Genomic DNA, 112685 nt, shown 5'->3' on the forward strand with positions numbered 1-112685 from the left:
TCTCTCCATTCTTGACGGCGATGGCGGCGAGCAGGCCGCGCCGGCCGTCGAGGAAGCGCCCGAGCCCGCAAACGATGCCGCGGCCGCTGTCGCCGCCGCCGAAACCGCGAGCAATGTCACGCAGCTCGCGGCCGCCGCCGCCCGTGTCGAAAAGAAGGAAGCGGCCGCTGCCGCCGCTCTGGCCGCCAGTGCCGCCGCGCAGAACAATGCCGCGGCCGCAGGCGTCGGCCAGACCATTCGCGTCGATCTCGATCGCGTCGACCGGCTGATCAACCTCGTCGGCGAGCTGGTGATCAACCAGGCGATGCTGTCGCAGAGCGTCGTCGAGAACGACAACAACGGCGCATCTTCGATCAATATGGGCCTTGAGGAGCTGCAGCAGCTCACCCGCGAGATCCAGGACAGCGTCATGGCGATCCGCGCGCAGCCGGTGAAGCCGGTGTTCCAGCGCATGTCGCGTATCGTCCGCGAAATCGCCGACATGACCGGCAAGTCGATCCGCCTGATCACCGAGGGCGAGAATACCGAAGTCGACAAGACGGTCATCGATAAGCTGGCCGAGCCGCTGACGCACATGATCCGCAATGCCGTCGACCATGGCGTCGAGACGCCGGAAAAACGTGCCGCCGCCGGCAAGAACCCGGAAGGCACCGTCCGTCTCACCGCCAAGCATCGGTCCGGCCGCATTCTGATCGAGCTCGCCGACGATGGCGCCGGTATCAACCGCGAGAAGGTTCGCCAGAAGGCGATCGACAACGATCTCATCGCCGCCGACGCCAATCTTTCCGATGAGGAAATCGACAACCTGATCTTCCTGCCGGGCTTCTCGACCGCCGACAAGATCTCCGACATTTCCGGCCGCGGCGTCGGCATGGACGTGGTCAAGCGCTCGATCCAGGCGCTCGGCGGCCGCATCAACATCAGCTCCAAGCCGGGCCATGGCTCGGTCTTCACCATGAGCCTGCCGCTGACGCTCGCCGTCCTCGACGGCATGGTGGTCACGGTCGCCGGCCAGACGCTGGTCGTGCCGCTGACGGCCATCGTCGAGACGCTGCAGCCCGAGGCTTCGGCCATCCATTCCTTCGGCGCCAACCATAGGCTCATCTCGATCCGCAACAGCTTCTGCCCGCTGGTCGATGTCGGCCGCATCCTGAATTTCCGCCCGACGCAGGCCAATCCGGTCGATGGCGTCGCCCTGCTGGTGGAATCGGAAGGCGGCGGCCAGCGCGCGCTGATGGTCGATGCCATTCAGGGCCAGCGCCAGGTCGTCATCAAGAGCCTCGAGGCGAATTATACCCACGTCCCAGGCATTGCGGCGGCGACTATCCTCGGCGATGGCCGCGTCGCGCTCATCCTGGATGTCGATGCTGTCGTCGGTGCCTCGCGCGGGCAATCGCTGAAGGCCGAAATATCCTACGCAGCGGCAGGGTGAGCCGATGTCCTACGCGATCAAGAACATGACCCAGGGTGCCCGCGAGCTGATCGCCTTCCGGATCGGCGACCAGGAATTCTGCGTCGATGTCATGTCCGTTCGGGAAATCCGAGGCTGGACGCCGGCGACGCCCATGCCGCATGCGCCGCCGCATATTCTCGGCGTCATCAATCTGCGCGGCGCCGTCCTGCCGATCGTCGACCTCTCCGGCCGGCTCGGCATGAAGCAGGCCGTGCCGACCGCGCGGCATGTGATCATTGTCGCCCAGGTCAAGCGCAAGGTCGTCGGCCTGCTGGTCGATGCCGTGTCCGACATATTGACGGTGACGGACGAGATTATTCAGCCGACGCCGGAAATCTCTTCCGATCATGAGCGGCAGTTCGCGCGCGGTATCCTGGCGATCGACAGCCGCATGATCTGCCTCATCGAACTCGAAACCCTGTTTCCCGAGCACGAAAGTCTGGCTGCATGAGCGTAATGGGAGCAACGGATTTCAGGGCATCTCCCGACGAGGTTCTGGCCAGCGGCGAATATCCGCTGACCCGGCGCGATCTCTCGGAAATCGCCGCGATGATCTATTCGGATGCCGGGATTTCGCTGAACGAAACCAAGGCTTCGCTAGTCTATTCGCGCCTGTCGAAACATATTCGCGCGTTGGGCCTGCCCGGCTTTCGCGACTACTGTCAGCTGGTCTCCTCGCCGGCGGGGGCAGCTGCCCGGCGTGAGATGCTGTCGCATCTGACGACCAATTTCACCCGCTTCTTCCGCGAGAACCATCATTTCGACCATCTGCGCGACGAGGTGCTGCCGGGACTGCTGGCGCGCGCCAAGGCGGGCGGCCGCGTGCGGATCTGGTCGGCCGCCTGTTCCGACGGACAGGAACCCTATTCGATCGCGCTCACGGTCCTGTCGCTGATGCCGAATGTCGCGGAGCTGGATTTCAAGATCCTGGCGACGGATATCGATCCGAAGATTCTCGGCCTTGCCCGCGCGGGCGCCTATGACGAGCCGGCGCTCGAAACCGTATCACCGGCCATGCGCAAGCAATGGTTCCGCGAGGTCGATATCCAGGGACGGCGCAAGTTCCAGATCGACGATCGCGTCAAGCGGCTGATCACCTTCAACGAGCTGAACCTCCTGGCGCAATGGCCGTTCAAGGGCAGCTTCGACGTTATCTTCTGCCGCAACGTCGTGATCTATTTCGACGAGCCGACGCAGACGAAGATCTGGTCGCGCTTCGCGGGCCAGCTGCAGGACGGCGGCCATCTCTATATCGGTCATTCCGAGCGGGTCTCCGGCGACGCCAAGCACCTCTTCGACAATATCGGCATCACCACCTATCGCTATCTCGGCAGGAACGCGGGGAGAAAACCATGAGTGCTCCCGCCCGTGTCCTCGTCGTGGATGACTCGCCGACCATGCGCGGCCTGATCACCGCCGTCCTGCGCTCCGATCCCGAAGTTGACGTCATCGGCCAGGCCGGCGACGCGATGGAAGCGCGCGCCGCCATCAAGGCGCTCAATCCCGACGTCGTGACGCTCGATATCGAGATGCCGAACATGAATGGTCTCGACTTCCTCGAAAAGATCATGACGCTGCGGCCCATGCCGGTCATCATGGTCTCCACCATGACGCATCGCGGTGCCGAGGCCACGCTGACCGCGCTTGAAATCGGCGCCTTCGACTGCGTCGGCAAGCCAGTCCCCGGCGAACCTCGCCCCTTCGGCGATCTGGCCGAAAAGGTGAAGGCGGCGGCCCGGTCCCAGCGGCAATATGTAAAGCCCGCCGCCACTCAGGCCCCACCGCCGACGGTTGCGGATTTCCGCGTCGGCCGGAAGATCGTCGCCATCGGCTCGTCCACCGGCGGCGTCGAGGCGCTGATCACGGTGCTGCAGAAGTTCCCGGCCAATTGCCCGCCGACGGTGATCACCCAGCATATGCCGCCCAGCTTCACCCGCAGCTTCGCCGAAAGGCTCAACCGCCTCTGCGCTCCGGTGGTGCAGGAAGCGAGCGATGGCGCGCGGCTGGAGATCGGCAAGATCTATCTGGCGCCAGGCGGCGAAAGGCATCTCCAGGTCGCCAACGCCTCGGCGCCGCATTGCCGCCTGGTCGAGCGCGCGCCGGTCAACGGTCATCGTCCCTCGGTGGATGTGCTGTTCGATTCGGTTGCCGAACTTGCCGGCCGCAATGCCGTCGGCGTGATCCTCACCGGCATGGGCCGCGATGGCGCCGCCGGCCTTCTCAAGATGCGCCATGCTGGCGCGCGAACCATCGGCCAGAATGAAAAGACCTGCGTGGTCTATGGGATGCCGAGGGTCGCGTTCGAACTCGGCGCCGTCGAACAGCAGTTTCCGCTGAACGCCATTGGCGAGGAAATATTGAAAGCAACAGCCGCCCGAAAGGAAGGGAGCGAATAATGTCTCTAGCGGAGAAAATCAAAGTTCTGATCGTCGACGATCAGGTCACCAGCCGTCTTCTGCTCAGCGATGCGCTGACGCAATTGGGCTTCAAGCAGATCACGGCCGCCGGTGACGGTGAGCAGGGCATGAAGATCATGCAGCAGCAGCCGCATCATCTGGTGATCTCGGATTTCAACATGCCGAAGATGGACGGCCTCGGCCTGCTTCAGGCGGTCCGTACCAATCCGGCAACGAAGAAAGCGGCCTTCATCATCCTGACGGCCCAGGGCGACCGCGCCCTGGTGCAGAAGGCGGCCCAGCTTGGCGCCAACAATGTTCTGGCCAAGCCCTTCACCATCGAAAAAATGAAGGCGGCGATCGAGGCCGTGTTCGGAGCGTTGAAATGACCGTCGAGGCTGCCGCCCGTCGCGTGCACATCATTCAAGGCGAGTACAAGGTCATCAGCGACCCCGATGTGGTGCTGGCGACCATTCTCGGCTCGTGCGTGGCGGCATGCCTGCGCGATCCGATCGCCGGCGTCGGTGGTATGAACCATTTTCTGCTGCCGGGCATGGCGACCTCGCCGACGAGCGGCGGTGACGCGACGCGCTACGGCGTGCACCTGATGGAACTGCTGATCAACGGCCTTCTGAAGCAGGGCGCGCGTCGCGACCGGCTGGAGGCCAAGATCTTCGGCGGCGCGAAGACCATCGCCACCTTCTCCAATGTCGGCGAGCAGAACGCGGCTTTTGCCATGGAGTTCCTGCGGGACGAAGGCATTCCGGTGGTCGGCTCCAGCACCGGCGGCGAGCATGGCCGCAAGGTGGAATATTGGCCGGTCTCGGGCCGCGCGCGGCAATATCCGCTGACCGGCGCCGAAACGCAGAAGACCGTGGCCCTGGAACAACGCCCTGTCGCGGCTCCGAAGCCAGTCGACAATGCGATTGAATTTTTCTGATCAGCGAGGACTATCCGATGACCATCACCCCGCGCACCGATACGTCGACCATGCAGGAGGCACTGCCCGCCATACTGATGCGCATCGTCGCGGAGCTGCACGATATCGCTTATCTGATCGAGCGCATCGAGCCGCAGCTGCTTGATCTCAGCGAAGTCAATGTTCTGGAATCGCCCGATGCGATGAAGGTACTGCAGGGTATCGATCTTGCCGTGCAGAAGACGCGCGGCATCGCCGAATTCATCGATACGATCAGCAGCGAGATGCCCGACGGCTGGATGGTCGACGTCGCCACCGCGCTGAGCCTGGTCAAGCTCACCGAGATGCAGAAGGCGCTGAGCGGCGGCCTGCGTCACGGGCATTCCCAGCCTCTCGCGAAGGCGGCCGGCGATTTCGATTTCTTCTGACGGCGGCCCTCGACACCCTATATTGTTTTTCCTCCATTATTCTGGATAGCTTTCTTCGAATTCCCGCGCCTTTGCGGCTGGACGAAACGTTCGCACAAGTTTCGATTTCTATCTTCGCTGCAAGGCACAAAGCCATCAGGGCTTTGACGAATCGTGCGAGAACAGAATGAATCTGTTAAATCAATTAGTTCCTTTGTTCAGGAATCTGCAGAATCTGGGAAGAACACGGCTGCTGGCGCTGGCCGGCGTGGGCGTCGTATCCATGGCGCTGATCCTGTTTGCGGCCCTTTACGTCAACAAGCCCGCCCAGGAAACGCTTTATATCGGTCTCAACGCGACCGATCTGAACCAGATCAGCATTGCGCTCGCCGAAGCCAAGATCAATTTCCAGGTGGGGTCCGACGGCACGAGCCTGACCGTACCGGCCGGCATGACCGGCAGGGCCCGCGCGCTTCTCGCCGAGCGGGGCCTGCCCAACAGCACCAATGCCGGCTACGAACTCTTCGACAATGTCGGCTCGCTCGGCCTCACCTCCTTCATGCAGGAAGTGACCCGCGTCCGCGCCCTCGAGGGTGAAATCGGCCGCACCATCACCTCGATCGCCGGCATCAGCGCGGCGCGCGTGCATATCGTCATGCAGGATGTCGGCAATTTCCGGAAGGCGGATCAGAAGCCCACGGCTTCGGTGATGATCCGCGCCAATGCCGAGGCTGCCCGCAAGTCGGCGCAGGCCATCCGCCATCTCGTCGCCTCCGCCGTGCCCGGCCTGGAAGTGGACGATGTCACGATCCTCGATTCCAGCGGCCAGCTGCTCGCCTCCGGCGACGATCAGAGCAACGGCGCGCTGAACCGCAATCTCGGCATCGTGCAGAACGTCCAGAGCGAGGTCGAATCGAATATCGACAAGGCGCTGGCGCCCTTTCTCGGCCTCGACAATTTCCGTTCCAGCGTGACCGCGCAGCTCAACACCGACAGCCAGCAGGTGCAGGAAACCACCTACGATCCGGATTCCAAGGTCGAGCGCTCGGTACGCACCACCAAGGAAGCGCAGAAGTCGCAGCAGCGCCAGTCCGATACGGCCGCGACCGTCGAGCAGAACGTGCCGCAGGCGGCCCCGCAGGCCGGCGGCAACGGGCCGACCTCGAACGACCAGTCCGACAAGCGCGAAGAGCAGACCAACTACGAAATCAACAGCAAGACGATCGCAACGGTCCGCAACAGCTACAGGATCGAGAAGCTCTCGGTCGCCGTCGTGGTCAACAAGGGCCGTGTCGCCCAGATGGTCGGCGAGCCGGCAGATCCGGCCAAGGTCGATGCCTACATCGCCGAAATGCAGAAGATCGTCGCGACAGCCGCCGGCATCGATCCCAACCGCGGCGACGTGGTGACCGTCAACGCGATGAACTTCCTGGATACGCAGTTGCTTGACGACGGCGCCTCGGGCTTCAGCATCACCGACATGCTGAGCCGCAACCTCGCCGGCATCGTCAACTCGCTCGCCTTCGTCGCGGTCGCCTTCCTGATCGTCTGGATGGGCTTCCGCCCGCTGATCCGCTCGCTCGGCGGCGGCGCTAGCGCCGCGGCTCTGCCGGAAGCGGGCGGGCTGGAACTGCCGGACTTTGCGCCCGGCGCGGTCGGCGGACCGGGGGCGGCGCTGATGGATGGCTTCGGCTCGGACTTCGGCTTCGACAGCACCGACGACCTCTTGTCGATGGGCGAGGACGGCGGCACCTTCAACCGCCGCGTCAAGGAAGGGCCGGAACGTCGCCTCTCGCGCATGGTGGAGATCAGCGAAGAGCGCGCCGCCAAGATCCTCAGAAAATGGGCCGTCGGCACAGCGGCATAGGAACAGGACCGGGAGAAATCCCGGTCTTTCTGCGTGAGCGGCATTGCGAAAGCGGCGCGTCAGAAGTGTTGGCAACCCGTGGAACGGCCGCAAATGTCATTGCTGGGTAGAAAGAATCGACTTACAGTCAGGCCGTCTATTCGCAATAATAGTCAGGCGTCGCGAGTGTGATTCTAGATCCGCGTTCGGTCAATTCAGGGATGTGAAGGGGCCAGGGCGCGGGAAATCAGTTTATGGTTCGTTGATTGCGTTTTTGGCGGGTCGCGCCAATGCGATTGCCGAAATCAGATTCATGTTGGCGCCTTTGCACATCGCGCGGTTATCTGAATGTGCATCTCGCGCGATAATGATTTGAGTTGGCGCAGACGCTTTTCCGAAAGTCGGTCCCGGTTTTCGAAGCTATGCGCTGGGTCCAGGCCAAGCGATGCTCTCGTTGACGTTCGGTCGTCTGACAGTCGCAGGAAATACAGATAATGGACATGCAGCTATCGCAGGCAAGCAAGGGCGACAGGGATGCGCGATCGATCGCCGCCGCCAATGCGATGTCGCGCGATCAGCTCATTCAGCAGTTGAGCGCCATCGCCGGTCCTGCCTATCTGCAATCCGGCATGCGCCTGCTGACCGGCTATGCCGGCGCCTCTCACTATCTTCTGGCGCGCTGCGACCTGATCCAGGAAAGCGGGCTCGATTTCGTCGTCTCCTCCGACTGGCCCTTCGACCTCGTGCGGCGCCTGGCCTCGGAGCTGACGAGCGGCTATGGCCGCACCGGCGAACTGGAAAAATGCATGTCGCTGTTTCAGCCGAATGTTGCCTTCCTGCCCGATGACGTCGAATTGCCGGAAGGCGCTGGCCGCCAATATTGCGCGCTGACCTTCAATGTCGGCCGTACGCGCTTTTCGCTGATGCTGCTGGCCGGCGACAGCCTGTCGATGTCGCCGGAGCGGCTGCGTGACGTCGGGCTGCTGGCCGGCTATTTCGCCAGCTTCACCCGCAGCGTCGAAGGCAAGCTGGAGCGGGATTTCGATCTGACCGAGCGCGAGCTGGAATGTCTGTTCTGGATCGCCGAGGGCAAGACCAGCGACGAGATCGCCATGATCCTCGGCATCTCGCGCAATACCATCAACAACTACATCACCAGCGTCATGCGCAAGACCGCGACGAAGACGCGATCGGAAGCGATCGCCTTTGCCGTCAGGAACAACCTCGTTTGAAGGCGGACCGAATGCGATACCAGCCGGACAGGGCGACGGAGACACCGGGCGAAACGAGACTTGTCCGCTCGCAGCGGATTTCCGGCCGCTCCGATCTCTTCCCGAAGCTGGTGTCGATGCAGAAGCTGATCGACGCGCAGAATTTCGCCGTTTATCGCGTCAGCGGCTCCGGCCTGCCGAGCAAGCAGCGCCTGGTCTGCGAGCTGGAAAACTGGGGCTCGGCCAATCCCGTCATGAACAAGGCCTTCGTGGACGCCTATGGTGAGGCGATGATCGAGCATATCGAGAAATCGCTGCTGCCGCTGATGTGGAATGGCCGCGACAGCGACAGCACGGCCGAGACGCCGGATTTTGCCGCCTTCACCCAGCGCCTGAAACCGCATCTCCTGCCCTTTGCCGGCGTCGCCTTCCCGGTGCGGCTCGGCTCCGTCGGCAATGGCTATGTCGTTTTCGCCGCGAAGTTCATGGATCTCGCCAGTGACATGATCGTCGAGCTGCATGGCCGCAGCTGCCAGATCATGCTGGAGCTTCTGTCGCTCGACGAGCGCCGCTCGCCGGCGGCGGAAGCCTTGAGCGAACGGGAGATCGCCTGCCTCCAGCTCGCCGGCGACGGCCGGATCAGCGAAGAGATTGCCGAGAAGCTCGGCCTGTCGGTGCATACCGTCAATGCCTATCTCGGCTCGGCCACGATCAAGCTCGACAGCGTCAACCGCATCCAGGCGATCGCGAAGGCGATCCGCTTCGGCTATATCAGCTGACGGCGGCACCCTCGAGCAATTCCGGGAACAATGCGGAGCGGTTTTCCGTCCGGAATTGTGCGAGAACAATGAGATAGGGCAGTTCCGTGCTTTCGAGAAGCCATGAACTGCCCCAAGCGGATCTTCATCGTGAGAACCGGGGTTCTCACCCCTTTCAAGCCGCTTCCGTCGCGCTGCTGGCGATCGCATAGCGCGCATCCTGCAGGCTGCGGGCGAGCAGGGCGGTATTTTCGTCCGGATCGGCCGAAGGCTTCTCGAAGGCGATATGATGGATCTCGATGCCGGCATGATGTTCGGCCAGCGCGAGCTTGGCATAGACGGTGACGCCGCGCGGCTTGATCTCAAGGTCGAGCGTGACCTCCGCCGGCCCGCCCCAATCGAGCTTGTAGTCGCCCCCAAGCCCGAAATTGACCGTGCCGGGATGAAAATAGAGCTCGGCCGCCGACGCCACGAGGTCGGCAAGATTGCCATAGCGTTCGAATCGCAGCAGCGAAATCAGGTCGGCCGCATCGAGGAGCCTCAGCTCGCTGGCGACCGGGCTGATCGCTTCGGCGAGAATGCGTTCACGTTGGGCAGAGTAGGGGCATTTTTTCATTTGATTATCGTACCCGTTTTCTATTCGACTGCGCGGCGTAGATCCGATGGATAAGCTCTGCGACGGCCTTGTAAAACACTGACGGGATGACACTATCCACCGAGACTTGCGCAAACATGGAGCGTGCAAGCGGCGGATCTTCGAAAACGGGAATTCCGTTCGCCTCCGCAATCTCCCTGATCTTCAGCGCGATCAGGTCCTGGCCCTTGGCAACGACGACGGGTGCGTCGTTTTCCTCGCGGACATAGCGCAGCGCCACGGCAAAATGGGTCGGATTGGCGATGATGAGCGTGGCGCGCGGCACCTGCTTGATCATGCGCCGACGGGCACGATCGCGGGCGATGGAGCGCTGGCGCGACTTGACGATCGGGTCGCCCTGCGCCTGCTTGTATTCGTCCTTGACCTCCTGCTTGGTCATCTTCAGCTGATCGAACCAGTGATACCGGCTCCACAGCACGTCGGCGATGCCGACGATGGCGGTCGCCAGCAGCACGATGATCAGGATTTTCTGAACGATGGTCGACAGCCGGACGAAGATGGTCTGCGGATCGGACACCAGCGAATCGATCGCATGGAAGAACTGGCCGCGCAGCACGAAGAACATGATGATGCCGACGATGACGATCTTGGCGAGCGATTTGCCGAATTCCACCAGACCCGTCATGCTGAAGAGACGGTTCCAGCCCGAAACCGGCGAGATGCGCGAAAATTGCGGCCGGATGCGTTCGAGCACCGGTGTCGGCAGGTTCTGGAACATCGAGGAACCGATGCCGAAGGCGAAGAAGAGGACAATGGCCGGCAGGAGCAGGTTGCCGACCTCCCAGCCGATGCGGGTAAACAGCGAAATGGCGTCCGGCCCGGTTTCGAGCTTCCATTGATCGGGCTTCTCGAAGAGATCGCGCAGCGTCTCGGCCATGCGCCCGATGCGTTCCGGCAGGAAGAAGGTGACGTAGATGACCGTCGCGAGCATGGAGGCGAAGAGGGTCGCCTCCCTGGAGTGGGGCACATTGCCCTTCTCCATCGTATCGCGGAGTTTTTTCTCCGTCGGTTTCTCTGTTTTACTGTCCTTGTCTTCGTCAGCCAAAGCAGCCGCCCTTCACGAAACGGAAAGAGGCCGCGCATCGCGCGGCCCTGTTTTTGGGCATTCTAGGACGATTCAGGTGAGTCGCGCCGCCACTATGCGGCTTTCTCCACAGGTGTCGTGTCCTTCGCCTTCAGTTCGATCTGGCCGGAATTGGCGAGCCGGATGGCTTCCTGGGCGATGGCGCGCCGGGCGATGGCGATTTCGCGGGCATTGAGGCCGTTGCTCGGCACCTGCAGGTCGGATTCGATCATGCGGCGCTGGCGCGGGCTGATCGACGAAAGCACGATCTCGCGCATTTCGTTCGTCGAACCGCGTAGCGCCATGGTGATGATGTCCGAGGCGATGTCGTTGAGCAGCAGGACGCGGCTTTGCTGCGGCATGAAGGTGAGATCGTCGAAGAGGAAGATCTTCGGGCGCACCTTATCGACGGATTCCTTGCTGATGGTTTCCAGCGAGGTGAGCAATGTGTCGACCTGCGGCTTGTCCAGTTCGTTCATCAGGTCGGCGACCTTGGTCGAGCCGGCGGCGTTGCGCTCGGCGTCGATTTCCGACATCAGCCCCAGCACGCGGTTCTCGATGATCTGCGCCGCCTTCGGGCTGACATCCTTGAGATTGACCGTGCGGTTCATGATGTCGGCGCGCTGCTCTTCCGGGAGCTGCAGCAGGATCTTGGCGCCGAAGGAGGACGGCATCATCGACAGCACATAGGCGATGGTCTGCGGATGTTCGCGCAGGAAGAACCTGGCGACGAAGCTCGGGTCCGCTTCGCCGAGACGATCCCAGATCGAGGCTTCGTAGGCCTGGAAGGCCGTGCGTCGGCCGAGCAGGCTGTCGACCTCGTCGGGTGTCAGGCCTTCCTCGAGGATGCTCTCGATCGCCTTGGCGTTGTCCATCAGGCCGGCGCCTTCGGTGAAGAGATCCTCGAATTCGGCGACGAGCTGCGCCAGTTCGTCCGGCGGGATCAGCCGCAGCGATTGCGCCGAGGCGATGATGAGCTGCAATTCATGCTGGGTGAAATATTTGAGCAGACGTCCCGCCACCTGCTTTCCCATGGCAAGCAGAACGGCAGCGGCTTTTTCAGCCTGTGACAACGGTTTCTCGGCAAGGCTGCCGCTGAAATCGTCAAAGTCCATCATGGTCTTCATCTCCGTCCCGAACAGGGAGTGGGCTTATTCTGAAAAGAAGTCAGTCTTTCCGAAGTCTGCTTCCGGAGCAGAAAGGTGCTCCGGAAAAATTCATGCGTCATCAAATAGATCGTGCGAAACGGCTTATTTCGATCGGGTATTGGACAGTTCGATAAGCTTGATGCCGAAGCGGGTGTCGTCACCGTCCAGCACGGTGATCTCGCCGCGGCCGATCCGCCGGCCATTGACGGTGATTTCCACCGGCTCGCCGATCTTCTTGTCGAGGGCGATGATGGCGCCTTCCGTGAGGTTCATCAGGCCGGAGACCTGCATGCGGCTGCTGCCGAGCACGATCTGGACATCGATCGGGATATCCATGATCAGGTCCATGTTGGCGGCCATCGCGCTGCCCGGAGCGGCGGTCTCGGCGAAGGTGTCGCCGCCGAAATCACCGGCACCGAAGGCGGTGTCCGCATCGCCGTCGCCGAAATCGCCGCCGAACGCGGGAAGGCCGGCGCCGGTTTCCGCCCCGAAGGCATCGACATCGAAATCCGGTGCGCCGCCGTCGGTATCTTTCTTCAGCACGCCGCGCAGGCCATCAATGGCCTCGTCCAGTGCGGCGTCGCTGTTTGTCAGCTCCAGCGAATCCTCGCTGCTTTTCTGTGTGGTCTTCGTAGCCATGACATCACTATTCCAGTTGAAACTTGCCTCAAGCTGCCGTGGGTGCGAGCCGCACCCGCCAGCCGGTCAATTCATCAGGTGCCGAAGAAGCTCGTCGTCGGAGTTCACGGTATCCTTGACGCGTACGGTGTAGTTTTCTCCGGATCGGCCGAACTCGCAGACATAGAGTTCCTTGCTGTTGGCGCTGACCTCGACGCGAACGTCGCCCGTATCCATGAAGGGAATGACGTCGCCGACGGCGAGCCTGGAGATGGTGTCCAGCGTCAGCGTCTGCAGCCGGATGCGAGCCTCCAGCGTCACATGCGAGCGGCGTACCTGCTCGCTGAGCTGTTCGGTCCAGGCCTGCGATCCGGCCGACGGGTTCTTCGCCCGCGGCGCGCTGACCACGGTGCGCAGCAATTCCCGCTGCGGCGCGATGACGATGATCTCCGAGACGGTCTTGCCGAGCGAGATCGTCATCAGGATGGCGGCGGCGAAATCGTCAGCCTGGCCGGCGACCGGCATCGGCCGGTCCTCGACGTTGTAGGGCGGATCGAGATAGGGCTCGAAGCCGCCAGGCGCGTTGACGGCCGAGCGCAGCACATTGGCGATCTTGTCGAAGACCATCACGGAGAGATCGAGCTCGATCATCGAAAGCTGCCGGGGAGCCGGAGTCTCGATGGTTTCGGGCCTTGCGCCGAGCATATGCTCCATCAGGCTCATGACGAAGCCGGCGCCGCAGCCGAGCACGAATTTAGGCGCCCAGTTGCGCAGCGAGCCGTTCACCAGGGCGTAATTGCCGCCGAGGCCGGCGATGAGATCGTTCATGAGCCCCGATCGGCAGCCGGTATAGCCGACGGACACCTCGATCCCGGTTTCGCTCTTGATGATGTCGGGGAGGAACTCGGCATAGACCTGTCCGAAGGCGGTGCCGAGCTTGGTAAGGGTCGCGTGATCGCCGAGACCGCCGGTCAGTTTGGCGAAGAGGACGGGGTCCATTGCCTGTTTCGGATGCGTGGATTGCTGGCTCATGATCGTTAGGCCGCCTTGCTCTCACCGCCGGGGTTCATCATTTCCTGCTCGACCGCGTCGATGGACGGCCGCTCGTAGGAGGAGATGGTCTTGCGGCCGTATTCCAGCGCCACCTGCGGCACCGAGCCGTTCATGTAGGCGAGCAGCGTCTGCTTCACGATCACGTAGAGGCGGTGCTGTTTGTTGCGCACGATCTTGATCTGCGAGACCAGCGGCGCGCAGACCGAATAGGACAGGATGATGCCGAGGAAGGTGCCGACCAGCGCCGAGCCGATGAGGTGCCCCAGCACTTCGGGCGATTCGTTGATGTGGCTCATCGCCTTGATGACGCCGAGCACGGCGGCGACGATACCGATGGCCGGGAAGGAATCGCCCATGATCGTGATCGCGTGATAGGGCTTCATCTTGTCGTGCTGGATGGTGTTGAGTTCCTCGTCCATCAGCGCCTCGATCTCGTGCGAGCGGGCGTTGCCGATGATGATGAGGCGGACATAGTCGCAGATGAAGGCCGTCAGGTCCCGGTTCTTCAGCACCGTCGGGGCGGCCTGGAAGATCACCGATTCGTCCGGATTGTCGATATGGGCCTCGATCTCGTTGCGCGACTTGGTGCGCAGGTCCCGCATCAGCGAATAGAGCACGCCGAGCGTGTCGAGATAATCGCGCTCCTTGGGGATCGAATGCCGGAAGGCTTCGAGCAAGGCCTTGCCGGAATCCTTCACGACCTTCATCGGATTGGCCATGATGAAGCCGCCGATGCCGGCGCCCGCGATGATGACAAATTCGAAGGGCTGGAACAGCGCGTTCACATCCCCGCCCATCGCCATGAAGCTGCCAATGATGCAGCCGCAGGTCACTACAAATCCGATAATAATATTCATCGCCAGTCCACACCTGAACGTTGCTTCCTCCCATCAACTAGGGGAGCTGCCTTGCGTGAGGCTGTTCGGCATGCGCTTTCGCAGGCGTTTCGACGTGTCAGCTTCGCACAAGCCAATGCCGGCACAGTAACGGGTAAGGGCATCCATGCCCCGCTAACGAAATGTAGGAGCGCCGGCGGCGTTTCCTTTCCCGTTATTCTCCAATGTCCGGAGGGCGTTGAAAATGCAGTCTGGTATCTATGTGGCGCTGTCGTCCCAGATGGCGCTTGAGCGGCGCTTGACGACGATCGCCGACAATATGGCCAATGTGAACACCACGGGCTTCCGCGGCACCGAGGTCAAGTTCAATCAGGTGCTCAGCAATACCGAAAACAAGCTCAACGCCAAGGTGGCCTTCGTCTCGCAGGGCAACGACTATCTTTCCACGGATAATGGCGAGCTGCAGAACACCGGTAACCTCTTCGACTTCGCCGTCAAGGGTGATGCCTGGTTCGGCCTCAACACGCCGGCCGGCCTGGTGCTGACGCGCGACGGTCGCTTCACCATGACCGACAGCGGCGCGCTGGTCTCGGCCCGCGGCTATCCGGTGCTCGATCCCGGCGGCGCGCCGATCCAGCTCGATCCGTCCGGCGGTGCACCCACCGTCTCCTCGAACGGCACGATTGCCCAGAACGGCAAGCAGGTCGGCCAGATCGGCCTCTACAGCTCCGACGTCACCAAGGGCTTCCTGCGCTATGACAACAGCGGCGTCCTGCCGACCGACACGCCGCAGCCGGTCGTCGACCGCTCGAGCATCGGGATCGCCCAGGGCTATCTCGAAAACTCCAATGTCAACGGCATGCGGGCAATGACCGAGCTCATCGAGGTCAGCCGCGCCTTCGACAATATCTCGACGCTCACCAACAGCAGCGAAGGCACGCTTTCGGACGCGATCAAGACCCTTGGCGGCAGCCAGTAAGAGGGGCGCATCATGTTCGATGACCGAATGCCGGCGGGGGCGATCTCCCCGAAGCTTTCGCATATGGCCGCCTTGGCGAGCCAATATGCGATGGCGGAAAACGCAGTCGCCCATGGCGGCCATGTGCGCACCATCGCGGCCGGGCATTATACCGTCGCGGGCATCTCCAGACATGTACGGCTGGGCGAATTCGTCGCCCATCGTTCGCCGACCGGCATCCATCTCGGCGAGGTCGTGCGCGTCGAGCCGGAGCTGACCTATGTCTGTCCGATCGAGCCGGGCGAGCCGATCGGCATCCACGATACCGTCATCCGCAAGGGCGCCTTCCGCATTTCGCCGGCCGATGGCTGGTGCGGCCGCACGATCAATTCGCTGGGAGAGCCGATCGACGGCCTCGGGCCGCTGACGGCAGGCCCGCAGCCGCGCTCGATCTCCAACACCGCGCCGCCTTCCATGACGCGTAAACGCGTCGAGACCGGCTTCAGGACCGGCGTGCGCGCCATCGATATCTTCTCGCCGCTCTGCCTCGGCCAGCGTCTCGGCATCTTCGCCGGCTCCGGTGTCGGCAAATCGACGCTGTTGTCCATGCTGGCCCGTGCCGACGCCTTCGACAAGGTGGTGATCGCGCTGGTCGGCGAGCGCGGCCGCGAAGTCCGCGAATTCATCGAGGATACGCTCGGTCCGCATATGAGCAAGTCGGTCGCCGTCGTCGCCACCAGCGACGAGAGCCCGATGCTGCGCAAGATGGCGCCGCTGTCGGCCATCACCATCGCCGAGCATTTCCGCGACCAGGGCGACAACGTGCTGCTCATCGTCGACAGCGTCACCCGTTTCGCCCATGCCATCCGCGAGGTCGCGACGGCATCCGGCGAACCGCCGATCGCGCGCGGCTATCCCGCCTCGGTCTTCACCGAGCTGCCGCGTCTTCTCGAGCGCGCCGGGCCGGGACCGGAGGGCACGGGTACGATCACCGCGATCATCTCCATCCTCGTCGACGGCGACAATCACAACGATCCGATCGCCGATTCCACCCGCGGCATCCTCGACGGCCACATCGTCCTGCAGCGCAGCCTGGCGGAGGAGGGGCGCTACCCGCCGATCGATCCTCTGGCCTCGGTGTCGCGCCTGGCGCGCAAGGCCTGGACCTCGGATCAGGAGAAACTGGTGTCGCGCCTGAAGGCGCTCGTGCACCGCTACGAGGAAACCCGCGATCTGAGATTGATCGGCGGCTATCGCCAGGGCAGCGACGCGGATCTCGATATCGCCGTCCGCCAGGTGCCGATCATCTACGAGATCCTGAAGCAGACACCCGGCGAGCGGCCATCGGCAGACGCCTTCACCGATCTCGCGACCGCTCTGAAGAACGGTTCGGTCGCAGTCACTCCAGCAAAGAGAGGCTGACGTGAGAGAATCCGACGCAGACGAACCGGTCGCTCCGCCGATGCAGGCGAAAAGGCGGACCATGACCGACAAGGTGCTGACCTGCACCGGCCTGCTGCTTGCGGGCGTCTCGGCCTTCTTCCCCTGGTATGTGTTCCTGAACCCGGACAAGTTCGGCATTCAGGTCGCCGAAGGCGACCGCACGCGGGACCTGCCGCATTGGAAAGGGCGCGAGATCGTCAATGTTTCCCCACTCGCCATGGCCAACAAGAATCCAAACGGACAGAAGGAGTTCCTTCCCGATCCGATGACGACGGCGACGGTCAGCAGCGTCGGGCGGGAGGATGACAAGGGACCGCCGGCGGAGGATCAGCCTTTCCCCGGCAAGTCGCCCTTCCATCTTTTGCATGTCGCCAACGGCCGGGCGCTGATCGAGGACGACACCGGCATGTATGTCGTGCGCGTCGGTTCGGTCCTGCCCGACAACAGCCGCCTGGCGACCATCGAGCAGCGGGACGGACGATGGGTGATCGTCACCTCCACGGGCGATGTCTACAGCCATGAATGAGACGGTGAAATCGCCTGGAAAACAGGCGCGACCAAGACTTTCGCAAGAACGCGCCGACCGCAAGTCCCACGCAAGATTATCCCTCTAGGGTCATTGTTGTAAGAACGGAGAGAAGCCCATGCAACCCATTCAGCTCTTTGACCTGGCCTCGCGGCAAGCCGAGTGGCTCCAGGTGCGTCAGGAGGTTGTTGCCGGCAACATCGCCAATGCCAATACGCCGAAGTTCCGTGCCAAGGATGTGACGCCATTCCAGGCCGTTCTCGACAACGAGAATGTCGGCATGGCGAGAACCAATCCGGCGCATCTCTCCGGCAGCGAATTCAGCGAGAGCGGCGACATCAACGTCGAGGAAGCGTCGCTCAACCAGGAAATCGGCGTCCAGGAGTCGGGTAACACCGTGGGCCTGGAAGACGAGCTCGCCAAGTCGGGTGAAATCAAGCGGCAGTACAGCTTGAACACCGCCCTGGTCAGCTCCTTTCATCGCATGATGTTGATGACCGTAAAACAATAGATGAAGTGAAGGTGCCATGGACTCCCTATCTGCCGCATTGAAGATTGCGGGCTCGGGCCTGGAGGCTCAGTCGACCCGCCTGCGCGTCGTTTCCGAAAACATCGCCAACGCCCGTTCGACCGGCGACACGCCCGGCGCCGATCCGTATCGCCGCAAGACGGTGACCTTTGGCGCCGAGCTCGACCGGGCCAGCGGCGTGACGACGGTCGGCGTCAAGAAGATGGGCGAGGACACCGGCAAGTTCGTCGAAGAATACGACCCGGACAATCCGGCGGCGGACCAGAAGGGCTACGTCAAGATGCCGAACGTCAACGTCCTGGTCGAAATGGCCGACATGCGCGAGGCCAATCGCTCCTACGAAGCCAATCTGCAGACCGTACGCCAGACCCGCGACCTCATCTCCTCCACCATCGATCTCTTGAAGAACGCACAATGATTGACGCCATCAAGAATGTCTCCTCCCTCTCGGTCACGCGCGGTCTCGGCGGTATCGCCACGGACCTGACCTCCACCGTATCCGGCGCGCTCGCTTCGACGCCGGAGGCGGCGGTCGGCACCGCCGCCGCGGGCAGCTTCGCCTCCGTCATGTCCGACGTGGCGAAAAACACCGTCAACACCCTGAAGGAAGCCGAAAACGCCTCCTTTGCCGGCATCAAGGGCACGATGAGCACCCGCGAGGTGGTCGACAAGGTCATGCAGGCGGATCAGACGCTGCAGACGGCGATCGCCCTGCGCGACAAGGTCGTCTCCGCCTTTCTCGATGTGACGAAAATGCAGATCTAGGGCGGATCGCCCGCTCCAATTTTTGATTTGGCGCGATTCTGTTTCAAGCCGCCTCGCGGCTTCGGGATTTGCGCTCCAGCTCGAAGGATGAAGACATGAGAGCGCTCGCTATTGCCGCGACGGGCATGGACGCCCAGCAGACCAATCTCGAAGTGATCGCGAACAACATCGCGAACATCAACACCACGGGCTACAAGCGCTCCCGCGCCGAGTTCTCGGATCTTCTCTACCAGACCGAGCGCGCCAAGGGCATCGCCAACCGGCCGAACCAGGCGGTGGTGCCGGAAGGCGCCAATATCGGCCTCGGCGTGCAGACGACGGCCGTGCGCAACATCCAGATCCAGGGCGAACTCTCGCAGACGTCGAACGATCTCGACGTCGCGCTGGTCGGCCGCGGCTGGTTCCAGATCCAGATGCCCGACGGCACGACGGCCTATACCCGCGCCGGCTCCTTCAACAAGAGCGATACCGGCCAGATCGTCACGCCTGACGGCAATGTGCTGCAGCCCGGCATCACCATCCCGAACAATGCCAGCAACGTCACCATCAGCCAGTCCGGCGAGGTCGCGGCGACGATCGGCACGGCGACGACGCCGACCGTTCTCGGCCAGCTGCAGATCGCCAACTTCGTCAACGAAGCGGGCCTGCAGCCGATGGGCAGCAATCTCTTCACCCAGACGCCGGCTTCTGGCGATCCGGTCGTCTCCGATCCCAACGAGAACGGCTTCGCCTATCTGAAGCAGGGCTATCTCGAATCGTCGAACGTCGATCCGGTCAAGGAAATCACCGATCTGATCACCGCGCAGCGCGCCTACGAGATGAACTCCAAGGTCATCACGACGGCCGACGACATGGCGCAGATCGTCAGCAAGAACCTGAAGTAACAAAGGGACGGGCCGAACATGAGGTTTCGCCGGATGAAAAGCTTAGCAATGGCCTGGTTCGCCGCGGCGAGCCTCTCCGTCATGTTCGTGTCGGTTGCTCCCGCCGGCGCGACGAGCACGGACGAAGGCAGCCTGGGGACAGCCGTCGTCCCGACCGAGACGATCTATCCCGGCGATGTCATCAGCAGCGGCCAGCTCGAGGAGGTCGAGGTCACCAATCCCAACCTCAGCGGCGATTACGCCAAGCGGCTCCGGGACGTCACCGGCCTCGTGTCGAAGCGCACGCTTCTGCCCGGCCGGACCATCTCGATCTCCGCCCTTCGCCAGCCCTATGCGGTGACGCGTGGCCAGAACGCACGCCTGGTGATGAGCATGGGCAGCATGACGATCACCGCGGCCGGAACACCGCTGGACGACGGTGCGGTCGGCGATAGCGTGCGGGCTCGCAATCTCGATTCAGGCATCATCGTCAGCGGCACGGTGCTTGAGAACGGTACGATCCGCGTGGTTTCGAAATGAAAAGGCTTCGCCACTTCCTCGCGGTTCTGCTGGCCTTGCCCGGCCTGGTCGTCGGCGACCCGGCCTGGGCGATCCAGTCACGCATCAAGGACATCGCCTCTCTGCAGGCCGGCCGCGACAACCAGCTCATCGGCTATGGCCTGATCGTCGGTTTGCAGGGAACGGGCGACAGCCTGCGCGCCTCGCCGTTTACCGAGCAGTCCATGCGCGCGATGCTGCAGAATCTCGGCATCTCCACCCAGGGCGGCCAGTCCGCCGCCAAGAACACCGCCGCCGTGATGGTGACGACCAATCTGCCGCCCTTCGCAAGCCCCGGCAGCCGCCTGGACGTCACGGTGAGCTCGCTCGGCGACGCGACCTCGCTTCGCGGCGGTACGCTGATCATGACCTCGCTCAGCGGCGCCGACGGCCAGATCTATGCCGTGGCCCAGGGCTCGGTCATCGTCTCCGGCTTCCAGGCGCAGGGGGCGGCCGCCAGCGTCACCGAGGGCACCACGACCGCCGGCCGCGTGCCGGGCGGTGCCATTATCGAGCGCGAGCTGCCGTCGCGGTTCAAGGATTCGGTCAATCTGGTCCTGCAATTGCGCAATCCGGACTTCTCCACCTCGGTCCGCATCACCGATAGCGTCAATGCCTGGGCGACCTCGCGTTTCGGCGCACCGATCGCCGAGGCCAAGGATTCGCAGGAGGTCACGATCAGCAAGCCGAAGATGGCCGACCTGACGCGGCTGATGGCGGATATCGAAAATCTCGCCGTCCAGACGGATACGCCGGCCAAGGTGGTCATCAACGAACGCACCGGCACCATCGTCATCGGGGCCGACGTCCGCGTCTCGCCGGTCGCGGTCAGCTATGGCACGCTGACGGTTCAGGTGAGCGAAAATCCGCAGATCATCCAGCCGGAACCCTTCTCGAACGGCGAGACGGCGGTTCAGGACCAGACGGATATCACCGCGACCAAGAGCGGCGGCCGCGTCGCCGTGCTCGAAGGGCCTGACCTGAAGACGCTGGTCTCCGGTCTGAACAATATCGGCGTCAAGCCGGACGGCATCATCGCCATCCTGCAGGGCATCAAATCGGCCGGCGCCCTGCAAGCGGAGCTCGTGCTGCAATGAGATCGATCGCCATCGCCCGCAAATTGCTGATCGCCGGCCGCGCCGCGGCGGCTCCCGTCGTGGCCGCGCTGCTGCTGTCGGTCTGTGCCGTAGAGGCGCAGGAGGCCGCAAAGCAGCCTGCCGATCCGGCGTCGAGCCAGGACGAGATCCGGCGGTTCTGCACCAACATCGCCGATCCGGCCCGCGATCAGCGTTATCTCCTGCAGAAACAGGAACTGGAGAAACTGCGCGCCGACGTCGATGAGCGCATCGCCACCATGGACAAGCGCAAGGCGGAATACGAGGACTGGCTGAAGCGCCGGGACGATTTCCTCAAGACCGCCGACCTCGGCCTGGTCGATATCTACAAGAACATGAAACCGGATGCGGCCGCGGCAAGCCTCAACGATGTCAAGGTCACGGTGGCCGCGGCGATCATCATGAAGCTTTCCGCACGCCAGTCGAGCCTCATCCTCGCGGAAATGGATGCACAGAAGGCGGCGGTGATCACCAACATCATCGCCAGCGCGTCCGATCCGAATACATCGAAGTCGAAGGACCCCTCATGAACATGCGTCTAACGGCCACATGCGCGATCGTCGTTTCTCTCGTCGGCTGCCAGTCGCCGCAGGCTCTCAAGGAAATCGGCAGGGCGCCCGCCATGAGCCCGATCGGCAGCGGTTTGCAATATGCGCAGACGCCGCAGATGTCGCAATATCCGAAGCGCCCGCATCAGGTCGCGCAAGGCTATTCGCTCTGGAACGATTCGCAGGCAGCGCTCTTCAAGGACGCGCGCGCCCTCAATGTCGGCGACATCCTGACCGTCACGATCCAGATCAACGACAAGGCGGACTGGGATAACGAGACCAATCGCAGCCGCACGAACAAGAGCGACATGAATTGGGATATCTCGGCCAAGATCTTCGGCTGGAAACCCGCCACCAACGCCGATGCGACCTCGGGCTCCGATACCAGCACCGACGGCAAGGGCAAGATGAAGCGTTCCGAGCAGCTCAACCTGCTGGTGGCCGCCGTCGTGACCGGCATTCTCGAGAACGGCAACCTGATGATCAGCGGCTCCCAGGAAGTCCGTGTGAACCAGGAAATCCGCATCCTCAACGTCGCCGGCATCGTGCGGCCGCAGGACGTCACCTCGGAGAATACCATTTCCTACGACAAGATCGCCGAGGCGCGCATCTCCTATGGCGGCCGCGGCCGTCTGACGGAAGTCCAGCAGCCGCCGATGGGGCAGCAGGCGGTCGATCTGCTGTCGCCGCTCTGACGGTCGGCAGCAGGCACTATTTGTAAACGGGCGGATGAGAGACATGGCAGCAACCGCAGACGCATCGGAAAAGGGCAAGGGATCGCCGCTGGTCATGACCATTGCCGGACTGCTGGTCCTGACGGTTCTCGGCGGCGGCGGCGGCTGGTTTCTCGGAACCGTGGTCGCGCCGAGGATCAAGGCGGCCACGGCCGCCGTACAGGCGTCGGCCAAGACCGGCGAGGGTGAAAAGCAGGCGCCGGCGGCCGTCGAGCCTAATATGGTCCCGTTGGAACCGATCATCGCCAATCTCGGCTATCCCTCGCAGAACTGGATTCGTCTGGAAATCGCGCTGGTATTCAAGGGCCAGCCGGATGCGCAGCTCGCCGGCGCCATCCACCAGGATATCCTTGCCTATATCCGCACCGTCTCGCTGCAGCAGATCGAAGGCCCGCGCGGCCTGCAATATCTTCGGGATGACATTCAGGAACGTGTTGACCTGCGCTCGGAAGGGCGCGTATCGAAAGTCATGTTCAGGACTTTCGTGATCGAATGATTCGATTATTACTTGTTTTATCTACATTAGTATTTGCTATATTGTCGCCCGAGCTGGCGATGGCGCAGCAATTGCCGCAACAGATCCCGACGGATCTCCTGAACGTCCCAGTGAACGGGTCGGTCGCGGCTTGGATCATCCGCACCTTCGGGCTGCTGACGATCCTGTCGATCGCGCCCGGCATCCTCATCATGGTGACGAGCTTTCCGCGCTTCATCATCGCCTTTTCGATCCTGCGCTCGGGCATGGGTCTTGCGACCACGCCGTCGAACATGATCCTGCTCAGTCTGGCGCTGTTCATGACCTTCTACGTCATGTCGCCGACCTTCGATCAGGCATGGAAGGAGGGCGCGCAGCCGCTTTTGGCCAACCAGATCTCGGAAGCGGATGCGGTTGTGCGGATCGCCGAGCCCTTCCGCACCTTCATGGCCAACAATACGCGTGACAAGGACATCAAGCTCTTCGTCGATCTCGCGCAGGAGCGCGGACAGACGGTGGTGATCGACAACAAGATCGACTATCGCGTCCTGATCCCGGCCTTCATGATTTCGGAAATCCGCCGCGGTTTCGAAATCGGCTTCCTGGTGGTGCTGCCGTTCCTGGTGATCGACCTGATCGTCTCGACCATCGTCATGGCGATGGGCATGATGATGCTGCCGCCGACATCGATCTCGCTGCCCTTCAAGATCCTGTTCTTCGTGCTGATCGACGGCTGGAACCTGCTGGTCGGCAGCCTCGTGCGCTCTTTCCATTAATCTGCGGACGCAACACCTGCATCGCCAGCCTTGCGTCCATGGCTGACACGGCGGCCTGTAGTGACATCGGCAGATGCGGTGGGCTGGATCTATGCGGGATTGCCACATTCATTGCCGTCGGCTTGCTTCTTGAAGCTGCGATCTGGCCCCAATGGGCTTTACCACGATCGATGAACGATCTGGTCCAGATGGTCGGCAATTTTCTAGTAAGGCAGGCCTTGGAATAGTGACCGGGACGCCAAGGCTGTCCGCCTTGCCGTCCCCGTCGATCTCGCTTTCCTATTCGGCGGCGATCGCCGCTGCATTCGCGCTCTCGTCATGGAACGGCTCGGTGCGCCGAGGCAGGGCCGCCACGTCCATGTGATCCGGCTGCAGGCCTTGCCGGGCGCGGGCGGCCATCATGTCATAGGCGGTTTCCAGATGGCTGGTGAAGCGTTCGGCGTCGAAGAGCGGCATGACGTAACGGTTCGCCACCAGGGTCTCCTTGAACTTGGCGACACGCTCGGGCTGTCCGGCAAGCTCGACGGCCATGTCTTCATAGGCCTGGACATCCGCGGCCACCAGCTCCGGGACGCCGATGGCGTTGAGCAGGCTTTCGCTGACGCGTGAGGCGAAGTTGGTGCCTTTCATCGTCAGGACCGGCAGGCCGCCCCAGAGCTGCTCCGAGGTGGTGGTATGACCGTTCACCGGGAAGGTGTCGAGGCCGAGATCGGCAAGCTGCTGGCGGTCGATATGATCCTCGTAGCGGATACGGGTGGTGAAGACGACGCGCTTGCGGTTGACGCCGCGCGCCTCGAGCCGCGCCCACAGATTGGCTTCGGCGCGTGGGCCGTTGCAGAGCAGCCAAAGGACGCTGTTCTTGCTGCGCTTGAGGATATTGCACCAGACGTCGACCATCTGCGAGGTGATCTTGCGGTTGCCGTTGAACGAGGCGAAGACGAAGGCATCCTCTGGCAACCCGTGCTGGGCGCGTGTTGTCGGCCGTGGCTTCGGGCGATAGATCGGGTCGTTCGGCTGATAGCATTCCGGCAGGCGGCAGAATTTCTCGTGGAAATGCGGCTTGGAATGATCCGGCAGCACGTAGGCGTCGCCGATGATGTAGTCGAGGTCGATATTGACGGCGGTGCCGGGAAAGCCGAGCCATGCTACCTGGATGGGGGCGGCCATGTGATTGAGGATGCGCGCTCGGCTATCCTTGGTATGGCCCTTGAGGTCGACGAGAATATCGATGCCCTGGGCGCGGATGGCCTCGGCGGCGGCCTGATCGGAGAGGCCGCGGATATCGATCATCCGTCCCCAGCGCGAATAGTCGAACTCCTGCTCGCGCTGCGAGGCGAGCGGCGAATGGTCGAAGAGGGTGATCTCGAACCGGCTCCGGTCGTGCAGCTCCAGAATCCGTTGCATGAGCTTCATCGTCGCATGGCCCGGCCAGAAGTCTGCCGAGAGATAGCCGATGCGGATCTTGTCGGACCAGGCATGTGGCGCCCGGCGGCGTGCCTCAGCATGTCCTGCCGGCAGCGGCACGGTATCGTGGAATGCAAGCTTGTTGATGGCTTCGTCGCCGCACCAATGCAGGTGGAAGAATGGGTTATCGGGCGTGACATGGTCGAAATTTCCAGCCGCTATGGCTGCCTTGACCGGCGCCATGTGCTTGTCGACCGTTGCGAGGTCGGACACTTCGCGGGCGAAGATCAGGTAGAGCGTGCGGAAGACGATGTTGTCGGGATGGTTCTTGAACAGTGTCGCGACGATATGCCGGTTGCTCTCGTCGTAGAGGTCGTCGGTCAGCAGTTTTGCGGCCATCAGCCGGTGCCGAAGCTCCGGTCCGTCGACCAGCACGGTCTTGAAGCCGGTGAGCAGTTCCTTCTGCTGACGGCCGAGGAAGATGCGGACCAGCGCATAGGCCAGTTCCGGGTCCTTGAAAGCCAGCGGCAGGATCAGGCTGCCGATCGACAAGGCCTGGTCTTCATTGCCGCATTCGGCATGGAGCAGCAGGGCTTCGCGCAGATAGTCCTCGCGATGGGGCTTCTGCCGGCCGGCCAGTTCATAGGCCTTGGCGGCATCCGATCTGAAGCCGAGCTTGAGCAGCGTTTTTGCCAGCAGTGCGTAGGTCTTGGGCGACGTATCGGTATTGAGCAGCTGGTTCAGCGTTTCGAGCGCGCGCGTATATTGTCCCTTCTGGTAGAGATTGGACGCTGTCACAAAGGTGTTTTTCATGGTCACGAGCGAGAACTCCGAGCGAAACGTTGAACAGGCGCCGGCCGAAAGCCGAGGTCCGTCATCCTGGATTCGCGGGATCATCGCGCACGTAGCTTGCCTGAAACCGAAGCGGCGGATGATTGCGCCCTTTACGCATTGTTAGCCACGTTGGTGACAGCCGTCTTCGCGGGCGGTCCGTTTAAGGAATTCGCAAGCAATGCATGCGAGCTTACCCTCCACATGACGGGTTTGGTCCGCTAGGAAATGGGGCCGAGGAGCATGAAGCCGCTCCGTCATCGCCGGTATTCGAAGTCCGGTATGTCCTCCTTTTTGTATTCAGTTTTCGGGGACACACTCATGACCAGCATCAACACCAACAATTCCGCAATGGCCGCCCTCCAGACGCTGCGCAGCATCAGCAGCAACCTGCAGGACACGCAGAACGCCGTTTCGTCCGGCCTGCGCATCTCCAAGGCTTCCGACAACGCCGCCTATTGGTCGATCTCCACCTCGATGAAGTCCGACGACAGCGCCCTCGGCGCCGTCTCCGACGCTCTCGGCCTCGGTGCCGCCAAGGTTGACACGGCTTCCACCGCCGTCACCAGCGCCATCGACGTCGTCGGCCAGATCAAGGACAAGCTCGTCACCGCCATGGAAGGCTCGGTCGACAAGGACGCTGTCCAGGAAGAAATCGGCCAGCTCCAGGCACAGCTCTCGAGCGTTGCCCAGTCGGCTTCGTTCAACGGCGAAAACTGGGTCATGGCTGCGAGCGGCGACTCCGCTTCGGTCGTTTCCTCGTTCATCCGCGGCAGCAACGGCACGGTTTCGGTCAGCACGACCTCCTACGCCTTCGATACCGGCGCAACCGGCAACGTTCTGTTCGGCTCGAACTCCGGCACGATCGACACCACGTCGGGCATTCTCGGCACTGTCACCGGCTCCTACTCGGTCTTCAGCCTGGATATCTCCAGCATGACCTCGGGCCAGATCTCTAGCGCCCTCGATATGGTCCAGACCGCTCTGAACGCGCTGACCAGCATGGGTTCGAAGCTCGGCTCGATCTCCAGCCGTATCGACCTGCAGACCAGCTTCGCTTCCTCGCTCTCCGACTCGATCCAGTCGGGCGTTGGCAAGCTGGTCGATGCCGACATGGAAGAAGAGTCCAGCAAGCTGTCTGCTCTGCAGACGCAGCAGCAGCTGGCTATCCAGTCGCTGTCGATCGCCAACTCCTCGAGCCAGTCGATCCTGTCGCTCTTCCGCTAAGAGCAGAAGCTGGCGTCTGACGCCAGACGAAAATCCTGAAGAAGAAGTTAACCGCGCCTTCCTAAGGCGCGGTTTTTTTTATATTTTTTGCCGTGCCTCGGTTCAGATTTTCTTAACCATATTGCTGTTTTCTATGCTCATTGAAACGGCGAGTTAACCTTAACCAACTGGGTTAACAGGCATGATGCTGAGTGCCGTTACCGGTTTTTAGGTCCGGAATGTCCCTTATCCAACAACTGCCAAAGGGGCAAATATCATGACGAGCATCCTTACCAACAATGCAGCAATGGCCGCTCTGCAGACGCTGCGTGGCATCAGCAGCAACCTGCAGGACACGCAGAACGCCGTTTCGTCCGGCCTGCGCATCTCCAAGGCTTCCGACAACGCCGCCTATTGGTCGATCGCCACCTCGATGAAGTCTGACGATAGCGCCATCAGCGCCGTCTCCGACGCCCTCGGCCTCGGTGCCGCCAAGGTTGACACGGCAACCACCGCCGTCACCAGCGCGCTCGACATCGTCAGCCAGATCAAGTCCAAGCTTGTCACCGCGATGGAAGATTCCGTCGACAAGTCGTCCGTCCAGGAAGAAATCGGTCAGCTCCAGGCACAGCTCTCGAGCGTTGCCCAGTCGGCTTCGTTCAACGGCGAAAACTGGGTTGTGGCCGCCAGCGGCGACTCCGCTGCCGTCGTTTCCTCGTTCATCCGCGGCACCAACGGCACGGTTTCGGTCAGCACGACCTCCTACGCCTTCGACTCCGGCGCAACCGGCAACGTTCTGTTCGGCTCGAACTCCGGCACGATCGACACCACGTCGGGCATTCTCGGCACCGTCACCGGCTCCTACTCGGTCTTCAGCCTGGACATCACCGGCATGACCTCGGGCCAGGTTTCCACTGCCCTCGACATGGTCCAGACCGCTCTGAACGCCATGACCAGCATGGGTTCGCGCCTCGGCTCGATCTCCACCCGTATCGACCTGCAGACGACCTTCGCTTCCTCGCTCTCCGACTCGATCGAATCGGGCGTTGGCAAGCTGGTCGATGCCGACATGGAAGAAGAGTCCAGCAAGCTGTCTGCTCTGCAGACGCAGCAGCAGCTCGCCGTCCAGTCGCTGTCGATCGCCAACTCCTCGAGCCAGTCGATCCTGTCGCTCTTCCGTTAAGAGCAACGGCCGGCGCTTCGCGCCGACGGCACTATCCGAACTGCGAATTCACCGCGCCTTGTCCAAAGGCGCGGTTTGCCTTTTCAAGGCGTGCCGTTCACGCCGTTGCCTTCTTGCGCAGCGCGGCGACGAAGGCGTCGAACAGCTTGCGCATCGCCACCTGCTTGTAGGGATAGACCGTGGCGCTATCCATGTTGTGAACCACCATGGCCACATCGAGTTCGAAGACCAGCAGGCGCTCGTCGGGCAATTCGGCGCAGTCTATGCCGAAATAGTCGAGCCCGATGCGGCGGTGGAGCGCCTCGAAGCTCTCTTTGTGGCGGATTGCGAAATCCGTGTCGAAATCCTCCATCCACGTCTGTTCGACCGCCCGCTTTGCCGCGCTCTCCGCCATGCCGGCGCTGAGATAGTGCACCATCCAGTGCTCCGAGAGCGCCATGTGGCTGGCAAAGGCCTTGCCATGGATGAACACCACGCGCTGCTTGTTGTACAAGCCGTCGGCACCGCGAAAATCGATGAAGGGCGCGACGTAGAGCTCGGGTGCCGGCTGCGTCTCGAGCCACGCCGAGAGCGCCGGGAGGTCGGCGAGGCGTTCCATCCCGTGGCCGGCATGCGTGCTGATCGGCCTGACGACGAGTGGAAATGTAAGTCCAGGCGCACAGTCATGCAGCTGTTTCTCACCCGCGCCGACGGCAACGAGATCCGCGCGAGGCACGCGATGGGTGCGCGGCGACAGGATCGAAGGCTCGCCGGCCAGCATGTCGCTCACGCCGTCGCGCGTCAGTTGCCGGATGAGCTCCGGATCGTTGTTCATGATCGGGCCGCGGAAATCGGCCAACAATGACCGCATTCGGGCAAGCACCGGGGCATTCTCGGTGGACTCGCCGATCGCCATGAAGGCGACATCATGCTCCGGCAGGTCCGCAAGCGCGGTCGTCCCGGCATCGACGTGGCAGAGCCAGAGGCGGCAATCGCTGCCGACCAGCAGGAAATCCAGCGGCGTATTGGCCATGAAATCGCCCGGCGTCACGAAGGCCAGCAATCGCGGTCCCTGGCCATTCCCATGCACCACGCAGAAGTCGCGTTTCAGCGCCACGGCATCGCGCAGCATCTGGCGGGCATCGTCGGCGCGGCCGACCGTCTGCAGGATCGTCGCCATGTCGAAAAGGGCCGCCGCATCGCCGGCATTTTCGCCGACGCGCTGGGCCAGCTCGTTCCAGAGCGGCGTCACGTCGGTGCCGGCATAGATGAGCGAGACGATCTTCTGCATGCCGAGGATGCGGCTGGCTTTGTCGATGTCTGCGAGGGTATGGTCGGCGGCAAGGCCGCGTGTCATCAGCATGGGTGCAAATCCTGTCGGGAACCAAGTTTCAAGACGCCCTGGATCAGCGCGTCAATGTCGGCTTGCCTTGTGCGGTGGTTGACGATCGCCGCGCGAATGGCCGGCTGTCCGTTGACGAATGTCAGCGACGGGGCGACTCGCCCTTCGGCATGGAGATGTTCGATAATCCGCGCGTTGATCGCCGCTGGCGCGTTGCCTTTGGGGCCGGCATAGGCAAAGCAGACGATGTTGAGCGCAACCGGCGCAAGCAGCCTGAGCGCGGGTTCCGCATCCACCCGGCGCGCCAGCTCGCGCGCCAGGGCGCAATTGGCGGCCATCGATTCGCCAAGCGCCTTGACGCCGTAAGTCTTCAGGGTGAACCAGGTTTTCAGCGCGCGAAAGCCGCGCGACAGGTCGGGGCCGTGGTCGCAGGGCCACCAGTCTCCGCCCGCAAGCCCCGAGGCGGCGCGGCTGAGATAGGCCGCATCCGAGGCGAAGGTCTGGCGCTGCCACGCGCTGTCGCGAACGAGAAGGAAACCCGCATCATAGGGAACCTGGCCCCATTTGTGGAAATCGAAGGCCAGCGAATCGCAGCTTTCGATGCCCGTGAACAGGTGGGCGAGGTCATCGCTGAGAATGCCCAGGGCTCCCAAGGCGCCGTCGACGTGAAAATGCAGGTCATGGGCGTCGGCGATGCCGCGCAGCGCGATGAGATCGTCGACCGCGCCGGTATTGACCGTTCCCGCCGTTCCGACGATCAGGAAGGGCAAATAGCCTTCTTGCCTGTCGCGGAGGATCGCGGCTTGAAGCGCTCCAATGTCGATCTGTCCGGCAGCATTGGCGGGGATGCGCCTCAGCTGGTCGCTGCCGATGCCCGACATTTCGAAGGCGCGGGGCACGCAGCCATGCACCTCGCTCGAGGCATAGGCCACGAGCCGAGGCTCCGCGGGCAGTCCTTCGGCGCGTATGGCGGCGCCGAGCTTGCGCGTCCTTGCGATCAGCAGCGCGACGAAATTGGCTTGCGAGGCGCCCGTCAGGAACAGGCCGCCGGCGGTGTCCGGAAAGGAGAAGATCTGCCGCACCCATCGGATGATCTGTCGCTCGACCTCGATCGGCATGTGGTCGCGGCCGCCGAGATTGGCGTTGAGGCCTGCCGCCAGCATGTCGGCCAGCATGCCGGCAACCGTTCCGCCGCCTTGCACCCAGCCCATGAATCCCGAATGGATATTGCCGCTGCCATAGGGCAGGACGTGGTCGCGGAACAGGGCGTGCACATCGGCGATTTCGGTGGGTTCGACGGGCAGGGGCACATCGAAAAGCGCGCGCGCTGAAGCTGGCGCGGCTTGCCAGACCGGCTTTTCGGAGAGCGTCTGCAAATGGTCGAGCATGTCGTCGAGCATCCGGTGGCCCTGTTGGCGCAGGGCCTGCCAATCGGCGGGGTCGAGGCTCGTCCGTTGCCGGGAGACATCCCCCGACAATCCGCCGCCTTGCAAATTCAACATGTCGACTCCGCGCCTGCCTGACTATTCCGGCGATCTTATGCCGCGTAAGATGCGCGAGGCTGACCTGGCCGGCCCGCCGGTTTAAGGTCGGGCACACAGGCTTATGGAAAATGCTTCGTTAACTTTTTTGCCCGGTCGTTAACCTTTTATTAAGGCTGATGTTGTCATTTGCGGCTAACGCAACGGTTGGTTAACTTCCCCTAAGGGCCGGTTAACAGGCATGAAGCTGATTGCCGTTCCCGGCCGCAGACCGGAATGTCCCTTCCCATAAAGCCATAAGGGGCACCTTTCGATGACCAGCATCCTGACCAATGACGCGGCAATGTCCGCTCTCCAGACCCTGCGCGGGATCAGCACGAACCTGGAGGATACGCAAAACCGGGTTTCCTCCGGCTATCGTGTCGCCAAGGCCTCGGACAACGCCGCCTATTGGTCGATCGCGACGACGATGCGTTCCGACAACAGCGCGCTCTCGGCCGTTTCCGATGCGCTGGGCCTCGGCGCCGCCAAGGTCGATACCGCCTATACGGCCATGGACAACTCGATCACCGTCGTCCAGCAGATCAAGGACAAGCTGGTCGCGGCAACGGAAAACAGCGTCGACAAGGCGGATGTTCAGGAGGAAATCTCGCAGCTCCAGCAGCAGCTCGAGAGCATTGCGCAATCCGCATCCTTCTCCGGCCAGAACTGGATGATCGCCGCCGACGGTGCCTCCGCCTCGGTCGTCTCCTCCTTCGTGCGCAACAATGACGGCTCGGTTGCGGTCAACAGCACGAGTTACGCCTTCGATACGGGATCGCAGGGCAATGTCATGTTCGGCGCCGATGCCAGCGGTGTGATCGATACCACCTCCGGCATTCTCGGCACGACCCAGGACATCAACGGCACGGCCTATTCCGTCTTCAGCCTCGACATCAGCAGCATGACGAGCGGCGATATCGGTCTGGCGATGAACCTGGTGCAGTCGGCGCTGAACGCCATGACCAGCACCGCCTCGCAGCTCGGCTCGCTGTCGACCCGCATCGACCTGCAGACGAGCTTCGTTTCCACCCTCCGCGACACCATCGATTCCGGTGTCGGCAAGCTGGTCGATGCCGACATGGAAGAGGAATCGAGCAAGCTCTCGGCGCTGCAGACGCAGCAGCAATTGGCCATCCAGTCGCTGCAGATCGCCAATAGCAGCGCTGAGAACGTTCTGTCGCTCTTCCGCTGAGCCTTGACTGAAGCTTGCGCGATGATCCGGCGGCGGCATTTCTTTCTTGCCGCCGCATATAAGCTTTTGTTAACCCTGCTGGGTAACTGATTTGCAGTATCTGCGCAGGGCCTGGTGTTTCACCGATTTCAGGGCTCCGCTCTAGCGACGAGCCATGTCGGGATCGTTCCCGCAGGCGGGCATGACGCCGATCGTTGCTGCCGGCTCGGCCCGGTTTGCCAGTCCCAATGGAATTACGGATTATCAGATGAGCAATGTGACGACGAACCGCGCCACCTCGGCGGCGCTGACTGTGTTGCGTGGAGTCAACAAGGATCTTGGCGTCGTACAGCAGCAGGTTACATCCGGTCTCCGCGTCGAAACCGCGAGCGACGATCCGACCTATTGGTCCATGGCGACGACCATGCGGTCGGACCAGAGCAGCCTTTCCACCATCACCGATGCGCTTGGTCTCGGCGGCTCGAAAGTCGATACGGCCTCCACCGCCATGGACACGGTCGTCAACATCGTAACCCAGATCCAGGCGAAGCTGGTGTCGGCCAAGGAACCGGGCACCGACAAGGATGCGGTCAACGCCGATATCCAGCAGCTCAAGGACCAGCTGACGTCGGTGACCCAATCGGCATCCTTCTCGGGCGAGAACTGGCTCTATAACACCAACAGCCAGGCCGATACCCAGAAATCGATCATCAGCAATTTCACGCGCGGCTCCGGTGGCCAGGTCAATCTGGTTTCGATCGACTACGACAGCTCGCAGACCCTGATGATCGATACGCAGGACCCGAGCCGCGGTCTTCTGACGAAGAACATCGACGCCAGCACGCTCGGCACGTCGGACGGAAGCTCGACCGCCCGCAACTATTATCTCCTTGCCGCCGATGGCGGCACCCCGCCAGCCGACGGCACCGAGATCTCCATTTCCTCCAGCACGACCGACGCCGAGCTGACCGACATGATCAATGTCACCAATTCGCTTCTGACTTCGGTCACCTCGGCGAATTCGACCCTGGGTCTGCTGAAGTCGCGCATCGACGACCAGTCGGACTATGTCTCCAAGCTTGGCGACGGCATCAAGGATAGTGTCGGCAGCCTCGTCGATACCAATATGGAAGAGGCCGCCGTCCGGCAGAGCGCCTTGCAGACGGCGCAGCAGATGGGCATTCAGTCGCTGTCGATCGCCAACACCATGGCGAACAAGGTGCTGATCCTGCTTCAGGCAAAATGATTCTCGCGTCGGCGCGGCGGAAACGGCCGCGCCCGCCCGCCTTCATCCTCGCACAAGTTTGGCCCCCTACGGTCCATCGCAATGGCATGGTCGCGCGATTTCCGAGTGTTATTCGGGGGCGTGCGGCCGCACGACGGAAACCGGAAGTGTGATGATCGACGTTTTGAGCACGGGAATTCTGCAGGCCCTCCGAGGCATCGACGCGCGGCCCTTTGCCGGCAATGGCGAGGGGGTATTCGCATGAGCCCGATGCTGTCCCGGTATCTCAAGGATTTCGGCGCCGAATTGCCTCCGCCGTCCGGCCTGCCGGACGTGGCCTTTGAGGAGGCGACGTCCTTCCTCGACGCTCCAGAGGAGCCGCCGGTCGACATCGAGGCCGAGCGCCGCGATGCCTATGCGCAGGGACATGAGGCGGCGACACAGGAACTGACCGGCCGGCACCGCGCCGAACTGGAGGCGCTGGCCGAGGCGCACCGGCGCGAGATCGAGGCATTGCGTTCGCAATATGAGGAGCAGGCGGCGGAAAAGATCGCCGCCGGGATGACCGAGATCGCCACGATGCTTGGACAGGCGGTCAGTGCCGAGACCGCCGATCTGCTTGCGCCGATCATGACGGAGGCATTGAGCGCCGGGGCCGTCGCCGATCTCGCCGAGCTGGTGGCATCGGCGGTTCTGGAAGGCGATGTCGGTCCGGTCACGGTCAGCGGCCCGCGCCATCTGTTCGATATCCTCGAGTCGCGTCTTCGCGACAGCGATGCCTTGCTGCGTCATGTCGAGGCCGACGATGTCGACCTCACGGTGACGATCGGCGAAAGCGTCCTCGTCACCCGCATGTCCGCCTGGGCCGCTAGTCTGAGAGAGATACTGAAATGATTGAGGGCGATCAAAGCCAGGGCAAGCACGAGATCATCGTCGTCAAGCGGCATGGCGGCGGCGATCATGAGGGCGGTCACGGCGGTGCCTGGAAGATCGCCTATGCCGACTTCATGACGGCGATGATGGCCTTCTTCCTGGTGATGTGGCTGGTGAATGCCGCCAACGAAGAGACCAAGGCTTCGGTCGCCTCCTATTTCAACCCGATCAAGCTCGCGGATGAAAAGCCGACGGAAAAGGGTCTGAAAAAGCCTGTCGATCAGGCCGATGGGAAAAAGAACGAGGCGAAATCGCAGAACGAGGAAACCAATCCGAACAACGGCAAGTCCGCCAAGACGGGCGAGGATATGACCTCGACCTCTGGGGACCAGACCGCCTATTCGGAGGCGGATTTCTTCGAGAATCCCTATTCGGTCCTCGCCGAGATCGCCCAGCAGGTGGGGCAGCAGGCCAATGTCAGCGCCAAGGGCGAGGGCGGTGCCGCGCAATCCGGCCCCGCCACCGGTGCCGATGGTGGCCAGGCCTATCGCGATCCCTTCGATCCGGATTTCTGGACCAAGCAGGTTGAGGTTTCCAGCGCCTCGAAAAAGGCGAACGAGGAACAATCCGCCAAATCCGATCAAAAGCCGAAGGGCGAGGTGATCGCCCTTTCCAAGGCGACCGCCGCCGATAGCGGCGAGCCGGCCGATCAGCCGCAGGCTCCCGAGGATCAGCCGACGCAGAGCGAGAAGCCGCAAGGCAAGCGCGGCGCGAGCGAGAACGCCGCCGCCGAGGGCAAGGACAATGCCCCGACGAAAGAGCAGCAGCAGGACGCCAAGGAATTGCAGCGGGCGATCCAGGCGCAGCTCAGCGGCGTTGCCGGCCAATTGGCCGAGGGCGTGCAGGTTGCTTCCTCCGAGGGCGGTCTTCTCGTGACCATTTCCGATCAGAGCAATGATCCGATGTTCAATATCGGCTCGGCCGTCCCGCGCCAGGAAATGGTGCTGGCGATGGCGAAACTCGGCAAGATCCTCTCCGACCGCAAGGGGTCGATCCTGATCCGAGGCCATACCGACGGACGTCCCTATATGGTCGATGGCCGCAACGACAATTGGCGCCTGTCGCTCGATCGCGCCCAGAGCGCCTATTACATGCTCGTCAGCGGCGGGCTGGACGAGAAGCGGATCGAGCAGGTCTCCGGCTTCGCCGACCGCCGCCTGAAGCTGCCGAACGATCCGTTCAACGATGCCAATCGCCGCATCGAGATCCTGATCGAGGGCGCTCCCAACCAGACCGGCGGAGCCAAGCCGGTTCAGAATCCGGGTCAGAATCCGGTCAAGCCGAACCAGGGCAAACAGGGATAGTCATGACGCGCCTCCCGCATCGTCATCGCCTCGCGCTCGTCTTCACCCTCGGCATGCTGATGCCCGGCGGGCTTCGCGCCGAGGGCCAGGACAACTTGCCGCCCTACAAGATGCTGCGCTCGCTGGAATTCATCCAGGATTCCGTCGCGACCGGCGACAGCTCGGCCGGCGAGATGCAGCGCTTCATGCTGGCGACCGTCGACGAACGCCTGCGTTCGGCCGACAAGTCCGTTTTCGACGATAGCCGCAACGTCGATGCCGCGCTGATCTATGCGATGAGCGGCGGTAATCCGGAGACGCTGGAATATCTGATGTCGCGGGACGTCAACGGCAATTTCGACAATCGCGTTGCCGACGTTCTCAGAAAATATCTGAACGGCAAGGGCCTGCTGGTGGTCAACACGCTGGCCAGCATCGCGGAGGAATATCGCGACAAGAAGATCGGCCCCTATCTCTCGCTGGTCGCCGGCAACACCATGACCGCCAAGAACCCCAAGGCGGCATTGAAGCTTTATGACTGGGCGCGCCTGACCGCACCGGGCACCATCGTCGAGGAATCGGCGCTGCGCCGCTCCGTGGCCCTGTGTGCCGAAGCAGGTATGGTGCCGGAGGGGCTTTCCTATGCGCAGCGCTACACGAGGCGTTTCCTGCATTCGCCCTATGCCAGCCAGTTCGCGGATTTCTTCGTCCAGCTCGTGGTCGATCACGACGGCGACGTCAAGCAGCAGGATATCGTCGATATCCTCTCCTTCATGGACCCGCCGCGGCAGCGGGAAATCTACATGCGCATGGCGCGCCGTGCCGCCATTGCCGGCAAGGTGGATCTGGCGGCGCTGGCATCCGGCCGCGCCCAGGCGATCTCCGACGACGGCAGCGACGCATTCGGCGCATTGGCCGGTTTCTACGGCGGGGTCGCGAGCGTATCGAGCCCGGATCTTGGCGCGGCGATCCGCAGCATAGACCGCATGCCGGTTGGCGAGCTGAATGAACGCGACCGCGCGCTCAGGGATGCCGCCCGGGCGGTGGCCGCCGAAATCACGCGCGCTCCCGATCCGGCAAGCCTGAAGCAAGCCTCTCCATCTAGTCTGCCTAATCAAGAGACTACTGAACACGATGCTGCTGTGACGAACCAGTCGGGGTCCCCATCCCCGGCCACGGCGGGTGTTGAGGAGAGGGCCGCAGCGAATGCGGCCTCTACCCCGGAGGAAGGTAGGCAGGAGGCCGATCCTTCGTTCAACGCATTCGTCACGACGAGCCGCTCGAAGCTTGACGCCATCGACGGCCTGTTGAAGCAGGAAAGTAAGTAATCATGGCTGACATTGCTATTTCCAGCGCCCCTTCAGGGGCCGACCTTGCTGCCGTCGGCAAAAGCGGGCGTGCGACGAAGCAGGATGGCGGCGACGGCAAAGGCTTTCTCGATGCGCTGACCAGCTCGCTCGGCAACGGACGCAAGCCCGATGCCGATGCCGAGGGCGACGCGGATACAGCCGATGCCGCCACCGGGACGACGCCGGATCCGGCGGTCGATCTCGGGACGACCGTTCCGGTCGACGATGCCGGCATCAATCCCGGAACCGACATGATCGATCCGTCGCTTGCCAACCTTGCCAATCTCGCGACCCTGACCAAAGGCGCCAAGCCGTCGGTCGCCTCTCAGTTTCCGCAGGCCCTTGGCACCGATACTCTCCCCAAGTCGCTGACGGACCCGCAACAGGCGGTCCCCGGCGACGATGCGACATCCGTCGAAAAGGATGAGATGCCGGAAACGGTCGGCGATGCGGATTTGGCGCAGGTTCCGGACCAGGCCGATGATATCGCCCAGCAATTGGCGGATGCGCTCGCTGGTGACCAGCCGGTGCGGAAGGAGGCGGATGACAAGACGGAGACATCGGCCGTCAAGAGCGGAAAAGTCTCTTCCTCTTCCGATGATGGTAAGCAGCTGCCGACGCAAGGCGCTCAGCCGGGCAGTGCAGTCTCGGACGTCCTGTCGCTGTTGAATGCGCCGCAGGGCGCTGCGAATGCCATTGCCGCAGCCGACGTGAAGACGCAGGCGGAGCCGAGCCAGCCATTGGGCAAGGTAACCGATGCGGCAGCGAAGACCGTAACGGCGGATGCGCAGGATGGCGACGCCGTATTGCCCGGCACGGTCGGCGACGATCCGGTGGCGCAGACCTTCCGGCTGACACGCGCCGACGGACGTGGCGGCTCGCTGGATCTGTCGGTCGGCAAGGGGACGGACGATGCGGCGCATGCCGATGTCAAGGCTTCGGGCAGCGGCAATGTCGAGACCGTGACGGTGCTGGATTCCCGCCGCTATCTCGGGCTTGCGGCCAATACCAACAGCGCGCTGGTTACGGCGACCCTGGCCGGAGACAAGGATTGGGCAGCGGCAATGCAGCCAAGCTCGACGCTTGCCAACGCGGCGAGCTGGACAAGCACAGGCAAGGTCGTCAACACGCTGAAGATCCAGCTCAATCCCGACAATCTCGGTCAGGTCACCGCCACGATGCGGCTTTCGGGAGATCAGCTGAGCGTCGATCTTAAGGTAAGTACGGGAGATGCCTATCGGCAGCTCCATGCCGATCAGAGTCATATGGTCGATGCCTTGCGCGCCCAGGGCTATCAGGTCGACAGCATCACCGTTTCGCTGGCTGCGAGCGGAGACCAGTCGTCGGATGGCAACAGGCAATCCAGCTTCCAGGGGCAGTCTCAGCAGCAATCCTTGATGAATCAGGGCCAGGGTGGTGACGCGCGATCCAGGGGGCAGCAGTACTCGGGGCAACAGGCAAATGGCAATGACGGCAATGGCGGCGCGGGCGAACGCGGCACGGAGGATGGCACTGGCGGCAGCGCTCGGCGCCTGCGTTCAGGCGACGTCTATCTCTGACGTTGCCGCTTCGGGCAATGCGTCGGTGCCCGATAGCGGCGCGGCTGGCCTTTGCGAACGCGAGATCCAGTCGGCCGCGGCGAAATACGGCATACCCGAAGGCATCCTCTATTCGGTGGGCTTGACAGAGACCGGGCGCAAGGGTTCGCTCTCCCCCTATGCTCTCAATATCGAGGGCAAGCCGTATTTCCCGGCATCGCAGAACGCCGCCCTGCAGACGTTCGTGGCGGCGAAACAGAGCGGAGCGAAGTTGATCGACATCGGCTGCATGCAGATCAACCAGTATTTTCACGGGGAGAATTTCGCCTCCGTTGCCGCCATGTTCGATCCACGCAGCAATGTCGAATACGCCGCGAAGTTCCTTCGCGATCTCCATGACAGGCATGAGACCTGGACGATGGCGGTAGCAAGATACCACGCCGGTCCGAACAACGACCCCGCCCAAAAGGTGTATGTCTGCCGCGTCATCGCCAATCTGGTTGCGACCGGATACGGGAAATGGACGGCGAATGCGGCAAACTTTTGCCAAAATTGAACAACCTATGGGTTGTATATCGCCTTATTATTGTCATGGTTGCCCGCCTTGCCGTGATTGACAGAAGGCGAAAGACTTGAGCTACGTATATGCGTAATATGCTAACTAACGACTTTTTTATCGGTGTAAAATCGGGATGACCCACTATATCTAGTGCAAATCGCCCCCCAAATCTTAATCAATTATTAATTTCCGTCACTCATTTCCGACAGTTGTTCGTGATTCGCCCGATTCGTACCCATGTTACATCGAAACACCACACTGATTCGGAGGCGGACGAATGATCGTAGTGGTTGATGAGCGAGAGCTCGTTAAGGACGGCTATACATCTCTCTTTGGACGGGAAGGCATCCCGTCGACGGGGTTTGATCCCCGGGAATTTGGCGAATGGGTCACGACGGCTGCGGAGGGCGATATCGCCGCCGTCGAGGCTTTCCTGATCGGACAGGGGCAGCAGGTCTACGAATTGCCGCGGGCAATTCGCGACCGGTCGGCCGCGCCGGTCATTGCGGTCAGCGACCAGCCGTCGCTGGAATCGACGCTGGCACTCTTCGATTGCGGTGTCGACGATGTCGTGCGCAAACCGGTGCATCCGCGTGAGATCCTGGCCCGTGCGGCCGCGATCCGCCGCAGGCTGAAGGCGATCTCCAACTATACCGATATCGGTCCCGTCCGCGTCTTCGCCGACGGCCGCGATCCGGAAATCAACGGCGAAGTCTTTGCCTTGCCGCGGCGCGAGCGCCGTATCCTGGAATATTTGATCGCCAACCGGGGCCGTCGCGTCACCAAGACGCAGATCTTCAACGCGATCTACGGCATCTTCGACGAAGAGGTCGAGGAAAACGTCGTCGAAAGCCATATCTCCAAGCTGCGCAAGAAACTGCGCAAGAAGCTCGGTTTCGATCCGGTCGATTCCAAGCGTTTCCTTGGCTATTGCATCGACTGGAATTGATGCTCTCGCCGCAGTCGGCGCGATAATGCCCTGAACCTGTTGCAAGCCCGAGATATCATCCGATTCTCGGGCTTTTGCATGCGCTTCGGCGTCATTGCGGCGTCGAAGTCAATCGTACGCCAATCCTTACCGTCGCCATGCTTCCTCGGCGTTTCGGTGGGTTGCGCGGCAAAATCCGAAAGGCTGCTTCATGATGACCGGCTTTTCCTCTTTTCAGACAGCTTCACGCAAGGCCCGCTTCCTACTCTCAGAAGCATGAGGAATAACGAGGATTCCAGATGAGCATTTTCGGCAGCATGAAAACCGCAGTTTCAGGGATGAATGCCCAGGCGAACCGTCTGGCGACCGTCTCCGACAACATCGCCAATTCCAGCACCACCGGCTACAAGCAGGCATCGACGAGCTTCTCCTCGCTCGTGCTGCCTTCTTCCAGCGGCAACTATAATTCCGGCGGTGTCGAGACGACCGTGCGCTACGCGATCTCGCAGCAGGGCACTGTGTCCGCCACGACTTCCTCCACCGACCTCGCCATCCAGGGCAGCGGTTTCTTCGTCGTGCAGAACGCCGCTGGCCAGACCTTCCTCACGCGTGCCGGCGACTTTTCGGCGGACGCTTCGGGCAACCTCGTCAATGCCGCCGGCTTCACGCTGATGGGTTATTCCAGCGCCTCCGGCGCCCCCTCGGTGGTCGTCAACGGCTTCAGCGGCATGGTGCCGATCAATGTCACGCCGAGCGGCACCAGCAAGGCGGCGACGACGGTCGGCAGCATGACGGGTAACCTGAATTCCAACGCCACGGTCGCTACCAGCAGCAGCACCGGTTACCTGCCCTCCGAAAACACCTATCCGGTGACCACCGACACCAGCAAGAGCTCGATCACGGGTTACGACAGCCAGGGCAATGCCGTCACCTTCGACATTTATTACACCAAGACGGACGACAACACCTGGGATGTGCAGGTTTACAATCAGGCGGACCTCGTTGCCAGCCCGACATCGGGTGGCGCTCTCTATAGCAGCGCCGCCGTCGGCAGCACGACATTGACCTTCGATGACGATGGCGCCCTGACCTCGGGCGGATCGTTCGACCTCAGCTTCGCGAGCGGATCGACGACACAGACCATCGCGATGGATATGACCGGCTTCACCCAGGTCGCCACCGACTTCAGCGCCACGGGCGAGATGGACGGTCAGGCTCCCAACCCGGTGTCGAGCGTCACGATCTCCAAGGATGGCACGGTCAGCGCGGTTTATAAGGACAGCTCGACCAAGGAGCTTTACCGCATCCCGCTCGCCACGGTGGCGAGCCCGGACAGCCTGACGCTGGAAAGCGGCAACGTCTATTCGGCCAACGGCGAATCCGGCGTGACGGTCACGGGTTGGCCGCAAAGCAGCGGTCTCGGCTACATCCAGTCCGGCGCCCTGGAAGAATCCAACGTCGACCTCGCAACCGAACTGACGAACATGATCGTGTCGCAGAAGAGCTACACGGCGAATTCCAAGGTGTTCCAGGCCGGGTCCGACCTTCTGGACGTTCTCGTCAACCTGCAGCGTTAAACACCATAGGGCATCGGGTCAGTCATGTCGCTCACCACAGCACTCAACAACGCACAAGCGATATTCAACAATAGCGGCACGCAGAGCAGTGTCGTATCGAACAATATCGCCAACGCCGGCAACACGGATTATTCCCGTCGCCAAGCGATGCTGTCGACCGACATGACTGGCGCGCAGGTCGTAAAGATCGCCAGGGCCGACGAGCCGGCCCTGCAGAAAGCGTTCCTGTCGAGCACGTCGTCCGACGCCGCTCAGCAGGCGCTTCTGAAGGCCTATGAAAGCCTGAAATCGGGAACGCTCGGCGGCAACGACAACGAAATTTCGGCGGCCACTTACCTGTCGACCTTCCAGACGGCGATGCAGACCTATGCCGGCTCGCCATCGAGCACCACGGCGGCGCAATCGGCCATCAACGCCGCCCAGAGTCTCGCCACCTCCCTCAACAACGCCACCACGGCCGTGCAGAGCGTCCGCGCCGATGCGGACAAGCAGATCAGTTCCGATGTCGATACGCTGAACGGTCTGCTGACGCAGTTCCAGACGGCAAACGATGCGGTCAAGACTGCGACGGCAACCTCCGGCGCGACATCGAGCGCGCTCGCCGATGCGCTCGACCAGCGCGATTCGGTGTTGAAGCAGATCTCGCAGATCGTCGGCGTGACGACGGTGACGCGCGCCAATAACGATGTGGCGCTCTATACCACCGGCGGCGCGACCCTGTTCGAGACGATCCCGCGCTCGGTGACCTTCACTCCGACGAATTCCTATACGGCCGGCACCACCGGCAACAATGTCTATATCGACGGTGTCGCGCTGACCGCGGGTCAGGGCGCGAGCACGACCGCGCAGGGAAGCTTGCAGGCCTCGCTGCAGGTGCGCGACGATGTCGCTCCGACCTATCAGAAGCAGCTCGATGAAATCGCGCGCGGCCTGGTAACGACGTTTGCCGAGACCAATCAGACCGACTCCAGCCAGGCTGTCGGCCTCTTTACCTGGAGCGACGGCACGGTGCCCACCGGCGCCTCCGTCGTCACCGGCATCGCCGGCTCGATCACCGTCAACCCGGCCGTGGTCAGCACCTCGTCGAGCACGGGCGATCCGACGCTGCTGCGCGACGGCGGCATCAACGGTTCCGACTATGTCGTCAATTCCACCGGCGACAGCGGCTATTCCACCCAGCTGGATGCCTACATCACCGCGATGAACACGAAGATGGATTTCGATTCCACCGCCGGTTCCGACACGTCCGCGAGCCTCATGGACTACGCATCCAGTTCCATCGGCTGGCTTGAAGGCCAGCGCAGCACGGCGACGACCGCGGGGGAAAATACCTCCGCCGCGCTGTCGCGCTCTTCGGAAGCCTATTCGAACGAGACCGGCGTCAACCTCGACGAAGAACTGACGCTGATGATGGATATCGAGCAATCCTACAAGGCGGGTACGAAACTGTTGAACACCGTCAACGAGATGCTTCAATCGGTACTGGATATTGCGAGCTAAGCCATGAAACTTTCCTTCATTTCGAGCACAGCCATTCAGAATTCGATGCGCCAGACGATCCGTCAGGCACAGAACGAAATGACGACGGCTTCGACGGAAGCGACGACCGGCGTCTATGCCGATATCGGCGTCTCGCTCGGCAGCGGCACCACGCAGAGTGTGAACCTGACACGCGACGTATCGCGCATCGATTCCATTCTCAGCAGCAATTCGATCGTCAATCAGCGGATGACGTCGTCGCAGACGGCCTTGAGCCAGATGTCGTCGCAGGCACAGAAATTCATGGATCAGCTCGTGGCCCTGCGCGGCAACAGCGACGACAGCAGCATCGCGTTGACGCAGCAGACGGCGACGGCGACGCTGTCGAATGTCATCGCCGGTGCCAATACCATGGTCAACGGCGAATACCTCTTTGCCGGCACCAATACCGACGTGCAGCCGATGACCGATAATTCCGATGCCGCGACCACGGAGATCCAGACGGCGCTGACGCAGTATGCGACGGACAACGGCACCACCGTCGATCAGCTCACCGGCGAGCAGATGACCGATTTCATTACCACCATCGTCGAGCCGATGTTTACCGACGATAGCAGCTGGTCGGACTGGTCGAGCGCCTCGGATCAGAACATGTCGAGCCGCATCAGCAATTCCGAAGTCATCGAATCCTCGACCAACGCCAATGAATCCGGCATGCGCTACCTGGCGCTGGCGACCACGGTCACCAATGCGCTGGCGGGGCAGGGGCTGAGCCAGGACGCGCTGAACGCGGTCACCGACCAGGCAACCAGCTATGCGCGCCAAGCGATCGACGGCCTCAACAATCAGGCAAGCGAGCTTGGCCTGTCGCAGGCGCGTCTGAGCGATGCCAATACGTCGTTGAATGCCCAGAAGACCATTCTCAACACCAATATCGGTGATCTGACGGGGGTTGATCCCTACGAGGCGTCGACCAAGGTCAACAGCCTCGAAACTCAGCTCGAGACGGCCTACACCATCGTCTCCAAGATCCAGCAGTTGAGCCTTGTAAATTACCTTTGATGATCAAAGGGATGGAATGACCAGGAAGGATGCATGAATGTATCAGTTCTCATATGCGGAAGTCATGCAGGATGCAGTGGCCGACGCCAAGGAGCGAGAACGGCAAGTTCTGGACCGGTCGATAGCTCTGCTCGCTGCCGCCCGTGACAAGGAGAAATACGGCCGCGAGGCCATCGAGGCGCTGTTCTATACGAGGCGCGTCTGGATGAGCTTCATCGAGGACCTGAAAAGTCCGGAAAACCAGCTGAACGTCGAACTGCGCGCCAATCTGATCTCCATCGCAATCTGGATCTTGAAGGAATGCGACAGGATACGCCGGCGCCAGTCGGAAAATTATCAAGGCATCATCGATGTCACCACCATCATCAGGGATGGACTTAAATGAAAAGTACGCTTCGCATATCGCTTAAAGCCGGGGAAAAGATCTTCATCAACGGGGCCGTGCTGCGCGTTGACCGAAAGGTTGCCCTGGAATTCCTGAATGATGTGACGTTCCTGCTCGAGAACCACGTCCTCCAGCCGGAAGACGCGACGACGCCGCTGCGCCAGCTCTATTTCATCGCGCAGATGATCCTCATCAATCCGGAAGGCAAGGAGCAGTCGACGGCGATGTTCCGCAAGTCGATCGTGATGCTCCTGTCCTGCTTCCGTCATGAGGAAGTGCTGGCTGAACTGAAGCGCATCGACGGCCTCGTCGCCACCGGCCGCGCCTTCGACGCGCTGAAGGCGATCCGCGGACTCTATCCGATTGAGGACAATATCCTCAACAGCCAGGAAATGCCGGCGGCGACCATCGAGCAGATTCGCAGGGAGATCGCACCGTGGCGGTAGATGCAGTCACCAGCAGCACCAGCACGTCTTCGACCAGCGCGTCTACTACGGCGGCGAAGAGTGCAACGATCAACTACAACGACTTCCTCCAGCTTCTCATCGCGCAGATGAAGACGCAGGATCCGACCGATCCCATGGACGCCAGCGAGCAGATTTCGCAGCTCGCCAGCTTCTCCCAGGTCGAGCAGCAGATCCAGACCAATTCGCATCTGGAAACGGTGCTGCAGAACCAGTGGATTTCGCAGGCGTCCGATTATATCGGCAAGGAGATCATGAGTGCCGACGGCACGGTCACCGGCACGATCAAGGAGATAACCGTCTATTCGGACGGTATCATCGCCGAGACGGAAGGTGGGGACAAGGTGCTGCTGCAGGCGGGTGTCACCGTCGCACCGGCCGGCACGACGATTGATACGACGACGACGTCGAGCGATACTACCACCAGCGATTCGACCGAATAGCACCGATATGACGGCAGCTCATGAGGAGCTGCCGAACCAGACCAGAGGATGACGGGCCATGAACGAAGCCGATGCATTGGATATCTTCCAGGCGGCGATCTGGACGGTCCTCGTCGCCTCCGGCCCGGCCGTTCTCGCCGCGATGCTCGTCGGTCTGGTGATCGCCCTGATCCAGGCGCTGACCCAGGTGCAGGAAGCGACATTGACCTTTGTGCCGAAGATCGTCGCCGTCATGGTGACGGTCGGCGTCACGGCACCTTTCGTCGGCTCGCAGATATCCATCTTCACCAATCTGGTCTTTTCGCGCATCCAGTCGGGCTTCTGAGCCTGCGGCCGGCAGCCGGAAAGACTTTGTGCTCCCGGCTCGCTGAAGGCCATTCTCGCGCAAGCTTCGCCTTTTACTGATCGGTTCGAATAGGGCAGGCGGCTCGACCGCTTGCCTCCTCTCATGAAGAGACGGAACCGGTCGATGGCACAACCACCCGCATTAGCGCTTCCCAAGGTCAATCCCAGCATCCGTGATATCGGGTTCGCCCTCGGCATCATGGTCATTCTGTGCGTGCTGTTCCTGCCGATCCCGCCATTCCTCATCGATTTGGGCCTGGCCTTTTCGATCGCGCTCTCGGTGCTGATCCTGATGGTGGCGCTGTGGATCAAGAAGCCGCTCGAATTCTCGTCCTTCCCGACGATCCTGCTGATCGCCACCATGACGCGTCTGGCGCTGAACATCGCGACGACGCGCGTCATCCTTTCGCATGGCTATGAAGGGCACGATGCCGCCGGCGGCGTCATTGCCGGCTTCTCCAGCCTGGTCATGTCCGGCGATTTCGTCATCGGTCTGATCGTCTTCCTGATCCTGATCACCATCAACTTCATCGTCATCACCAAGGGCGCGACGCGTATCGCCGAAGTCGGCGCGCGTTTCACCCTGGATGCCATCCCCGGCAAGCAGATGGCGATCGACGCCGATCTGTCGGCCGGCCTGATCAACGAGCAGGAGGCGCAGCGGCGGCGCAGGGAGCTGGAAGAGGAAAGCTCCTTCTTCGGCGCCATGGACGGTGCCTCGAAATTCGTGCGCGGCGACGCTGTCGCCGGTCTTCTGATCACCTGCATCAACATCTTCGGCGGCATCATCATCGGCTATTTCCGTCACGGCATGCCGATCGGCCAGGCGGCGGATGTCTTCGTCAAGCTTTCGGTCGGCGACGGTCTGGTGTCGCAGATGCCGGCGCTCATCGTCTCGCTCGCCGCCGGCCTGCTGGTGTCGCGCGGCGGCACCGCCGGCTCCACCGATCAGGCCGTCGTCAACCAGCTGAGCGGCTATCCGCGCGCGCTTGCCGTTTCGGCCGTCCTCATGGGCATCCTGGCCATCATGCCGGGCATGCCCTTCGTCCCCTTCATCTTCCTCGGCGGCCTGATGGCGGCCGGCGCCTGGTTCATCCCGCGCCAGGTCGAAGCCGAAAACAAGCTTCGCCGCGATGCCGAGGAAAAGAAGGTGATGCAGACGAAGGAAATGGAGAAGGATTCGGTCAAGTCGGTCCTGAAGACGGCCGAGATCGAGCTGGCGCTCGGCAAGATCGTCTCGACCCGCCTGCTTGGTGCGCATCAGGAACTGGCCTTCCGCGTCGGCAAGATGCGCAAGAAATTCGCGACGCAATACGGCTTCGTCGTCCCCGAGATCAAGGTGACGGACGATATCGCCATTGCCGACAAGTCCTATCAGATCCGCATCCACGGCACGACGATCGCCTCCAACATCCTCCGCGTCGGCGAAGTGCTGGTCGTCACCGGTTCCGGCCGCAAGCCGACCGTTCCCGGCGACGAGATCCGCGAGCCCGCTTTCGGCATGCCGGCCGTCTCCGTTCTCGAAGCCTTCACCGACGATCTGAAGCGCGAGGGCTTCCAGCCGATCGACAACGTCTCCGTGGTGCTCACCCATATGAGCGAGGTCATCCGCAACAACCTGCCGGCGCTTCTCTCCTATAAGGACGTGAAGATTCTCATCGATCGCCTCGATCCGGAATACAAGAAGCTCGCCGACGAGATCTGCTCGTCGCACATGTCCTATTCCGGCCTGCAGGCGGTGCTCAAGCTGCTGCTGGCCGAACGCGTTTCGATCCGCAACCTGCATCTCATCCTCGAAGCCGTGGCCGAGCTCGCGCCGCATGTGCGCAAGACCGAACAGATCGTCGAGCATGTGCGCGTGCGCATGGCCCAGCAGCTTTGCGGCGATCTCGCCGACAATGGCGTGCTGCGCGTCCTGCGCCTCGGTAGCAAGTGGGACCTGATCTTCCATCAGGCGCTGAAGCGCGACCAGAAGGGCGAAATCGTCGAATTCGACATCGATCCGCGCAGCCTGGAAGAGTTCAGCGAGCAGGCGGGCAAAGTTATCCGTGAATACATGGATCGCGGCATGCCTTTCGTCCTTGTCACCTCGCCGGAAACGCGCTCCTATGTGCGCATGATCATCGAACGCCTGTTCGCGACCCTTCCGGTCCTGTCGCATGTGGAATTGGCCAAGGGGATCGAGATCAAGATTCTAGGCTCCATTTCATGATAACCGACCCCCAGGGCACCATTCTGGCGTTGTTTCTCGCCTTCTGCCGCATCGGCGGCTGCGTCATGGTGCTTCCGGGGTTCTCGTCGGGCCGCATGGCGCCGCAGATCCGGCTGCTGCTGTCGGCGGCGCTGTCGATGGCGATCCTGCCGCTGCTCTGGAACACGATCTATCCGGAAGTGTCGAAGAGCAACGTCACCTATATCGGCCTGATCTTCACCGAGACGGTCATCGGCCTGATGTATGGCATGATGGCGCGGCTCTATACGCTCGGGCTGCAATTCGCCGGTTCGGTGATCTCGATGCTGATCGGCTTCAACGCGCCGGGCGGCATGGACGTGATCGAGGAATCGAATGAGACGTCGCTGACCAGCATGATCAGCTTTTGCGGTTTGATGATGCTGTTCGTTCTCGACTTCCACCACTATGTCCTGCAGGCGCTGGTCGAGTCCTATTCCGTCATTCCCTTCGGCGGCCATGTCGACGTGCGCGCCTCGCTGATCTCGGTAGCGGACACGTTGGCGACCACGACCTTCATCATGCTGCGGCTCGTCAGCCCCTTCCTGCTCTACGGCCTGATGTTCCAGATCTCGATCGGTTTCATCAACAAGCTGGCGCCGCAGATCCCGATCTACTTCATCTCGACGCCCTATCTGCTGATGGGCGGGTTGTTCATGCTCTATCTCAGCATCGCGGCGATGATCAGCCAGTTTTCCGGTGCCTTCCTCACCGTCTTCAACGGGCATTAGGGGGCGCGGACGCCATGGCGGAAAAGAGCCGGTCCGAAAAGCTGAAGCGCCTTGTCGCCGTGCAGCGCCATCTCGAGCGTATCGCGGAGAACGAGCTCGCCGACACCACCCGGCAGCGCACCGAGGTCAGCGACGCCATGGATAAGGTGATCGAGGCGATCAGCTCGGCTGATCCGGTGCATGCGGTGTTCTCGATGCAATATGCCCAGCGTTACGGTCGCCTGACGCTCAAGGACCAACAGCTTGCCGGTATCCAGGAGCTGATCGAGATGAAGGTGCTGCAGGAGCGCACCAAGGCCGAGCGGCTCGAAGAGCACAGGCTGGATGCACGCGAGCTGGAAATGCGCGAGGCGGATGACAATGCCGTCTACGACATCATCGATCAGCGCTTCGCGGACACCACGCCAGCCTCCAGCAAGGTTCAAAAACCATAATCATCGTCATCTTGGAGCGGAATGGCGTCCGATTGGTTCGCCATCCTCTCCCGACCATGCGATTCGGCATGATCCCGCATGATGGCTGCATCTTGCGTTCGGGGATCATGTGTCAGTGAAAGGAAACATGACGTGGCTATTTCGCCTCCGAGTGATCTGGTGCTGGATGTCGTCCAGGCCGCCAGCCCGACCGATGTCCAGGCGGCCCAGGAAAAGCTCGCCGCCAACAGGGCCGCTTTCGCCGCCACCAGCCTGGCGGAAAACGGCAATGGCTTCGGCGCGAGCGTGGATGCGCTCAACAGCGCCGCGACCCAGGCCGGCCTCAGCAACGCCAATACCCATGTGGCGCCGACGAAAGTGCCGCAGGTCTATCGCAAGTTCGAAGCCATGGTGCTGCAGAACTTCGTGAAGAACATGCTGCCGACCAGCGACACGCTCTACGGCAAAGGCTCCGCCGGCGAAATCTGGAAGGGCATGATGGCCGAACAGCTCGGCAATACGCTTGCCAAGGATGGCGGCGTCGGCATTGCCGAGAAGATGTATCAGGAGCAGGTTTCCAAGATGCGCAATACCGGTGCCATCAACTCGGCCACCGATGAGAACGACAAGAAGATGGCGCTGAGCGCCATCACCGATTTCCAGCGCAAGACGCTCGCTGCGACGGAAACCGATAGCGACGACAACAACACTGTTGCCGCTCAAGACGCACTGACATCGAAGAAAGCATGAGTTGGGGGAAAGAATGGAAGTGATTTCGAACGACTACCGGATCAAATCGGTCCTCGGCCGCCTGGAAATGATCATCGACAATGAGAACAACCGGATCGGCACCGACCCGGAATTCGATCTCAAGGTATCGAATGCGCACAAGAGCCGCTGCCTCTATGAGCTGTCGATGCTGTTTCGCGATACCAATCCGGCGGATCTCGCCACCGGTCATATCGAGCAGCTTCATGGGCTGAAGAAGAAGCTGATCCTGAACGCGCGCCGCGTCGAGGCCCATCTCGAGGCCGTTCGCGCCGTTGCCGATATCCTCAAGAATGCGGTGCAGAACGCCGATGCGGACGGCACCTATTCGCAGGAGCAGTTTCGCGTCCGTGAGGCCGGATGATCAAGCTCGTCCTCACCGGTCTTTGGGTTTGCGCCGTGACGCTGGCTTCGGTCTATTTCTCCGTGCAGACGGCGACGGCGCCCGCGATCAGTCCTGACGACGCCAAGAAGGCGCAGCAGGAATTCGTCAAGGGCGAAGCGATCAACGTGCCCGTCATCGCCAGCGGCCAGGTGACCGGCTATTTCATCACCCGTATCTCCTTCATGATGGAGAAGGGCAAGGCGAGCACGCTGCAGGCGCCGCTTGCGGCACTGACCACGGACGAACTCTATTCGCTGCTGGTGGGCAACAAGATGATCGACATCGCGCATGTGACGAGTTTCGACGTTGCCGCCTTTCGCAACGATATCAAGAAGAACATGAACGAAAGGCTCGGCGGCGATTATGTCGCCGATGTTCTCATCGAGCAGCTCGATTATATTTCGAAGGAACAGATCGGCAATGGCGATGCTTCCGGCAAGCGAACCGTCAAGCCGGTGAAGATCGTCGAGGGCAGCGCCGCACCGGACGCGGCCCCGGCGCATTAATTCCGGCGAATGTCAGCCTTCGAAGCCGAACCTTTCAAGATCGAAGTCGTCGTCGACGACCTCCAAGACAGGGTTCTCTGTGTCCACTGAACTCCGCTCCACCAGGAGCGGGGCGCTCACCGGGCTCGGGAGCGTCATGTCGATCGTGACCCCCACCGGCTGCAAGGCCCATGCGACGAGCGCGCCGGCGGACATGGCTCCGACGCCGGCCGACATCTCCCGCGAGATCGCCGATGGCGGCGTTGCCATGGGCTGCAATCTGCCGACAGAGCCTCCGGTTGAATCCTTGGAATGATCCGAAACAACGAGGCTGCCTGCGGGATTGCGGCCTATGACCAGGCTCGCAAAGACCACGGGATCGGCTTTGTCAGGCGCCGGCACGAGGGCTGCGACGCTGCTCGGCCGAAGCGCCGGCAGAGGAATGGCATAGGCGGCAAGATCAGCGAAGGGACGGCTCTTGTCCTCCTCAACCCGCTTGCCGAGTTGAAGCTCCAGTCCATCCGTGGCTCGATTTCGCGGCGTCGGCGGTAGAAGGGCGGTAACGAGGCTGCTGCCTGTCGGAGAGCTGGACGATGCCGTCGAGGCCGTGACGATATCGTCGTCATCCATGATGGCGGCAATCTTGCTGTCCGTGGAGTGCGACCGTTTCCTGGATTGCGCGACGGCCAGCTCGTAGCCGGGAAGCGGCGAACCATTCGCGGGAAGATGGAGGGTCCGTCCATTGGGAAAGAGCCGGGCGAGTTCCTGGCGCGACATTCTCGGCCAGGCGCGGACATTGCCGACGTCCAGATGGACGAAGGGCGAGCCGGAGGTCGGATAGAAGCCGACACCGCCGACCTGCAGCTGCATGGCTATGCCGCGCAGGGTCGCAAGCTTCACGCCCGGTATATAGAAGTCCATCGCCTTGCCGAGCGTGTGCTGGCTGTGCTTGGCAACGCCGGAACTGCGCGAGCGGTTTCGCAGCATGTTGTTGGTGGACGGCGAGCGGTAGGCCGAGACCACGTGAATGGCTTCTCCGGCGCCGCTGCGGCGATAGACCTCCCAGACCAGATCGAGCAGCTCCGGATCGATCTTGGCCGGTTCGTTCTTTCGCCAGTCGCGCAGGAAGCGATTGATCTGCGCCAGGCCCCTCGGGTCGAACTTGCCGTTGCGCTTGAAGACGATGGTCGCCTTTTCTCCGGTGTGGGTGAAGAAGAGCTTCAAAGCCCGGTCGTCAGCCGCAGCCTGCGCGGTTCCCGCAAAGGCGGCGAATGCCAGCATCGCGATCAGCACCACACGATGGGCGATGAACGCTAGAACCATGGAAAGACTTGCCATTGGAATGGCCGTGATCGCTAGGTGCACGGATACGACTTTCGTCCTTGATGAAGAGATACGGAATACCAGGAACGTCTTGTCTGCGACGCCGCTTCACCGGCAATTATGGTCAACAGAGTCCTAACGAACTGTTTATGCGCGCTGTCACGGCCCCATTTCCCGGTTCCAGCCGTCCGCCAAGCGAGCGCCAACCCCGCGTCGACAGCGTTAACGAAAGCCTGCTCTTCTCCTGCAATTGCGATCGATTTTCCTAACGCAAGCTTGGGGGTGGTCTTGCTATAAGCCCTTGCAGCGACATTGTCGGCGTCCGTGAGCGGACGGCGGCGGAAGGGTCGCGTCGCAAGTCTTGCCGGTGCCTGGCGCATGAAACGTCCAAGGCAGGAGGGTCTGGGTGAATCGGGTCGCAAATTTTGCCGTGGTTGCGTCGCGTCGAATGATTTTCGACTTGCCGGTCTGCGATCTCGATTGGGAGCATGCGCTGGGCTTCATCAACGAGCTGACCTGTCTTCCGGCGGGCCAGACGGTCATTTCCTTCGTCAATGCCCACAACATGCTGATGATGCTGCGCGATGCCGACTTTCGCGGCGTTCTGGCGCAAAACCTCGTTCTGCCCGATGGCGTCGGCCTGGATATCGCCTCGCGCGCTGCGCATGGGGCGCCCTTTCCGGCCAATCTGAACGGCACCGATTTCGTGCCGGCGCTCCTGACCTTCATGGACCGGCCGAAGCGTATCGGCCTCGTCGGCGGCCATCGTCATGTCATCGAGAAGGCGGCGGCGAATTTCCGCGCGCATGCGCCCTGGCATGAATTCATCGTCATCTCCGACGGCTTTTTCGGCGAGGCGGGAAGCGAACTCGTGGCGGCGGAGATCGCGCGCCGCAAGATCGATGTGCTGATCGTCGGCATGGGGACGCCGCTGCAGGAAAAATGGGTCGCCGATCATATCAAGCCGCATCACGCGCGGCTGGTGATGACGGTCGGCGCCCTGTTCGATTTCGTTTCCGGCACGGTTCCGCGCGCGCCGGCGCTCGTGCGCGCGACGCGTTTCGAATGGGCCTATCGCCTGCTTCAGGAACCGGGCCGGTTGTGGCGGCGCTATGTCATCGGCGTGCCGCTGTTTCTCTACCAGGTCGCCCGCCACCAGTTCGGTCGCAAACAGCGCATTCTGCGCGCCGCCGAGCCGATGCGCCTGCCGCAATTTCCGCCGCCGGACTCGCTTGCCGGCTGACCGCGCGCGGCCTCGGGCGTTAACCTTTTCTTTGCCGTGAAAATTTAGAGTGGGTTAACCATTCTGCATCGGTCGCTGACCGCGCGCGAGACGATCTGCCATGTTCGAAAGCAAGGCCAGGACCAGATCCTATCCCGGCGAGACGGAAGCCCTCCGTCCCGACCGCATGGGACGTCATGCCTATCTCGACCGCGGCGAAGACGGTTATCTGATCGCCGCCAATCTGCAACCGGCGGATGGCCGCGGCGCGAGCGAGGCGCAATTGCTCGCCATCATCCGCAAGGCGCTGGACGGCGATCCCTATCCGGTCTCGGGAGAGCGAGGCGTTGATAACATCGAGATGGAAGCGCCGCCGCTATCCGCCCGCATTCGCGACATCCTCGAAAGCCGCCCCGCCGGCGGCGAAGCGCTTGCGGTGTTCGAAACGGCGCAGGTCGCCGATCGGCCGCCTGTTTCCGTCGAGGATGAGGACGTGCCGCCGCCGGCACTGCCGATCCCGACGGCTACGCCCGTTCCACGGCGTCGCTGGATTTTCGGACCGGGCTCCATAGCCCTGGTCATGGCCGCCGCGTTGGCCGGTGCCGTCGGTCCGGCAATGCTGGCATCGCCGCCGCGCTATCTCTCCGAGACCGTCCTGGCGGTCGAAGGGCAGGGCACGGCGCGGCAGGCGCTCCTTGCCGTCACCGCCAAGCGCATCCTGGCGCCATCCCTGCTGTCCGATCTCGTTGCCCGGCTGAAACTCGATCGTGATCCGGAATTCACCGACAGCCGCGCCGGCGCTTTCGGCATCGCCATGGAGCTCATCTCCGGCAGCGGCAATGCTTCCGACGCGCCCTCGCGTGCGCAGACGGCGCTCCGCAAGGACCTCGCCGTCACCGCCGATGCGGCGCGCGGCACGCTGCGGCTGACTGTCGTCACGAGCGATCCGGCGCGATCGGCCGATATCGCCAACCATCTGGCCGCGGCGACGATCTACGATGCCGCCGTCGGGCAACGCTCGGGTGGAGTGGCTGGGCGCGATATCTCCGCGGACAAGAGCCTGAAGGCCCTCGATCAGGCAAAGGCGGCATTGGCGAGCTTCAGGGCACAATATGGCGACGACAGGATCGCGGCGGCCCGCGATCTTCAGGAGCAGCGACAGCAATTGGACGTGGACATCAAGGTGTCTGAGGAAACGGTCCTGCGCGCAAAGGCTCGTCTCTCGACCGTACGATCCGCCACCACCGCCACGGTCACGAGCGGCGCGCTGCCGGCGAATCTGTCCTCGGCCGGCCTGGAGGATCTGCGCAGCCGTTACAGCGCGGCAAAACTCGTCCTTTCGGGGCTTTCGAAGGAGCTCGGCCCGCGCCATCCCCGGCTGCTGGCGCAGCAGGCGACGGTCGATGGCCTTGCCGCCGAAATGCGCGATCAATTGCAGCGTCTGGCCGCAAGCAGCGACACGGCGCTCAAGGATGCGCTCGCGAACCAGGCGGCGCTGTCCGAGCGTATGACCGCACTCAGCCGAAAGAGCATCGATATCGACATGGCACGCTTGGCCCAGCTCGAGGGCGATGTCGCGGCCGCTCAAACTCGATATGAGGCCGATCTGCAGGGCACCGATACGGCGCCGGGCGAAACCGCGCCGCCGATCGCGATCGTGACGCCCGCGACCGCCGCGGCGATGCCGCTCGATGACGGCGTCGCGAGCCGTCAGGCGGCCGGATTCCTGCTCGGCCTTGGCGCGGCGCTCTGCCTGGTCGTCCTCAGGAAATGGTTGGGCGGCGGTCTGTTTTCGGAGGATCGCGCAGCTGCGCCCGCCATCATGCCGGAGCCGGTCTTCGATGGCGAGATCGTGCTGGTTGCCGCATGCTCGCAGCCGCTTCCGGATGTATCGCAGGCCCATGCCGACGATAGCGCCGTCGCGGACGATCGGTCCGTCCACATGGACGAATTGACGCAGATCCAGCGCGAATTGGCGCTGTTGCGCACCAAGGTCGAGACCTATGCTGCACGCCGGCAAAACGCCCGCGGGTGATTCTCCTTGCAATTACCGCTTTCAGATACCATAGGGCGTTCATAGGCAAATCTGTCGGACTGACGACCGGTAGATTGCCGTCGGGATTATATCGGGAGAGTGGCGTGACGACAGTAATCGACGGCAAGCAGGCAGCGGCATCGGTGATCGATGCGGTGAAGGGTGCGGCATCGCGGCTCGAGGCCGAGGCCGGCGTGAAGACGGGTCTGGCGGTGGTGATCGTCGGCGACGATCCGGCAAGCCATACCTATGTGGCCTCCAAGAGCCGGATGGCCAAGGAATGCGGCTTCACCTCGATCCAGCACACGCTGCCGGCCGAGACCTCGCAAGGCGAGCTTGCCGCCCTGGTGGCGTCGCTGAACGAAGATCCGTCGGTGCATGGCATCCTGGTGCAATTGCCGCTGCCCAAGCATCTCGATGCCGAGCCGATCATCCAGTCGATCCGTCCGGACAAGGATGTCGACGGTCTGCATGTGGTCAATGCCGGCAAGCTCGCCACCGGCGATCTGTCGACCGGGCTGATCTCGTGCACGCCGGCCGGCGCCATGCTGCTGGTGCGCCGCGTGCATGGCGAGGACCTGTCGGGGCTGAATGCGGTGGTGATCGGTCGTTCTAACCTGTTCGGCAAGCCGATGGCGCAATTGCTTCTGAATGCCAATGCGACGGTGACGACGGCGCATTCGCGCACGAAGGATCTGCCGGGCGTTGCCCGCACCGCCGATATTCTGGTGGCGGCGGTGGGACGGCCGGAGATGGTGAAGGCGGACTGGGTGAAGCCCGGCGCTACCGTCATCGATGTCGGCATCAACCGGATCGCGGCACCCGAGCGCGGCGAGGGCAAGAGCCGACTGGTGGGCGATGTCGCCTATCGGGACGTCTCCGAGGTCGCCGCCGCCATCACGCCGGTTCCGGGTGGTGTCGGGCCGATGACGATCGCCATGCTGATGGCCAATACGGTGATCGCCGCCCATCGTGCCGCCGGCAGACAGCCGCCGAAGTTCTGAGACCGATCAATCGGGTGGCGCCACGCCCGTCGAGGCGCGCACGATCAGTTCGGCCTTCCAGAGCTCCTGCCGGGGAAAGCTGTCAGTGTGCTTGATTTCGCCGATCAGCCGCTCGGCAATGCGCACGCCCGCCGCCCGCAGCGACGAGCGCGTCGTCGTCAGCGGCACTGTGAAGTTCTCCGGCTTCAAGAGCGTCAGCGCATCATCATGGGCGATCAGCGAAATATCCTCGCCGAGCTTCAGGTTGGCCTGGTTGATGGCGCGGATCGCGCCCAGCGCCAGCACCATGCTGGAGCAGAGCACCGCTGTCGGCCGCTTTTCGAACTGCAGGATGCGCTCCATGACGATGAGGCCCTGTTCGTCGGTCATCACCGTGTGGCTGACACAGGCTTCGTCCAGGGTGAGGCCGCGCTCGGCGAGCGCCGCCACGACGCCGTTTTTCCGCCGGATGGCGAAATCGAGATAGAGCGGGCCGTTGAGCAAGGCAAATCGCTTGTGACCAAGCTGCAGCAGCAGCTTCGTGGCTTCGTAGAAGGCTGCCTCGTTGTCGATGTCGAGATAGGGATAATCCGGCTCGCTGCCGAAGGAGCGTCCGTGCACCAGGAAGGGCATGGATAGCGATTTCAGCATCTCCAGGCGCGGATCGTGGCCGCGCATGTAGGAGATGAACAGGGCATCGACATTGCCGCTGGCGGCAAGCCGCTTCAAGGCGCCGGACTCGTCGTTCGGATCGGCCGGCGTGAGCACGAAATGGAAATCGTGGCGCAGGGCTTCTTCGCCGAGCCCGCTCAGGAATTCGCTGAAATGCGCATCGAAAGGATTGTTGGAGGAGGTGGGCATGATCAGGCCGATCGAGCCGGCCTTGCCGGTCGCCAGCCGCTGTGCCGCCTTGTTGGGACGGTAACCCGTCTCCCGCACCGCCTTGAGCACGCGCTCGCGGGTCTCGCGATTGACTTCCGGATATCCATTCAGGGCACGGCTGACCGTGGTCTGCGACAGGCCCAACATTTGCGAAAGCTGCTTCAGATTCACCTGATGTCGCTCCTCCATTTACCCGCGGCCCGGCCGGCCGCCTCGGCGCAATGGTTTCCTCCTGCCATGCAACTGACGTCCAAAGCGCTTTAGACTATGTAGCAGGAGACCTATGCGAGACAAGATAATTCGAGCAATTATTGCCTGTCATTTGATGCTGCATCGCGAAATTTGGCTGTATACGCCATGTATATTAGGGGGATTTGCAAATTCGCTTGACTCCGCGCCGCCTGCAATGGGATGAGTGAGTAGCCAAAGCGCTTTGAAGAAATGAGCGCGCGACACATGGGACGTGTTCGGGCTCGGTGGGATTTGATTTGGGAGGACAATCACATGAAGAAGCTGTTTTTGATGACCGTTGCCGTCGCCGCGCTCGCGGCCGGAACGACGATGTCGGCCGACTTGAAATTCCAGCCCGGCCAGGATGCGAAATTCAACTGGAAGAGCTATGACGACTTCAAGTCCGCCCATGCGGATCTGAAGGGCGAGACGCTGACCATCTTCGGTCCGTGGCGCGGTGAGGATGAGGCGCTTTTCACCAGCGTCCTCGGCTATTTCATCGAAGCGACCGGCGTTAACGTCAAATATTCGTCCTCGGAAAATTACGAGCAGCAGATCGTCATCGACACCCAGGCCGGTTCGCCGCCGAATGTCGCGATCCTGCCGCAGCCGGGCCTGCTCGCCAACCTCGCCAGCAAGGGCTATCTGACGCCACTCGGCGACGACCTGGCCGCCTGGGTCAAGACCAACTACGGCGCCGGCGACAGCTGGGTCGGCTACGGCACCTACAAGGGCAAGGACGGCAAGGATGCCTTCTATGCCTTCCCCTACAAGGCCGACCTGAAGTCGCTCGTCTGGTACGTGCCGGAAAATTTCGAGGAAGCCGGCTATAAGGTCCCCACGACGATGGAGGATCTGATCAAGCTTTCCGACCAGATCGTCAAGGATGGCGGCACGCCTTGGTGCATCGGGCTGGGTTCCGGCGGCGCCACCGGCTGGCCGGCGACCGACTGGGTCGAAGACCTGATGCTGCGCACCGTCTCGCCGCAGGATTATGACGGCTGGGTCGACAACAGCCTGAAATTCAACGATCCCAAGGTGGTCAACGCCATCGAGGAATTCGGCAAGTTCGCCAAGAACGCCAAATATGTCAGCGGCGGTGTCGCTGCCGTCGCCTCGACCGACTTCCGCGACAGCCCGAAGGGGCTCTTCGCGGTTCCGCCGAAGTGCTACCTGCACAAGCAGGCTTCCTTCATCCCGTCCTTCTTCCCCGAGGGCACGAAGCTTGGCCAGGATGCGGACTTCTTCTACTTCCCGCCCTATGCATCGCATCCGGAACTCGGCAAGCCGGTTCTCGGCGCCGGCACGCTGGCAACGATCACCAAGGACTCGAAGGCCGCTCGCGCCTTCATCCAGTTCCTGCAGACGCCGATCGCCCAGGAAGTCTGGATGGCGCAATCCGGCTTCCTGACGCCCTACAAGGCCGTCAACAAGGATGCCTACGCCAACGACACCCTGAAGAAGGAAGGCGAAATCCTCACCACCGCCACGACCTTCCGCTTCGACGGTTCCGACCTGATGCCGGGCAAGATCGGTGCCGGCGCCTTCTGGACCGGCATGGTGGATTTCGTCGGCGGCAAGTCGGCGCAAGCCTCCGCCGACGATATCCAGAAGGCCTGGGACGCCATCAAGTAAGCTGACGTGTCACAAAGGACGTCGCCGCGATTTGCCGGCGACGTCCGATGATCCTGTCGCGGCCGACGCCTCAAGGAGCGGTGTCGCCGTCGGCGGGTGGCTTCGGGCAGGCAAAAACGGGAGGGAAGGATGATATCGCAGATCCTGTCGGCGGTGGCCGCCATGATAGTCGGCGTTGCCGCATGCGCCGCTTATTTCTGGGTTTCCAATAAGGTGCTGGACCTCATTTTCCCGGCAAGGGAAGGGGGCGATACGCATAGGATCGCGGTCAACCTGCGCCGCCGCGGACTGATCCGTCCCTGGCTTTTCCTCGGACCGGCTCTGCTTCTGCTCGGGATCTACCTGGTCTATCCGGTGGTCGCGACCTTCATCCTCTCCTTCTACGGTCCCGACGGCGGGACCTTCGTTGGCGGCGCCAACTACGTCTGGGCCATCAACGACACGGAATTCCGTCAGTCGATCTTCAACAACATCCTCTGGCTCGCCGTTGTGCCGGCGGCCTGCACCTTCTTCGGCCTGGTCATCGCCGTCATGACGGACCGTATCTGGTGGGGCAACATCGCCAAGGCGGTCATCTTCATGCCGATGGCAATTTCCTTCGTCGGCGCCTCGGTCATCTGGAAGTTCATCTACGAATATCGCGGCGGCACCGACGCGCAGATCGGCCTTTTGAATGCGATCGTGCAGCTTTTCGGCGGCACGCCGGAAGTCTGGATCACCATTCCCTTCTGGAACAATTTCTTCCTGATGGTCATGCTGATCTGGATCCAGACCGGCTTCGCCATGGTCATCCTCTCGGCGGCGCTACGCGGCATTCCGGAAGAGACGATCGAGGCGGCTGTCATCGACGGCGCCAATGGCTGGCAGATCTTCTGGAAGATCATGGTGCCGCAGGTTTGGGGCACCATCGCCACCGTCTGGACCACCATCACCATCCTCGTGCTCAAGGTTTTCGACATCGTGCTCACCATGACCAACGGTCAGTGGAACACGATGGTTCTGGCCAATCTGATGTTCAACTGGATGTTCCGCGGCGGCGGCGACAGCGGCCGCAGCGCCGTCATCGCGCTCATCATCATGGCGGCCGTCACGCCGATCATGATCTGGAACATTCGTCGTGCAAACGCGGAAACGAAGGGGCGCTGACATGCTTGGAAATCTCGGCCGCATCGGCCCCGCCCGTCTCTTCGTCCATCTCGCGGTCCTGCTCGTCGTCATCGTCTGGCTGATCCCGACGCTCGGCATCTTCGTCACCGCGCTGCGCGACAAGGACCAGATCGTCGTCTCCGGCTGGTGGACGGCCTTCGCCGGCTCCGCCCGCACCACGGCCGTACGCCTCGCCGGCCCCGACAAGGCCGTGCAGGACGGCCCCAATTATGTGATCGCCGGCACGGTTACCCCCGAAGGCGACAATAGCGGCGGCAGCATCCAGTCCTTCGGCCTGCGCGTGCAGGAGCCGGCCGCCTACAAGGTCGGCTCGCCCGCCGATCTCGGCAACGGCGAGACGCTCACCGTCAATGCCGACGGCAGCTACCGCTACCAGAAGAATGCGCCCTTCGAGGCGGATGCGCGCAGCAAGCGCATCTATCTGACCATCGCTACCCCGCCGCAATTCACCATGGAGAACTATCGCAACGTTCTGACAGGCGAGGGCATCGGCCAGTCCTTCATCAACTCGCTGACGGTAACGATCCCGGCAACGGTGATCCCGATCCTGATTGCCGCCTTCGCGGCTTACGCACTCGCCTGGATGGAGTTTCCCGGCCGGGCGCTGCTGATCGCGCTGGTGGTCGGCCTGATTGTCGTGCCGCTGCAGATGTCGCTGATCCCGCTGCTGCGCATCTATAATGAGATCGGCCAGATGTTCGGCGTGTCCTCCAAGACCTATCCCGGCATCTGGCTGGCGCATACCGCCTTCGGTCTGCCGCTCGCCATCTACCTCTTGCGCAACTACATTGCCGGCCTGCCCAAGGAGATCATCGAATCCGCCCGCGTCGATGGCGCCAGCGATTTCGACATCTTCGTCAAGATCATCCTGCCGCTGTCCTTCCCGGCGCTCGCCTCCTTCGCGATCTTCCAGTTCCTCTGGGTCTGGAATGACCTGCTGATCGCCATGGTGTTCCTCGGTACCGACAAGGATCGCCTGGTCCTGACGGCGGCGCTCAACGCCCTGCTCGGCTCGCGCGGCGGCAACTGGGAAATCCTGACGGCCTCGGCCTTCGTTACCATTCTCATCCCGCTCCTCGTCTTCTTCGGTCTGCAGCGCTACCTCGTGCGCGGTCTGCTCGCCGGGTCGGTGAAGGGGGGCTGACCACAGACTTCAGTATTCATACAGGACCCATAGAAGATGAGCATTGCCTCTCAATCGATTGCGACGGTGGACAAGGACTGGTGGCGCGGCGCCGTGATCTATCAGATCTACCCGCGCTCCTATCAGGACTCCAATGGCGACGGCATCGGCGACCTCAAGGGGATCGCCGCCCGCCTGCCGCATGTGGCCGCCCTCGGTGTCGACGCGATCTGGATCTCGCCCTTCTTCACCTCGCCGATGCGCGATTTCGGCTATGACGTCTCCGATTACGAGGATGTCGACCCGATCTTCGGCACGCTGGCCGATTTCGACGCCATGATGACGGAAGCCCACCGTCTCGGCATCAAGGTGATGATCGATCTGGTGCTGTCGCACAGTTCCGACCGCCATCCCTGGTTCGTCGAGAGCCGCTCGAGCAAGGACAATCCCAAGGCCGACTGGTATGTCTGGGCCGACGCCAAGCCGGACGGCACGCCGCCCAACAACTGGCTGTCGATCTTCGGCGGTTCGGCCTGGGCCTGGGACCCGACCCGCATGCAGTACTATCTGCACAACTTCCTGACCTCGCAGCCGGACATGAACCTGCATAATCCGCAGGTGCAGGATCGCCTTCTGAATGTCGTCCGCTTCTGGCTGGACCGCGGCGTCGACGGCTTCCGGCTCGACACCATCAATTTCTATTTCCACGACCGGGAGCTGCGCGACAATCCGGCGCTGGAGCCGGCGCGCCGCAATGCCTCCACCGCGCCGGCGGTCAATCCCTATAATTTCCAGGAGCATCTCTACGACAAGAACCGTCCGGAGAACCTGGAATTCCTGAAGCGCTTCCGCGCCGTGCTCGACGAATATCCGGCGATCGCCGCCGTCGGCGAAGTCGGCGACAGCCAGCGTGGCCTCGAGATCGTCGGCGAATACACCTCCGGCGGCGACAAGATGCATATGTGCTACGCCTTCGAGTTCCTCGCACCCGATGCGCTGTCGCCGGATCGCGTCGAGGAAGTGATGAAGGATTTCGCCGCCGCAGCGCCGGAGGGCTGGGCTTGCTGGGCCTTCTCCAATCATGACGTGGTGCGCCATGTCAGCCGCTGGGGCAACCTCGTTGCCGACCGCGATGCCTTCGCCAAGCAATATGCGGCGCTGCTTCTGACCCTGCGCGGCTCGGTCTGCATCTATCAGGGCGAGGAACTCGGCCTCACCGAAGCCGATCTTGCCTATCAGGACCTGCAGGACCCCTACGGCATCCAGTTCTGGCCGGAATTCAAGGGCCGCGACGGCTGCCGCACGCCGATGGTCTGGGACAGTCAGGTCGCCCAGGGCGGCTTCTCGACGGTGAAGCCCTGGCTGCCGGTTCCGGTGGAGCATATCCTGCGGGCCGTCAGCGTGCAGCAGGGCGACGAGACCTCGGTGCTGGAGCATTACCGCCGTTTCCTCGCCTTCCGCAAACAGCACCCGGCTTTCGCCAAGGGCGAGATCGCCTTCGCCGCGCCGCAGGACGACGTGCTGATCTTTACGCGCTCGTATGGTGGCGAGACCATTCTCTGCGTGTTCAACATGAGCCCGACGGAGGCCGTGGCGGCCCTGCCGGAGGGGAGCTGGCAGGCGCTCGCCGGCCATGGCTTTGCAAGCAATAACTACGGCAACAAGATCGATATTCCGGCCTGGGGCGCTTACTTCGCACGCTTGGCCTGAATGTTTGGGAGGAGAGCATAGATGACGGGACTGGTTCTGAAGGACATCCGCAAGTCATATGGAAGCGTGCATGTCCTGCACGGCATCGATCTGGAGATCCAGGAGGGCGAGTTCATCGTCTTCGTCGGCCCCTCCGGCTGCGGCAAATCCACGCTTCTGCGCATGATCGCCGGGCTGGAAAGCATCACCGCCGGCGACATGCTCATCGCCGGGCAGAAGGTCAATGAAGTGCCGCCCTCGCGGCGCGGCATCGCCATGGTCTTCCAGTCCTATGCCCTCTATCCGCACATGACGGTCTTCGACAACATGGCCTTCGGCATGCGCATTGCCGGTGAAAGCAAGCAGGAGATCGACCGCCGCGTCCGCGCCGCCGCCGCCAGCCTGCAGCTCACGCAATATCTGGAACGCCTGCCGAAGGCGCTTTCGGGTGGCCAGCGCCAGCGCGTCGCCATCGGCCGCGCCATCTGCCGCAATCCGAAGGTCTTCCTCTTCGACGAACCCTTGTCGAACCTCGACGCGGCCCTGCGCGTGGCAACCCGCATCGAGATCGCCAAGCTCAGCGAATCCATGCCCGAAACGACGATGATCTACGTCACCCACGACCAGGTCGAGGCCATGACGCTCGCCGACCGTATCGTCGTGCTGTCGGCCGGCCGCGTCGAGCAGGTGGGCGCGCCGCTCGAGCTTTACGAGCATCCGGCCAACCTCTTCGTCGCGAAGTTCATCGGCTCGCCGGCCATGAACATCATTCCGGCGACGGTGACCGAGACCGGCGACAAGACGACGGTGACGCTGACCGGCGGCAAGGCGGTGACGCTCGACATCGCGACGGAGGCCTCCGAGCGCGGCAAGACCGCAAGCTTCGGCGTCCGCCCCGAGGATCTGCGGGTGGCGACCGATGAGAATTATCTCTTCGAGGGCGAGGTCTCCATCGTCGAGGCGCTCGGCGAGGTCACACAGCTCTATATCGAGGGGCTGGTGGACGGCGAGCCGATCATCGTCAAGATCCCCGGCATCGCCGACGTCAAGCGCGGGCAGAAGATGCGTTTCGCCGCCGACAGGCAGAAGCTGCATCTCTTCGATGCCGACGGCCATACCTATCGCAGGCGATAATATTCCCAAGCTGCGGAAGCGCCGGTTCAAGTCCCAAAATAGAACAAAATGCAACTTGAACTAGCGCTTCCAAACCTTCTGTTAAAGACCCGCTGGTAGTCTTTCATCCCAGATATACTTTAGGGATTACGGCAATGGCAGCTTCCGGCGCAGCGAATTCAGGCCAGCATTTTCTCAACAAGGAAGAGTCCTTCATGTACGACCGCGAGGCGCGGTACAGGATGGAGGACACCATGAACGCCGCGCGGATCGAATATACAGAGAAGGGCGTGATGAACCTCGCGTCTCGCCGCTGCGACATCATCCGCATCTCGCAGAGCAGCGCCATTCTGGCGATCCTCACCCAGTATAATCTGCCGAAGCAATTCTATCTGGATATCCCCGATGCGCGGCTCACCAAGATTGGCTGCGTGCTCATGAAGGTATTCTCCAACAACACGGTCGAAGTTCGCTTCCTGCGCCTGCTCACGGAAAAGGAAATGAACAAGATCTTCGTCTACAGCACCCATCCGGCGCATCGCAACCGCGTGCTCGATATCCGGGCTTGATTAAGCTTCGTCGCCTGGCCAGTGCAATTCCAGGAAAAGTGCCCAGCGGTTTTCCGCCTGGAATGCGTAAGGAAACAAAAAGATAGAGCGTTTTCGCGATTCGAGGAAAAGCGGAAAGGCTCTAGGCGCGCAGCGATTCATACGGCCGGCGGATCAAATTTCCGTTCGCCATTTCCGAAGCGCGTCCTCGACATAGTCGATCAGCGGCAGCTTGCCGTCTTCCTGCAGCCACTTGTCGACCGAGAGGCGAAGCGGGCTCACGGCAATCATCGAAACCAGCCGCAGCCCGTCCCGGTCCCTGGCCGGAAACAGTTCGCAGAGCGCCTCATAGGCGACTTGCTCGAGCTGTAGATAATTGCCGCGCGTACGAGTGCGCAGGGATTCGCTTTGGCGCATGAGCCGGGCAGTCTCGAAAAGCTGAGGGGCCTGGAGACGGGCAACCAGCCCCAAGGTCGCTTGATGGATGACATCGAGCGGCCGGCCAGCCGATCTATTCTCCATGATGGATGCCCTGAGAGCCTCCATATATCCGCGCTGATGCGCCAGAAGAATGTCGTCCTTGCTCTTGAAATAATAAAAGAACGTTCGCCGGGAGATGCCGGCCGCTGCCGCAATCTCGTCGATCGTCGTCTCTTGGTAGCCTTTGGACAGAAAGGATTTCAGCCCGGCTTCCGCTATGCGTTGAAACGTCTGTCGCCGCTTCTCTTCACGCAGGCCTGCCGGTTTGGAGGGGGCTTCATGCATGCGGTCATTCTCGCACGAGTCGCAGCGCGGCACAAATCGCGGTTACGGCGTCGGGCGGTGGATCGCCGGATCTTGTTCGGGTGTCTCTTCCTGAAATTCCTTTCATCGTTCGCCGGTCGCCGTAAAGTTGCCAAGATTATTTTACACTCAGTGTAATAATTAATGTTCGTCCAATCACCCAAAAGGCCTAGGAGAGCCGGCACGCCATGCCAGACAGCCCGATTGCAAACCTTGATGTTTCTGCAGTGCATGATGTCATCTCGCCCGAACCGGTTCCGGCCGGCCGGTTCGATCTCTGGCCGGCGCTGGTCGCTGCCTTGAGCCTGCTGATGTCCGGCTGCGCGGCAGCACCTCTGGATCGCGCCGGATCGTTGCGATCCTACGATGGGCTGACGCAATCGAACGGACTGGCCGCCCGCTCGCTTCTGAAGGTGAGCAAGGACGATGTTCTTGCGGCAAAGACCGTGAAGATCGTGCCGACCGCCTTTTCGCTGCGGGCCGAAAGTGCCGCTTTCACGCCCGCCCAGCGAAACCTCGTCACCAATGCCGTGGATAGGACGCTATGCTCGGGCTTGAGCGAACGCTTCGTCGTTGTGGGCTTGTCGGAGCCGGCGGACCTGACCGTTCGCGCCGTGGTCACCCAGGTCAAGGCGACGAATCCGACAGCCGTCGGTGCGTCGAAAGTCGCCTCGGTGGCCAAAAGCGTGCTGCTGCCGGGCGTGCCCGTTCCCGTTCCACGCATTCCGGTCGGCATGGGCAGCCTGTCGCTCGAGGCCGAGGCGATCGACCGTCAGGGCGCGCAGAAGGCAGTGATGATCTGGGGACGCGGCGCCAACGCGTTTTTCGATTCGGGAACCGTCGCCAAGGAGGGCGACGCCTATAGTCTCGCCGCGAAATTCGGCGGCGATTTCAGCAAGCTGTTGGTCAAGGGCAGGACGCCGTTCGGCACCGTGCCGTTCCCATCCGGGGCGAAGCTCGCCGGCATGGTCGGGCGCGGCCCGAAATACGAGGCGTGCAAGGTGTTCGGAAAATCGCCGGGCGTTGCCGGCTTTATCGGCGAGCGCATCGGGCTGCCGCCAAAATGGACCGATAAACCCGCCCCCGATGCTTCGTGAGCGGGTCTTGATGTCTTTTAGAGCAATTCCAGGAAAAGTGCGTAGCGGTTTTCCGTCCGGAATTGCGTAAAAACAAAAGGATAGAGCGTTTTCGCGATTCGAAGAAAAGCGGAAATGCTCTAGTGATGGAACAACACGCTGGCGCCCTGATCGGCGGCGCCGGCGGCGCGGCGGAACGGAGCGAAGAGCTCGCGGCCCATGCCGAATTCATTCTCCGAAAGATCGGCGACGACCGGCTCGCGTTCGGCCATGGTGGCGGCATCGACCAGCACTTCCAGCGTGCCGGCGATGGCGTCGATGCGGATGATGTCGCCTTCCTGGATGCGGGCGATCGGCCCGCCGTCAACGGCTTCCGGCGTCACATGGATCGCGGCTGGCACCTTGCCCGATGCGCCGGACATGCGCCCGTCGGTCAAGAGCGCCACCCGGAAGCCGCGGTCCTGCAGCACGCCGAGGGCCGGCGTCAGCTTGTGCAGCTCCGGCATGCCGTTGGCCTTCGGTCCCTGGAAACGGACGACGGCGACGAAATCGCGGTTCAGCTTGCCGTCCTTGAAGGCCTGCTGCATCTCCAGCTGGTCATGGAAAATGATGGCGGGCGCTTCGACGATATGGCGCTCCGGCTTGACGGCGGAAATCTTGATGACCGCCTTGCCGATATTGCCGCGCAGCATCTTCAGGCCGCCATTGCCCTGGAACGGCGTCTCGATGCTTGCCAGCACCTTCGGGTCATGGCTCTTGTCCGGCGCCGGTTCGCGCAGGACGTTGCCATCCGTGCCGAGCTTGACGTCGATGGAGTAGGCGTCGAGACCATGGCCGTAGACGGTGCGCACGTCGTCGTGCAGCAGCCCCTTCTTCAAGAGTTCCTTGATCAGGAAGCCCATGCCGCCGGCGGCGTGGAAATGGTTCACGTCGGCAAGTCCGTTCGGATAGACGCGGGCAAGCAGCGGAATGATGTCCGAAAGCTCGGAAATATCCTGCCAGGTGAGCACGATGCCGGCCGCGCGCGCCATGGCGACGAGATGCATGGTGTGATTGGTCGAGCCGCCAGTCGCATGCAGGCCGACGACGCCGTTGACGATCGAGCGCTCGTCGATCATCTCGCCGGCCGGTGTGAATTCATTGCCCATGGCGGTGATCGCCAGCGCCCGTTTGGCGGCTTCCCGCGTCAGCGCATCGCGCAGCGGCGTGCCGGGATTGACGAAGGAGGCGCCGGGCATGTGGAAGCCCATGATCTCCATCAGCATCTGGTTGGAATTGGCCGTGCCGTAGAAGGTGCAGGTGCCGGGGCCGTGATAGGACTTCGATTCCGCCTCCAGCAGCTCGGCGCGGCCGACCTTGCCTTCGGCAAAGAGCTGGCGCACGCGCGACTTCTCGTCGTTCGGCAGGCCGGAGGTCATCGGTCCCGCCGGAATGAAGACGGCCGGCAGATGGCCGAAGGAGAGGGCGGCGATGACGAGGCCTGGCACGATCTTGTCGCAGACGCCGAGGAAGACGGCGGCATCGAACATATTGTGCGACAGGCCGACGCCGGCCGACATGGCGATCAGGTCGCGCGAGAAGAGCGACAGCTCCATGCCCGGCTGGCCCTGGGTGACGCCGTCGCACATGGCGGGCACGCCGCCCGCCACCTGGGCGATGCCGCCGGCCTGCGCCGCCGCCTCGCGGATGATGGCGGGATAGGTCTCGAAGGGCTGGTGCGCCGAGAGCATGTCGTTATAGGAGGTGATGATCCCGAGATTGGGCACGCGGTCGCCCGCCAGCGCATCCTTCTCGGAGGGGGAACAGACGGCGAAGCCATGGGCGAGATTGGCGCAGCCGAGCACGGAGCGCTGCGCCCCTTTGGTCGCGGCGTTGCGCAGGCGCTCCAGATAGAGCTCGCGCGTTGGTTTCGAACGTTCGACGATACGTGCGGTAATCGCGGATATGCGGGCGTCAGCGGCCATGGTCGATCTGCCTCCGGCTGTTCTTGCGCCTGGTCCCGAAAGATCACCTTCGATCTTGTCTGGGAAAGGATCAGGCGCAGGCTTGAAATGTCACTGCTATGCCGGCACGCCCTTTCGGGCGCGTGGCGCAGCAGCCGTTGCTGTGTCTTTCAGGGTCCGATGACGGCCGTTCGACCGTGTCAGGGAGCCCAGTAAATCTCGACCGGAGAGGCGGCCCGGCGCAGCATGGCGCGGATCGGCATTTCGGTCTCTTCTCCCGGCGCTTCGGCCTTGGCGAGAACGTCCTTCTTGCCTTCTCCCTCGATATGGAGCACCAGCAATCGGGCATCCTGAAGGCTGGAGAAGGTGAATGTCAGGCGCGGTTCGCCCGCTCCTTCGGCTTCCATGGTGATGATGCCGCGCGGCATCTTCGGATCGAGTGCAACCGCAAGATTGCTGCCGCCGGGAAAGAAGGATGCGGTATGGCCGTCATTGCCCATGCCGAGAATGACGACATCGAAAGGATGGCCGATGCCCTTGGTCTTTTCCGTGGCGATGACGGCGGCTTCCCCGGCGGAGGCCACGGCCTGATAGAGCGGAAGGAACTGCGCCGCCGCGGCCTTGTCCTTCAGCAGGTTTTCCTGAACGAGCAGGTGGTTCGAACGCGGATTGTCTGCAGGCACGAACCGTTCGTCGACCAGGGTAATCGTTACTTTGCCCCAGTCGAGCGGACGCGACGACAGCGCCTGGAAGAAGGCCTTCGGGGTGGAGCCGCCGGAAACCGCGATGCTTGCGGAGCCGCGCGCGGCGATGGCGGCCGAGAGGATCTCGGCTACCTTGTCCGCGAGCTTGCCGGCGAGTTCGGCACCGTTGGCGAAAGCATGCATGTTCGCTGTCATCGTCGTCGTCCCGGTTCAGATATCGTCGTGCCAGGTGCGGCCGTCGCGTTCGATCAGCGCGATAGCCTGGCTTGGGCCCCAGGTGCCGGCCGTATAGCCCTGCACCTGCTGACCGGCGGTTTCCCATCCCTTGAGAATGGGGTCGACCCAATCCCAGGCCGCCTCCACCTCGTCGCGGCGCATGAACAGCGTCTGGTTCGAGCGGATGACATCCATCAGCAGCCGTTCATAGGCATCCGGGTTGCGGACGTTGAAGGCGGCGGCGAAGCTCATGTCGAGCGAAACGTTGCGCAGGCGCATGCCGCCCGGACCGGGGTCCTTGATCATCAGCGACTGCTTGACGCCTTCGTCCGGCTGCAGGCGGATGATCAGCTGGTTGGCGACGGTACGGCCGGCGGATTGATCGAAGATATTGTGCGGGATCGGCTTGAAGGTGATGACGATCTCCGACATGCGGCCGGCGAGACGCTTGCCGGTGCGGATGTAGAAGGGAACGCCGGCCCAGCGCCAATTGCCGATCTCGGCCTTGATGGCGACGAAGGTTTCGGTGTTGGAGACGCCGCCTTCGAGCTCGTCCAGGTAACCCTTGACCGGGCCGCCCGAGGATGCGCCGGCGCGGTACTGGCCGCGAACCGTCGCCTGCTCGACATTGGAGGCGTTGATCGGCTTCAGCGCGCGCAGCACCTTCAGCTTCTCGTCGCGCACGGCTTCCGAATCCATCGAGGAAGGAATTTCCATCGCGGTCAGGCACAGGAGCTGCAGGATGTGGTTCTGCACCATGTCGCGCAGGGCGCCGGCGGTGTCGTAGTAGCCGGCGCGGCCTTCGAGGCCGACCGATTCCGCCACCGTGATCTGCACATGGTCGATATGATTGGCGTTCCACAGCGGCTCGTAGAGGGCGTTGGCGAAGCGCAGCGCCATCAGGTTCTGCACCGTCTCCTTGCCGAGATAGTGGTCGATGCGGAAGATCTGCTCTTCCTTGAAGACCTTGCCGATCGTGTCGTTGAGCTGCAGGGCCGAATCGAGGTCGCGGCCGATCGGCTTTTCGACGACGATGCGGGTCTGCTTGGTGATCAGCTTGTGGTCGTGGATCTTCTGCGAAATGTCGCCGAAAATGCCGGGAGCGACGGCGAGATAGAAGGCGCGCACGCGGTCCTTGCCTTCGTCGAGGATCTTCTTCAATTGATCCCAGCCGGCATCGCTGCGGGCATCGACCGGAACATAGAACAGGCGGGCGAGGAATTTCTTCACTTCCGCCTCGTCGTACTCGCCCTTCTTGAGATGCTCCTTGAGGGCGGCGTCGGCAAACTTGCGGTATTCCTCATTCGAAAGTGCGCTGCGCGACGCGCCGATGATGCGCGTCGGCTCGGAAAACTGGCCTTCGACCTGACGATGATAAAGGGCAGGCAGGAGCTTGCGCTCAGCGAGGTCGCCGCTGCCGCCGAAAACGACATAGTCAAATGGTTCAACGGGAATGATTTGGCTGCTCATGAGGTATCTCTCAATCGGTCTTGGTTGGGGCCTCTTTTAATCTAATCGATTTAAAAAGACCAGTGTGCATCGCAAAAATCGGACTCGGTTTTTAGAGCGGATTGCCGCGGGAGGAAATCCGTTATGGATCTAGAACCTGTCGCGCAACGCAAACCACGAGAGCGCCAGGAACAGCAGCGGCGTCCGCAATCGAGCGCCGCCGGGAAAGGGCGGAACGTTCAGCGCCTTGAAAAGCTGAAGGTCGTCGTCATTCCCGAGGACCGTTTTGGCATAGAGTTTACCGCAATAATTTGACAGCATGACCCCGTGGCCGGAATAGCCGCCGATCGAGGTCACGCCGGGCATGACCTCGCGTACGAAAGGCTGGCGCGGCATGGTGATGCCGACCGATCCGCCCCATGCGTGGGTGATGTCGATCCCGGAAAGCGCCGGATAGATTTCGGCGATCTGGCGGCGGATATGCTGCGTTATGTCGCGCGGATTGTCGGCCGTGTAGGCCTCGCGGCCGCCGAACAGCAGCCGTCCGTCCTTCGATTTGCGGAAATAGCGCACCACGAATCGCGAATCCGCCACGGCCTCGCCGCCGGGCAGGACCTCGGGAAACTTTTCGAGTGGCTCGGTGGCGCCAATGAAGGAGCGGATCGGCATGACATGGCTCGCGGTCACCGGCTCCAGATTGCCGATATAGCCGTTGCAGGCGATCAGCACGCGTTCGGCGGTGATGTCGCCGCCATCCGTTTCGATGACCGTCCTGCCGCCCGTCTGCCGGAAGGTCTTGGCCTTGGTCATTTCGAATAGGGAGGCACCGGCTTCGGCCGCCACCCGCGCCAGCCCGATGAGCAGCTTCAGCGGATGGATATGGCCCGTGCCGGTGTCGCGCACGCCGTAGAGATAGAATTTCGACCCCAGCCGCTCTTGGGTCTCCGCCGTATCCATGAAGCTGACATGCGGATAATTGTAGCGCGCCGCGGCGATCTCCGCATTGTCCATATAGGCGCGCTTGTAGCTCGGCTTGTGGGTGACGTTCATCTGGCCGGGAATGAAGTCGATGTCGATGCCATGCTCGGCGGCGAAATCGAGAAGATGACGCTTGGCGTCCTCGGCAAGATCGAACAGCGCCTTGGAACGCTCGTAGCCGATCTTTTCCTCCAGCTCTTCCGGCCACCAGCGCTGGCCGGTGCCGAGCTGGCCGCCGTTGCGGCCGGATGCGCCGTCACCGAAACGGTTGGCGTCGATCAGCACCACGCTGGCGCCGCCCTTGGCGAGATTATAGGCCGCCTGCAGGCCGGTATAGCCGCCGCCGACGATGGCGACGTCGGCCCGGCGCGAGCCGTCGAGCTTCGGATAGGTCGGGCGAGGGCCAACGGTTGCCTGATAGAAGGAAAGGCCCGGTGCGATCGGGCTCTGCCACGCTTGCTGCAATGTCATGGCGGTTCTCCTTCACACGTTGAGCAGAAGGAATTCCCGCTCCCAGGGGCTGATCACCTGCATGAAGGTCTCGAATTCGCCGCGCTTGACGCCGGCATAGATGTCGATGAAGTCCTTGCCCAGCACCTCCTCGAAGGCCGGTTCGTCCTCCAGCAGCGCGATCGCCTCGAGCAGGCCGCGCGGCAGGTCGATCGAGCCTTCATTGGCCGAATCCTCGGTCGGCGCCGTCGGTTCCACCTTCTTCATGATGCCGAGCAGGCCGGAGGCGAGCGAAGCGGCGAGCGCCAGATAGGGATTGGCATCCGAGCTCGGCAGCCTGTTCTCGACGCGGCGGGCCTGCGGATCGGAAACCGGCACGCGGAAAGCCGTGGTGCGGTTGTCGTAGCCCCAGGCATTGTTGACCGGGCAGGACATGTTCGGCGCCAGACGCCGGTAGGAGTTCACGTAAGGCGCGAGCATCGCCAGCGCATTCGGCACATAGCGCTGCATGCCGCCGATGAAGTGAAAGAACTCAGGCGACGGGCTGCCGTCCGGATTGGTGAAGACGTTCTTGCCGGTCTCGATGTTGACCACCGACTGGTGGATGTGCATCGCCGATCCCGGCTGGCTCTGGATCGGCTTGGCCATGAAGGTGGCGTAGATGCCATGCTTCATCGCCGCCTCGCGAATGGTGCGCTTGAACATGAACACCTGGTCCGCAAGTTCGATCGGGTCGCCGTGACGCAAGTTGATTTCGAGCTGTGCCGGACCCTCTTCATGGATCAGCGTGTCGATCTCCAGGCCCTGCTTTTCGGAGAAATGGTAGATATCGTCGATCAGCTCGTCGAATTCGTTGATGCCGGCGATCGAATAGCCCTGGCCGCCGAGGATCGAGCGGCCGGATCGGCCCTTCGGCGGATGCAGCGGATAGTCCGGGTCGTCGTTCTTGGCGACGAGATAGAATTCGATCTCCGGCGCCACGACCGCCTTCCAGCCGCGCTCCTTGTAGAGATCCATGATCCGCTTCAGCAGGTTGCGCGGCGTATAGGACACCGCCTGGCCCTCGGAATTGACGATGTCGCAGATCACCTGCGCCGTCGGATCGGTTTCCCAGGGCACGACGGAGAGCGTCGAGAGGTCCGGTACCAGCTTGAGGTCGCTGTCGCGCGGCTCGTATCGAAAGCTCTCGGTCTCCTCCGGATACTCGCCGGAGATCGTGTGGCGGTAGATCGCCGACGGCAGGGCGAGCGACGTGTTGGAGGTGAATTTCGAGGTCGGCATCATCTTGCCGCGCGGCACGCCCGCAAGGTCCGGCGTGATGCATTCTATGTCTTCGATCCCGCGCGCCCGCAGCCATTGCGCCGCTTCCTTCCAATTTGCCACCCCGCGCGCCGATCGCAGACTTGGGGGGACCATGATTTTCGAGACCTGCTTGGAAGCTTTCAGCGGGGCCTTTTTCGCGGGCATAAAACACCGTACTTGCGTTGGTCGGAGATTGCATCATAACCGCAGTTTGGCAATTGGCGAGGGGGGAGGCGCCCGGACTTTCGCCATATGATGGAAAATAACAACGCAGCGCGACGAGCGATAAAGGAATGAAACGTGGCCGGCAGATATGATGTGATCGTCCTCGGTGCGGGTGCCGCGGGCATGATGTGCGCCATCCGCGCCGGCCAGCGCGGGCGCTCCGTGCTGGTGCTCGATCATGCGGCCGCGCCGGGCGAGAAGATCCGCATTTCCGGCGGCGGCCGCTGCAATTTCACCAATATCCATGCCGGTCCGAAGAATTTCATCTCCGCCAATCCGCATTTCGCCAAGTCGGCCCTGGCCCGCTTCGCGCCCCGCGATTTCCTCTCCATGGTCGAGAGCCACGGCATCGCCTGGCATGAGAAGACGCTCGGCCAGCTCTTCTGCGACAACAGCGCCAAGGACATCATCGTCATGCTGACCGACGAGATGCGTTCGGCCGGCGTCGAATTGCGGCTGCGCACGGAAATCAGTGCGGTCGAGCCCGTCATTGGCGGCGGCTATCGTGTTTCCACCTCGGAGGGCACCTTCGAGGCCGCGTCTCTGGTCATCGCCACCGGCGGAAAATCGATCCCGAAGATGGGCGCGACCGGCTTTGCCTATCGGATCGCCGAGCAGTTCGGCCTGCCGCTGGTCGAGACACGCCCCGGCCTCGTGCCGCTGACGCTCGATCCGCAATTGCTCCAGCGCCTGGCGCCGCTTTCCGGGATTGCCGCGCCGGCTGAAATCCGTCATGGCAAGACGGCCTTCCGTGAGGCGCTGCTCTTCACCCATCGCGGCCTCAGCGGTCCCGCGATCCTGCAGATTTCCTCCTATTGGCGGGAGGGGGACGAGATCACGGTGGCGATCGAACCCGATATCGATATTTTCGTCATGCTGAAGACGGCGCGGCAGGCCAATGGCCGGCAATCGGCGCAGACAGCGCTGGCGGATATCCTGCCGAAGCGGCTGGCGCAGCATTTCGCCGAGAACGAGGGCATGTCGGGCAACATGGCGGACCAAGGCGACAAGCGGCTGCAGCAGCTTGCCGCCGCCGTCCAGGCCTGGCCGGTCAAGCCGTCCGGCTCGGAAGGCTACCGGACGGCCGAAGTCACGCTTGGGGGCGTCGATACCGCCTGCCTCGATTCGAGGACCATGCAGGTGAAGACCGTGCCGGGCCTCTTCTTCATCGGCGAATGCGTCGATGTCACGGGCTGGCTCGGCGGCTACAATTTCCAATGGGCCTGGGCTTCCGGCCATGTCGCTGGCGAGGCGGCCTGAATTGAGCTTGCCAATAGACCGCAAAACGGGCAAGAGCATCTCCAGCGCGAAATTACTCGATGGAGCAATCATGACGTTCAAGGCCCGAATCTTCAGACCGGCAGCACTGTCGGGCATGGTTGCGGCCGTGACGATCGGCATGCTTGCCGTCACCGCATCGGGTGCCGGCGCCGCCTCCGCGCAATGCAAAAAGCTCGACCCGAACGGCCAGGATGTGGGCGGCGATACCAATTTCGCCATTGCGATCCGTGATAAGAAGGGCGACGTCGTCAAGAAGATGCTGGCCTGCGGCGCCAAGCTGGACATGAAGACGACGGAAGGCTGGTATCCGCTGCATACCGCGGCCTATTACGGCCCGGCCGACATGATCGATCTCCTGGTCTCCAAGGGCGCCGACGTCAACGTGCGCGGCGATTATGACGGCTGGACGCCGTTGCACATGGCGGCCCAGCAGGACGATCCGGCCGTCGTCAAGGCGTTGCTGAAGGATGGCGCCGACAAGACCATCAAGTCGTCTTCCGGCAAAACCGCCGCCGAAATGGCGACCGATCCCGCAATCGCGGCGCTGCTGAAGTAGCGCCCGCTTCAGTCGCACGGTCTCGGGCCAACGACCGATGGGGTGCGACACTTGCGACTAACCTCTGGTTTTGGCGTTTTCTTTTCCTACATCTTTATTTTCTACATTGCCTGTTGCCGGGACGGCCTTTTGCCGGTTATCGTATCAGGGTGGAAATGGGATTTAGGCTCATGAACAAAACACAACGTCGTGCACGTGCCATTGCAATTGCTCAGACCCGTGACAACGCCAGGCTGGTAGCCGTCAGGCTGCTGATGCTCGCAACCGGCGCCACGGCTGCCTGCATTGCCTACGTTGCGGTGCGCGGCTTCTGAGTATCGGCATAACTCGCCGCTATGTTGGCGACTGATCTGCGCCTTGGCGCCACGCTTTATTTCGGCTGACCTTTCTATCGGCTGTTTTCTCGCGCTTACCGTGTGCCAAGTGATTCGTTTGCGCCCCTTATCTGAAAATTAATCTCTCACACCCACAATCCCAGCAGATTTTCCGGGGCGTGCTTCCACATGGTGGAGCCGAAGCAATGATTGCCTCCTGACGCTGCTCAGGTCCCCGCCTGCGAACATCTCAAGATTTGATGATTGTGCATCCGGCCAGCGCCGCGCGGCGCCGGCGGGGGAGCGGTGTATGAGAGGCCAGCGCCACGATGTTCATTGACAAGATCCTGTCCCGTTTCAAGATCAAGACGAAAGTCCTGATCTTCGTCCTGCCGTTTGTCATCAGCATTTCCGCCGTCGGCCTCACCGGTCTCTATGCATCCGGCCTGCTGCAAGGGCGCATGGAAATCTCCAACAGCGTGCTGCAGTCCTTGACTGGCTTCAAGAATCTCTACGCGTCGATGGACGACTTCCTGCGCATCACCAATGCCGAGCAGCGCGACAAGCTGTATGCGGACATCAAGTCGCAGCAGGGCGTTCTCGGCTCGACGCTCGGCCAGCTCGACAAGGATGCGGACGGCCGCGATAACCTGTCGGATGCGACGGCCAAGACCGCCGACATGTCCAATCTGGTTGCCAAGCTCTGGACGCTGCATGAGCAGGAAGTCGATGTCCGCAAGGGGATCGACGATGCTCAGAAGGCGCTGATCAAAACTCGTTTCAACGTCGATTTCAGCGGTCAGCAGCTCGAAGACCAGATGCGCCAGGACCAGGCCGCCGCAACCGCGACGCTGCGGTCCGCCGACCGGCTGCTGAAGGGCGGCGATCTGCTCGTTTCCGTTGCCGAGGATTTCAACAAGGCCGCGACGCCGGCCGACAAGATGAAGCTGCTCAAGGACCGTTTGCCGGATCTTGCCAAGGCGCAGCGTTCGATCGACCTTGCCCTCCCGCAGAACCAGAAGAGTGTCGTGCAGTCCCTGGTCGGCACCATTAAGGATCTCGGCACCTTTGCCGACAGCACCGACGTCCCGACCGATGACACCATCGCCAGCGTCGGCCGGCTTCTCTCGCGCTTCCGCCAGACCTCGACCTATACGCAGTTGGCCGCGACGCAGATGATGCGTCAGGCGACCACGACCTTCGTCGAACTCGACGCCAAGGTCGTTCAGACCAACTCGGTTCTTCAGGATACCCGACGTCTCCAGGGCGCGATCTACTCGCTGCAGCTCGTGCTTGGCGAGTTCCTGGGCAATACCAGCAAGGACAATCTCGCTCGCCTGCGGCAGGAAGTCTTCAAGTTGCGCGGCACGCTCGACACGCTGAAGCAAAGCGCCAGGGGCATGGATTTCATCAACGGCATCGACGCCGGCATCCGCCCCGCCATCAAGTCGGTCGAGGACGGCGGTGATCAGCTGGTCAACACGACAGCCCAGCGCATCACGGAATATGCCGCCGCGCGCCAGCAGCTCGATCAGATCTGGGGCCAGCTCACGGCCTTTGCCGAAACGCAGAAGCAGAGCGCCGGCACGGAACGCAATCAGGCGAACTACATCTCGATCCTCGCCACCATCCTCGGCATCATTCTCTCCGTTGCCGGCGGCATTGCCCTGGTCCTGACCCTGCAGCGCCCGATCGGCCAGATCACCGCCGCCATGCGCCGCATTGCCGACGGCATGCTGGAGACGTCGATCTCCGGCGAACAGCGCCATGACGAAATCGGCGACATGGCCCGCGCGCTCGGCATCTTCAAGGAAAACGCGATCTCGAAGATCCGCATCGAGGAGCAGAGCGACGAGGAACGCGCCGCCGCCGAGCACGAGCGCCAGCGCAACGATGCCGAAAAGCGCGAGCTCGACCGCCAGATCGACTTCGCCGTCAGCGAGCTTGCCGCCGGCCTGGAGCGCCTGGCGCAGGGGGACATCTCCTCGACGATCGAGACGCCCTTCATCGGCCGTCTCGAACAGCTCCGCCAGGATTTCAACAGCTCGCTGTCGCGCCTGCAGCAGACGCTCAGCCAGGTGCGCGACAATGTCGAGATGATCCAGACCAACGGCAACCAGATGGCGGCCTCCGCCGAGGACCTGTCGAAGCGTACCGAACAGCAGGCGGCCTCGCTCGAACAGACGGCAGCCGCCGTCGACGAGATCACCGTCACGGTCCGCTCCTCCGCCGAGCGCGCCAAGGACGCCGATGCGATCGTGCGCGAGGCCAAGCGCAGCGCCGATGACAGCTCCGTCGTCGTCGGCAACGCCATCGACGCCATGGGGCGCATCGAGGATGCCGCACGCCAGATCGAGCAGATCATCGGCGTCATCGACGAGATCGCCTTCCAGACCAATCTCCTCGCGCTGAACGCCGGCATCGAGGCTGCCCGCGCCGGCGATGCCGGCAAGGGCTTCGCGGTCGTCGCCATGGAAGTGCGCGAACTGGCGCAGCGCTCCGCCGCTGCCGCCAAGGAGATCAAGGGGCTGATCAACAAATCGACCCAGGAGGTCAATTCCGGTTCGCAATCCGTGCAGCAGGCCGGCTCGGTGCTGGCCCAGATCAGCAGCCAGATCGTCACCATCAGCCAGCATGTTGAAATGATCGCCCGCGCCAGCCACGATCAGGCAAGCGCGCTGCAGGAAGTCAACGCCTCCGTCAATCACATGGACCAGATGACGCAGCAGAACGCCGCCATGGTCGAGGAGACCACGGCGGCCAGCCGCGAACTCGCCTCCGAGGCGGACGCGCTGCTGTACCTCATCCAGCAGTTCAAGATCGAAAGCGGCCAGGGGCAGGCCGTGAACTACATGCGCGCCGACGCCGCCTGAGCGCGGCAATCGCCACCGTCGCAGGCGGATCGGCCGATCTCCGGCCGGTCCGCCTTTTTCGTCTTCAGCCATGCATGCGTCCGGTCGAGCAGGTCTCCGAGCCAGGTGAACAGCACCGGAGGCTCATGGCCGTAATGCTGGTAGAAGGCATCGTCGTCGCGGCGCCATTGCTCCTGCAATGTCTTGTTCCGCAATTCGACGATCTTGGCCAAGGCGATGCTGTCCATCATGGGAAATCTCCATATTGAGAGGCATCCCTTCAATTACACACAGAAATTTTCTTTATATACAGCCGTTTTCGCCCTATGTTTTTCAATTATGAAAAACGCCACCTGGGATGCCTATCAGCTTTTCATCGACGTTGCCCGTGGCGGCGGGCTGACGGGGGCTGCCGCGTCGAGCGGTTTGAGCCCGGCCACGATCGGCCGGCGCATGCTGGAGCTGGAGGGTCAGATCGGCCGCCCGCTCTTCCAGCGCAGCCAGACGGGCTATGCGCTGACCGGCGATGGCCAGGCGCTGTTCGATCAGCTGCTGGAGATGGAGGCGGCGGCGCGCAAGGTGGATAGCTGGCAGCGCGACGCGCAGGGAGCGGCCATCGTCCGGATCACCGCCGGCACCTGGGTCGGCTGGCTGCTCAGCCAGAACATGCCGTCTATCTGCTCCGAGCGGGACGGCTTTCGGATCGATCTGCATCTGGCCGAGCGCCGCGCCAGCCTCGCCCATCGCGAAAGCGATATCGGCATCCGCGCCTTCGAGCCGGAGGAGGCCAATCTCGCGGCCATCAAGACCGGCGATGTCGCCTACGCCGCCTATCAGGCCCGCAACATGCGCTTCTCCGGCCCGAGGCGCTGGATCGCCGTTGCCGAGGAGGAGGCGATTTCCGCCTATCTGCGCTGGCCGCATCAGAACGAGCGCGACGCGATCGCGGTGACGGTGAGCCGGCCGCGGTCGCTCCACGATCTTGTCCTTGCCGGATCGGGCATTGCCGTTCTCCCTTGCTTCGTTGGCGATCTGGAGCCTCGGCTGGAGCGGGTCGGCGAGGACATCGCCGCGCTGCGCCACGGGCAGTGGATCGTCATGAACGATATCGACCGTCATCGCCGCGAGATCCGCACCGTGGTCGACCGCATGGCCCGGCTGCTGAAGAGCCATGCCGACCTCTTTGCCGGCAATCGCCCGACCTATGCCTAAAGGGGCTTATGTCTGAAGGGGCCGTAGCTTGGGGATCGAACGCCCCGTCCGCTAAATCCGTGAAAGCTCAGGGTGGCTTGCTTTTCCCCCTTGTGGCCTTTCGGATTCCTTTCTAGTCTGGCGGGAAAAACAGAGGGTTGGGTGTCGCCACGATGCCCTTGAACAAAACAGGAGAGACTATGAAGTCCATCTTCGCACGATTAGCGGCAACCGCATTCGCGGCTGTCTCGCTGGTGACGGCCGCCCAGGCGGAAGACAAGGTCGTCAATGTCTACAACTGGTCGGATTACATCGATAATTCGATCCTCGACGACTTCACCAAGGAAACCGGCATCAAGGTCGTCTACGATACGTTCGACCAGAACGAGACGCTGGAGACCAAGCTGCTCGCGGGCAAGACCGGCTACGACGTCGTCGTGCCGACCGCCTATTTCCTGCAGCGACAGATCAAGGCCGGCGTCTTCCAGAAGCTGGACAAGTCCAAGCTGCCGAACATCTCCAACATGTGGGACACGGTACAGCAGCGCATCGCCACCTACGATCCCGGCAACAAATACGCCGTCGACTATATGTGGGGCACCACTGGCGTCGGCTACAATGTCGACAAGGTGAAGCAGATCCTCGGCACCGACGAGGCGCCGGATATCAACGTGATCTTCGATCCGGCGCTGGCCGCCAAGTTCAAGGATTGCGGCATCTACGTGCTCGATTCGCCCACCGACGTCATCCCCGCGGCACTGCGCTATCTCGGCCTCGATCCGAACTCCACCAAGCCGGAGGATTTCAAGAAGGCGGAAGAACTGCTGACGGCTACCCGCGCGAATATCCGCAAATTCCATTCGTCCGAATATATCAACGCGCTCGCCAATGGCGATATCTGCATTGCCTTCGGCTATTCCGGCGACGTGCTGCAGGCACGCAATCGCGCCACCGAGGCCAAGAACGGCGTCAATATCAGCTATTCGATCCCGAAGAAGGGCGCGCAGATGTGGTTCGACGTGATGGCGATCCCGGCCGATGCGCCCCATGTCGAAGAGGCACACGTCTTCCTCAACTACATGATGAAGCCGGAAGTCATCGCCAAGGCCAGCAACTTCACCGCTTACGCCAACGGCAACAAGGCGTCGCAGCAGTTCGTGAGCAAGGAAGTGCTGGAAGACCCGTCGGTCTATCCGACGGAAGAGGTCACGAAGAACCTGTACACCTTGAAGCCGTGGGATCCGAAAACGCAGCGCGTGGCGACGCGCCTGTGGACGAAGGTCACCACTGGCCAATAATTCAAAAGCAGGCCCGGACGGCAACGTCCGGGCCTTTTTCTGACAGCACCGCGTAAAGATCAGGACCGCGCCGGGGTGGGGAAGAGCCGGCGCAGTGTCCTTTCATTTGGGGATTGATGATGAAGTCTCTCGGGAATATCCGGCGTTCCTTTGCTCCTTGGACCGACCCTTCGGCAAAACCGTACATTTCCTTCAAGAACGTCACGAAGAAGTTCGGCGATTTCACCGCCGTCGACAATCTTTCACTGGATATCTACAACCGGGAATTCTTTGCCCTGCTTGGCGCCTCCGGCTGCGGCAAGTCGACGCTGCTGCGCATGCTGGCGGGCTTCGAGCAGCCGACGACGGGCGAGATCGTCCTCGATGGCCAGAACCTTGCCGGCACGCCGCCCTATCGCCGCCCTGTCAACATGATGTTCCAGTCCTATGCGCTCTTCCCGCATATGACCGTGGAAAAGAACATCGCCTTCGGGCTGCGCCAGGACAGCATGCCGAAGGCCGAGATCGCCGAGCGCGTTGCGCAGATGCTGAAGCTGGTCAAGCTGGAGCAATTCGCCAAGCGCAAACCCCACCAGCTTTCCGGCGGCCAGCGCCAGCGCGTGGCGCTGGCCCGCTCGCTCGCCAAGCGACCGAAGGTGCTGCTGCTCGACGAGCCGCTCGGCGCGCTCGACAAGAAGCTGCGCGAGGAGACCCAGTTCGAGCTGATGGACCTGCAGCAGAGCCTCGGCCTCACCTTCGTCGTCGTCACCCACGACCAGGAGGAGGCGATGACCATGGCCGACCGCATCGCCGTCATGAGCCACGGCAAGGTGGTGCAGGTGGCGACGCCGGCGGAGATTTACGAGGCTCCCAATTCCCGCTTCGTCGCCGACTTCATCGGCGATGTGAACATTCTCGAGGGCAATGTCTCCTCGGCCCGCTCGGGGATCATCGAGATCGCGGTCGATCCGTCCCTCACGCTGCGCACCGCATCTGGCGACACCCCGGCGGAGGGGAGCCGCGCCAGCCTCGCCATTCGGCCGGAAAAGCTCAGGGTCACGCCGCGCCCACCGGCCAATGCCTCGGTCAATGCAGCCGAAGGCGAAATCTGGGATATCGCCTATCTCGGCGACATGACCGTCTTCCATGTGAAGCTAAAGACCGGCCAGGTGGTCAAGGCTTCGTCGCTGAACGCGGTCCGGGCGGTCGAGGAGCCGTTTTCCTACGATCAGAACGTCTGGGTGTCGTTCGACGAAAATGCCGGCGTGCTGCTGAAGGATTGATCATGAGAACGCTCGGCTCTTCCCTCTACCAGCGCCTCGTCATCATCATCCCTTATCTCTGGCTGCTGCTCTTCTTCCTCGTCCCGTTCCTGATCGTCTTCCGCATCTCGCTGTCGACCAAGGCGCTCTCCATCCCGCCCTATGATCCGTCCTTCAACTGGTCGGACAGTTTCGCAGACTGGTGGGACAAGCTGCAGACCATGTCGTTCGACAACTACACATGGCTGGCCGGCGACCCGCTCTATATGAATGCCTACATTCAGAGCCTGCAGATCGCCGGCATCTCGACGCTGCTGACGCTGCTCATCGCCTATCCCATCGCCTACGGCATGGCGCAGGCGCCGCGCACCATCCGCCCGACGCTCCTGATGCTGGTCATCCTGCCCTTCTGGACGAGCTTCCTGATCCGCGTCTATTCCTGGATGTCGATCCTCAGCACGACCGGTCTTTTGAACCAGCTGCTGATGGGGCTCGGCATCATCCACGAGCCGCTGGTGATTCTCAACACCAACACCGCCGTCTATATCGGCATGGTCTATTCCTATCTGCCCTTCATGGTGCTGCCGCTCTATTCCTCGCTGGAAAAGATGGACGGCACGCTGATCGAGGCGGCACAGGATCTCGGCTGCACGCCGATCGGCGCCTTCTGGCGCGTCACCTTCCCGCTGTCGCTCCCCGGCGTGATCGCCGGCTGCATGCTGGTCTTCATCCCGGCGGTCGGCGAATTCGTCATTCCGGACCTGCTCGGCGGCTCCGAAACGCTGATGATCGGCAAGGTGCTGTGGAGCGAGTTCTACGGCAATACCGACTGGCCGCTGGCCTCGGCGGTCGCGACGATCCTGCTTCTGGTGCTGGTGGTGCCCATCGTCTTCTTCCAGCATTTCCAGGCAAAAGCCGACGAGAAGGGGAGATAGGTCATGATCCGCTGGTCCCGTTTCAACATCGTCTCCGTCACGCTCGGCCTGGCTTTCCTTTATCTGCCGATCCTGCTGCTGGTCATCTATTCCTTCAATGCCTCGCGGCTGGTCACGGTCTGGGGCGGCTTCTCGACGCAATGGTATGTGCATCTCTTCAGCAACGACACCATGCTGAACGCTGCCTGGCTGACGGTGCGCATCGCGCTCCTGTCGGCGACGATCGCTACCGTGCTCGGGACGCTCGCCGCCCTGACGCTGGTGCGCTACACGCGCTTTCGCGGTCGCATCCTGTTTTCCGGCATGATCTATGCGCCGCTGGTCATGCCGGATGTCATCACCGGCCTGTCGCTGTTGCTGCTCTTCGTCACCTCCGGCGTCGACCGCGGTTTCTGGACGATCGTCATGGCGCATACGACGCTGACCATGTGCTTCGTCGCCGTCGTCGTCCAGTCCAGGCTGCTGACCTTCGATCGTTCGATCGAGGAGGCGGCGCTGGATCTCGGCGCGCCGCCGGTGCGTACCTTCTTCGAGGTCACGCTTCCGATCATCGCGCCGGCGGTATTTTCCGGATGGGTGCTGGCCCTGACATTGTCGCTCGACGATCTCGTCATCGCCACCTTCGCTTCCGGCGCCGGCGCCAAGACCCTGCCGATGCTGATCTACAGCCAGGTCAAGCTCGGCGTCACCCCGGAGATCAATGCGATCTGCACCATCCTGATCGGTGTCGTCACCGTCGGCGTCATCTGCGCATCGATCGCCACGAAACGTCGCGAGCTGCAGCGCCAAAGGGACGAGCAGGCTGCCGCCGCCGGCTGAGGGCTTGAGACTTATTGCTGCGGCTGGTTGGGTTTCTGCAGCAAGGTCGCCACCGGCGAGATCACCGGGTCCGGCCAGGTGCCGCCGATGAAGAAGGGCAGCATCGGCAGTTCCGCCGCGGCGGCGGGGTCGCTGGCCTCGATCGCGCCCGACAGCGCCAGTCCGTTGCTGCGGAAGGGAACGACGCCGTTCAGCGTCACCGTTTCATTGCGTCCGACGATCTTGGCGCTGTGAACCTCGGCCGATCCCTTGGCGAAATTCGCGTCGACATCCATGCTGTCGAAATCGAACCCCGTGTCGGCGATATCGCTCATGCGGAAGAAGGTCTTGTCGGAGGCGAGCGCGCGGAAGGCGGAGATGTTGAATTGCCGGAAGGAGCCTGCCTGCGCGGTGAAACGCATCTTGCCGGCGACGTCGCCGAGATTGGCGGCCCAGATCGGCTTGGAGGTGCCGAGTGAGAGATCCAGCGATCCTGTCGTCATCGGCAGGGGGCCGACGAGCTTGAGGCGCGCAAAAAGCCCTCCGAAATCGGCGTTGCGAATGGAAATCTGCAGCTTGCCGCCGCCATCGAAGTCACCCTGCGTGACTTCCAGATGCGCGGTCAGCGCTCCGCCTTCGAAGCCGCTGTCGCCAATGTCGAACTTCGCCTTGCCGCCGGACACCAGCAGGCTGGCGCCGATATTGTCGAACTGGAAGGGACCGAGCCAGGCCTTGTTCGACGACAGCCGCATGTCCAGGTCGAGGCGCTGCAGCGGATTGCCGTTGATGAGCGCATCGATGGCGGTGCCGGCCGCCAGCCGCATGGAGAAGGCGGCGAGGAACGGGTTGATGTTCATCTGGTCGAAGGCGAGCGTGCCGGAAATCTTCGGCTTGCCGGCAGCGGTATAGCTGAGGTCCATCACGCCGGAGGCGGCGGAATCATTGACCTTGAAATTCAGGTTGTTGAAGCGCACTCCGTTGGGGATGGCGGCGATATCGGCGTTGAGAGCGGCGTTCTGCAGCGTATCGGCGGCCGGCAGATGCTCGCCGCTCCATGCCAGGAAGGACGGCATGTTCGGTATGCTGAGATCCAGGTTTCCCGCGAGCGCGGAGAAATCGGAAATGCTGGTGACGCCGGCATAGGTCCAGTTGATCAGCGGCGAGGAGAAGCTCGTTCTCGCATCGACGCTCTTGCCGGCAAACAGCATCAAGGGCTGGGTGGAATTGAAATCGATCTTGACGTCCTGTCCGTTGAAACGGCCGAGAATGACCGCCGACATCGGCCGCGACAGGCGCGGCCAGGTGATGTCGGCATTGACGCTGTTCATCTTGTAGACATTGCCGCTGCGTTCGTCGGCCATTTCGATGCTGCCATCCTCGATGGTCAGCGTGCCGATATCGGCGTCCTGTTCCTTCTGCATCGACACGCTCTGGCCCGAGGATGCCTCGACCTGCTCGATCGCCTTGGAAAGACGGCCTTCATTCGTCCAGTCGATCAGGCCGGTTTCATCGCGGCGGATATAGATCACCGGCCGCAGGAAATGGAATTCATGGAAATGCGCGCGTCCGCGCAGCGCGGTCAGCAGCGAAAAATCCGCCGAGAGGCTGTCGACATGGCCGAGAACCTTGCCATTCTTCGTCGGCTCGCGGATGGTGACCTGGTTGAGCGTCACGCGCGGCGTCGGCCAGAATTCCAGCGTCGGATCGCCTTCGATCTGGGCACGATAGCCCGTCCAGTCCGAAAGCGCCTTCTCAATGCCGGAACGCACCAGCCCGCTGGAAATCAGGAAGGGAGCGGTCGCTCGGAAAACGGCGAAGACGATGAGGACGGTCAGAAGCACGATCCCGGAGGTGCGCGCAACGGTCGGCAGCCAGCGCGAGGCCGATCGCATGGTCAACCGCCACTTCTTGTTCCTTGACGCCCTCATGATCCCACGGAGACTTTCATACTCATAGCGCTGATATGCCCGCGTTTGCCGGATATAGGAAATGATTGGCCGATGCAAACATGTACAGCGAGAAGACAGTCGACTCAGCGACTTTATAATGCGCTGCAGCATGATATATAAACCGAAAAGCAGGGGAGGTACTATGCAAGATCATCAACCGCTCTGGACCCCATCGGACGAATTTCGCCGTCGCAGCCCGATGTTCGCCTTCATGCAGGACTGCAATCGGCGCTTCGGTCTGTCGCTCTCCGATTTTCCCAGCCTGCACGCCTGGTCGATCGCGGAGCGCGAAAGCTTCTGGACAGCAGTGTGGGATTTCTGTGGCATCAGGGGAGAACGCGGCGAAAAGGCGCTGGTCAACGGCGATCTCATGCTCGAGGCGCGGTTCTTTCCCGATGCCAGGCTGAATTTCGCCGAGAACCTGCTGTCGAGGAGCGGTGAGGGCGATGCGCTGGTCTTCTGGGGCGAAGACAAGCTGCGCGACCGCTGGTCCTGGGACCGGCTCTCGGCCATGGTGTCGCGCCTGCAGCAGGCCTATCGCGCCCTCGGCATTGGCAAGGGCGACCGCGTTGCCGCGATGATGCCGAACATGCCGGAAACCATCGCCTGCATGCTGGCTGCCGCCTCGATCGGCGCCATCTGGTCCTCCTGCTCTCCCGATTTCGGCGAGCAGGGCGTGCTCGACCGCTTCGGCCAGATCGAGCCGAAACTCTTCATCGCCTGCAGCGGCTATTGGTATGGCGGCAAGCTGCAGGACGTGACGGAAAAGGTCGGCGCCATCGCGGGGCGACTCGGCGTTCCCACGCTCATCATTCCCTATGCCGGTGATGCCGAGGCGGTTGCCGCCGCAACGCAGGATGCAAGGACGCTCGATGCCTTCGTCGCGCCCTTCGAGGCCAAGCCCGTCACATTCGAGCCCCTGCCGTTTTCGCATCCGCTGTTCATCCTGTTTTCCTCCGGTACGACGGGCGTGCCGAAATGCATCGTCCATTCCACCGGCGGCGCGCTGCTGCAGCTCATGAAGGAACATCGCTTGCATTGCGGCGTCGTTCCCGGCGAAAAGGTGTTCTATTTCACCACCTGCGGCTGGATGATGTGGAACTGGCTGGTGACCGGGCTCGCCGCCGGCGCCACGCTTTGCCTCTATGACGGCTCACCCTTCGCGCCCGACGGCAACATCCTCTTCGACTATGCGCAGGAGGAAGGTTTCGCCGTCTTCGGCACTTCGGCAAAATATATCGACGCCGTGCGCAAGGGCGGCCTGACGCCGAAGGCCTCGCATGATCTTTCCAGCCTGCGGCTGATGACCTCCACCGGTTCGCCGCTGTCGCCGGAAGGCTTTACCTTCGTCTATGAGGGCATCAAGGACGATATCCAGCTCGCCTCCATCTCCGGCGGCACCGACATCGTCTCCTGCTTCGTGCTTGGCAATCCCCTGCAGCCGGTCTGGCGCGGCGAGATCCAGGGTCCCGGCCTCGGTCTTGCCGTCGATGTCTGGGACGAGAACGGCAAGCCGGTGCGCGGCGAAAAGGGCGAGCTCGTCTGCGCCAAGGCCTTTCCCTCGATGCCGGTGATGTTCTGGAACGATCCCGAACGCGCCAAATACCGCGCCGCCTATTTCGAGCGCTTCGACAATGTCTGGTGCCACGGCGATTTCGCCGAGTGGACCGAACACGGCGGCTTGGTCATCCATGGCCGCTCGGACGCGACGCTTAATCCCGGCGGTGTGCGTATCGGCACGGCGGAGATCTACAATCAGGTCGAGCAGATGCCACAGGTTCTGGAAGCCCTCTGCATCGGTCAGGATTGGGACGACGACGTGCGCGTCGTGCTCTTCGTCCGCTTGGCGGCGGGAACGGCGTTGACGGAGGAGCTCGCCAAGGCGATCAAGACGCGCATCCGCACCGGCGCCTCGCCCCGGCATGTGCCGGCCAAAATCATCGCGGTCGCCGATATCCCGCGCACCAAATCCGGCAAGATCGTCGAGCTTGCCGTCCGCGATGTCGTTCATGGCCGGCCGGTCAAGAACAAGGAAGCGCTCGCCAATCCGGAAGCGCTGGATCTGTTCGTGGGGCTGGAGGAGCTGAAGAGCTGATGCGGTCCAGCGAAGGATGAACCGGACCGGGCCGCAATCATCGGCCTGGTCCTCGCCATTGCCCACTCCAAACCATGAAGGCAGCGCTTTTCGCTGCCTTTTTTCATTGTGCGACGCACAAATTAGCGCCTCCTCTGTACATTGGCCCGCCGAGCGAGTATGTGCACGCCCGAAGAAGAGGCCTGCGACGTGTGGGCCACGATGATCCGCGTCGGCTGACGCGTGAAGAATTCCGAAAGACAAGATATGACCGAATTCGAAGGCATCGTTCCTGCGATTGCCCAGGCTTTGGCAAAGCGTGGTTACGAAACGCTGACGCCGGTACAGAAGGCGATGCTCGATCCGAACCTCGCCGGCAAGGATGCGCTGGTTTCGGCCCAGACCGGCTCCGGCAAGACCGTGGCCTTCGGCCTGGCGCTGGCGCCCGGCCTGCTTGACGGAGCCGAGCGCTTCGGCCGCGCCGGCACGCCGCTGGCGCTGGCGATCGCGCCGACCCGCGAGCTGGCGTTGCAGGTGCAGCGCGAACTGGAATGGCTCTACGAGATGACCGGTGCCACCATCGTCTCCTGCGTCGGCGGCATGGACATGCGCACCGAGAAGCGCGCGCTGGAGCGCGGCGCGCATATCGTCGTGGGAACGCCGGGCCGCCTTTGCGACCATATCCGCCGCAACTCGCTCGATATATCCGCGCTGAAGGCCGTCGTGCTCGACGAGGCCGACGAGATGCTCGACCTCGGCTTCCGCGAGGATCTGGAATTCATTCTCGAAACGGCACCGGCCGAGCGGCGGACGCTGATGTTTTCGGCGACCGTGCCGCGTTCGATCGCCAAGCTTGCCGAAAACTATCAGCGCGACGCCGTGCGCATCGCAACCGCTTCCGAGGCCAAGCAGCATGTCGATATCGACTATCGCGCGCTGACCGTCGTGCCGAGCGACCGGGAAAACGCCATCATCAATGTTCTGCGCTACTACGAAGCACAGAACGCCATCGTCTTCTGCTCGACGCGTGCGGCGGTCAACCATCTGACGGCGCGCTTCAACAATCGCGGCTTCTCGGTCGTGGCGCTGTCGGGCGAGCTTAGCCAGAATGAGCGCACGCACGCGCTGCAGGCCATGCGCGACGGCCGCGCCCGTGTCTGCATCGCCACCGACGTCGCCGCCCGCGGCATCGACCTGCCGGGCCTGGAGCTGGTCATCCATGCCGACCTGCCGACCAATCCAGAAACGCTGCTGCACCGCAGCGGCCGCACAGGCCGCGCCGGCAACAAGGGCGTCAGCGCGCTCATCGTGCCACTCAGCGCCCGCCGCCGTACCGAACGCCTGCTGGAGGCGGCCCGCATCCGCGCCACCTGGGCAAAGCCACCATCAGCCGATGAAGTCAACCAGCGCGACGACGAGCGTCTTCTTGCCGATCCGGTCTTTACCGAGCCGCTGCGCGACGACGAGCAGTCTTTGGTGCAGGAGCTCTTGCAGAGCCATGGCGCCGAACAGGTCGCCGCCGCCTTCCTGCGGCAATATCGCACCGGCCATTCCGCGCCGGAGGATCTGCAGGACGTGCCGGCCGAAGGCGAGCGCCGCAAGCCCCGCCGCGACGATTTCCCCGTCACGCGCTATGACGAGCCGTCCGCCGGCCGCAACGATTTCACCGATGGCGTCTGGGTGTCGCTTTCCGTGGGACGCAAGCAGAATGCCGAGCCGCGCTGGCTGATCCCGATGCTCTGCCGCAACGGCAACCTCACCAAGCGTGACATCGGCGCCATCAAGATGCAGCCGGAAGAGACCTTCGTCGAGTTCTCGGTCGAAGGCGCCGAGCGCTTCCTGTCCGCCATCGGCCCCGACAAGACGCTGGAGCGCGGCATCCGCGTCAAGCCGCTCACCGGCGCGCCGGATTTTTCGCAGGCCAAACGCGAGGGTGGCTACGGCAAGAAGAAGCCTTTCGGCGACAGGGATACTCGTTCGAACGACGGTGGCAAGCCGAAGTGGAAGTCCGACCGCAAGCCGGAGCGGGCGGGCGAGGGTGGCGCCGACAAGAAGCCGTGGTCGAAGAAGCCGGGCAAGCCGCATTTCACCAAGAACGACGGCCCTCCCAAGGGCGGCAATCCGAATTCAAGGGCGGCGCGCAAGGCCGCGAAGACACGCGGGGAGTGACCTCCGATCAGCGGGGCTCGTCCGTAGTCGCTACGGACAGGCCGCGCGAGGTCAGCCAGACGCCCACCAGCGTCACCGCCAGCCCCACGAACATTGCCGTCGTCAGCGGCTCGGAAAACAGCGCCCAGGCCCAGAGCATGGTCACCGGCGGGCTGAGATAGATGGCGGCGCTGACCTGTGCGACAGGAAAGAGGCGCAGGCTGGTGTAATAGACCGAATAGGCGGCGAAGGTCGCGATCAGCACCAGCCAGATCATGCCGATGGCGAAGCCGCGGGTCAGCGGTGGGGCAAGATCGCCCTGCATCATCGCGCAGACGCCGAACAACACCGAGGCGGTCAATGTGTGGATGCAGAGGCTTTGGTGAACGGGCATGTGCCCGGTTCGTCGCCGCTTGTGCAGGACCGATGCGAAGGCAAAGACCAGCATCGACCCCACCGTCAATCCATAGGCCCAGATCGGAGCGGCGCCGAAGCTGAGGCTGTCGATCGACACGATCAAGACGCCGGCTACCGCGATCGCTGTTCCCAGCCATTGGCGACCGCTCAGCCGCTCCCCCAGGACGGGTTGCGACAGGGCCGCGATCGCCAGTGGCAGCAGGTCGGAGATCAGCGCCACCAGCCCGGTCGGCACCCGCTGTTCGATCGCCAGCGCGAAGCCGCCGAGATAGAGGAAGACCGACATCACGCCGAACAGCATCTGTTCGGCAATCGCGCGCGGCCGCATGCGCGGACCGATCGTCAGCGCGAAGGGCAGCAGGATCAAACCTGACAGAAGCGTGCGCCAGAACAGGACCAGCATCACGCTGGCCTCCTGGCTGGCATAGCGAATGCCGACGAAGCCGGCGCTCCAGCAGACGATCAGGAGCGCCGCCATCACGGGCCAGAGGAAACGGCGCTCGGCTGGCGCGGGCCGGGATAGGCATTGCTCTGTCATCGGATTCTCGATTGGGGCTCTCGCTCGAATGGGCTTCACGGCTCAGCCATAGGCCATGGCCGGCTCGATTACACATGACAAATATCGATCAAGGCATGACATTCCAGTCTCATAATGAATGAGTATTTGTCATGGGCCGCCGGAATGTGCATTCTCTCCGCAAAGAGATCATCCGGGCAGGATTTGCCATGACCGAGTTCACCAGCCGCCGTTTGGAAATCGACGCCCTGCGCGCCTTGTGGGCGATCCGGCATCATGGCGGCATTACCCGCGCGGCTGAGGCCCTGGGCCTGTCGCAATCCGCCGTCAGCCACAAGATCAAGCGGCTGGAGACGAGCCTCGATTGCGATCTCTTGAGCCGCAAACCCGGCGCCGCGATGTTCACCGCGGCCGGTGAGGATCTGCTCGATTATGCCGGGCGCATCCTTGGTCTGCATGACGAGGCGCTTCTGAGCCTGTCGAAGACGTCGCTTGCCGGGCGCGTCGCCCTCGGCCTGACCGAGGATACGACCTGCACCGATCTCGCCCGCATATTGGGGCGTTTCCGCCGCCTGCATCCGAATGTCTCCGTGCGTACCAAGGTCCGCATGAGCCTCGTCCTGCGGGGAATGCTGGAGCGGGGCGAGCTGGACGCCGCGATCGTGCAGGTTTTCGCCCATGAGGTCCGCCCGACCGACGTCGTTCTCTTTCGCGAGGCGCTTCATTGGGTGAAGCATCCGGATCTCCCCCTGTCGCAGGACGGCCCGATCCCCTTTCTGTCCTTCGACGATGAATGCTTCTATCGTCGCTGGGCGCTCGATATCGGACAGGATGGCGGCGTGGTGCTTGAAACCGTGTTCGAATGCGCGAGCGCGGCGGGGATCGTTGCCGCCGTCACCTCCGGTCTGGGCGTGGCACTTCTGAACGGCCGCCACCTGCAGCCCGACATGGAGATCATCGCCAAGGGTCTGCCGGCGCCCCCTGCCTTGGCCTATGTCGTTCGCCGCGGCCGCAAGGTGAGGAATCCCGCGCTCGATACTCTTGTGGCGGAGATCGAGAGCGAAATCAGCCGTTACGGTGGGCTGGCGCTGGCGAGCTGACAGCGGATTTGCAGGGATCTCATGACTGAGGCAGAATGCTGTCTCCGAGCGGACACCGGAATGGAGCGGTATCCTCATGCTGATCGGTTCATGTCACTGCGGCAAGGCGGGCTGGACGCTGGAGGGCGATCCGGGCTCGATCACGGCCTGCAATTGCACGCTCTGCCGGCGCTATGGTGCGCTGTGGGCCTATGACTATGAAGGGGAGCGGATCGCGATCACCGGGCCGACCGCTTCCTATACGCGCGCCGGCAGGGACAAGTCTTCCCTCGAAATATTGTTCTGCCCGGCCTGCGCCTGCATATTGAGCTGGCGCGGCCTGAGGCTGCAAAAGGACGGCCGCCGGCGCATGGCCGTGAACCTGCGGCTTGCGCCACCGGATCTCGTCTCAGACCTGCCGATCGATCACTTCGATGGGCTCGACACCTTTGAAGACCTTCCTTCAAAAGGACAGTGCGTGCGCGATCTCTGGTTTTGATAGCGGGCTGGTGATCTCGCTCAGTTCGCCAGCACACGCGGCGAGGGGAAGGTGATCTCGACCAGCGTGCCCTCGTTCGGTGCCGAGTTGATCGAGAAGGTCGCGCGGTTGGCATCGACCATGGCCTTGGTCAGCGGCAGGCCGAGGCCGGTACCGTCGCCGCGCTGGCGGGAATTGGTCGAAACCTGGCGGAACGGCTTCATCGCCTGTTCCAGCTCGGAGCGGGTCATGCCGACGCCGGTGTCGCGGATGCGCATGACGACGCTGCCGTTCGCCTCGTAGGAGGTCGACACGACGATCTGACCGCCTGATGGCGTGAAGCGGATGGCGTTCGACAGGATGTTGAGCGCGATTTGCTTGATCGAGCGCAGGTCGGCGACGACATTCGGCACGGCTTGCGACAGCGCGGTGCGGATGATGACGCGCTGGCTGTTGGCCTGCGGCTGCACCAGCGACACGGCTTCGGCAATGGCCTCATTGAGGCCGACCGAGGCAAATTCCAGATCCATCTCGCCGGCTTCGATCTTGGAGATGTCGAGTAGATCGTTGACGATGTCGAGCACGTGCCGGCCGGAGCGACCGATATCGGTCGCATATTCGACATAACGCGAATGGCCGATCGGCCCGAAGCGCTCGCCGGCCATCATGTCGGAAAAGCCGATGATGGCGTTGAGCGGCGTGCGGATCTCATGGCTGACGCGGGCGAGGAAATCCGTCTTGTGGGCATTGGCGGTCTCGGCGGCGCGCTTGGCATTGCGCAGCTCTTCCTCGGTGCGCTTCCATTGCGTGATATCGCGGATGACGGCGCAATAGCCGTTGGAGGAGTTCAGCCGGCCCATGGTCATGAACAGCGGCACGAAGCCGCCCGAGGCCTCCTGGCCGATGACCTCGCGGCCGTCGTTCAGCACGCTTGCAACGCCATGGCCGGACAGCCCGGCGAGATAATCGAGCACGGCCTTCTGGCTTTCATGCGCGAACAGCATGACGAAGGGTTTGCCGCGGGTTTCCTGGTCGTCATAGTTGAAGAGAGCGCTGGCCGAGCGATTCATCGAGCGGATGTCACCCTCCTGGCCGATGATGACGACGCCGTCCGTCGCCGTTTCCAGCGTCGAGCGCAACTCCTCGATCTCCACCTGCAGCTTGGCGACCTTTTCCAGCATGCGCTCGGGGCGCGCCTCTTCCGGCACGGGTTCGGCAGGCGCGGGAACCTCGCTCTTGTCGAGCGGCATCAGCGCCAGCATCAGAGCGGTACCGTCCTCCCAGCGGACCGATTGCAGCCGCGCGGTGACGGGCACCAGCGCGTCGTCGGCGCGCACCACCATCATCGTGCCCGGCTGTTCGCTCTTGGCTTCCAGATCATGACGCTGCAGCAGCGCATCGAGGCCGCCGACATGATCGAGATCGGCAAGGCTTTCATAGCCGGTCAGCCGCAGGAATTCCGGATTGCCGTGGATCAGCCGGTCGCCGGCATGGATGAGAACGGCAAGCGGTAATTGGTCGACGATTTCGGCCGAGAGGCCGGTGCGCATCTTCACGCGCGGCGGAATGGCGGTGCCGAGGATATCGATGGGATCGAAATCCTCTTCCGGCTCGCCGGCTGCTTTCTCCGCCTGCGCATAGGCAGCGGCTTCCGTCGCTGGCTCTTCGGCCGCCGGCTCCCGCGTGTCCGGCTCGGGTTGGGCGATGGCCGCGATCTCCGGTTCGGTTTCCAGACGCGACGGTTCTTCGGTGGCGTTGCTCTCGGCAGCGTCGGATACGATGTCATTCGCCGCATGCGGCTGCGCATCGGCGATGTTTTCTTGTTGCTCGTTTCCTTCCAGCGGCTCGTCGCGCTTGCCGAAGGGTTCCAGCTGCCGTGCGATCTCGTGGAAGGCCGCCTGCTCGCTCGCGGTCAGGCCGTTCTGCGTCACGAAGCGGCGTTCGTGAAGCTGGATGACCTTGTCGGACTCGCGGCGGTTCGGGGTTTCCGTGATCGTCAGCGCCGGCGGCTCCTCATCGCCGGAAGGGCGGATCTCCGGGGTATCGCTGCCGGCTGGTTCCTCGGTTTCGGCGGCGTGATCCTGCGTGACGGCTTGCGGCTCTTCCGCGACCGTCGTCGCAGGGGCCGTTTCTGTCTCGACAGTCTCCTCGGGCGTGTCCGACACCGGGCCGGCCTCCGCCTCGTCGGCTCCGACCATCAGGCCAAGCCGGAGCGGATCGTCGATGGCATCGGAGAGGCGGACGACGCCGAAGCCGCGGAAGCCGTCGAAGTCGCGGCTGCGCGTATAGGTGGGCAGGGCGGCGAGATCGACAGGCACCTTGAGGCTGGTTCTTTCCACCGGCCAGTAGATCGTCCGGCCCGACCATGTGTCGCGCCGCGCCAGGAGTTCGGCGATCTTGCCGTCCGGATCGAGATTGAAGCGCGTGGCGACATCGTTGAAGGCCTGGCCGATCACATCGGTGGCGTGTGGGCCGACCGCGTCGGCGAACTCGCGGGAAATCTCGCTGAAGCGCCCCTCGGCGTCGATTTTCCAGACGAAACGGGTGGCGCGGCCATTGCGCCTGAAGGCAAATGCTTCGGGCTCATCGTCGATGCTGGCCGCCTCTTCGGAGGTGGCCGGTTCGGGGGCTGTCGCTTCCGGCGTCGCCGGCGTCTCGGCAAGCGATGGTGCAACCACGTCGTCGACCGTCAGCTCGTCGGCATGGGCCGCCGCTTCGATCCGTTCCGGCGCGGCGCCGTCCGTCTCCGTCAGGGTGGTGATATCGCCGGCAGCTTCGGCGGGGATGGTTTCGTGGGAGGCGACGGCGCTTTCCGGCACCTCCTCCTCGACCTCTTCTATATCCGCGACGGCCTCGATGATATCGGGGGAAGGGGAGGCGGCTTGCGTGACGACAGCGGCGGGCGGTTCGGCCGCCACAGCCTCGATCTGCCCGTGGATCTCTTCCGCGTCCGGCTCGACATCACCGGCTGCCGGAGCAGCGGATGCGTCGGGAGCTTCGGTCGGGTCGAGATGACCGAGCACGGTTTCAACGACGAAAAGCAGGTGCAAAGCGGGGATTTCCGACAGCTTGCCGACGGCGGCGGGCAGGTAGCCCCGGCCGGTCGGAATGGGCCGCTTGATCATCCGTTCCGGCTGCGCGCCGGCCATGGTCGTCAACATCCGCGCGGTCTGCGGCGTGACGCCGAGCGCGGCAAAGCCGGGAGAGGCGGCGATGACGTCGCCGTCGCGACCGATCACCGCCATATGCGTATCGGGATCGTCGAAACCGTCGATCATCCGTCTGGCGCTGTCGACGGCGGCCAGCGGCTTGGTCGAGACCGGCGAGGAAAACAGGATCGCCTCTTCGCCGGCGTGGACGCGGATGATCTCGACGGCGGCGTTGACGACCGCGCGCTGGAAGCCCGAGGCCATGCGGATCAGGAAGGTACGCTGGTCGCCAATGGCGCCGAGCGCGCGCGCCGTCGCCTCGATCTGCCGGAAGGAGACATCGCCGCCTTTTGGCCCCTGGTCGATGAAATCGTAAATGCTGTCATAGCCGAAGAGATTGGCGCCGGCGCCGTTGGCCCAGAGAACGCGATCCATGCCGGTCGAAAACATCACCATCGCTTCGCCGCGCGCAAACCGTTCCCGGACGCGCGGATGCACGGCGATGTCGATGAATGGATACTGGATTGCGGGCATGTTCCAACCTGCTTTGCGGGCGTGACCGCCTCTCTTACTTTAACGCTTTATTAATAAGGGCAGCCCGGTTTCAGGTCCAGTGAATGGCCAGGTTTTCACTCGGCAGGGTTAATGCGTTGTGCGTCGCACAATTATGTTGCAATGCACAATAACTTATATTATATGAACCTCAATCAGTTTCACGAAGGGCGCCTCCGAGGAGAGCCCGCATAGGAGCGTAATCATGGCTACTGTAAAGAAAGACGACGTTTTTTCAACGGCTGCATTCGATCCGTCCAAGTTCTCCGAATCCTTCCGCGACTTCGCGGAAAAGGGCGCGGCACAGTCGAAGGAAGCCTTCGCAAAGTTGAAGACGGCTGCTGAAGATGCCGGCAAGACCGTGGAAGCCACCGTCCAGACCGCACAGGCCGGTTCCGTCGAAATCGGCCTCAAGGCCATCGACGTGCTGCGCACCAATGCCGAAAGCTCGCTGGCGCACATGGAAGCCCTGCTTCGCGTCAAGTCGGTCGCCGAACTCTTCGAACTGCAGAGCGCCTTCATTCGCAAGCAGGCTGAAGTGACCGTCGAGCAGGCTAAGGCCATTCAGGAAACCACTAAGAAGGTTGCCGAAAAGCTGGCGCAGCCGACCAAGGAAGCCGCCGAAAAGGCCTTCTCTTCCTTCAAGAAGGTCTGATCCTCAAAGCCTCCCAAGGCAAAAGGCTGGGCATTATGCCCAGCCTTTTTCATATTGCGGGGAGATAGGACTTGAAATAATTTCAAAGTCCTCGTATGTCACCCCCGTTCGCGGCGACGCGAGCATGTGCGGTTGTAGCTCAGTTGGTTAGAGCGCAGGTTTGTGGCACCTGAGGTCGGAGGTTCGAGACCCCCCAACCGTACCATTTCTCCCTTGATAGATCAGCGATCACAGCTTTCCCGGCCCAAGCTGAGCGCTACTTCTTATCCTCGGGCTTCTTGACGACATGTCCCGGTGAGATCGGATCGCTGGCGGGGAAAGTTTCCTCCAGCGCTTCCTCAAGATAGTCGTCCTGCTCCTTGTGCTCTTTCTCGGCCTGCTTCGGCGTCTTTTTCTCGCTCATTGTCCTCGCTCCCTGAGATCTTTCTAAGATAGTAGGCCATGGCCGGCCCTTGTCCAGCATCTAGCAGCCTGCAATGTTTGCGCATGTCCGGCGCGTGTCCGGTTTTATGGGCGCGTGCGCGCCATTTCCTGGGGAACGGCAATTTTCTCGGAACCCTGCCTGCCGCCGTCCGTTTGTCCATTATCAGCAACGAGACGGAAGGACTGGCCGATGTCCCTGCCGAACGAGCCGATCCCCGAGAAACCGCCGATGCCCGGTCCCGGCTGGACGCCGGAGCCGCCGATCGAGGAGCCGCAGCCGGACAGACTGCCGGATGAAATCCCCGTTCCCAATCCCGACGAGAACGAGGAGCCGCCGAAGCATGCAGCCGCTTCGCCGTTCCCGCAGCCGCCGTCATGGTGGAGCACATTGATGCCGTAGCGATCGGTAAGGGAAGCTCACGCTGCGATAATGGCCGGCTGCGAGGGCATCACAAAAATATCCGCCGCTCCTCGCTCACCAGCTCCTGCAGGAAGTCCGCGACGGTGCGTACCCGCACGAGATCGCGGGCGCTTTCGTGATAGATGGTCCAGTAGGCGCGCTTGATCGAGACATCGGGCAGGATGCGGATCAGCTCCGGATATTGCCGGGCGATATAGTCGTGCAGGATGCCGATGCCGGCGCCGGAGCGTACCGCTTCCGTCTGGCCGATGGAGGTGGATATCTCGAAGGAGGCGTCCCAGCTGCGCATGATTTCGCCGGAGAAATTCAGCGAAGCGGTGAAGATCAGGTCTTCGACATAGCCGATGCGCGGATGCAGCTTCAGCGCCTCGACGCTGTCGGGCCGGCCGGCCTGCTCCAGATAGGTCTTCGAGGCGTAGAGCCCGAGCGTGTAGTCCGTCAGCTTCGACGAGACGAGCCGGCCCTGTTCCGGCCGTTCGAGCGTGATGGCGATATCGGCCTCGCGCTGCGACAGCGAAAAGGAGCGTGGGACGGGAACGAGCTGGATCTTCAGCTCCGGATGGCGCTCGATCAATCTGCCTATGCGCGGCGCAAGAAAGGAAACGCCAAAACCGTCGGGCGCGCCGACGCGCACCGTTCCGGCGATTGCCGCATCGGTGTGGCCGAGATTGGCCTGCACAGCCAGCATTTCGGTTTCCATCCGTTCGGCCGAAGCAAGAAACACCTCGCCTTCCGCCGTTAGCTCGCAGCCAGTTGGCCGGCGGATGAGAAGGCGGGTCTTCAATGCCTCTTCGAGTGAGGTGAGCCGTCGCGAGAGCGTTGCGTGGTTGAGCCCCAGCCTCTTGGACGCGGCAAGGATCTGCCCCGTACGGGCAACGGCCAGAAAGATACGGACATCATCCCAGTTCATGATTTGGCGCACATCATGACGGGATCGACCTCGATCAGCATCAGCGACGTCACCATGCCCGCCGTCTCATTCTTGTATTTGAGGAAATGCGGCGCTTTGAGATGGGTGTCGTAAGCCTGGCTGTTTGCATAAACTTCGAGGATACGAATGCTATTGGGCTTGTCCTTGAGCGACACCGCGCTCAGGGAGAGGACACCTTCTTCCCGCGCCACGGATGCTTCGATCTCTTCGCTGAGAAGGGCCCGGTAGGTTTCGAGCTGGCTTGGATCGATCTCTAGCTCCGCCATTCTGACGACAAGTTTCGTGCTCATCGATTATTGTCCTCTACCGGCTGACTTTAATTCTTGCACAATCGTTGCTTATATCAGCGCATTGATTTGTGCAAATTGAAGTGCGATTGTGGGGCATCCCAAAAACAGGAGGAACACCCATGCGTGAAATCGGTCATTTCATCGGCGGCAAGCGCGTCGCCGGCACGAGCGGACGCACGAGCAACGTCTACAATCCGGCAACCGGCGAAGTGCAGGCGACCGTCGCGCTCGCCAGCGTCGAGGAACTTCGCGCCGCCGTCGAAAATGCCAAGGCCGCGCAGCCGAAATGGGCTGCCACCAATCCGCAGCGCCGCGCCCGCGTCTTCTTCAAGTTCGTCGAGCTGCTGAACCAGAACATGGATGAGCTTGCCGTCTTGCTCTCCCAGGAGCATGGCAAGACCGTGGAAGACTCCAAGGGCGACATCGTCCGCGGCCTGGAAGTCTGCGAATTCGTCTGCGGCATCCCGCACCTGCAGAAGAGTGAGTTCACCGAAGGCGCCGGCCCGGCAATCGACATGTATTCCATCCGCCAGCCCGTTGGCGTCGGTGCCGGCATCACGCCGTTCAATTTCCCGGCCATGATCCCGATGTGGATGTTCGCGCCGGCGATCGCCTGCGGCAACGCCTTCATCCTGAAGCCGTCCGAGCGTGATCCGTCCGTGCCGATCCGTCTCGCCGAACTGATGATCGAAGCCGGTCTGCCGGCAGGCATCCTCAATGTGGTCAATGGCGACAAGGGCGCAGTCGATGCCATCCTGGCCGATCCGGATATCGCGGCCGTCTCCTTCGTCGGCTCGACGCCGATCGCCCGCTACGTCTACGGCACGGCGGCTGCGAACGGCAAGCGCGCCCAGTGCTTCGGCGGCGCCAAGAACCACATGATCATCATGCCGGACGCCGATCTCGATCAGGCCGTCAACGCGCTGATGGGCGCGGGCTACGGCTCGGCCGGCGAGCGCTGCATGGCGATCTCCGTCGCCGTTCCGGTCGGCGAAGACACCGCCAACCGTCTGGTCGAGAAGCTGGTGCCGAAGATCGAATCCCTGCGCATCGGTCCCTATACCGACGAGAAGGCCGACATGGGCCCGCTCATCACCAAGGACGCCTATAATCGCGTCAACGGCCTGATCGACCGCGGCGTCGAGGAAGGCGCCAAGCTCGTCGTCGACGGCCGCGGCTTCAAGCTGCAGGGCTATGAGGACGGCTATTTCGTCGGCGGCACGCTGTTCGACAACGTCACGCCGGACATGGACATCTACAAGACCGAGATCTTCGGGCCGGTTCTCTCCGTCGTTCGCGCCAAGAACTACGAGGAAGCGCTCGACCTGCCGATGAAGCACGAATACGGCAACGGCGTCGCCATCTACACCCGTGACGGCGATGCGGCCCGCGATTTCGCCTCGCGCATCAATATCGGCATGATCGGCGTCAACGTTCCGATCCCGGTTCCGCTCGCCTACCACTCCTTCGGCGGCTGGAAGGCATCGAGCTTCGGCGACCTCAACCAGCACGGTACGGATTCGATCAAGTTCTGGACCCGCACCAAGACGATCACCGCCCGCTGGCCGTCCGGCATCAAGGATGGTGCCGAATTCGTCATGCCGACGATGAAGTAAGCCTTGCCAGATTTGGCCTATCTCCACCGCCGTCCAACATGTTTGGGCGGCGGTTTTTCGTTGTGGTTATTTTCCTCGCGTTTGTCTTGCCGTCATTGGTGTTTTTTGTTAGAACAAAACAAGAACAATTGGAGGGTGGCGTGATGTCCGCGACCTATCAGATCGACTATCTGGAATTTCCATCGACCGACGGCCTGAAAACGCGACGCTTTTTCGAGGAAGCTTTCGAGTGGAGCTTCGTCAGTTACGGGCCGACCTATCATGCCATCGAGGCCGCTGGGATCGATGCCGGCATTCAGGGCGATGCCGCCGAAGCGACCGGCGCGCCGCTGCCTGTCGTGCGCACCACGGATCTGGAGGCCGCCCAGCGTGCCGTCGAATTCGCCGGCGGCGTCATTACCCGTCCCGCCTTCGATTTTCCCGGTGGCCGGCGTTTTCACTTCCGCGAGCCGGGCGGCTGCGAAATGGCGGTCTGGATTTCGGTACCGTGAGGCGGGACCGGTGTGTGGCATTGTCGCCGCAGTCTCGGCACCAGTCACGATAAGCGGGGATTGTTGATTCCCAGCCTCCATTTTTTCATTGCCTGCCGCTAAATTTCCTGCTCTCTCATGCAACGATAAGGTGAATTTATGTGTTGCGGCACACCTGGCGGCGCGAGGGCCGGATGTGTCGTCATGGCGCAATCCTGTCCGGATATCTCATGCGAGCGATCCGGCAATGGTGGAGGCAGGAGAGGTTCAACATGGCAGTCGTCGAACAAACTTATCCAATTGGTGAGAAGCGCTTTTTCCAGCGAGCTTCCTTTACGGGCAGCGCCAAGGAGTATTTCGGTATCTGGATCGTCAACGTCCTGCTGACGATCATCACCTTCGGCATCTATTCTGCCTGGGCGAAGGTGCGGCGCAACCGCTATTTCTATGGCAATACCGCGCTGCTCGGACACACATTCGAATATCACGCCAAGGGCAAGCAGATCTTCATCGGCCGCCTGATCGTCTTCGGATTCCTGATCGTCTCGCAGATCGTCACGACCGCCGCGCCGCTGGCGGCGCTGATCGTAACACCGCTGCTGATTCTGGCTTTTCCATGGTTTCTCATGCGCGGCCTGCGTTTTAACGCCCGCGTGACGAGCTACCGCAATGTTCGGTTCGATTTCGTCGGCACCTATGGCGGCGCTTTCAAGGCCATCTTTCTGGGCGGCCTGGTCACGATCATCTCAGTCGGTATCCTGACGCCCATCGCGGCTCGTTGGTTCTATAAGTACGTTTTCGACAATTTGCGTTACGGTGACCGGCCGTTTTCGACCGACCCGACCTTGGGCGCTTTCTACAAGGCGCTCGGCGTCGCCATTGCGGTCGCTCTGCTTGGCGTCATCGTTCTTGGCGGCCTGGCTGTCGCGATCTCGGGGGCATCGCCCGACGCCGCGATGTCCGGATCGATGGGCGCGGTGAGCGTCTGGCATTGGACGATTGTTGGATTTGTGATCATCTATGCCATTGCCGGGCTGTTCTATCGGGCCATGGTGCGCAACATCGTCTGGTCGGCGACCATGATCGACCGGCGCCATAGCCTCCTCAGCGATGTCGGTCGCCGGCGCTATGCGTGGATTGCGATCTCCAACGTGATCGTCACGTTTGCGACTCTCGGTCTGATGCGTCCCTGGGCGGCCGTGCGCCTGCAGCGATATCTGACGGAGCATACCGCCATTCATGTCGACGGCGAGATCGGCGTGGTCTTTGACCAGATCCGCTCGACCGGCAGCGCCATCAGCGCGGAGTATCTCGATGTCGACGGTTTCGACTTTGGCTTCTGATCCGGCAGCAATCGCGGCGGGCCTCTGGCATCCGCCGCATTCCAGCCGCGCAATTCCGGCGCGGCTGGTCGATATCGGCGGCTCGCTGACTGTGCTGTCGGACGAAGACGGCGAGAAGGATAAACGCCTCGCCTGGGGCATCCGTTCGGATATCGAGATCAGCTCCCGTGTCGGCTCCATCCCGCGACGCATCGTGTTCGGAAACGAATCTGTTTTCGAAACATCCGATAATGATGCGGTCGATGCCTATCTCGAAAGCCGTGGCGAGGGGCGCAGCGGTTTCGTGCACCGGCTGGAAATCGTCCGCCCGCGCATGATCGCCTTCGCCGTCGCGACGATCCTGCTCGCATCGGCGATCTATCATTATGCCCTGCCGGCGCTGGTGGAGGTCGCGGTGCTGGTGACGCCGCCGGTGGTGCCGGAGATCATGTCGGCGGGCACGCTGAAGACGCTGGATCAGACGACGCTCGGGCCGAGCAAGCTTTCCGACGACCGGCGCAAGGAGATCGCCGAGCAGTTCGAAGCGATTGCCGCCCATGCCGAAGGCGGCGCCGGCCGCTACAGGCTCAATTTTCGCGACGGCGGCCTGATCGGCCCGAATGCCTTCGCGCTGCCGGATGGTAATCTCATTCTGACCGATCAGCTGGTCGATCTCGCCGGCGGCGACACGGAAATGATCATCGGCGTTCTCGGCCATGAGATCGGCCATGTCGAATACAAGCACAGCCTGCGCCAGCTCTATCGCGCCGCCGGGGTGGCCGGCCTGGTCATGCTGATCGCCGGCGATGTCGGCTCCGGCGTGCAGGACGTGCTGACCCAGGGCGGTGGCCTGCTGGCGCTGTCCTATTCCCGCTCGGCCGAATCCCAGGCCGACCGCCGCTCGGTCGAGCTGATGCAGGCGGCCGGCAAGGACCCGGCGGCATTGTCGCGTTTCTTCGATCTCCTCGAAACAAAACTTGACGATCATTCCGATACCAGCATGCTGTCGACCCATCCGGGTACGCCGGAGCGCAAGCAGGCAATCCTCGATTATGCCGACGAGCTCAGGGGCAGGCGGCCCGCGTCCGGCGGATGAGGGTTGTGCGGGCGTTGGAATAACGTGAATGTGAATTTCATATTTTGGAATTGTTCCAAACTAAGAAACGCACTATATAGCTCTCGACCCCAGTGCGTTGCAGCCTTGATTCCAGGAGATCGGCATGCGTTTGACCAAGCAGACCAACTACGCAGTACGCATGCTGATGTATTGCGCCGCCAATGACGGCCATCTGAGCCGCATCCCGGAAATCGCTAGGGCGTATAGCGTTTCCGAACTGTTTCTCTTCAAGATCCTGCAGCCGCTGACCAAGGCGGGCCTGGTGGAAACCGTGCGTGGCCGCAACGGCGGTGTGCGCCTTGCCAAGCCGGCCGCCGACATCAGCCTGTTCGACGTCGTTCGGGTGACCGAGGACAGCTTCGCCATGGCGGAATGCTTCGAGGACGGTGTCGTCGAGTGCCCGCTGGTCGACAGCTGCGGCCTGAATTCGGCGCTGCGCAAGGCGCTGAACGCCTTCTTCGACGTGCTGACGGAATATTCGATCGATGACCTCGTCAAGGCCCGCCCGCAGATCAACTTCCTGCTGGGCCTGACCCAGCACGATCACCAGGCGATCGCCAAGAAGCCGGCGGTCGCACCGGCCGCCTGAGCTCCAATCCCTTCATTCTTACGATCCGCGGTCGCCTTGGGCGCCCGCGGATTTTCGTTTGTATAGTCGGATAATACCGCTGGCGAGACGAGTAGTTTCGAAGAAGAAACGGCGCGAAATTGTTCGGAAAACGTCGAAAATCGTCGCTAAAAAGCCAGATTGTTGCTAATCCAAGATGATTTTTGTCGAAAAATTTCCAAACTCCATAATTTGCAAAAATTTCAGACAGCCTCTGTTGCTTTCAAACTTAAAATAAAGTTCCATCGGCGCGATCCGGAAGGAAACCCGCTGGGAACCACGGCGTCAAAAGAAGAACAAACCTGGGAAACAATATCATGAAAAAGATCTCTGTCCTGCTGGCAGTGACGGCCTTGGCTTCGGTCATGGCAACGTCCGCCTGGTCGAAAACGCTTGTCTATTGCTCGGAAAGCTCGCCGGAAGGTTTCGATCCGGGGATTTACACCGGCGGCAATACCTTCGATGCCTCTTCGCGTACGGTCTATAGCCGCCTCGTCGAATTCAAGCATGGCAGCACCGAAATTGAGCCTGGCCTTGCCGAAAGCTGGACCGTTTCCCCCGACGGCAAGGAATATACCTTCAAGCTCCGCAAGGGTGTGAAGTTCCAGACCACCGATTTCTTCACCCCGACGCGCGAACTGACGGCCGACGACGTCATCTTTTCCTTCGAGCGTCAGCTGAAGGAAGACAGCCCCTGGGCCAAGTATGTCGCCGGCGGTTCCTATGAATATGCCGAGGGCATGGGCTTCCCCAAGCTCATCAAGTCGATCGAGAAGGTTGACGATCTCACCGTCAAGTTCGTGTTGAACCATCCGGAAGCGCCGTTCCTCGCCGACCTCGCCATGGACTTCGGTTCGATCCTGTCGAAGGAATATGCCGACAAGCTGGCCGCCGACGGCAAGAAGGAACAGATGAACCAGCAGCCGCTGGGCACGGGTCCGTTCACCTTCGTCGCCTACCAGCCGGATGCCGTCATCCGCTACAAGGCGAACGAAACCTATTTCAAGGGCAAGGAAAAGATCGACGATCTCGTCTTCGCGATCACGCCGGACGCATCCGTGCGCGCGCAGAAGCTGAAGTCCGGCGAATGCAACATCATGCCTTACCCGAACGCAGCCGACATCAAGGACCTGAAGGCCGATCCGAACCTCAAGGTTCTGGAACAGGCCGGCCTGAACGTTTCCTATCTCGCCTACAACACGCTGGTTGCTCCCTTCGACAAGGTCGAAGTGCGCAAGGCGATCAACATGGCCGTCAACAAGCAGGCCATCGTCGATGCCGTCTTCCAGGGCTCCGGCACGGTTGCCACCAACCCGATCCCGCCGACCATGTGGTCCTACAACAAGGACGTCAAGGACGACGCCTACAGCCCGGACGAAGCCAAGAAGCTGCTTGAAAAGGCAGGCGTCAAGGATCTCAGCATGAAGATCTGGGCGATGCCGGTGTCGCGTCCCTATATGCTGAACGCGCGCCGCGCCGCCGAACTGATGCAGGCCGACCTCGCCAAGATCGGCGTCAAGGTCGAGATCGTCACCTATGACTGGGCTCAGTACCTGAAGCTCTCCTCCGCCAAGGACCGCGACGGCGCGGCCATCCTCGGCTGGACCGGCGACAACGGCGATCCGGACAACTTCCTTGACACGCTGCTCGGCTGCGATGCCGTCGGCGGCAACAACCGCGCCCAGTGGTGCAACAAGGAATTCGACGATCTGGTGAAGAAGGCCAAGCAGACGGCCGACATCAAGGAGCGTACGAAGCTCTACGAACAGGCCCAGGTCGTCTTCAAGCGCGAAGCTCCCTGGATGACCATCGACCATTCGGAAGAGTTCATCCCGATGACCAAGAATGTCACCGGCTACTTCCAGGATCCGGTCGGCGTTCACCGCTTCGACGGCGTCGATATCGCCGAATAACGAAAAATCTGTGAGAATGCCCGGCTAGTATCGGGCGATCCGGCGGTCAGGCTTCTGTCTGACCGCCGGAAAAATTTGGACACCTGCCATGTTGCGATTTCTTTTCAGCCGCCTTGCTGTGCTGATCCCGACATTCCTCGGCGTATCGATCGTCGCCTTCTCCTTCATCCGCCTGCTTCCCGGCGATCCCGTCATGCTGCTGTCGGGCGAACGCGTCATGTCGCCGGAACGCCACGCCCAGATTTCCCACGATCTCGGCTACGACCAGCCGATGGTCGTCCAATACGGCGATTACGTCTGGAAAGCTCTGCACGGCGATCTCGGCACCTCGATCACCACCAAGCGCGACGTGCTGACCGACTTCTTCACCTTTTTCCCGGCAACGCTGGAACTGTCGATCTGCGCCATGATCCTGGCGATCTGTCTTGGCATCCCGGCCGGCGTTTTCGCCGCCGTCAAGCGCGGCACATGGTTCGATCAGAGTGTCATGGGTGTCGCCCTCGTCGGCTATTCCATGCCGATCTTCTGGTGGGGCCTGCTGCTGATCATCGTCTTCAACGGCTATCTGCACTGGACGCCGGTGTCCGGCCGCATCGGCCTCATCTATTTCTTCAAGCCGATCACCGGCTTCATGTTGATCGACAGCCTGCTGTCGGGTCAGAAGGGCGCTTTCTGGTCGGCGTTCAATTCGCTGATCCTGCCGACCGTCGTGCTCGGCACCATTCCGCTGGCCGTCATCGCCCGCCAGACGCGCTCGGCCATGCTCGAAGTACTCGGCGAGGATTATGTCCGCACCGCCCGCTCCAAGGGCATGTCGCCGCTGCGCGTCGTCTCCGTGCATGCGCTGCGCAATGCCATGATCCCCGTCGTCACCACCATCGGCCTGCAGGTCGGCGTGCTGCTCGGCGGCGCGATCCTGACCGAGAGCATCTTTTCCTGGCCGGGCATCGGCAAGTGGATGATCGACGCGGTGTTCAAGCGCGACTATCCGGTCGTCCAGGGCGGCCTGCTGCTGATCGCCGGCATCGTCATGCTCGTCAATCTCGCCGTCGACCTGCTCTACGGCTTCATCAATCCCCGTATTCGTCACTAGGAGCGGCCCATGAGCACGGTCAGTGTCAAATCCGACCGCCCCTCCGCTCTCGCGGAGTTCTGGTATTATTTCTCCCGCAACAAGGGCGCCGTCATCGGACTGGCGATCTTCCTCTTCGTCCTGTTCCTGGCGATCTTCGCCGGCATCGTCGCCCCGCATGATCCCGACACCGCCTATGGCAGCGCCATGCAGCGCCTGCCACCGGCCTGGGCGGCTGGCGGCAATACGGACTTCCTCCTCGGCACCGACGCCAATGGCCGCGACCTTCTCTCGCGCCTGATCTACGGCACGCGCTTCTCGCTGTTCATCGGCCTTGTGGTCGCAGCGCTTTCCGCGCTCGCCGGCATCCTGATCGGCCTCGTCGCCGGCTACGTTCGCGGTCGCGTCGACACGATCATCATGCGTGTCATGGATATCATCCTCGCCATTCCGTCATTGCTGCTCGCCCTCGTGCTGGTGGCGATCCTCGGACCCGGCCTGACCAACGCCATGATTGCCATCTCCATCGTCAACCAGCCGCATTTCGTCCGTCTGACGCGCGCCTCGGTCATGGCCGAGCGCGACAAGGAATATGTCATCGCCTCGCGCGTTGCCGGCGCCGGCCCGCTGCGGCTGATGTTCAAGACCATCCTGCCGAACTGTCTGGGGCCGCTGATCGTGCAGGCGACGCTCGCCTTCTCGGCCGCGATCCTCGATGCCGCCGCGCTCGGCTTCCTCGGGCAGGGCGCGCAGCCGCCGACGCCCGAATGGGGCACGATGCTGGCGGATTCGCGCGAATTCTTCCAGAGCAACCCCTGGCTGGTCACTTTCCCCGGTCTGTGCATCCTGATCACCGTTCTCGCCATCAATCTGATGGGCGACGGACTGCGCGATGCCTTCGACCCGAAGCTGAAGAGGTCGTAATGGCGCTTCTCGATATTGAAAATCTCACCGTCGAATTCCAGACCGCCTCCGGCCTGTTCCGGGCGGTGGACGGCGTGTCGCTCACCTGCGACAAGGGTGAAATCCTCTCGATCGTCGGCGAGTCCGGTTCCGGCAAGTCGGTTTCCATGCTTGCCATGATGGGGCTTCTGCCTTGGACGGCGCGGATATCGGCCGACCGCATGAGCTTCGACGGCAAGGATCTGCGCGGCCTCTCCGCCCGCCAGCGCCGCAAGATCATCGGCAAGGACATGGCGATGATCTTCCAGGAGCCGATGTCGAGTCTCAATCCGTGCTTCACGGTCGGCTTCCAGCTCGGCGAGACCCTGCGCATCCACATGGGGCTCGACCGCAAGGCGCGCCGCGAGCGTTCGATCGAGCTCTTGAATCTTGTCGGCATCCCGGCGCCGGAAGATCGCCTGTCGAACTTCCCGCACCAGATGTCCGGCGGCATGAGCCAGCGCGTCATGATCGCCATGGCGCTCGCCTGCAATCCGAAGCTTCTGATCGCCGACGAGCCGACCACCGCCCTCGACGTGACCATCCAGGCGCAGATCCTCGATCTGCTGGTGCGCCTGCAGAAGGAGCAGGGCATGGCACTGGTGCTGATCACCCACGACATGGGCGTGGTGGCCGAAACCGCCGAGCGCGTGCAGGTGCAATATGCCGGCCAGAAGGTCGAGGAGCAGCCGGTCAAGGCGCTGTTCCGCGATCCGCATCATCCCTATACGGCGGCGCTTCTCTCGGCGCTGCCGGAACGTGCCGTGGTCGGCGAGCGCCTGCCGTCGATCGCCGGTGTCGTCCCCGGCCAGCATGACCGTCCGACAGGCTGTCTCTTCGCCCCGCGCTGTTCCTTCGCGACGCCCGATTGTGATCGCGGCGTCAAGCGCCAGGGTCCCGAGCTCGGCGTGACGCTCTGCAACTATCCGCTGGAACACGGCAAGCCGCTCGGCCATCCCGGCATTGTCGCCACGCAAGCAGCAGGAGGTGCCGCATGACCGGCGCTGTTCTCGAAGGGCGCGATCTCGCCCGTTTCTACACCGTCAAGCGCGGCACCTTCAAACCGGAGGCGACCGTCAAGGCGTTGAACGGCGTCAGCTTCAGCCTGCATTCGGGCCGCACGCTCGCCGTCGTCGGCGAGAGCGGCTGCGGCAAGTCGACGCTCGCCCGCCTGGTGACGATGATCGAAGATCCGAGCGCCGGCGAGTTGCTGATCGACGGCAAGCCGGCAAAGCTCGGCGACCGCAGCCTGCGCAGCGCCGTGCAGATCGTCTTCCAGAACCCCTATGGCTCGCTCAATCCGCGCCAGAAGGTCGGCTCCATTCTCGAGGAGCCGCTGAAGATCAATACGGACGACGATGCTGCGACCCGCCGCCGCAAGGCCGAGGAGATGATGGCGCGCGTCGGCCTGCGCCCGGAGCATTACGACCGCTATCCGCACATGTTCTCCGGCGGTCAGCGCCAACGCATCGCCATTGCCCGCGCGCTGATGCTGCGGCCGAAGGTGCTGGTGCTCGACGAGCCGGTCTCGGCGCTCGATCTGTCGATCCAGGCGCAGGTGCTGAACCTGCTGATGGACCTGCAGAAGGAGATGGGGCTTGCCTATCTCTTCATCTCGCACGGCCTTTCGGTGGTTCGTCACATCGCCGACGACGTGATGGTGATGTATCTCGGCCGCCCGGTGGAAACCGGCACGGCGGAGGAGGTCTTCTCCCGGCCGCGCCACCCCTATACGGCAGCCCTCCTGTCGGCGACGCCGATCGCCGATCCGGAACGCGAGAAGAACCGCATCCGCCTGCAGGGCGAGCTGCCGTCGCCGCTCAATCCGCCGACCGGCTGTCATTTCAATCCGCGCTGCTGGCGCGCGCAGGATCGCTGCCGCCAGATCGCACCGGAACTGGCGGGCGAGGGGACGCACAAGTTTTCTTGCTTCTTCCCGCTGGATTGATCCAAGTTGCGAATCAGGCGTGGCGGGCCTTTCCGGCCATGCCTGATTCCGGACTATTCATTCAGGGCGAATTCAATGAGCGATACAGCAAGCATCTCCCTCGCGATCATCGTCATGGGCGTGAGCGGCAGTGGTAAATCCTCGATCGGCGAGAGGATGGCGTCCCGCTTGCATATTCGCTACGTCGAGGGCGATGCGCTGCATCCCGCCGCCAATGTCGAGAAGATGAGCAAGGGTATCCCGCTGACCGACGAGGATCGCTGGCCCTGGCTCGACCTGATCGGTCAGCAGATCGCCGCCAGCCTGGCAGCGGACGCGGGCATTGTCGTTACGTGCTCGGCGTTGAAGCGCGTCTATCGCGAACGCCTGCGCGCCGCCGCCGGCGGGCATCTCTATTTCGTCTATCTCGACGGATCGAAGGAGCTGCTGACCAAGCGCATGGGCGAACGCAAAGGCCATTTCATGCCGGCCTCGCTGCTGGAAAGCCAGCTGCGGACGCTGGAAGTGCCAACCGGCGAGCCCGGCGTCGTGACCGTCGGCATAGACGATACCATCGATGGCATCGTCGAGGCCGCGCTCAAGGGCCTTGCCGCGATCCGCTGAATTCCCCTCGATAGCCTTTCCGCATTCCGGACGGAAAACCGCTGCGCAGCTTTCCTGGAAGTGCTCCGTATCACGGCGCGAACCGATCCGGCGCATAGGCCGAGATGTCGATCAGCGGCTTTTCGCCGGTGATCAGCTCGGCGAGCACACGGCCGGTCACAGGCCCGAGCGTCAGGCCGTGATGGGCATGGCCGAAGGCGAACCACAGGCCGTTGTGGCGCGGCGCCTTGCCGATGATCGGCATCATGTCGGGGGTGCAGGGGCGCGCGCCCATCCAGGGTTCCGGATCGAGCCGCTCGCCGAGCGGGAAGGTCGTGCGGGCGACGGCCTCGGCGCGGTCGAGCTGCACCGGCGTCTTCGGCGCGTCGCGCAGCGCGAATTCCGCCCCCGTCGTCAGCCGGATACCGCGGCTCATCGGCGCCAGCAGATAGCCGCGCTCGGCATCCAGCATCCAGTTGTTGAGGACGGCGTTGCCTTCGGTGGAGTAGTGCATGTGATAGCCGCGCTTGACGCCGAGCGGGAAGGCATATCCGAAGCGTTTCGTCACCAGGTCCGCCCACGGGCCGAGCGCCACGACGACATCCTCGGCCTCGATCGACCCCTCCGCCGTCACCATCTTCCAGCTTGAGCCGGACAGACCGAGCGAGACGGCATCACCGGTCGTCACGCGGCCGCCGATGCTTTCGAAATAGCGGCGATAGGCCGCCGTCAGTCCGTGCGGATCGAGCACGGACCATGGATCGCGCCAGCGCAGGGCGCCGGCGAAATGACCCTTGAGATGCGGCTCCGCCGCCGTCACGTCCGCGCTGCTCAAGGCATCATAGGCAATGCCGAACTCGCGGCCGAGACGCTCGGCCTCGGCGAATTCGGCATCGCGTTTCTCGTTGGAGCGATAAAGCTCCACCCAGCCGTCTTTGCGGATCAGCTCCTCGGCATGGGACGCCTCGATGAGGTCGTTATGCTCGCTGACCGAATGCGCGATCAGCGGCGCATAGGCGCGCGAGATCATCTCATGACGCTTGGTGTTGGAGTTCCACCAGTAGCGCGCGAGGAAGGCGATCTGCGCCGGCAGCGCCTTCAGATGATAATGCGCGTCGATGCGGTTGTTGAAGGCATAACGCAGCAGCAGGCCGAATTGCTGCGGAAAGCCGTAGGGCACGACGCCTTCGCGCTGGATCAGGCCGGCATTGCCGAAAGAGGTTCCCTGACCGGGAGGTTTGCGGTCGACGAGGGTGACCTGACGCCCGCGCCGCTGGAGGTGTATGGCCGTCGATACGCCGACAATGCCCGCGCCGAGCACGATTGCGTCTTTTGTCATGATCCCCTGCTATCCGCATGCTTGTTTTCTGTGCGCGAACCCGAAAGGGGCCAAACCCCTTCGGGATCATGCTTCAAGCTTCGAGGATGCCTGCCAAAATGTTGCAGCGCAAATGAAAAATGCAGTCAGGTCGGGGCTCGATTCAGGGCCGCATTTTCGGCGTGGATGCGCACCGCGAGGATGGCGCCGTTGAGGAGAGAGAAGACCACGGCATAAAGCGGCAGGCCGAAGGCGAGCGGCAGCGCGGCGATCTCGCC

108 protein-coding genes and 1 tRNA gene (2 of these 109 only partly in view) are annotated in these 112685 nt (G+C 62.4%); 83 read left to right on the forward strand and 26 right to left on the reverse strand.

The window, feature by feature from the left end:
• From FHX11_RS05935 to FHX11_RS05980, 10 genes are all read left to right on the forward strand, one after another.
• Positions 1-1432 carry the 3' portion of a chemotaxis protein CheA gene (locus tag FHX11_RS05935; RefSeq protein ID WP_184356047.1) on the forward strand. It extends 878 nt beyond the left edge of the window, so the window shows 1432 of its 2310 coding nt (coding positions 879-2310); the start codon falls outside the window, past its left edge; it ends in the stop codon at positions 1430-1432.
• 4 nt (positions 1433-1436) lie between these two features.
• Positions 1437-1904, forward strand: a complete 468-nt coding sequence (locus tag FHX11_RS05940) for a chemotaxis protein CheW (protein WP_184356049.1) — start codon at positions 1437-1439, stop codon at positions 1902-1904.
• Positions 1901-2809: a protein-glutamate O-methyltransferase CheR gene (cheR, locus tag FHX11_RS05945; RefSeq protein ID WP_184356051.1), complete on the forward strand. Its 909-nt coding sequence runs from the start codon at positions 1901-1903 to the stop codon at positions 2807-2809. Before FHX11_RS05940 ends, cheR begins: the two co-directional genes overlap by 4 nt.
• On the forward strand, positions 2806-3849 hold the full coding sequence (gene cheB / locus FHX11_RS05950) for a protein-glutamate O-methylesterase CheB (RefSeq protein WP_184356053.1): 1044 nt from the start codon (positions 2806-2808) through the stop codon (positions 3847-3849). The genes cheR and cheB overlap by 4 nt, the downstream gene beginning before the upstream one ends.
• Positions 3849-4238 carry a response regulator gene (locus FHX11_RS05955; RefSeq protein WP_007695708.1) on the forward strand — a complete coding sequence of 130 codons (390 nt, stop codon included), beginning with the start codon at positions 3849-3851 and terminating at the stop codon, positions 4236-4238. The genes cheB and FHX11_RS05955 overlap by 1 nt, the downstream gene beginning before the upstream one ends.
• Positions 4235-4789: a chemoreceptor glutamine deamidase CheD gene (gene cheD, locus FHX11_RS05960; RefSeq protein ID WP_184356055.1), complete on the forward strand. Its 555-nt coding sequence runs from the start codon at positions 4235-4237 to the stop codon at positions 4787-4789. Before FHX11_RS05955 ends, cheD begins: the two co-directional genes overlap by 4 nt.
• A gap of 17 nt (positions 4790-4806) precedes the next feature.
• Positions 4807-5196, forward strand: a complete 390-nt coding sequence (locus tag FHX11_RS05965; RefSeq protein WP_184356057.1) for a hypothetical protein — start codon at positions 4807-4809, stop codon at positions 5194-5196.
• Between the two features lie 166 nt (positions 5197-5362).
• Complete coding sequence (gene fliF, locus FHX11_RS05970; protein WP_184356059.1) at positions 5363-7042, forward strand: flagellar basal-body MS-ring/collar protein FliF; 1680 nt, start codon at positions 5363-5365, stop codon at positions 7040-7042.
• A gap of 473 nt (positions 7043-7515) precedes the next feature.
• Positions 7516-8253 (forward strand): helix-turn-helix transcriptional regulator, encoded by a 738-nt coding sequence (locus FHX11_RS05975; RefSeq protein ID WP_184356061.1) that lies wholly within the window; start codon positions 7516-7518, stop codon positions 8251-8253.
• A gap of 11 nt (positions 8254-8264) precedes the next feature.
• Positions 8265-9011: a helix-turn-helix transcriptional regulator gene (locus FHX11_RS05980; RefSeq protein WP_184356062.1), complete on the forward strand. Its 747-nt coding sequence runs from the start codon at positions 8265-8267 to the stop codon at positions 9009-9011.
• A 154-nt stretch (positions 9012-9165) separates the two neighbouring features.
• On the opposite strand, the gene FHX11_RS05985 is transcribed toward FHX11_RS05980, so the two are convergent.
• From FHX11_RS05985 to motA, 6 genes are all read right to left on the reverse strand, one after another.
• A complete protein-coding gene (locus FHX11_RS05985; RefSeq protein ID WP_184356064.1) occupies positions 9166-9606 on the reverse strand; it encodes a hypothetical protein in 441 nt (146 codons plus the stop codon).
• Between the two features lie 4 nt (positions 9607-9610).
• Complete coding sequence (gene flhB, locus FHX11_RS05990) at positions 9611-10690, reverse strand: flagellar biosynthesis protein FlhB (protein ID WP_184356066.1); 1080 nt, start codon at positions 10688-10690, stop codon at positions 9611-9613.
• Positions 10691-10782: 92 nt separating this feature from the next.
• Positions 10783-11826 carry a flagellar motor switch protein FliG gene (gene fliG, locus FHX11_RS05995; RefSeq protein ID WP_184356068.1) on the reverse strand — a complete coding sequence of 348 codons (1044 nt, stop codon included), beginning with the start codon at positions 11824-11826 and terminating at the stop codon, positions 10783-10785.
• Positions 11827-11958: 132 nt separating this feature from the next.
• Positions 11959-12495 (reverse strand): flagellar motor switch protein FliN, encoded by a 537-nt coding sequence (fliN, locus tag FHX11_RS06000; RefSeq protein WP_184356070.1) that lies wholly within the window; start codon positions 12493-12495, stop codon positions 11959-11961.
• Positions 12496-12561: 66 nt separating this feature from the next.
• The gene (locus FHX11_RS06005) at positions 12562-13506 is read right to left on the reverse strand and encodes a FliM/FliN family flagellar motor switch protein (RefSeq protein WP_184356072.1); all 945 of its coding nucleotides are present in this window, start codon (positions 13504-13506) and stop codon (positions 12562-12564) included.
• Between the two features lie 5 nt (positions 13507-13511).
• Entirely contained in the window at positions 13512-14384 is an 873-nt protein-coding gene (motA, locus tag FHX11_RS06010; RefSeq protein ID WP_184356074.1) for a flagellar motor stator protein MotA, read from the reverse strand.
• 223 nt (positions 14385-14607) lie between these two features.
• Here motA and flgF point away from each other — a divergent pair, with 223 nt between their 5' ends.
• The 13 genes from flgF to fliP all read left to right on the forward strand — a co-directional run bounded on the left by flgF (position 14608) and on the right by fliP (position 23653).
• Positions 14608-15342, forward strand: coding sequence for a flagellar basal-body rod protein FlgF (gene flgF / locus FHX11_RS06015; RefSeq protein ID WP_184356076.1), 735 nt, complete (start codon positions 14608-14610; stop codon positions 15340-15342).
• Between the two features lie 12 nt (positions 15343-15354).
• Entirely contained in the window at positions 15355-16743 is a 1389-nt protein-coding gene (gene fliI / locus FHX11_RS06020) for a flagellar protein export ATPase FliI (protein ID WP_184356078.1), read from the forward strand.
• Between the two features lies 1 nt (position 16744).
• Entirely contained in the window at positions 16745-17290 is a 546-nt protein-coding gene (locus FHX11_RS06025; protein WP_184356080.1) for a flagellar protein, read from the forward strand.
• Positions 17291-17408: 118 nt separating this feature from the next.
• Positions 17409-17801 carry a flagellar basal body rod protein FlgB gene (gene flgB, locus FHX11_RS06030; RefSeq protein ID WP_184356081.1) on the forward strand — a complete coding sequence of 131 codons (393 nt, stop codon included), beginning with the start codon at positions 17409-17411 and terminating at the stop codon, positions 17799-17801.
• 16 nt (positions 17802-17817) lie between these two features.
• Positions 17818-18237, forward strand: coding sequence for a flagellar basal body rod protein FlgC (gene flgC / locus FHX11_RS06035; protein ID WP_184356083.1), 420 nt, complete (start codon positions 17818-17820; stop codon positions 18235-18237).
• Entirely contained in the window at positions 18234-18584 is a 351-nt protein-coding gene (locus tag FHX11_RS06040; RefSeq protein WP_184356085.1) for a flagellar hook-basal body complex protein FliE, read from the forward strand. The genes flgC and FHX11_RS06040 overlap by 4 nt, the downstream gene beginning before the upstream one ends.
• A gap of 95 nt (positions 18585-18679) precedes the next feature.
• The gene (flgG, locus tag FHX11_RS06045; RefSeq protein WP_184356087.1) at positions 18680-19468 is read left to right on the forward strand and encodes a flagellar basal-body rod protein FlgG; all 789 of its coding nucleotides are present in this window, start codon (positions 18680-18682) and stop codon (positions 19466-19468) included.
• Positions 19469-19486: 18 nt separating this feature from the next.
• A complete protein-coding gene (gene flgA / locus FHX11_RS06050; RefSeq protein ID WP_184356089.1) occupies positions 19487-19987 on the forward strand; it encodes a flagellar basal body P-ring formation chaperone FlgA in 501 nt (166 codons plus the stop codon).
• A complete protein-coding gene (locus tag FHX11_RS06055) occupies positions 19984-21102 on the forward strand; it encodes a flagellar basal body P-ring protein FlgI (protein WP_184356091.1) in 1119 nt (372 codons plus the stop codon). The genes flgA and FHX11_RS06055 overlap by 4 nt, the downstream gene beginning before the upstream one ends.
• Positions 21099-21650, forward strand: coding sequence for a MotE family protein (locus tag FHX11_RS06060; RefSeq protein WP_184356092.1), 552 nt, complete (start codon positions 21099-21101; stop codon positions 21648-21650). Before FHX11_RS06055 ends, FHX11_RS06060 begins: the two co-directional genes overlap by 4 nt.
• The gene (gene flgH / locus FHX11_RS06065) at positions 21647-22363 is read left to right on the forward strand and encodes a flagellar basal body L-ring protein FlgH (RefSeq protein WP_184356094.1); all 717 of its coding nucleotides are present in this window, start codon (positions 21647-21649) and stop codon (positions 22361-22363) included. The genes FHX11_RS06060 and flgH overlap by 4 nt, the downstream gene beginning before the upstream one ends.
• Positions 22364-22397: 34 nt before the next feature.
• Entirely contained in the window at positions 22398-22898 is a 501-nt protein-coding gene (locus tag FHX11_RS06070; RefSeq protein ID WP_184356096.1) for a flagellar basal body-associated FliL family protein, read from the forward strand.
• Entirely contained in the window at positions 22895-23653 is a 759-nt protein-coding gene (fliP, locus tag FHX11_RS06075; protein ID WP_184356098.1) for a flagellar type III secretion system pore protein FliP, read from the forward strand. Before FHX11_RS06070 ends, fliP begins: the two co-directional genes overlap by 4 nt.
• A 279-nt stretch (positions 23654-23932) precedes the next feature.
• On the opposite strand, the gene FHX11_RS06080 is transcribed toward fliP, so the two are convergent.
• Positions 23933-25876, reverse strand: a complete 1944-nt coding sequence (locus FHX11_RS06080; RefSeq protein ID WP_184356100.1) for a glycosyl transferase — start codon at positions 25874-25876, stop codon at positions 23933-23935.
• A gap of 333 nt (positions 25877-26209) precedes the next feature.
• Here FHX11_RS06080 and FHX11_RS06085 point away from each other — a divergent pair, with 333 nt between their 5' ends.
• Both FHX11_RS06085 and FHX11_RS06090 read left to right on the forward strand, forming a co-directional pair.
• A complete protein-coding gene (locus FHX11_RS06085) occupies positions 26210-27115 on the forward strand; it encodes a flagellin (RefSeq protein WP_184356102.1) in 906 nt (301 codons plus the stop codon).
• Positions 27116-27371: 256 nt separating this feature from the next.
• The gene (locus FHX11_RS06090; protein WP_184356104.1) at positions 27372-28277 is read left to right on the forward strand and encodes a flagellin; all 906 of its coding nucleotides are present in this window, start codon (positions 27372-27374) and stop codon (positions 28275-28277) included.
• Positions 28278-28374: 97 nt separating this feature from the next.
• Here the strand turns inward: FHX11_RS06090 and FHX11_RS06095 are convergent, their stop codons facing one another.
• Both FHX11_RS06095 and FHX11_RS06100 read right to left on the reverse strand, forming a co-directional pair.
• Positions 28375-29619 (reverse strand): tetratricopeptide repeat-containing protein, encoded by a 1245-nt coding sequence (locus FHX11_RS06095; RefSeq protein ID WP_184356107.1) that lies wholly within the window; start codon positions 29617-29619, stop codon positions 28375-28377.
• Entirely contained in the window at positions 29613-31100 is a 1488-nt protein-coding gene (locus FHX11_RS06100; protein WP_184356109.1) for a pyridoxal-dependent decarboxylase, read from the reverse strand. Before FHX11_RS06100 ends, FHX11_RS06095 begins: the two co-directional genes overlap by 7 nt.
• Before the next feature lie 292 nt (positions 31101-31392).
• Between FHX11_RS06100 and FHX11_RS06105 the strand changes: the two genes are divergently transcribed.
• The 21 genes from FHX11_RS06105 to FHX11_RS06205 all read left to right on the forward strand — a co-directional run bounded on the left by FHX11_RS06105 (position 31393) and on the right by FHX11_RS06205 (position 50895).
• A complete protein-coding gene (locus FHX11_RS06105) occupies positions 31393-32313 on the forward strand; it encodes a flagellin (protein WP_184356111.1) in 921 nt (306 codons plus the stop codon).
• 247 nt (positions 32314-32560) lie between these two features.
• A complete protein-coding gene (locus tag FHX11_RS06110) occupies positions 32561-33538 on the forward strand; it encodes a flagellin (protein ID WP_184357497.1) in 978 nt (325 codons plus the stop codon).
• A gap of 240 nt (positions 33539-33778) precedes the next feature.
• On the forward strand, positions 33779-34411 hold the full coding sequence (locus FHX11_RS06115) for a hypothetical protein (RefSeq protein WP_184356113.1): 633 nt from the start codon (positions 33779-33781) through the stop codon (positions 34409-34411).
• On the forward strand, positions 34408-35754 hold the full coding sequence (locus tag FHX11_RS06120; RefSeq protein ID WP_184356115.1) for a MotB family protein: 1347 nt from the start codon (positions 34408-34410) through the stop codon (positions 35752-35754). The genes FHX11_RS06115 and FHX11_RS06120 overlap by 4 nt, the downstream gene beginning before the upstream one ends.
• 2 nt (positions 35755-35756) lie before the next feature.
• Positions 35757-37061: a chemotaxis protein MotC gene (motC, locus tag FHX11_RS06125; RefSeq protein ID WP_184356117.1), complete on the forward strand. Its 1305-nt coding sequence runs from the start codon at positions 35757-35759 to the stop codon at positions 37059-37061.
• 2 nt (positions 37062-37063) lie between these two features.
• On the forward strand, positions 37064-38641 hold the full coding sequence (locus FHX11_RS06130) for a flagellar hook-length control protein FliK (RefSeq protein WP_184356119.1): 1578 nt from the start codon (positions 37064-37066) through the stop codon (positions 38639-38641).
• Complete coding sequence (locus FHX11_RS06135; RefSeq protein WP_184357498.1) at positions 38589-39176, forward strand: transglycosylase SLT domain-containing protein; 588 nt, start codon at positions 38589-38591, stop codon at positions 39174-39176. The genes FHX11_RS06130 and FHX11_RS06135 overlap by 53 nt, the downstream gene beginning before the upstream one ends.
• A gap of 280 nt (positions 39177-39456) precedes the next feature.
• Entirely contained in the window at positions 39457-40128 is a 672-nt protein-coding gene (locus tag FHX11_RS06140) for a winged helix-turn-helix domain-containing protein (RefSeq protein WP_184356121.1), read from the forward strand.
• A gap of 278 nt (positions 40129-40406) precedes the next feature.
• Positions 40407-41684, forward strand: a complete 1278-nt coding sequence (locus FHX11_RS06145) for a flagellar hook protein FlgE (protein WP_184356123.1) — start codon at positions 40407-40409, stop codon at positions 41682-41684.
• A gap of 24 nt (positions 41685-41708) precedes the next feature.
• Positions 41709-43184, forward strand: a complete 1476-nt coding sequence (flgK, locus tag FHX11_RS06150) for a flagellar hook-associated protein FlgK (RefSeq protein ID WP_184356125.1) — start codon at positions 41709-41711, stop codon at positions 43182-43184.
• A 3-nt stretch (positions 43185-43187) separates the two neighbouring features.
• Positions 43188-44225, forward strand: coding sequence for a flagellar hook-associated family protein (locus tag FHX11_RS06155; protein WP_184356127.1), 1038 nt, complete (start codon positions 43188-43190; stop codon positions 44223-44225).
• Between the two features lie 37 nt (positions 44226-44262).
• On the forward strand, positions 44263-44610 hold the full coding sequence (gene flaF / locus FHX11_RS06160) for a flagellar biosynthesis regulator FlaF (RefSeq protein WP_184356129.1): 348 nt from the start codon (positions 44263-44265) through the stop codon (positions 44608-44610).
• A complete protein-coding gene (flbT, locus tag FHX11_RS06165; protein WP_184356131.1) occupies positions 44607-45056 on the forward strand; it encodes a flagellar biosynthesis repressor FlbT in 450 nt (149 codons plus the stop codon). Before flaF ends, flbT begins: the two co-directional genes overlap by 4 nt.
• On the forward strand, positions 45047-45517 hold the full coding sequence (gene flgD / locus FHX11_RS06170; RefSeq protein ID WP_184356133.1) for a flagellar hook assembly protein FlgD: 471 nt from the start codon (positions 45047-45049) through the stop codon (positions 45515-45517). Before flbT ends, flgD begins: the two co-directional genes overlap by 10 nt.
• 58 nt (positions 45518-45575) lie before the next feature.
• Positions 45576-45842, forward strand: coding sequence for a flagellar biosynthesis protein FliQ (fliQ, locus tag FHX11_RS06175; RefSeq protein ID WP_184356135.1), 267 nt, complete (start codon positions 45576-45578; stop codon positions 45840-45842).
• Between the two features lie 144 nt (positions 45843-45986).
• A complete protein-coding gene (flhA, locus tag FHX11_RS06180; RefSeq protein ID WP_184356137.1) occupies positions 45987-48074 on the forward strand; it encodes a flagellar biosynthesis protein FlhA in 2088 nt (695 codons plus the stop codon).
• On the forward strand, positions 48071-48823 hold the full coding sequence (gene fliR / locus FHX11_RS06185; protein ID WP_184356139.1) for a flagellar biosynthetic protein FliR: 753 nt from the start codon (positions 48071-48073) through the stop codon (positions 48821-48823). Before flhA ends, fliR begins: the two co-directional genes overlap by 4 nt.
• A 14-nt stretch (positions 48824-48837) precedes the next feature.
• Positions 48838-49257, forward strand: a complete 420-nt coding sequence (locus FHX11_RS06190) for a hypothetical protein (protein WP_184356141.1) — start codon at positions 48838-48840, stop codon at positions 49255-49257.
• Between the two features lie 132 nt (positions 49258-49389).
• A complete protein-coding gene (locus FHX11_RS06195; protein ID WP_184356143.1) occupies positions 49390-49986 on the forward strand; it encodes a rod-binding protein in 597 nt (198 codons plus the stop codon).
• A 13-nt stretch (positions 49987-49999) separates the two neighbouring features.
• Positions 50000-50368: a hypothetical protein gene (locus FHX11_RS06200; protein WP_184356145.1), complete on the forward strand. Its 369-nt coding sequence runs from the start codon at positions 50000-50002 to the stop codon at positions 50366-50368.
• Positions 50365-50895 (forward strand): hypothetical protein, encoded by a 531-nt coding sequence (locus tag FHX11_RS06205; protein WP_184356147.1) that lies wholly within the window; start codon positions 50365-50367, stop codon positions 50893-50895. The genes FHX11_RS06200 and FHX11_RS06205 overlap by 4 nt, the downstream gene beginning before the upstream one ends.
• A 12-nt stretch (positions 50896-50907) precedes the next feature.
• Here FHX11_RS06205 and FHX11_RS06210 read toward each other — a convergent pair whose 3' ends face one another.
• Positions 50908-52197 (reverse strand): DUF882 domain-containing protein, encoded by a 1290-nt coding sequence (locus tag FHX11_RS06210; RefSeq protein WP_184356149.1) that lies wholly within the window; start codon positions 52195-52197, stop codon positions 50908-50910.
• Positions 52198-52603: 406 nt separating this feature from the next.
• On the opposite strand from FHX11_RS06210, the gene FHX11_RS06215 reads away from it, so the two are divergent.
• The 3 genes from FHX11_RS06215 (at position 52604) to folD (ending at position 56458) form a co-directional block, all read left to right on the forward strand.
• The gene (locus tag FHX11_RS06215) at positions 52604-53440 is read left to right on the forward strand and encodes a WecB/TagA/CpsF family glycosyltransferase (protein ID WP_184356151.1); all 837 of its coding nucleotides are present in this window, start codon (positions 52604-52606) and stop codon (positions 53438-53440) included.
• Positions 53441-53540: 100 nt separating this feature from the next.
• Positions 53541-55454 (forward strand): succinoglycan biosynthesis protein exop, encoded by a 1914-nt coding sequence (locus tag FHX11_RS06220; protein ID WP_184356153.1) that lies wholly within the window; start codon positions 53541-53543, stop codon positions 55452-55454.
• 104 nt (positions 55455-55558) lie between these two features.
• Positions 55559-56458 (forward strand): bifunctional methylenetetrahydrofolate dehydrogenase/methenyltetrahydrofolate cyclohydrolase FolD, encoded by a 900-nt coding sequence (folD, locus tag FHX11_RS06225; protein WP_184356155.1) that lies wholly within the window; start codon positions 55559-55561, stop codon positions 56456-56458.
• Between the two features lie 6 nt (positions 56459-56464).
• On the opposite strand, the gene FHX11_RS06230 is transcribed toward folD, so the two are convergent.
• Entirely contained in the window at positions 56465-57490 is a 1026-nt protein-coding gene (locus FHX11_RS06230; protein ID WP_184356157.1) for a substrate-binding domain-containing protein, read from the reverse strand.
• Between the two features lie 333 nt (positions 57491-57823).
• On the opposite strand from FHX11_RS06230, the gene FHX11_RS06235 reads away from it, so the two are divergent.
• From FHX11_RS06235 to FHX11_RS06260, 6 genes are all read left to right on the forward strand, one after another.
• Positions 57824-59185, forward strand: coding sequence for an ABC transporter substrate-binding protein (locus tag FHX11_RS06235; protein ID WP_184356158.1), 1362 nt, complete (start codon positions 57824-57826; stop codon positions 59183-59185).
• A 129-nt stretch (positions 59186-59314) separates the two neighbouring features.
• The gene (locus FHX11_RS06240; protein WP_184356160.1) at positions 59315-60331 is read left to right on the forward strand and encodes a sugar ABC transporter permease; all 1017 of its coding nucleotides are present in this window, start codon (positions 59315-59317) and stop codon (positions 60329-60331) included.
• Between the two features lies 1 nt (position 60332).
• On the forward strand, positions 60333-61496 hold the full coding sequence (locus FHX11_RS06245) for a carbohydrate ABC transporter permease (protein ID WP_184356162.1): 1164 nt from the start codon (positions 60333-60335) through the stop codon (positions 61494-61496).
• A gap of 36 nt (positions 61497-61532) precedes the next feature.
• Positions 61533-63185, forward strand: a complete 1653-nt coding sequence (locus tag FHX11_RS06250; RefSeq protein WP_184356164.1) for an alpha-glucosidase — start codon at positions 61533-61535, stop codon at positions 63183-63185.
• A 21-nt stretch (positions 63186-63206) separates the two neighbouring features.
• On the forward strand, positions 63207-64298 hold the full coding sequence (gene ugpC, locus FHX11_RS06255) for a sn-glycerol-3-phosphate ABC transporter ATP-binding protein UgpC (RefSeq protein ID WP_184356166.1): 1092 nt from the start codon (positions 63207-63209) through the stop codon (positions 64296-64298).
• A gap of 194 nt (positions 64299-64492) precedes the next feature.
• Complete coding sequence (locus tag FHX11_RS06260) at positions 64493-64846, forward strand: hypothetical protein (RefSeq protein ID WP_184357499.1); 354 nt, start codon at positions 64493-64495, stop codon at positions 64844-64846.
• A 153-nt stretch (positions 64847-64999) separates the two neighbouring features.
• On the opposite strand, the gene FHX11_RS06265 is transcribed toward FHX11_RS06260, so the two are convergent.
• Positions 65000-65590, reverse strand: coding sequence for a TetR/AcrR family transcriptional regulator (locus FHX11_RS06265; RefSeq protein ID WP_184356169.1), 591 nt, complete (start codon positions 65588-65590; stop codon positions 65000-65002).
• Between the two features lie 206 nt (positions 65591-65796).
• Here FHX11_RS06265 and FHX11_RS06270 point away from each other — a divergent pair, with 206 nt between their 5' ends.
• Positions 65797-66705, forward strand: a complete 909-nt coding sequence (locus tag FHX11_RS06270; RefSeq protein WP_184356171.1) for a DUF3313 domain-containing protein — start codon at positions 65797-65799, stop codon at positions 66703-66705.
• 119 nt (positions 66706-66824) lie between these two features.
• Here the strand turns inward: FHX11_RS06270 and edd are convergent, their stop codons facing one another.
• The 5 genes from edd to FHX11_RS06295 all read right to left on the reverse strand — a co-directional run bounded on the left by edd (position 66825) and on the right by FHX11_RS06295 (position 73891).
• The gene (edd, locus tag FHX11_RS06275) at positions 66825-68648 is read right to left on the reverse strand and encodes a phosphogluconate dehydratase (RefSeq protein WP_184356173.1); all 1824 of its coding nucleotides are present in this window, start codon (positions 68646-68648) and stop codon (positions 66825-66827) included.
• A gap of 179 nt (positions 68649-68827) precedes the next feature.
• Positions 68828-69526: a 6-phosphogluconolactonase gene (gene pgl / locus FHX11_RS06280; protein ID WP_184356175.1), complete on the reverse strand. Its 699-nt coding sequence runs from the start codon at positions 69524-69526 to the stop codon at positions 68828-68830.
• A 15-nt stretch (positions 69527-69541) separates the two neighbouring features.
• Entirely contained in the window at positions 69542-71017 is a 1476-nt protein-coding gene (gene zwf, locus FHX11_RS06285) for a glucose-6-phosphate dehydrogenase (RefSeq protein WP_184356176.1), read from the reverse strand.
• Between the two features lie 129 nt (positions 71018-71146).
• Complete coding sequence (locus FHX11_RS06290) at positions 71147-72445, reverse strand: FAD-binding oxidoreductase (protein WP_184356178.1); 1299 nt, start codon at positions 72443-72445, stop codon at positions 71147-71149.
• A 12-nt stretch (positions 72446-72457) separates the two neighbouring features.
• Entirely contained in the window at positions 72458-73891 is a 1434-nt protein-coding gene (locus FHX11_RS06295) for a glutamine synthetase family protein (RefSeq protein ID WP_184356180.1), read from the reverse strand.
• Between the two features lie 135 nt (positions 73892-74026).
• Between FHX11_RS06295 and FHX11_RS06300 the strand changes: the two genes are divergently transcribed.
• From FHX11_RS06300 to FHX11_RS06315, 4 genes are all read left to right on the forward strand, one after another.
• Positions 74027-75211 (forward strand): NAD(P)/FAD-dependent oxidoreductase, encoded by a 1185-nt coding sequence (locus tag FHX11_RS06300; RefSeq protein ID WP_184356182.1) that lies wholly within the window; start codon positions 74027-74029, stop codon positions 75209-75211.
• A 70-nt stretch (positions 75212-75281) separates the two neighbouring features.
• Positions 75282-75788, forward strand: a complete 507-nt coding sequence (locus tag FHX11_RS06305; protein ID WP_184356184.1) for an ankyrin repeat domain-containing protein — start codon at positions 75282-75284, stop codon at positions 75786-75788.
• Between the two features lie 170 nt (positions 75789-75958).
• Positions 75959-76102, forward strand: a complete 144-nt coding sequence (locus FHX11_RS06310) for a hypothetical protein (RefSeq protein ID WP_184356186.1) — start codon at positions 75959-75961, stop codon at positions 76100-76102.
• 329 nt (positions 76103-76431) lie between these two features.
• On the forward strand, positions 76432-78975 hold the full coding sequence (locus FHX11_RS06315) for a HAMP domain-containing methyl-accepting chemotaxis protein (RefSeq protein WP_184356188.1): 2544 nt from the start codon (positions 76432-76434) through the stop codon (positions 78973-78975).
• Here the strand turns inward: FHX11_RS06315 and FHX11_RS06320 are convergent.
• Positions 78951-79205, reverse strand: coding sequence for a hypothetical protein (locus tag FHX11_RS06320; protein ID WP_184356190.1), 255 nt, complete (start codon positions 79203-79205; stop codon positions 78951-78953). The two genes, FHX11_RS06315 and FHX11_RS06320, sit on opposite strands and share 25 nt — an antisense overlap.
• An 88-nt stretch (positions 79206-79293) precedes the next feature.
• Between FHX11_RS06320 and FHX11_RS06325 the strand changes: the two genes are divergently transcribed.
• The 5 genes from FHX11_RS06325 (at position 79294) to FHX11_RS06345 (ending at position 84438) form a co-directional block, all read left to right on the forward strand.
• On the forward strand, positions 79294-80166 hold the full coding sequence (locus tag FHX11_RS06325) for a LysR family transcriptional regulator (RefSeq protein WP_184356192.1): 873 nt from the start codon (positions 79294-79296) through the stop codon (positions 80164-80166).
• 179 nt (positions 80167-80345) lie between these two features.
• Complete coding sequence (locus FHX11_RS06330) at positions 80346-81443, forward strand: polyamine ABC transporter substrate-binding protein (protein WP_184356194.1); 1098 nt, start codon at positions 80346-80348, stop codon at positions 81441-81443.
• Between the two features lie 119 nt (positions 81444-81562).
• Positions 81563-82705, forward strand: a complete 1143-nt coding sequence (locus tag FHX11_RS06335; protein WP_184357500.1) for an ABC transporter ATP-binding protein — start codon at positions 81563-81565, stop codon at positions 82703-82705.
• 2 nt (positions 82706-82707) lie between these two features.
• A complete protein-coding gene (locus tag FHX11_RS06340) occupies positions 82708-83619 on the forward strand; it encodes an ABC transporter permease subunit (protein WP_184356196.1) in 912 nt (303 codons plus the stop codon).
• Positions 83620-83622: 3 nt separating this feature from the next.
• A complete protein-coding gene (locus tag FHX11_RS06345; RefSeq protein WP_184356198.1) occupies positions 83623-84438 on the forward strand; it encodes an ABC transporter permease subunit in 816 nt (271 codons plus the stop codon).
• A gap of 11 nt (positions 84439-84449) precedes the next feature.
• On the opposite strand, the gene FHX11_RS06350 is transcribed toward FHX11_RS06345, so the two are convergent.
• Positions 84450-86345 carry an AsmA-like C-terminal region-containing protein gene (locus tag FHX11_RS06350; protein WP_184356200.1) on the reverse strand — a complete coding sequence of 632 codons (1896 nt, stop codon included), beginning with the start codon at positions 86343-86345 and terminating at the stop codon, positions 84450-84452.
• 163 nt (positions 86346-86508) lie between these two features.
• Between FHX11_RS06350 and FHX11_RS06355 the strand changes: the two genes are divergently transcribed.
• Complete coding sequence (locus tag FHX11_RS06355; RefSeq protein ID WP_184356201.1) at positions 86509-88461, forward strand: acetoacetate--CoA ligase; 1953 nt, start codon at positions 86509-86511, stop codon at positions 88459-88461.
• A 246-nt stretch (positions 88462-88707) separates the two neighbouring features.
• Positions 88708-90609, forward strand: coding sequence for a DEAD/DEAH box helicase (locus tag FHX11_RS06360; RefSeq protein ID WP_184356204.1), 1902 nt, complete (start codon positions 88708-88710; stop codon positions 90607-90609).
• 7 nt (positions 90610-90616) lie between these two features.
• Here the strand turns inward: FHX11_RS06360 and FHX11_RS06365 are convergent, their stop codons facing one another.
• The gene (locus FHX11_RS06365; RefSeq protein WP_184356206.1) at positions 90617-91543 is read right to left on the reverse strand and encodes a DMT family transporter; all 927 of its coding nucleotides are present in this window, start codon (positions 91541-91543) and stop codon (positions 90617-90619) included.
• A 188-nt stretch (positions 91544-91731) separates the two neighbouring features.
• Here FHX11_RS06365 and FHX11_RS06370 point away from each other — a divergent pair, with 188 nt between their 5' ends.
• Both FHX11_RS06370 and FHX11_RS06375 read left to right on the forward strand, forming a co-directional pair.
• Positions 91732-92622, forward strand: coding sequence for a LysR family transcriptional regulator (locus FHX11_RS06370; RefSeq protein WP_184356208.1), 891 nt, complete (start codon positions 91732-91734; stop codon positions 92620-92622).
• 76 nt (positions 92623-92698) lie between these two features.
• Entirely contained in the window at positions 92699-93100 is a 402-nt protein-coding gene (locus FHX11_RS06375; protein ID WP_184356210.1) for a GFA family protein, read from the forward strand.
• A 20-nt stretch (positions 93101-93120) separates the two neighbouring features.
• Here FHX11_RS06375 and FHX11_RS06380 read toward each other — a convergent pair whose 3' ends face one another.
• Positions 93121-96762, reverse strand: a complete 3642-nt coding sequence (locus FHX11_RS06380) for an ATP-binding protein (RefSeq protein ID WP_184356212.1) — start codon at positions 96760-96762, stop codon at positions 93121-93123.
• 223 nt (positions 96763-96985) lie between these two features.
• Between FHX11_RS06380 and FHX11_RS06385 the strand changes: the two genes are divergently transcribed.
• Positions 96986-97435, forward strand: coding sequence for a phasin (locus FHX11_RS06385; protein WP_184356214.1), 450 nt, complete (start codon positions 96986-96988; stop codon positions 97433-97435).
• Between the two features lie 128 nt (positions 97436-97563).
• A tRNA-His gene (locus tag FHX11_RS06390) sits at positions 97564-97640 on the forward strand.
• Positions 97641-97691: 51 nt separating this feature from the next.
• Here FHX11_RS06390 and FHX11_RS06395 read toward each other — a convergent pair.
• Positions 97692-97838, reverse strand: coding sequence for a hypothetical protein (locus FHX11_RS06395; protein WP_184356216.1), 147 nt, complete (start codon positions 97836-97838; stop codon positions 97692-97694).
• A 210-nt stretch (positions 97839-98048) separates the two neighbouring features.
• Between FHX11_RS06395 and FHX11_RS06400 the strand changes: the two genes are divergently transcribed.
• Positions 98049-98258 (forward strand): hypothetical protein, encoded by a 210-nt coding sequence (locus tag FHX11_RS06400; protein WP_184356218.1) that lies wholly within the window; start codon positions 98049-98051, stop codon positions 98256-98258.
• 49 nt (positions 98259-98307) lie between these two features.
• Here FHX11_RS06400 and FHX11_RS06405 read toward each other — a convergent pair whose 3' ends face one another.
• Together FHX11_RS06405 and FHX11_RS06410 are read right to left on the reverse strand one after the other, a co-directional pair.
• Positions 98308-99189, reverse strand: a complete 882-nt coding sequence (locus FHX11_RS06405) for a LysR family transcriptional regulator (RefSeq protein WP_184356219.1) — start codon at positions 99187-99189, stop codon at positions 98308-98310.
• Complete coding sequence (locus FHX11_RS06410) at positions 99186-99500, reverse strand: putative quinol monooxygenase (protein ID WP_184356221.1); 315 nt, start codon at positions 99498-99500, stop codon at positions 99186-99188. Before FHX11_RS06410 ends, FHX11_RS06405 begins: the two co-directional genes overlap by 4 nt.
• Before the next feature lie 119 nt (positions 99501-99619).
• On the opposite strand from FHX11_RS06410, the gene FHX11_RS06415 reads away from it, so the two are divergent.
• From FHX11_RS06415 to FHX11_RS06465, 11 genes are all read left to right on the forward strand, one after another.
• Positions 99620-101116, forward strand: a complete 1497-nt coding sequence (locus FHX11_RS06415; protein WP_184356223.1) for a CoA-acylating methylmalonate-semialdehyde dehydrogenase — start codon at positions 99620-99622, stop codon at positions 101114-101116.
• Positions 101117-101259: 143 nt separating this feature from the next.
• Positions 101260-101607, forward strand: a complete 348-nt coding sequence (locus FHX11_RS06420) for a VOC family protein (protein WP_184356225.1) — start codon at positions 101260-101262, stop codon at positions 101605-101607.
• A 251-nt stretch (positions 101608-101858) separates the two neighbouring features.
• Positions 101859-102929: a YjgN family protein gene (locus tag FHX11_RS06425; protein WP_184356227.1), complete on the forward strand. Its 1071-nt coding sequence runs from the start codon at positions 101859-101861 to the stop codon at positions 102927-102929.
• Positions 102901-104004, forward strand: coding sequence for a M48 family metallopeptidase (locus tag FHX11_RS06430; RefSeq protein ID WP_184356229.1), 1104 nt, complete (start codon positions 102901-102903; stop codon positions 104002-104004). Before FHX11_RS06425 ends, FHX11_RS06430 begins: the two co-directional genes overlap by 29 nt.
• A 124-nt stretch (positions 104005-104128) precedes the next feature.
• Positions 104129-104614, forward strand: coding sequence for an iron-responsive transcriptional regulator RirA (rirA, locus tag FHX11_RS06435; RefSeq protein WP_184356230.1), 486 nt, complete (start codon positions 104129-104131; stop codon positions 104612-104614).
• Between the two features lie 335 nt (positions 104615-104949).
• Positions 104950-106545 (forward strand): ABC transporter substrate-binding protein, encoded by a 1596-nt coding sequence (locus tag FHX11_RS06440; RefSeq protein WP_184356232.1) that lies wholly within the window; start codon positions 104950-104952, stop codon positions 106543-106545.
• 88 nt (positions 106546-106633) lie between these two features.
• On the forward strand, positions 106634-107638 hold the full coding sequence (locus tag FHX11_RS06445) for an ABC transporter permease subunit (protein ID WP_184356234.1): 1005 nt from the start codon (positions 106634-106636) through the stop codon (positions 107636-107638).
• Between the two features lie 9 nt (positions 107639-107647).
• On the forward strand, positions 107648-108541 hold the full coding sequence (locus FHX11_RS06450) for an ABC transporter permease subunit (RefSeq protein WP_184356236.1): 894 nt from the start codon (positions 107648-107650) through the stop codon (positions 108539-108541).
• Positions 108541-109557, forward strand: coding sequence for an ABC transporter ATP-binding protein (locus tag FHX11_RS06455; RefSeq protein ID WP_184356238.1), 1017 nt, complete (start codon positions 108541-108543; stop codon positions 109555-109557). Before FHX11_RS06450 ends, FHX11_RS06455 begins: the two co-directional genes overlap by 1 nt.
• On the forward strand, positions 109554-110507 hold the full coding sequence (locus FHX11_RS06460; RefSeq protein WP_184356240.1) for a peptide ABC transporter ATP-binding protein: 954 nt from the start codon (positions 109554-109556) through the stop codon (positions 110505-110507). Before FHX11_RS06455 ends, FHX11_RS06460 begins: the two co-directional genes overlap by 4 nt.
• Before the next feature lie 75 nt (positions 110508-110582).
• A complete protein-coding gene (locus FHX11_RS06465; protein WP_184356242.1) occupies positions 110583-111110 on the forward strand; it encodes a gluconokinase in 528 nt (175 codons plus the stop codon).
• A 70-nt stretch (positions 111111-111180) separates the two neighbouring features.
• Here FHX11_RS06465 and FHX11_RS06470 read toward each other — a convergent pair whose 3' ends face one another.
• Positions 111181-112428 carry an FAD-binding oxidoreductase gene (locus FHX11_RS06470; RefSeq protein ID WP_184356244.1) on the reverse strand — a complete coding sequence of 416 codons (1248 nt, stop codon included), beginning with the start codon at positions 112426-112428 and terminating at the stop codon, positions 111181-111183.
• 125 nt (positions 112429-112553) lie between these two features.
• Positions 112554-112685 carry the end of an isoprenylcysteine carboxylmethyltransferase family protein gene (locus FHX11_RS06475; protein ID WP_184356246.1) on the reverse strand. 366 nt of this gene lie beyond the right edge of the window, so 132 of the gene's 498 nt are visible here — the last part of the coding sequence; the start codon falls outside the window, past its right edge; it ends in the stop codon at positions 112554-112556.

The organism is Rhizobium sp. BK602, assembly GCF_014195095.1.
GTDB lineage: Bacteria > Pseudomonadota > Alphaproteobacteria > Rhizobiales > Rhizobiaceae > Rhizobium.

What these genes read in the sequence shown, in the direction of transcription:
- FHX11_RS05940 (WP_184356049.1), top strand. Translation starts at nt 1,437, where the DNA reads ATGTCCTACGCGATCAAGAACATGACCCAGGGTGCCCGCGAGCTGATC.
- cheR (WP_184356051.1), top strand. Translation starts at nt 1,901, where the DNA reads ATGAGCGTAATGGGAGCAACGGATTTCAGGGCATCTCCCGACGAGGTT.
- cheB (WP_184356053.1), top strand. Translation starts at nt 2,806, where the DNA reads ATGAGTGCTCCCGCCCGTGTCCTCGTCGTGGATGACTCGCCGACCATG.
- FHX11_RS05955 (WP_007695708.1), top strand. Translation starts at nt 3,849, where the DNA reads ATGTCTCTAGCGGAGAAAATCAAAGTTCTGATCGTCGACGATCAGGTC.
- cheD (WP_184356055.1), top strand. Translation starts at nt 4,235, where the DNA reads ATGACCGTCGAGGCTGCCGCCCGTCGCGTGCACATCATTCAAGGCGAG.
- FHX11_RS05965 (WP_184356057.1), top strand. Translation starts at nt 4,807, where the DNA reads ATGACCATCACCCCGCGCACCGATACGTCGACCATGCAGGAGGCACTG.
- fliF (WP_184356059.1), top strand. Translation starts at nt 5,363, where the DNA reads ATGAATCTGTTAAATCAATTAGTTCCTTTGTTCAGGAATCTGCAGAAT.
- FHX11_RS05975 (WP_184356061.1), top strand. Translation starts at nt 7,516, where the DNA reads ATGGACATGCAGCTATCGCAGGCAAGCAAGGGCGACAGGGATGCGCGA.
- FHX11_RS05980 (WP_184356062.1), top strand. Translation starts at nt 8,265, where the DNA reads ATGCGATACCAGCCGGACAGGGCGACGGAGACACCGGGCGAAACGAGA.
- FHX11_RS05985 (WP_184356064.1), bottom strand. Translation starts at nt 9,606, where the DNA reads ATGAAAAAATGCCCCTACTCTGCCCAACGTGAACGCATTCTCGCCGAA.
- fliG (WP_184356068.1), bottom strand. Translation starts at nt 11,826, where the DNA reads ATGATGGACTTTGACGATTTCAGCGGCAGCCTTGCCGAGAAACCGTTG.
- fliN (WP_184356070.1), bottom strand. Translation starts at nt 12,495, where the DNA reads ATGGCTACGAAGACCACACAGAAAAGCAGCGAGGATTCGCTGGAGCTG.
- FHX11_RS06005 (WP_184356072.1), bottom strand. Translation starts at nt 13,506, where the DNA reads ATGAGCCAGCAATCCACGCATCCGAAACAGGCAATGGACCCCGTCCTC.
- motA (WP_184356074.1), bottom strand. Translation starts at nt 14,384, where the DNA reads ATGAATATTATTATCGGATTTGTAGTGACCTGCGGCTGCATCATTGGC.
- flgF (WP_184356076.1), top strand. Translation starts at nt 14,608, where the DNA reads ATGCAGTCTGGTATCTATGTGGCGCTGTCGTCCCAGATGGCGCTTGAG.
- fliI (WP_184356078.1), top strand. Translation starts at nt 15,355, where the DNA reads ATGTTCGATGACCGAATGCCGGCGGGGGCGATCTCCCCGAAGCTTTCG.
- flgB (WP_184356081.1), top strand. Translation starts at nt 17,409, where the DNA reads ATGCAACCCATTCAGCTCTTTGACCTGGCCTCGCGGCAAGCCGAGTGG.
- flgC (WP_184356083.1), top strand. Translation starts at nt 17,818, where the DNA reads ATGGACTCCCTATCTGCCGCATTGAAGATTGCGGGCTCGGGCCTGGAG.
- FHX11_RS06040 (WP_184356085.1), top strand. Translation starts at nt 18,234, where the DNA reads ATGATTGACGCCATCAAGAATGTCTCCTCCCTCTCGGTCACGCGCGGT.
- flgG (WP_184356087.1), top strand. Translation starts at nt 18,680, where the DNA reads ATGAGAGCGCTCGCTATTGCCGCGACGGGCATGGACGCCCAGCAGACC.
- flgA (WP_184356089.1), top strand. Translation starts at nt 19,487, where the DNA reads ATGAGGTTTCGCCGGATGAAAAGCTTAGCAATGGCCTGGTTCGCCGCG.
- FHX11_RS06055 (WP_184356091.1), top strand. Translation starts at nt 19,984, where the DNA reads ATGAAAAGGCTTCGCCACTTCCTCGCGGTTCTGCTGGCCTTGCCCGGC.
- FHX11_RS06060 (WP_184356092.1), top strand. Translation starts at nt 21,099, where the DNA reads ATGAGATCGATCGCCATCGCCCGCAAATTGCTGATCGCCGGCCGCGCC.
- flgH (WP_184356094.1), top strand. Translation starts at nt 21,647, where the DNA reads ATGAACATGCGTCTAACGGCCACATGCGCGATCGTCGTTTCTCTCGTC.
- FHX11_RS06070 (WP_184356096.1), top strand. Translation starts at nt 22,398, where the DNA reads ATGAGAGACATGGCAGCAACCGCAGACGCATCGGAAAAGGGCAAGGGA.
- fliP (WP_184356098.1), top strand. Translation starts at nt 22,895, where the DNA reads ATGATTCGATTATTACTTGTTTTATCTACATTAGTATTTGCTATATTG.
- FHX11_RS06085 (WP_184356102.1), top strand. Translation starts at nt 26,210, where the DNA reads ATGACCAGCATCAACACCAACAATTCCGCAATGGCCGCCCTCCAGACG.
- FHX11_RS06090 (WP_184356104.1), top strand. Translation starts at nt 27,372, where the DNA reads ATGACGAGCATCCTTACCAACAATGCAGCAATGGCCGCTCTGCAGACG.
- FHX11_RS06095 (WP_184356107.1), bottom strand. Translation starts at nt 29,619, where the DNA reads ATGCTGATGACACGCGGCCTTGCCGCCGACCATACCCTCGCAGACATC.
- FHX11_RS06100 (WP_184356109.1), bottom strand. Translation starts at nt 31,100, where the DNA reads ATGTTGAATTTGCAAGGCGGCGGATTGTCGGGGGATGTCTCCCGGCAA.
- FHX11_RS06105 (WP_184356111.1), top strand. Translation starts at nt 31,393, where the DNA reads ATGACCAGCATCCTGACCAATGACGCGGCAATGTCCGCTCTCCAGACC.
- FHX11_RS06110 (WP_184357497.1), top strand. Translation starts at nt 32,561, where the DNA reads ATGAGCAATGTGACGACGAACCGCGCCACCTCGGCGGCGCTGACTGTG.
- FHX11_RS06115 (WP_184356113.1), top strand. Translation starts at nt 33,779, where the DNA reads ATGAGCCCGATGCTGTCCCGGTATCTCAAGGATTTCGGCGCCGAATTG.
- FHX11_RS06120 (WP_184356115.1), top strand. Translation starts at nt 34,408, where the DNA reads ATGATTGAGGGCGATCAAAGCCAGGGCAAGCACGAGATCATCGTCGTC.
- motC (WP_184356117.1), top strand. Translation starts at nt 35,757, where the DNA reads ATGACGCGCCTCCCGCATCGTCATCGCCTCGCGCTCGTCTTCACCCTC.
- FHX11_RS06130 (WP_184356119.1), top strand. Translation starts at nt 37,064, where the DNA reads ATGGCTGACATTGCTATTTCCAGCGCCCCTTCAGGGGCCGACCTTGCT.
- FHX11_RS06135 (WP_184357498.1), top strand. Translation starts at nt 38,589, where the DNA reads ATGGCACTGGCGGCAGCGCTCGGCGCCTGCGTTCAGGCGACGTCTATC.
- FHX11_RS06140 (WP_184356121.1), top strand. Translation starts at nt 39,457, where the DNA reads ATGATCGTAGTGGTTGATGAGCGAGAGCTCGTTAAGGACGGCTATACA.
- FHX11_RS06145 (WP_184356123.1), top strand. Translation starts at nt 40,407, where the DNA reads ATGAGCATTTTCGGCAGCATGAAAACCGCAGTTTCAGGGATGAATGCC.
- flgK (WP_184356125.1), top strand. Translation starts at nt 41,709, where the DNA reads ATGTCGCTCACCACAGCACTCAACAACGCACAAGCGATATTCAACAAT.
- FHX11_RS06155 (WP_184356127.1), top strand. Translation starts at nt 43,188, where the DNA reads ATGAAACTTTCCTTCATTTCGAGCACAGCCATTCAGAATTCGATGCGC.
- flaF (WP_184356129.1), top strand. Translation starts at nt 44,263, where the DNA reads ATGTATCAGTTCTCATATGCGGAAGTCATGCAGGATGCAGTGGCCGAC.
- flbT (WP_184356131.1), top strand. Translation starts at nt 44,607, where the DNA reads ATGAAAAGTACGCTTCGCATATCGCTTAAAGCCGGGGAAAAGATCTTC.
- fliQ (WP_184356135.1), top strand. Translation starts at nt 45,576, where the DNA reads ATGAACGAAGCCGATGCATTGGATATCTTCCAGGCGGCGATCTGGACG.
- flhA (WP_184356137.1), top strand. Translation starts at nt 45,987, where the DNA reads ATGGCACAACCACCCGCATTAGCGCTTCCCAAGGTCAATCCCAGCATC.
- fliR (WP_184356139.1), top strand. Translation starts at nt 48,071, where the DNA reads ATGATAACCGACCCCCAGGGCACCATTCTGGCGTTGTTTCTCGCCTTC.
- FHX11_RS06190 (WP_184356141.1), top strand. Translation starts at nt 48,838, where the DNA reads ATGGCGGAAAAGAGCCGGTCCGAAAAGCTGAAGCGCCTTGTCGCCGTG.
- FHX11_RS06200 (WP_184356145.1), top strand. Translation starts at nt 50,000, where the DNA reads ATGGAAGTGATTTCGAACGACTACCGGATCAAATCGGTCCTCGGCCGC.
- FHX11_RS06205 (WP_184356147.1), top strand. Translation starts at nt 50,365, where the DNA reads ATGATCAAGCTCGTCCTCACCGGTCTTTGGGTTTGCGCCGTGACGCTG.
- FHX11_RS06210 (WP_184356149.1), bottom strand. Translation starts at nt 52,197, where the DNA reads ATGGTTCTAGCGTTCATCGCCCATCGTGTGGTGCTGATCGCGATGCTG.
- FHX11_RS06220 (WP_184356153.1), top strand. Translation starts at nt 53,541, where the DNA reads ATGTTCGAAAGCAAGGCCAGGACCAGATCCTATCCCGGCGAGACGGAA.
- FHX11_RS06235 (WP_184356158.1), top strand. Translation starts at nt 57,824, where the DNA reads ATGAAGAAGCTGTTTTTGATGACCGTTGCCGTCGCCGCGCTCGCGGCC.
- FHX11_RS06240 (WP_184356160.1), top strand. Translation starts at nt 59,315, where the DNA reads ATGATATCGCAGATCCTGTCGGCGGTGGCCGCCATGATAGTCGGCGTT.
- FHX11_RS06245 (WP_184356162.1), top strand. Translation starts at nt 60,333, where the DNA reads ATGCTTGGAAATCTCGGCCGCATCGGCCCCGCCCGTCTCTTCGTCCAT.
- FHX11_RS06250 (WP_184356164.1), top strand. Translation starts at nt 61,533, where the DNA reads ATGAGCATTGCCTCTCAATCGATTGCGACGGTGGACAAGGACTGGTGG.
- ugpC (WP_184356166.1), top strand. Translation starts at nt 63,207, where the DNA reads ATGACGGGACTGGTTCTGAAGGACATCCGCAAGTCATATGGAAGCGTG.
- FHX11_RS06260 (WP_184357499.1), top strand. Translation starts at nt 64,493, where the DNA reads ATGTACGACCGCGAGGCGCGGTACAGGATGGAGGACACCATGAACGCC.
- FHX11_RS06265 (WP_184356169.1), bottom strand. Translation starts at nt 65,590, where the DNA reads ATGCATGAAGCCCCCTCCAAACCGGCAGGCCTGCGTGAAGAGAAGCGG.
- FHX11_RS06270 (WP_184356171.1), top strand. Translation starts at nt 65,797, where the DNA reads ATGCCAGACAGCCCGATTGCAAACCTTGATGTTTCTGCAGTGCATGAT.
- edd (WP_184356173.1), bottom strand. Translation starts at nt 68,648, where the DNA reads ATGGCCGCTGACGCCCGCATATCCGCGATTACCGCACGTATCGTCGAA.
- pgl (WP_184356175.1), bottom strand. Translation starts at nt 69,526, where the DNA reads ATGACAGCGAACATGCATGCTTTCGCCAACGGTGCCGAACTCGCCGGC.
- zwf (WP_184356176.1), bottom strand. Translation starts at nt 71,017, where the DNA reads ATGAGCAGCCAAATCATTCCCGTTGAACCATTTGACTATGTCGTTTTC.
- FHX11_RS06290 (WP_184356178.1), bottom strand. Translation starts at nt 72,445, where the DNA reads ATGACATTGCAGCAAGCGTGGCAGAGCCCGATCGCACCGGGCCTTTCC.
- FHX11_RS06295 (WP_184356180.1), bottom strand. Translation starts at nt 73,891, where the DNA reads ATGCCCGCGAAAAAGGCCCCGCTGAAAGCTTCCAAGCAGGTCTCGAAA.
- FHX11_RS06305 (WP_184356184.1), top strand. Translation starts at nt 75,282, where the DNA reads ATGACGTTCAAGGCCCGAATCTTCAGACCGGCAGCACTGTCGGGCATG.
- FHX11_RS06310 (WP_184356186.1), top strand. Translation starts at nt 75,959, where the DNA reads ATGAACAAAACACAACGTCGTGCACGTGCCATTGCAATTGCTCAGACC.
- FHX11_RS06315 (WP_184356188.1), top strand. Translation starts at nt 76,432, where the DNA reads ATGTTCATTGACAAGATCCTGTCCCGTTTCAAGATCAAGACGAAAGTC.
- FHX11_RS06320 (WP_184356190.1), bottom strand. Translation starts at nt 79,205, where the DNA reads ATGATGGACAGCATCGCCTTGGCCAAGATCGTCGAATTGCGGAACAAG.
- FHX11_RS06325 (WP_184356192.1), top strand. Translation starts at nt 79,294, where the DNA reads ATGAAAAACGCCACCTGGGATGCCTATCAGCTTTTCATCGACGTTGCC.
- FHX11_RS06330 (WP_184356194.1), top strand. Translation starts at nt 80,346, where the DNA reads ATGAAGTCCATCTTCGCACGATTAGCGGCAACCGCATTCGCGGCTGTC.
- FHX11_RS06335 (WP_184357500.1), top strand. Translation starts at nt 81,563, where the DNA reads ATGAAGTCTCTCGGGAATATCCGGCGTTCCTTTGCTCCTTGGACCGAC.
- FHX11_RS06340 (WP_184356196.1), top strand. Translation starts at nt 82,708, where the DNA reads ATGAGAACGCTCGGCTCTTCCCTCTACCAGCGCCTCGTCATCATCATC.
- FHX11_RS06345 (WP_184356198.1), top strand. Translation starts at nt 83,623, where the DNA reads ATGATCCGCTGGTCCCGTTTCAACATCGTCTCCGTCACGCTCGGCCTG.
- FHX11_RS06350 (WP_184356200.1), bottom strand. Translation starts at nt 86,345, where the DNA reads ATGAGGGCGTCAAGGAACAAGAAGTGGCGGTTGACCATGCGATCGGCC.
- FHX11_RS06355 (WP_184356201.1), top strand. Translation starts at nt 86,509, where the DNA reads ATGCAAGATCATCAACCGCTCTGGACCCCATCGGACGAATTTCGCCGT.
- FHX11_RS06360 (WP_184356204.1), top strand. Translation starts at nt 88,708, where the DNA reads ATGACCGAATTCGAAGGCATCGTTCCTGCGATTGCCCAGGCTTTGGCA.
- FHX11_RS06365 (WP_184356206.1), bottom strand. Translation starts at nt 91,543, where the DNA reads ATGACAGAGCAATGCCTATCCCGGCCCGCGCCAGCCGAGCGCCGTTTC.
- FHX11_RS06370 (WP_184356208.1), top strand. Translation starts at nt 91,732, where the DNA reads ATGACCGAGTTCACCAGCCGCCGTTTGGAAATCGACGCCCTGCGCGCC.
- FHX11_RS06375 (WP_184356210.1), top strand. Translation starts at nt 92,699, where the DNA reads ATGCTGATCGGTTCATGTCACTGCGGCAAGGCGGGCTGGACGCTGGAG.
- FHX11_RS06380 (WP_184356212.1), bottom strand. Translation starts at nt 96,762, where the DNA reads ATGCCCGCAATCCAGTATCCATTCATCGACATCGCCGTGCATCCGCGC.
- FHX11_RS06385 (WP_184356214.1), top strand. Translation starts at nt 96,986, where the DNA reads ATGGCTACTGTAAAGAAAGACGACGTTTTTTCAACGGCTGCATTCGAT.
- FHX11_RS06395 (WP_184356216.1), bottom strand. Translation starts at nt 97,838, where the DNA reads ATGAGCGAGAAAAAGACGCCGAAGCAGGCCGAGAAAGAGCACAAGGAG.
- FHX11_RS06400 (WP_184356218.1), top strand. Translation starts at nt 98,049, where the DNA reads ATGTCCCTGCCGAACGAGCCGATCCCCGAGAAACCGCCGATGCCCGGT.
- FHX11_RS06405 (WP_184356219.1), bottom strand. Translation starts at nt 99,189, where the DNA reads ATGAACTGGGATGATGTCCGTATCTTTCTGGCCGTTGCCCGTACGGGG.
- FHX11_RS06410 (WP_184356221.1), bottom strand. Translation starts at nt 99,500, where the DNA reads ATGAGCACGAAACTTGTCGTCAGAATGGCGGAGCTAGAGATCGATCCA.
- FHX11_RS06415 (WP_184356223.1), top strand. Translation starts at nt 99,620, where the DNA reads ATGCGTGAAATCGGTCATTTCATCGGCGGCAAGCGCGTCGCCGGCACG.
- FHX11_RS06420 (WP_184356225.1), top strand. Translation starts at nt 101,260, where the DNA reads ATGTCCGCGACCTATCAGATCGACTATCTGGAATTTCCATCGACCGAC.
- FHX11_RS06425 (WP_184356227.1), top strand. Translation starts at nt 101,859, where the DNA reads ATGGCAGTCGTCGAACAAACTTATCCAATTGGTGAGAAGCGCTTTTTC.
- FHX11_RS06430 (WP_184356229.1), top strand. Translation starts at nt 102,901, where the DNA reads ATGTCGACGGTTTCGACTTTGGCTTCTGATCCGGCAGCAATCGCGGCG.
- rirA (WP_184356230.1), top strand. Translation starts at nt 104,129, where the DNA reads ATGCGTTTGACCAAGCAGACCAACTACGCAGTACGCATGCTGATGTAT.
- FHX11_RS06440 (WP_184356232.1), top strand. Translation starts at nt 104,950, where the DNA reads ATGAAAAAGATCTCTGTCCTGCTGGCAGTGACGGCCTTGGCTTCGGTC.
- FHX11_RS06445 (WP_184356234.1), top strand. Translation starts at nt 106,634, where the DNA reads ATGTTGCGATTTCTTTTCAGCCGCCTTGCTGTGCTGATCCCGACATTC.
- FHX11_RS06450 (WP_184356236.1), top strand. Translation starts at nt 107,648, where the DNA reads ATGAGCACGGTCAGTGTCAAATCCGACCGCCCCTCCGCTCTCGCGGAG.
- FHX11_RS06455 (WP_184356238.1), top strand. Translation starts at nt 108,541, where the DNA reads ATGGCGCTTCTCGATATTGAAAATCTCACCGTCGAATTCCAGACCGCC.
- FHX11_RS06460 (WP_184356240.1), top strand. Translation starts at nt 109,554, where the DNA reads ATGACCGGCGCTGTTCTCGAAGGGCGCGATCTCGCCCGTTTCTACACC.
- FHX11_RS06465 (WP_184356242.1), top strand. Translation starts at nt 110,583, where the DNA reads ATGAGCGATACAGCAAGCATCTCCCTCGCGATCATCGTCATGGGCGTG.
- FHX11_RS06470 (WP_184356244.1), bottom strand. Translation starts at nt 112,428, where the DNA reads ATGACAAAAGACGCAATCGTGCTCGGCGCGGGCATTGTCGGCGTATCG.